Genomic DNA, 111,038 nt, shown 5'->3' on the forward strand with positions numbered 1-111,038 from the left:
CTGCGGAGGAACTTGAACGCCTCGTTCTTGTGGATCAGGCCCCAGTGCTTGCCCTCGATGATCGCCTTGAAGCCCATCTCGGTACGCTCCACCACCAGCAGGTCGACCGCCTGGCCGACGCTGTAGCGCGGCGGCAGGTTGTCCAGCTGGCGGTCCAGGCGTGCGGTGGCGGTGATGCGGTTGGTGCGCTTGTCCAGGTAGACGTAGACCACGCAGTAGTCGCCGACCTGCAACGGACGCTTCTCTTCCGAATGCGGCAGCAGCAGGTCCTTGGGCAGGCCCCAGTCGAGGAACAGGCCGATCCGGTTGATCTCCACGACCTTCAGGCTGGCGAAACCGCCGACCTGGACCTTGGGCGTCTGGGTGGTGGCGATCAGGCGGTCGTCGCTGTCCAGGTAGATGAACACGTTGAGCCAGTCGCCCACTTCGCTGGGCTGGTCCTTCGGCACATAGCGCTTGGGCAGGAGGATCTCGCCGTGCTGGGTACCGTCGAGATAGAGCCCGAACTCCGTGTGCTTGACCACCTGCAGTGAATTGAAACGCCCGATGACCGCCATGTTGTCTCCCCCTGTCGAAGGGGCGGCATTCTACCGGGCGCCACGCATGCGGGCGGAAGTTTTTGCCGGTACGCCGACGCCGCTCATCGCCTTGCCGGCCATTCGCGCCGAAACATCCTGAACCACGCGGACATTTCCCAAATGCCGACTGTCTACTGGCAGTAAGCACAACGATGTTTCAAAATCGTGAACCCTAAAGACTTTTTTGGAACATCCTTATCAAGGATTCTCGCTGCCGCTCATCAGGAGTTCCTGTGCGTCCACTCAGCCGTTGGCTCTCATCTTGCGGCTCGCTTCTGGCGCTGGCCGCGCTGTTCCTGGTCGTTCCCCTCGCCGGCCGCTACTGGCTCGGCTGGTCGACGCCGTTCGGCTATCTCTCGGACCTGGCCCTCGGCAGCCTGCTGGTGCTGCTCCTGCATCGACGCTCCCTGTGGTTCGCGCTCCCGGTCATGCTGCTCTGGTGCCTGTTCCTGATCGGCAATGCCGAACTGGTCGGCGCGGTCGGGCGCATGCCGGAACCTTCCGACCTCAAGTACCTGCTGGATCCGCAGTTCGTCAGCAGCTCCACCCAGGGCGGCGGCCTCGCCCACCTGCCACTGGCGCTCGGCCTCGGTGGCGCGACATTGCTTTGCGTGCTGCTCTGGCGTCGCCGCGGTCCGCGCCTGCCGCGCTATGCCTACGCGCTGCCGGCGGCGTTCCTGGCGGCGCATGTCGGCCTGCAATACCTGCGTCCGAGCGACGCCGACCAATGGCAGCAGTACAACCTGCCGCACAAGCTGCTGGCCAGCGCGCTCAGCAGTGGCCAACTGGCGGTCGAAGACTGGCTCGCCGACGACCGTCCGGACACCCCGCCGGACGTCGCCGGGCTCAACCAGCTCGACCTTTCCGGAACGCCGCTGCTGGCCGGCGGAGGGCGCGCGCGCAACGTCCTGATCGTGGCCATGGAGGGAATCCCCGGCGCGTATATCGCCGCCAACCGCGCCGCCATCAACAGCAGCTACCACGAAGCGCCGATGCCCAGACTGAGTGGCTGGGCCGAACGGGCGATGACCACCCCGGACTACGTGCTGCACAGCCACCAGACCATCCGCGGCCTCTACGCCATGCTCTGCGGCGACTACAGCAAGCTCGACTCGGGCACGCCGAAGGGCGTCGAGCTGCTCAACAACCCGGCCCGGGCCAGGGAGTGCTTGCCCGCCCAGCTGCGCCAGCACGGTTTCAGCACGCACTTCCTGCAGGGTGCCGGCCTGCGCTTCATGGCCAAGGACAAGGTCATGCCGCAGATGGGCTTCGACAAGACCCTCGGGCGCGACTGGTTCCGCAACACGTCCTACCTGGAGTTTCCCTGGGGCATGGACGACAAGGCCTTCTTCGAGGGCGCCGCGACCTACGTGAAGCAGCTGCGCCAGCAGAAGAAACCCTGGATGCTGACCCTGCTCACCGTCGGCACCCACCAGCCCTACTCGGCGCCTGCCGACTACCTGGCCCGCTACCCGAGCGCCAAGCAGGCCGCGGTGGCCTATCTCGACGACGCGATCGACGCCTTCCTCGCCGACCTGGAGAAACAGGGCGTGTTGCGCGACACCCTGGTGGTGCTCACTTCCGACGAATCCCACGGTGTCGACCAGGTGCGCCTCGCCTCGGCCTGGGGCTTCAACCTGGTACTGGCACCGGAACAGGCGGCGCTGCCGCCGATCAAGAGCGGCGTCTACGGCCACGTCGACCTCGCCGCGTCCGTCCTCGACTATTTCGGCTACCGCGTGCCGGCGGGGATTTCCGGGCGCTCGCTGTTCCGCGACTACGCCAGCGGCCGCGAAATGATGTCCTACACCAACGGCATGCTGCGCCACCACGACGGCAAGGACACCTTCGTCGAATGCGATTTCCAGCAGGTCTGCCGGCGCTACCGCAGCGAGGGCTTCATCGCCGACGAAGCCGAGTTCCTCGGTCGCTTCAGCGGTCGCCAGGCACGCCTGGTCAGCCAGCGCGCCGCCGTCCTCGACCACTCCGTGCAACAGGCCGGCCAGTTGGGCCAGGAGTTCCAGTTCGCCACCCACGAACGCATCCGCCTGAAGCCGGAAACCCACAACGACTGGACCGACAACCTGATCGGCGCGCAATACCTGGAGATGCCGAAGAACAGCAGGACCACGGTCACCCTGAAGATCCGCGCCTTGCAGATGGACCGCAACGGCGCCCGGGTGACGCTGAAGACCAAGGAGTTCGAACGCGACGTTCCCATACCGGTACCGGACATCCCGCGCCTGCTCAAAGGCAAGCCGCTGGACATGAGCTTCACCTTCGACAACCCGGAAGCGCGCAAGGCCTTCTCCTTCCACTTGCTCGCCGAGGGCCGCGGGATCATCGAGATCAGCGACTTCCACGTGGTCACGGCGGCCAACCCGGAACCCGTGGAAAGCCGCAGCCAGGTCGCCGAAGCGGCGAAGGAACAGCCGCTGCTGAGCACCCTGAAAAGCCTGTTCGCCAACCGCCCCGAAACCGAGGAAGCGGAACGCGCGGACGCCCCTCGGGAGCGCACCGTCATCCCCGAGCAGAAGGCCCTGATCCTTTCGCACTGACCGCGCCGGAGCGGCCCGCCCGGCCGCCGCGCGCTCCCCGCTGAACCCAGCGCCGTCGCGGGCGTCGAAGATTCGCAAGCAACCAGGCGAAACGGAGAACGGCATGAAGCACCTGGCATTCCTCGCCCTCGGCGGACTCCTGCTGGCGCCCCTGGCCGAAGCGGCCAGCTTCGATTGCGAAAAGGCTGAGCGAGCGGACGAAAAGGCCATCTGCGCGAACCGGGCGCTGAACGACAAGGACGTCGAGATGAGCGTCAAGTACCGCTTCCTCCGCGGCCTGTTCGCCATGGGCGGCCGCGGCGCCATGCAGGACCGGCAGCAGGACTGGCTGCGCGAGCGCCGGCGCTGCGGTGGCGACACCGACTGCCTCTCCCGCGCCTACGCGCAGCGTATCGACGAGCTGGACAAGCAGTACGCGGGCATCGACAAGCCGCTCTGAAGCTAGCGTCCGCCGGCAGCGAACTGCAGTTCCGCCAGGCGCGCATAGAGCGGGTTCTCCGCGATCAACCGGGCATGGCTACCAATGGCCACCAGCCGCCCCTGGTCGATCACCGCGATGCGGTCGGCGCTCTGTACCGTGGCCAGGCGATGGGCGATCACCAGGGTGGTACGTCCGCTCATCAGGCCTGGCAGGGCCTGCTGGATCAGGTGCTCGCTTTCCGCATCCAGGGCGCTGGTCGCCTCGTCGAGCAGCAGCACCGGCGCGTCTACCAGCAACGCCCGGGCGATCGCCAGGCGCTGGCGCTGGCCGCCTGACAGGCCGATGCCGCCCTCGCCCAGGTGGGTGGCGTAGCCCTGCGGCAGACCCAGGATGAACTCGTGGGCATGCGCGGCACGCGCTGCGGCCTCGACCTCGGCGGCGCTGGCATGCGGACGGCCGTAGCGGATGTTTTCCTCGACGCTGCCAAAGAACAGCGCGGGGTTCTGCGACACTAGGGCAAAGCTGCGGCGCAAGTCGGCCGGGTCCAGTTCGACGATCGGCTGCCCGTCCAGCAGCAGCCGTCCCTGCTGCGGATCGAAGAAACGCAGGAGCAGATCGAACAGGGTCGACTTGCCGGCGCCGGAAGGTCCGACCAGGGCCAGGGTTTCCCCCGGTTCGACGGCCAGGCTGATGTCGTCGATGGCCCAGTGTTCGGGACGGGTCGGATAGGCGAAGCGCACCGCCTGCAATTCGATCCTCCCGCTCACCCGTGCCGCCAGCTTGCGTGGTTGCGCTGGCGAGCGGATCTCGCTGCGCGCCCTGAGCAGCTCGGCGATGCGCTCTGCGGCGCCGGCGGCGCGCTGCAATTCGCCGATCACCTCGCTGAGGGTGCCGAAGGCCATGCCGACGATCAGGCTGTAGAAGACGAACGCGGCCAGTTCGCCGGCCGAGATGCTGCCGGCGATCACGTCGCGGCCGCCGACCCAGAGCATGACGCCGACCGCGCCGAGCACCAGCACGATCACCACGGTGATCAGCCAGGCGCGCTGGGCGATGCGCTTGCGCGCGGTGTCGAAGGCGCGTTCGACGGTGCCGGCGAAGCGCTGGCGATCCTGCGCCTGGTGGTTGTAGGCCTGCACGGTCTTGATCTGACCGAGGGTTTCACCGACGTAGCTGCCGACGTCGGCCACCCGGTCCTGGCTTTCCCGCGACAGGCTGCGCACGCGGCGGCCGAACAGCAGGATCGGGGCGATCACCAGCGGCAACGCCAGCACCACGATGCTGGTCAGCTTGGCGTTGGTGACGAACATCAGCAGCACCCCGCCGACCAGCATCAGGGCATTGCGCAGGGCCATCGACAGCGAGGAACCGATCACCGTCTGCAGCAGCGTAGTGTCGGCGGTCAGGCGCGACTGGATCTCGGAGCTACGGTTGGTTTCGTAGAAACCGGGATGCAACTCGATCAGGTGGTCGAACACGCGCTTGCGGATATCGGCGACGAAGCGCTCGCCGATCCAGGACACCAGGTAGAAGCGCACGAAGGTGCCCACGGCCAGGCCGAGCACCAGCACGAAGAACAGCAGGATGTAGCGATTGAGCAATTCGGGCGAGGCGGTGAGGAACCCCTGGTCCACCAGCAGGCGGATGCCCTGGCCCAGGGACAGGGTGATCGCCGCGGTGAACAGCAGCGCCACCAGGGCCCCGAGCATGCGCCAGCGGTAAGGCGCCATGAAGCGCCATGCCAGGCGTAGGGCGATACGTTGGCGGGAGGAGAGAATGGCTGGCATGCGGCGCTCGCTCGGCGGCTGGGGTTCCGCAGGTTAGCACCGGGAACGCAGCGAGGCGATGCATGCCCCGGCCGGCAGCGCGATGATATCGACGTATATATCCGGGCAACTTAGCCGATAACTAATCGTGAACTTTTCATTATTCTCGATATAGGTGAGATAGAGGCCCGGAGAACTTTCTCGCATCAACTAATGCAAACATTGGAATTCATGCCGGGATGCGCGAAGGGAGTTATCCACCTGGCGGTATCCTGCGTCGCCCGGGGTCGGCGGAACATCCAGCCGCGGAGACCTCGAGCAGTTCACCGCCGGATCGCCAATGCCGCAGCGCCTCGCTCGGGTATTGCCTAACGGACTTTATAGAAAACAGCAGGTTACGTCCGAAATCTGATCGACAATATTCAAGATGAAATAAAACGCCGCTTCGGTTATAATGAACGGCCATATTTAATGCAGAGACAGGTCCCCGGATATGGCCATCATGAAGAAAACCGTCGCGCCGAAAGCCGCCAAGCCGGCTCCCGCGGTCGAAACCCGCGAGTCCATCGAAGCGCAGGTCGCCGCCTTCCTCCAGGCCGGCGGCGAGATCCAGAAGATCGCCAAGGGCGTCAGCGGCCAGGTCTACGGCCCGTCGCGGCAGATCACCATCAGCAAGAAGCGCTGAACGCCCGCCCCTCGCCGGGGACTACGAAGGGGATGGCAGGCCGGCACGCAGATGTGCCACGCTCCATCCCCTTTTTCATTGCCTGAATCCCGAGCCCTTCATGCCTGGCCATCCCGATCCACTGCACGGCGTCACCCTGGAAAAACTGCTCACCGAACTGGTCGCCCACCACGGCTGGGCGGAGCTTGGCAAACGGGTCGACATTCGTTGTTTCAGGAACGACCCGAGCATCAAGTCCAGCCTCGCCTTCCTGCGCAAGACGCCCTGGGCCCGGGAAAAGGTCGAGGCGCTCTACGTCCAGCTCAAGCGCAACCAAGGCTGAAGGCTAGCGCGCCAACCCCAGGCGCAGCAATTGCCCGTCCTTCTGGTCGGTGAGCAGGTAGAGATAGCCGTCCGGGCCCTGCCGCACGTCGCGGATGCGCACCCCGAGATCGCCCAGCAGGCGCTCTTCGTGGACGATCCGGTCGCCATCCAGTTGCAGGCGGATCAGTTCCTGCGTCGCCAGCGCGCCGATGAACAAATTATGCTGCCAGGCCGGGAAGCGCTGCGCATCGTAGAACGCCATGCCGCTGATCGCCGGCGACTTCTCCCAGACATGGTGCGGCGCCTCGGTACCTTCGACGGCCTTGCCCCTGGCTTCGGGGATCGGCAGCAGGGTGTAGTTGATTCCATGGGTCGCCAGCGGCCAGCCGTAGTTCCCGCCGGCCTGGGGTATGTTGATCTCGTCGCCGCCGCGCGGGCCGTGCTCGTGGGTCCAGAGCCGGCCGGTCCAGGGATTCAGCGCGGCGCCCTGCTGGTTGCGGTGGCCATAGCTCCAGATCTCCGGCCGCGCGTCGGTACGGCCGACGAAGGGATTGTCCTTGGGAACGCCGCCGTCCGGATACAGGCGGACGACCTTGCCCTGCAACTTGTCCAGGTCCTGCGAGGTGCTGCGCTGGTTGTTCTCGCCGAGGGCGATGAACAGGTGGCCCTTGCCGTCGAAGACCAGGCGCGAGCCGAAGTGATGGCCGCTGGAAAGCTTCGGCAACTGCCGGAAGATCACGTGGAAGCCCTCCAGCCGTCGCTTGTCCGCCGATAACCGGCCACGTCCCGCCGCCGTTCCGGCGCGGCCGTCCTCGCCGGCCTCGGCATAGGTCAGGTAGACCAGCCGGTCCTCGGCGAACCCCGGCGACAAGGCGACGTCGAGCAGTCCCCCCTGGCCGCTGGCGAAGACCCTGGGTACGCCTTCCAGCGGCGCCGACAACTGTCCCTCGGGACTGACGAAACGCAAGCTGCCGGGCCGCTCGGTGACCAATATGCCCTGGTTGTCCGGCAGGAAGGCGACGGCCCAGGGATAGGCCAGACCGCCAACCACCGGGGTGACCTCGACGGCGCCCAGCTCGCTGTCGTGGCGACCGGCGTCCACCGCCTCGACCGACGGAGCGAGCAGCGCGACGGCGCTCAGCAGGATGGCATTCAAAGACAGGCCCGGCATGCGTTCTCTCCTTCCCCAAGCGAAAAACACCACTCTAGTCGCAGATCCGCCGCGCCTGGCGGTCCGCACACGGGCTGTAACAAACCCGCCCCTCAAAGCAAGGCGACCATTTCCTTGAGAGTCACCGCCCAGGTGCCCTTGGCATTGATATAGCGATAGCCGAACCGGGAACCATGCGCCTCGCTGGTGATCACCGCGTTCCAGGCCTGCCCGCGCGGCAGGTCGTGGGCCGGGTCGAGGAGCAGGAAGGCGCGCTCGCTCATGCCGATGGCCAGGCCCCAGTGGCGGATATCGCTGCCCTTGCGGCCGTGGAAACCGAGCACTACCGGAAAGCCGGCCTCCAGGTATTCGCGGGTGTGCCGGACCAACCTGCGCCCCTCGCCCTTGAGGGCGAAATGCTCGGTATCGTTGATCTCGGCCAGCAGCTCCAGCAGGTCGACGCCGGTGGTGCCGACGCGCAGCAGCGGGCCGTGCTGGTCCAGCGCCTTCATCAGGCGCCCGTAGCGACTGCGACTGTCGACCCGCTCCAGGCCCTTGGCCTGGCGCCGGCGCAGTTGGCCGCGGACCAGCATCGCCATGACCAGGCAGTAGGGCCCGCAGGCGCCGTCCATGTCGCCCTGGCGCAGATGGACCTTGTCGCCATGGACGTTGCACAGGCCGCCGCTGCCATCCTCGTCCAGGTCCCATTCCAGGCCATCGATCAGGCGTGACTGCATGAGGGTCTCCTCTCCGGTTCCTTAAGTTGGGACCGAGCGGGCGCCGAATCATTCCTCGGCGCCCATCGCCACAACGAGTAAACTGGCGGTCTTTCATTCCAGTAGCCTCGCCATGACCGACCCGATCCGCCTGTCCAAACGCCTCGCCGAACTCACCGCCTGCTCACGCCGCGAAGCCGAGCTGTACATCGAGGGCGGCTGGGTCAGCGTCGACGGCGAAGTGATCGAGGAGCCACAGTTCAAGGTGCTCGACCAACGCGTGGAGCTGCTGCCGGGCGCCCGCGCGGAAACGATTGAACCGGCCACCCTGCTGTTGCACAAGCCGGCCGGCTGGCGCCACGACGATTTCGAAGGCCTGCTCGCTGCGGGGCGGCGCTGGAGCGATGACCCCAGTCCCTTGCGAGCGCTGAAAAAACACTTCGCCCGCCAGCGTCCCACCCTTGCGCTGGACAGCGAGGCTTCGGGGCTGGTGGTGTTCAGCCAGCAGCACGGCGTACTGCGCAAGCTGGTGGACGACGGTGCACGGCTGGAGCAGGAATACCTGGTCGAGGTCGCCGGCGACCTGGCCGCCGGCGGCCTCGAGCGCCTGCGCCACGGCCTCGCCTACCAGGGCCGCAGGCTATCGCCGTGCAAGGTCAGTTGGCAGAACGAAAGCCACCTGCGCTTCGCCCTCAAAGACGTGCTGCCCGGCCAGTTGCGCTTCATGTGCGAAAGCGAGGGGCTGGAAGTGCGGAGCATCCGCCGCCTGCGCATCGGCGCGCTGTCGCTGGCCAGGCTACCGCTCGGCGAATGGCGCTACCTCGGCCTCCACGAACGCTTCTGAGCGCTCATTCGAGGCCACGCAGGGCGCGCCCCGGCGACTGCCCGCAGACCCGCCGGTACATGGCGATGAACGCGCTGTCGCTGGCGTAGCCCAGGGCGTGGGCGACCTCGGTCACCGAGCGGCCTTCGGCCAGGCGCCTCCGCGCTTCGAACAAGCGCGCCTGGGTTCGCCAGCGGGAGAAACCCAGGCCGGTCTGCTCGGTGAACAGACGCGCCAGGGTCCGCCCGCTGGCGCCGACCTCACGTCCCCACGCCTCGATGCTCCAGTCCAGCGCGGGTTGCGCCAGCAGCGCCTCGGCCACCTTCAGCGCCCGCGCATCGCGCGGCATCGGCAGGCTCGCGGCGTGTGCCGGCGCGCTCGCCAGTTCATCGAACAGTGCGCGCAACAGCGTCAGGTGCGGCCCTTCCAATTGCAAGTCGGCTGCCCAGCCGGTCATGCGCAGGATCAGTTCGCGCATTAGCGGCCCGACTTCGAGGACCTGGACGCTGTCCGGCAGCTCGGCGAACGCCGAGGGTTCGAAGTACAGGCTACGGTAGGCGAAGCGCCCGTGCAGGACCGTGCGATGCGGCACGCCGGCCGGCAGCCAGGCGGCCTGGAGCGGCGTCAATTGGCAAATGCGCTCGGCGAAATACAGCGTGACGCTACCGGCCGCCATGTACAGCAACTGCGCGCGCCGGTGGCAATGCCAGTCGCTGCGGTGGCCGGTGCTGTCGACCTCGAGGCCGACCACCGGGCAGCGGGCGAGATCGGGATCCTCGACCCGTTCGTAGGGATAGCGCGGCACCTTGTCCTCTTCGCGATGTTTTCCGTCCTGACCGCAGCATTCTGCCAGGCGCAGGCGGCCTAGGCTTGGCTCTTTTTTCCGGAGCCATCATGCCTGACCGTCCTCGCCCTCCCCTGCTGCTGGTGCTCGCCCTGCTAGCCCTGCCGCAAGTCGCCGAAACCATCCTTTCCCCCGCGCTGCCGGCCCTGGCCAGCCACTGGCGACTGGACGACGCTACCAGCCAGTGGACCATGGCGCTGTTCTTCGTCGGTTTCGCCCCCGGCATCTGGCTCTGGGGCTGGCTGGCCGACCGCCTCGGCCGGCGCCCGGCTCTGCTCGGCGGGCTCGGCCTGGCGGCCCTGGCGACCTTCGGTGCCTGGGCCAGTACCGACTATTCCTACCTGCTTGCCTGTCGCCTGGTCCAGGGCCTCGGCCTGGCGACCTGCTCGGTGACGGTGCAGGCCAGCCTGCGCGATGTGCTGCAAGGCCCGGCGTTGATGAGCTATTTCGTCACGCTCGGCGCGGTGCTGGCCTGGTCGCCGGCAGTCGGCCCCCTCGGCGGCCAGTGGCTGGCCGACCTCGGCGGGCACCCGGCGGTGTTCGCCACCCTGGCGGTGCTGCTCGCCTCGCTGGCGGCGCTGGTCGTCCCGGCCTGGCCGGAAACCCGTCCGCTGCTGGCGGGCACGCCCGAGCCCGCGACCCTGGCGATCTTCCGACGGGTCCTGGCCGACCGCCCGCTACAAACGCGCGCACTGCTGGTGGCGGTGCTCAATGTGCTGGTGTTCTCCTTCTACGCCGCCGGGCCGTTCATGGTCGGCGACCTGCCCGGCCTGGGCTTCGGCTGGATCGGCCTGGCCATCGCCATTGCCGGGAGCCTCGGCGCCTTGCTCAACCGACGCCTGCCGCGCACCTGGAACAGCGCTCGCCGGGTACGCCTGGGCCTAGCGCTGGCGGCCGCCGGCGCGACAGCGCAGACGCTGTTGGCCGCCGTCGGATACGCCGAAGGCCTGTACTGGGCGCTGCCAGCCCTGCCGATCTTCATCGGCTTCGGCGTGGCGATTCCCAACCTGCTGGGTCCGGCGCTGCACGCCTACGACGATTGCCGGGGACGCGCCGGAGCCCTGTTCGGGCTCGCCTACTACCTGCTGATCGGCCTCGGACTGGGCGCGTCCACCCTGCTACCGTTCGACCGTCCCTGGCCGCTGGCCGCGTACTGGAGCCTGCTGGGCCTGGTCGCACTGCTGCTGGCCAGGCGGCTGCCGGAATGAAAGCGGCGCCAGGTACGCCCGTACAAACCGGACGACCGGCCCGGAAAGCCGGATAGGGCGGCCGTCGCGACGCTGCTATGCTGTGATGGCACAGCGCCCATGCGGACCCGCAGAACGTGGCCAGAACGACGCTCGAATCGATCCAGCACGCCATCGAGGTGAATTCGTCCCTGGCCCTTCCCATCGCCCTGGAGAATCTCTCGCGTCTGACCCACCTCGCGCTGCTGACCGTCCCCTTCAACCTGATCCACATCCTGGTGTTTTCCCTCAAGGACTTCCGCCCGGACCTCGGCCATCAGCTCTGGCGCCAGGAAATCATGTACGCCCATGGCGCCATGGCCCTGCTCTTCGGCGGCATCGGCCTGCTCGCGCTATGGCTGCGCCGCCAGCCGCCCAAGCTGTGGCGCATGCGCCTGCTGATCCTGCTGGGCGGCGCAGGGATCATAGGCTTCGGCGTCGCCATCGCCTGCATCGACCAGCGCATCACCAGCAACATCACGCCGCTGCTGCTGGCCTGTTTCGCCTGCGCCATGTTCATCCTGATCCGCCCGGCCTACGCGGTGCCCTTCTACGGTCTGGCGATGCTGGCCTTCGAGGTGGCGATGGACCACGCCCAGGCCGACCCGCAACTGCGCCTGTCGAACCAGGCCAACGGCCTCACCGCGTTCGGCCTCGGCCTGCTGCTGTCGCTGATCCTCTGGCACGGCCACGTGCGCAACCTGCGCCAGCAACGCAAGCTGGAGTTGCAGCGGCAGGAGCTGGAGGAGAAGAATCGCCAGTTGGAGTACCTGGCCGGTCACGACCCCCTGACCGGCCTGTTCAATCGTCGCGAGTTCGACCAGTTGGTGCTCATGGAGCTCGCGCGCATCGCTCGCCAACCGCAGCCGCTGAGCCTGCTGATGGTCGACCTGGATCACTTCAAGTACATCAACGACCGCTATGGGCACCCCTTCGGCGACGAGGTCATCCGCCATGCCGCCAACCTGCTGCGCGGCAATACCCGTAGCAGCGACAGCGTGGCGCGCCTGGGCGGGGAAGAATTCCTCCTGCTCCTGCCCGACACCGCCGAGCAGCAGGCTCGCAGCCTTGCGGAAAAACTCCGCGAACGCCTCGAAGGTACCCCGCTGGCGACGCAGGACGGCGTGCTCTGCCTGACCGCCAGCTTCGGCGTGGCCAGCCTCGACGGAGGCGGCCAGGCCAGCTACGAGCAGCTCTACAGCGCCGCCGACCAGGCTCTCTACCGGGCCAAGAGCAGCGGTCGCAACCGGGTGGAAGTGATTCGCCTGGCCAGCCTCGCGGAAAGCCTGCGGTAACAATTGATCGGCCGGCCCTGACGAGCGGTCGGTCAGCCGCCCGAACCTTGGTTAAGATGGTCCGTGGCGCTCTAGCTCGCCGCTCTTCCTGCCCTTCCGACCTGCCCGACCTCGCCCGGCCCCATGCCGCGGCCTTGCCGTTGGCGTCATGCGGGAAGACCGGCGCAGCGCCGTTGTCCGCATTACCAGGGGGAGAACCATGCTCAAGCACCTGCTCGTGCTCACCTGTGCCCTGCTCGCCAGTTCCTCGGCCCTGGCCCAGGTGATGGCCCGCGACCTGGGCGATTTCGAACTCAAGCTGGCCACCAGTCCGACCCGCAGCATGGCCCAGGGCCTGGTCACCCCGGGCAGCTCCGGCAGTTTCCACGGCGGCCTCGACCTAAGCCACGAAAGTGGCTGGTACATCGGCAACTGGACCTCCAACCTCGACCCCGGCAAGCCCACCGAGATCGACTCCTACGCCGGCTTCAAGCGCCCGCTGAACAACCGCCTGGGCTACGAAATGGGCCTGATCCGCTACAGCCGCCCGGAGCAGCCGGCCAACGACGCAGCCGAACTCTACGGCGGCCTGTCGATCTTCGGCAGCCGGCTCGGCGCGGCCCTGAGCAGCGACCCGGGGCGCAACGACACCACCCTGTTCGCCGACCTCGGGGTCAACCCGCCGTTCGGTTTCGACGTCACCCTGAAGTACGGCAACCATCGCCTGGACAACCCGGCGAGCCTCAGCGGCGGGGGCTACGTGAGCGTCTTCAACGACTGGTCGGTGAACCTCTCGCGGCCCTGGCTGGGCATCGACCTGAACCTGTCCTACAGCGGCACCAGCCTGACCGGCAGCGATTGCAGCGCCTACTCGGGACACAACAGCTACTGCGACACCACATTCATGCTGAAGGCGTCGCGTCCGTTCTTCTGAGTCGTCAGTCGTCCTGGCGGCGGGTACGCTGGGCGAGTTCGTCGAGCTGTTTCTGCTCGCGCTTGTCCTCGGCCTGGCGCGCCTCTTCCAGGTAGCGCTCGACCAGCTTGCGCAGCCCTTCCAGGCGGGCGTATCTCTCCTGCCAGTTGAGCCGCGCCTTGTCCACCGCCTCGCGGTGCCAGGTCACGCTGTTGGCCTGCTGGGCGACGGCGGTCTCCAGTTGCGAGAGGAAGCGCTGGTAGTTCATCAGCCACTGGCCACTGACGCCCTTCTGGCCCTGGCTGATCCATTGCTGCTGGTAGTCGTTGCGGTAGCGTTCCAGCTCCGCCAGCTTCTGCTGTGCCGCGAGCAATTGCTGCTGGCACCTGCCCAGCTGGGTCGCGGCATCCCGCTCGGCCTTGCTGGCCATGTCCACCACCGGCGCCAGCCGCGCCGCGCGCTTCTCCATGCCTCAGGGCGCCTCAGGCCTGCCCGCCGGCGAGCAGGCTCGCCAGCCGCGCACGGCTTTCCGCCAGGCTTTCGCTTTCGTCGAGGCCCTGGCGCAGGAACTGGCGCATGACCGGGAAGCGAGCGATGGCCAGGTCGGTCTCGGGATCGCCGCCGGCCACGTAGGCACCGACGCTGATCAGATCGCGACTCTGCTGGTAGCGCGACCAGAGCTGCTTGAAGCGCTGGGCGTCGCGCAGGTGCTCGGCCTCGACCACCTGCGGCATCACCCGGCTGATCGAAGCTTCGATATCGATGGCCGGATAGTGGCCTTCCTCGGCCAACCGCCGGGACAATACGAAGTGCCCGTCGAGCACGCCGCGAGCGGCGTCGGCGATCGGGTCCTGCTGGTCGTCGCCCTCGGAGAGCACGGTGTAGAACGCGGTGATCGAGCCGCCACCGGCTTCGGCATTGCCGGCGCGTTCCACCAGCTTCGGCAGCTTGGCGAACACCGATGGCGGATACCCCTTGGTCGCCGGTGGCTCGCCGATGGCCAGGGCGATCTCGCGCTGGGCCTGGGCGTAGCGGGTCAGCGAGTCCATCAGCAGCAATACGTTCTTGCCCTTGTCGCGGAAGTACTCGGCGATCCGCGTGCAGTACTGCGCGGCACGCAGGCGCATCAGCGGCGCGTCGTCGGCCGGCGAGGCGACCACCACGGAGCGCTTGAGGCCTTCCTCGCCGAGGATCTCGTCGATGAACTCCTTCACCTCGCGGCCCCGCTCGCCGATCAGACCGACGACGATGATGTCGGCCCTGGTGAAGCGGGTCATCATCCCCAGCAGCACCGACTTGCCCACCCCGGTACCGGCGAACAGGCCGAGGCGCTGGCCGCGGCCGACCGTGAGCAGGCCATTGATCGAGCGGATGCCGACGTCGAGAGGTTCGCTGATCGGGTGGCGCTTGAGCGGGTTGATCGTCGGGCCGTCCATCGGCACCCAGTCTTCGGCGCGCATCCCGCCCTTGCCGTCGAGGGCGCGGCCGGCGCCATCGAGCACCCGGCCGAGCATCGACATGCCCATCGGCAGGCGCCCGGTGTCCGGCAGCGGCACGACCCGCGCGCCGGGCGCGATGCCGGCGAGGCTGCCGACCGGCATCAGGTACACCTTGCTACCGGAAAAGCCCATCACTTCGGCCTCCACCTGCACTGGGTGGTAGCCGCTTTCGTTGATCACGTTGCAGCGGCTGCCGACCGCGGCCTGCAAGCCTTCGGCTTCGAGGGTCAGGCCGACCATGCGCAGCAGGCGGCCCTCGACCACCGGCTGCGCCGGCAGCGAGACAGCCTCGGTGTAGCCCTCCAGGCGCCTGGCGAAACTGGTTCGCTCAAGGCGCATCGACGTCTCCGGGGGCGTCGAGGTCGATCCGGATGTCGCTGGCCAGCGGATGGGTCGCCTGTTCGCGCTGTTGCTCGAACAGTTGCTTCACTGCCTGCGCCAGGCGCGTCTCGATGGTCGCGTCGATGCGACTGTGCTCGGTCTCGATGCGGCAGCCGCCGGGCAGCAACGAATCGTCCTCGAGAATCCGCCAGCTCTCTTCGTGGCGCTCGCGCAGCGCCTTGACCCGCTCGAAGTCCTGCGGGTTGACATGGATACGGATGTTCGCCGCGCCCATCGGCAGCAGCTTCAGAGCCTCGCGCAGGACCTGGCGGACATGGCTGGAGTCCATGTGCAGTTCGCGCTGGATCACCTGGCGGGCAACGTGGTTGACCAGGTTGACCATGCCCTGCTCGATCAGGGCGTCCTGCTCGGCGATGGGTTCCAGAAGCTGCGTCATCAGACGCTCGAGACTTTGCAGACGCTCCTTCAGCGCCTCCTCGGCTTCCTGCCGCGCCTTCAACTGGCCGGCGTGGAAACCGTCGCGCTCGCCGGTGGCGAAACCTTCGTTGTAGGCGTCCTGGCGGATCGCCTCGATTTCCTCCAGCGTCGGCGGCTTGACGGTCTCCAGCTCGACCTCTTCCACCGCCGGCGGCGCCGGCGCGGGTTCGGCGACCGCGGGCACCTGCGGCGCGGCAACGGCCGGCTCGTCGCGCGGCTCGTCGAAGCTCGGCAACGACCAGAGGCCGAAGGCCGCCACGCCCTTGCCGCGGATCAGTTCGCTGGGATTGTCTTTGTCCTTGTCGTGGGGGACCACCTCAGATCATCTCCTCGCCACCCTTGCCGCCCAGCACGATATCGCCGGACTCGGCCATGCGCCGGGCAATGGTGAGGATTTCCTTCTGCGCACCTTCCACTTCGCTGACCCGTACCGGCCCCTTGGCCTCCAGGTCGTCGCGCAGCAGCTCGGCGGCACGCTTGGACATGTTCTTGAAGACCTTCTCGCGGATCGCCTCGTCGGAGCCCTTGAGCGCCAGCACCAGTACGTCCGAGGAGACTTCCCGGAGCAGCGCCTGGATGCCGCGGTCGTCGACGTCGGCGAGGTTGTCGAAGACGAACATCAGGTCCTCGATCTGTCCGGACAGGTCTTCGTCGACCTCGCGGATCGAATCCATCAGCTGGCCTTCGATGGAGCTGTCGAGGTAGTTCATGATGTCCGCCGCGCGCTTGACCCCGCCCATGGTGGTGCGGGTGGCGTTGGAATTGCCGGCGAACTGCTTCTCCAGGATCAGGTTGAGTTCCTTCAGCGCCGAGGGCTGCACGGTGTTCAGCGAGGAGACGCGCAGGACGATATCCAGGCGCACCTTGTGGTCGAAATGGCTGAGCACCTCGGCGGCCTGGTCGGGATCGAGGTAGGCGACCACGATGGCCTGGATCTGCGGGTGTTCGTAACGGATCACGTCGGCCACGGCACGCGGCTCCATCCACTTCAGGCTGTCCAGGCCGCTGGTGCTGCCGCCGAGGAGGATGCGGTCGATCAGGTTGTTGGCCTTGTCCTCGCCGAGGGCCTGGGTGAGCATCTTGCGGATGTAGCCGTCGGCACCGACGCCGAGGCTGGTCTGGTCGCCGACCACTTCGACGAACTCGCCCATCACCTGCTCGACCTGTTCGCGGTGCACGTTGCGCATCGACGCCATGGCCACGCCGACCCGCTGCACCTCTTTCGGCCCCATGTGCCGCAGCACCTGCGCCGCGTCGGTCTCGCCGAGCGACAGGAGCAGGATGGCGGCCTTGTCGACCTTGGTCAGTTTGGCGGCGAGACGATTCTCACTCATGGCGCTTACTCATCGGCGTTGATCCACTCTTTCACGACCTGGGCGACGCGGCCCGGGTCCTGTGCGACCAGGTTCTTGATCGCGTTCAATTGCGCATCATACCCCTCCGTGGGGCTCGGCAGGAGGATGCTCGACGGCCCGCCGATGCTCACCCGGTCGTCGGCCAGCGAGCCTTCCAGGCCACTCTCGCCCAGCGCCAGGTCGCCGTCGCGACCGCCGCCGCCGGCCAGCGACTTGCCCTTGCCGCCGCCGGTGATGTTGCTCAGCACCGGACGCAGTACGCCGAACACCAGGACCAGGATGAACAGCACGCCGAGCACCTGCTTGACGATGTCCCAGAACCACGGCTGCGAGTAGAACGGAATGCTGTCGATCTCTTCGGCCTGGGCCGGGGCGAACGGCGCGTTGATCACGCTGACGCTGTCGCCGCGGCTGGCGTCGTAGCCCACCGAGTCCTGTACCAGACGGGTGAAGCGCGCCAGTTCGTCGGCGCTCCAGGGCTGGTGGCTGACCTCGCCGGTCTTCGCGTCGACCTTCATCTGGTCGTCCAGCACCACCGCCACCGACAGTCGGCGCAAGCGCCCCTGCTGCTGCTTGGTGTAGCTGATCGAGCGGTCCAGTTCGTAGTTGCGGGTGGTCTGGTCGCGCTTGTCGGTCGGGTACGGCGCCAGCTCCGGCTTGCCGGTCTTCGGATCGATGATGGTCTGGCCGTTGGCGTCCTTCAGCGGCTGGCCCGGCGCGACGTAGTCGGCCGGCGCGCTGGCGGTGGCCTGCTGCGGCGCGCTGGCCGGGCCCGGCGGCTGGTTCGACAGCGCCCCCGGCACGCCCTGCGGGCCGGACGAATTCTGCCGTTCCTCGTTGTTGCGTTGCTCGCTGCGCAGGGCCGGCTGGTCCGGGTTGTACATCTCCGAGGTCGACTCGACCGCGCTGAAGTCAACGTCGGCGGACACCTCGGCCTTGTAGCGACCGTTGCCCAGCACCGGTTGCAGGATATTGTGCACGCGCTGGGTGAGCAGGCCTTCCATGCGCCGGGTGAAGTCGAACTGCTTGCCGGCCATGGTCAGCTCGGAGAGTTCCTGCTGGTCGGAGAGCAGGTTGCCCTTCTGGTCGACCACGGTGACCTGCGACTTGTCCAGCTCCGGCACACTGGTGGCGACCAGGTTGACGATCGCCATCACCTGGCTCGGCTCCAGGCTGCGACCCGGATACAGCTCGACCAGCACCGAGGCGCTGGGCTTGCGGTCGTCGCGGACGAACACCGAACTCTTCGGGATCGCCAGGTGCACGCGGGCGGCCTTGACGTTGTTCAGGCTCGACACGGTGCGCGCCAGCTCGCCTTCCAGGCCGCGGCGGTAGTTGGTGGCTTCCATGAACTGGCTGGTGCCCAGCGCCTGTTCCTTGTCGAGGATCTCGAAACCGACGTTGTTGTCGGTCGGCGCCACGCCGGCGGAGGCCACCTTCATGCGTGCCCGGCCGAGGTCGTCGGCCTTGACCAGCAGCGCGCCGGAGTTGGGTTCGACCTTGTAGGGAATGTCCGCCGCGGTCAGCGCTTCCACCACACGGTTCGCGTCGACCCCGTTGAGGCTGCCATAGAGCGGCTTGTAGTCCGGCTGCTGGGACCAGAGCACGACGGCGAAGCCGATCGCCACGCTGGCGGCGAGACCGACCAGCAGGCCGATCTGGCGCAGCATGGTCATCTCGGAAAGGTTGTCGAGGAACGACAGTCCCGGGAAGGATTTCTTCAGCATCCCGGCACCGCCGCTCTTGGCGGGAACCTGGCTGTCGATCAGTGCATCGGCCATGAACTAGTTATCCTCGCGCCGCTCAGACCGGCATCTGCATGATGTCTTGGTAGGCCTGGACCAGTTTGTTGCGCACCTGGGTCATGGCCTGGAACGACACGCTGGCCTTCTGGCTGGCGATCATCACGTCGGTCAGGTCGACGCCGCTCTGGCCGACCTCGAAGGCGTTGGCCATCGCGGTGGAGGCCTGCTGGGTCTCGTTCACCTTGTCCACGGCCTGGGAGAGCATTTCCGAAAAGCTCGGCGCCCCCGCTTCGGCCGGCGCCTGAACCGGTTTGGCCTTGGCCATGGCTTCCATTTGCATGGAACGCATTTCCAGCATCAGACGATTGAACTCGACACCCTGACTCATGACTCTTCCTCCAACAGCCGCGGCTTTTTTGACGCCGCCCGGCACTTTGCAGAGGAGTTAGCAACAAGGGTGCCAAGTCGACCCCAAGGCCCGGCATCGGCGTTCGCCGCCAATGCCCGCGACCGCTGCAGGGTCCGTCCCTGCTCCGGTTATCGGCAGGCGCGCACGCTCGAACAGCCCCGGGCGACGACCGGCGGCGGACGCAAAAGGCCCGCACGAGGCGGGCCTGGGGAACATGGCGAGCACTCAGATGGCGTAGAGATAGGCCTCCACGTCCATCCCCGCGTCGCGCATCTGGGCGAGCTTGTAGCGCAGGGTCCGCGGGCTGATGCCAAGGCGCTCGGCGGCCTCCTTGCGGCGGCCGCGCTCGGTGCGCAGGGTATCGATGATCACCTGGAATTCGCGGCGGCGCAGGTCGTCGCCCAGCGCGCCGCTAGCGTCCTGGCCTGCGGCCGGCGACGGAATCTCGACGCTCGGCGGGGTGGCCGGTGGCATTGCCGGCATGGGCACCGGCACCGGGGCCGCGAGCGGCATGCCGATCGGCGCGGTGAGGCACAGGTCGGCGGGCTGGATCAGGCCGCCCTGTTGCAGGATCAACGCACGCTGGATGGCGTTGTCGAGTTCCCGTACGTTGCCCGCCCAGGCATGCCGGACCAGGCACTGGGCGGCCTCGGGGCCGAGCGCCACCGCGCCGAGGTTCATCTTGCGGCTGTGCTTGCGCAGCAGACGCTCGGCCAGCGGCAGGATGTCCGCAGGGCGTTCGCGCAGCGGCCGCCAGGCCAGCGGGAAGACCGACAGGCGATAGTAGAGGTCCTCGCGGAAACGCCCCGCCGCGACTTCCGCCGCGAGGTCGCGGTTGGTCGTGGCAAGCACGCGGATATCCAGGTTGATCGGCTTGCGCGCACCGACCCGCTCCACCTCGCGCTCCTGCAATACGCGCAACAGCTTGGCCTGCAGGCCGAGGGGCATTTCCGATATCTCGTCGAGAAGAATGGTGCCGCCGTCGGCCAGCTCGAACTTGCCGGGCTGGGCGGCAATGGCGCCGGTGAAGGAACCTTTCTCGTGGCCGAACAGGGTGGCCTCGAGCATGTTGTCCGGGATCGCCGCGCAGTTGATCGCGATGAACGGCTTGCCGGCACGCGGCGATTGCTGGTGGATATAGTTGGCCAGGACTTCCTTGCCGGTCCCGGACTCGCCGGAGATCAGCACGGTGGAATCGCTGCGCGCGACCCGCGCGGCCAGTTCCAGCAACTGCCGGCTGGCCGGCTCCAGGGCCACCGGACCATCCTCCTCGCTGCCCGGCAACTGGCCCAGCGCATGGCGTGCCACCAGGTCGAGCAGCGCCCGCGCCTCGAACGGCTTGACCAGGTAGTCGGCGGCGCCCTGGCGCATCGCCTCGACGGCGCGATCGACCGCGCCGTAGGCGGTCATCAGCAACACCGGCAGGTGCGGGTAGCGTGTACGGATCAGGCCGAGCAACTGGTGCCCGTCCATGCCCGGCATGTTCACGTCGCTGATCACCAGGCTGAAGGCTTCGCGGGCCAGGACCGGCAGCGCCGCCTCCGCCGAGTCCACGGCGACGAACTCGTGACCGCCCAGCAGCAGGGTGTCGCTGAGGGCTTCGCGTAGTGCGCGGTCGTCTTCGACCAGCAGGACTTTGGCTGCCATGGGGTTACTCCTGAATCGCAGAAAGAGGCGCCGCCGGAATCAGCGGCAGGATCAAGGTGGCGCAGGTGCCGCGCCCCGGCCGAGAGCGCAACTGCAATTGCCCCTGGTGGGCGCGCGCCACGGCCTTGACCACCGCCAGGCCGAGCCCGGTACCGGTGGTCTTGGTGGTGAAGAAGGGTTCGCCCAGGCGCGCCAGGGTCGCCGGGTCCATGCCCGGTCCGTTGTCGCTGACGCTGAGGCGCAGGCTGTCGGCGCGGGCATAGAGATGCACCTTCAGGCGCAGTTCGGGCCCGCAGGCCTGGATCGCGTTCTCCACCAGGTTGAGCACGGTGCCCACCAGGGTGTCGCGATTGCACAGCAGCTCGCCGCCGCGCGCCTCGCACTGCCAACGCACCTGGAGCCCCTGGACATGGACTTCGGCCGCCGCGCGCAGGCTGTCGAACAGCGCCTTCGGCGCCACCCGGTCGGTCAGCGGCAGCTCGCCGCGGGCGAACACCAGCATGTCGCGTACCTGATGCTCCAGTTCGTGCAGGCGCTCCTTCAGGCGCCCGGCGAAGCGTTGCTGCTGGTCGGTCGGCAGCGCCTGCTCGCTGAGGTGCCCGGCATAGAGCAACGCCGCTGACAACGGCGTGCGGATCTGGTGGGCCAGCGAGGCGACCATCCGCCCCAGCGCCGACAGGCGCTCGTGGCGCGCCAGTTGCTCCTGGAGACGGCGGGTATCGGTAAGGTCGTTGAGCAGGATCAGTTGACCCGGTTCGCCGTTCAGCGAGCGGGTGGCGATGGACAGGCGTCGCCCGTCGCGCAGGGAAATCTCGTGACCGTCATCCTCGCGCGGAGCGAAGCAGCGGGCGATCACCTCACGCCAGAGCATGCCCACCAACGGCTCGCCAAGCAGGCCCAGGGCCGCCGGGTTGGCCTCGCGGACCACGCCATGGGCATCGATGACGATGACGCCGCCGGGAAGCAGGTCGAGCAGGCTCTGCAAGCGGTTCGCCAGGCGCTCCTTTTCCGCCAGCTCCTCCATGCGCTGCGCGCTGACCAGGGCCAGTTGCCCTTTCAGCTCGGTAACGCGCTCCTCCAGCAGGCTGTAGGACTCGCTGAGCTGGCTGGACATCTGGTTGAACAGCGCGAAGGCCTGCTCGAGGCCGGCGCGGCTGGTGGCCTCGGCCGTATCGGCTGGCTGCTCGGGGAAGGCGTCGAGGGCTGGTTGCATTGCGTTTCTCTCGGTCGGCGCGACGTCATGGTTCTGTCGGTCGACGGAGATATAGCAATACCCGTGCCTAAATTTTTTTCATTTGTAAATCAAAGCGTTGCGAAACGACCTGTCAATCATCCGACAGGTCGTCGTCGCGCCGGCTCATGCCGTACTTGCGCATCTTCTCCACCAGCGTGGTGCGACGGATGCGCAGGCGTTCGGCGGCCCGCGCGACCACTCCGCCGGCGTCGTCGAGGGCCTGCTGGATCAGGCCCTGCTCGAGGTTGGCCAGGTAGTCCTTGAGGTCCAGGCCTTCGGCCGGCAGCATCGCCGGCGCGTCCATTCCCGGCAGCCCGGCGTTGATCGCCGCGCGCTCTTCCAGCTCTTCGCGCAGGCTGCTGGCGAGTTGCTCGTCCTCGTCGTCGACATGGCGGAATTTCTTCGGCAGTTCGCCGACCCCGATCACCCCGTAGGGATGCATGATCGCCAGGCGCTCCACCAGGTTCGCCAGTTCGCGGACGTTGCCCGGCCAGTCGTGGCGGCAGAGCGACATGATTGCCGCCGAGTTGAAGCGGATCGACCCGCGCTTCTCATGCTCCATCCGCGAGATCAGTTCGTTGAGCAGCAGGGCGATGTCTTCCACCCGCTCGCGCAGCGGCGCCATCTCGATGGGGAATACGTTGAGGCGGTAGTAGAGGTCTTCGCGGAAAGTGCCGTCCTCGATCATCTTCTCGAGGTTCTTGTGGGTCGCGGCGATGATCCGCACGTCGACGTTCTGCGTCTTGTTGCTGCCGACCCTTTCGAAGGTGCGCTCCTGCAGCACGCGCAGCAGCTTGACCTGCATCGGCAGCGGCATGTCGCCGATCTCGTCGAGGAACAGGGTGCCGCCGTTGGCCAGCTCGAAACGTCCGGCACGACTGGTGATGGCACCGGTGAAGGCGCCCTTCTCGTGGCCGAACAATTCGCTTTCCAGCAGTTCCGCCGGGATCGCCCCGCAGTTCACCGGGACGAAGGGCCCCTCGCGGCGCTTGGAATGGTAATGCAGGTTGCGCGCCACCACTTCCTTGCCGGTGCCGGACTCGCCGAGGATCAGCACGCTGGCATCGGTATCGGCGACCTGCTGCATCATCTGCCGCACCTGCTGGATCGCCCGGCTGGTGCCGACCAGGCTGCGGAACAGGTTCGGCTCGCGGGAACGGCCGCGCTCGCGGGCCTGGTCGTACATCTCGCGGTAGACCTGGGCGCGATGCAGGGAATCGAGCAGCTTGTTGTAGCTGGGCGGCATCTCCAGGCTGGCGAGCACCCGGCGGCGCAGCTCTTCCGGCCAGTCGGCCGGGGCCGGCTCGCCGATCAGCAGGATCGGCAGGTACTCGTCCCAACTGGCCAGTTGCTTCAGCAGCTCTACCGCACCGCCCTTCGACTCGACGCTGCCGAGCAGCACGCACAGGGCTTCGCGACTGTTGCTCAGGCCCGCCGCTACCTCTCGCCAATCCTCGCTGTTGCAGGTCAGCTGATCTTCGCCGAGGAAGTTGAGAATGACTGCCAGGTCGCGACTGCGATCGAGATTGTCGTCAATCAGCAAGAGTTTGGTTTCGCGCCACATTTTGATCAGCTGCCTTGCATCGAATGGGTCTCGCTCGACCCGAAAGAGGGCTGGGACTAATGCCTATTTCTAATAAGCAGCCAGCATTTGGCCACTAGTTAAGTCAAATGTGAACGATTAGTCAATTTTATGGCGTGTTTTTTTTGCTGTTTCCGACAGGGAGAGGCAATAAAAAACCCCTACAGACCGCATGGAAAGCAGTACTGGCAGGGGTTTTGGGGGATATGTAAATTTTTCCGAAAAGCCTTGCGCCAAAGTAACGGCACAAAGCCATGAAAAACTTATCCGAACATCTGGTAGACCTTGGCGCCTTGCTTCGACTGGTTCAGCTGGATCAGATCGGTGGCCAGCTTGCGCTGCTCGCCCTGGCAGACATCGATCAGCTCGCGATACAGCGCCAGCAGCTCTTCCATCCGCGCCCGCAAGGTGGCTTCGTCCTGTACATCGAGCATCGCCTCGTCGACGGCCTGGCGGCAACGCTGGTCGAGTTCACCGATGGCCTCCCAGTTCTGGCTGGCCAGGGCAACGCGCAGGGCGCTACCGGTTTCTTCAAGGATCTGTACAGCTGCACTCATTGCTTGGTCCCTCTGGGGATGCCTCTCAGGGGGCAATCGCATCCCAACCGGATTTGATGTTGCGCAACAGCTCGGAAACTTCCTCGAGCTTGCCCGCGTCGTTCTTCAAGTTGGCTTCCGTCAGTCGCATCGACATGTAGGCGTAAAGGCGGTCGAGGTTGGCTGCCAGCTCGCCGCCCGCCTCGAAGTCGAGCCCTTCGCGCAGGCCACCGACGATGGCGATGGCCTTGCCGATCAGCTCGCCCTTCAGCGCCACTTCGCCGCGCTCCAGGGCTCCGCGGGCCTGCGCCATCCGGGTCAGGCCGCCTTCCATCAGCATCTGGATCAGGCGATGCGGGCTGGCATCGATAGCCTGAGCCTAGGTACTGACATTCTGGTATTGCCGCATGGCTGCCATTGCGTTCATCGACGGTTGCCTTGTTCGGTGACTGATACGCTCTATATCGGTCGGCTACCGCGATTCTTTAGCGCCGTTCGCTGTCTTCGCCCTGCGCTTCGGCGCTGCCAATGGCATCCCAGGCCTGCTTGATCTGGCCCAGCAGCGCCTCGACCTCGTCCAGCGGACGCGGTGTGTCGTCCAGCGCGACACCAGCCAGGCGGCGGGTCATGTAGTCGTACAACGCATCCAGATTGCCGGCTATCTCGCCGCCCTGCTGGTGATCGAGGCCAGCCTGCAAGGCGCCGATGATCGACAACGTGGTGCCTACCGCTTCGCCGCGCAGCGCCGGGTTGCGCTCCAGCACCGCGCGCCGGGCCAGGGCGATGCGTTCGAGCGCGCCGTCCAGCAGCAGCTTGACCACCTGGTAGGGCGGGACGTCCTGTGCGCTGCCTACCTGCCGGTAGGTATCGATAGGACGCGACATCAGCTTTTCTTCACAAGGCCAGGCAGGCTGCTAAGAGCCTGGGCCATGCGTCCGCTGGTCTGGTTGAGCTGGCCGATCAACTGGTCCATGGCGGTGAACTGCTTGAGCAAACGATCCTGCAACTGCTCGACCCGGCGATTGAGCGCTTCGCGCTGGGTATCCACCGACTTGATGGTGTCCTGCAATCCATCCAGGCGCTGCTGGAGCACACCGCCGGTCTGGGTGTAAGGCGTGAGCTTGTCGTCGAGACGCTTCATCAGGCCCGTATCGCCGGTGAACAGAGCGGAAACCGACTCGAACTTGTCCTTCAGAACCTTGTCGAGTTTCTTGTCGTCGATTTCCAGGGTGCCGTCTTTCTTGGTGGTGATACCCATGTCGGCGAGCATGCGAACATCGGTACCTTGCCCCGGCTGGACCATCTCGTTGCGCATGGTGGTGAGCAGGTTGCGCACGCTGCTGTCACCGACCAAGGCACCGACCACGGGAGCCTTGTCGTCGCCCACCTTGGTCACGCCGGTCAGTTCCGAAGTCACGCCGACCAGCTTGTTGTAGGCCTCGACGAACTTCTTGATGTTGTCCTTGACGCCGCCACGGTCCTGCTCGACCGAGATGGTGATCGGCTTGTTGGTGTCGGTGACCGTCTTCAGCTCGAAGGTGACGCCGTTGATGACCTTGTCGACCGTATTGGTCGGACTTTCCAGGGTCAGGCCGTCGATGCTGAACTTGGCATTCTTCGCCTGGGTGATATAGCCGCTGCTGCTGGAAGAGGTACCGTCCAACTGGGACAGGGTCAGCTTGCCATCGGCGCCGACGCTGCCGATGTTGAAGTTCTCCAGGCCGGAACTGCCCTGGACGAACACGTCCTTGCCGGCGCCGGAATCCTTGCCGGTGAAGACCAGTCGCGAGGTTCCGTCTCCAGGGTTGTTGACGATGTTGGCGGTGATGCCCTTGTCCTTCAGCTGCGCGTTGAGCGAGTCGCGCACTTCGGCGAGGGTCGCGCCCGCCGCGACGTTTACCGTGACACCGGCATCGTCGGCACCCTGCTTGATGGTCAGGGTTCCGCCGGAAGTGGTCTTGTAGCCATCGGCAAACGACGCGGTGGCCACCTTGCTTACGCTGGCCAGCTGGGTCACTTCGAGCTTGTAGATACCCGGCAGGGCGTCCTTGGTCGCGGTGGCGGTGGCGAACTTCTCGTCGCTGGTACTCGCCGAGCGCTTCTGGAACAGCTCGGGCTTGTTCAGTTCCTTGAGGATGGTCTGCAGGTCGGAGATCGCGCTCTTGAGCTGGCCGATGCCGGTGAACTTGGCGGTGGTGTCGCTTTCCAGACGCTTGAGCTGCGCCTCCTTCGGCGCCTTCTCGGCCGCCACCAGGGTGGAAACGATGTTCTTGATATCAAGGCCCGAGTTGTAGCCGTTGATCGTCGTACTGTTCGCCATCTTGCTTCACCTCGTCAGCTCATTGACGCTTTGTCCTTCCAATTCCAACAGACACTCAAAAGACGTGCCAATTCCGCTCAGGCTTCCGCCTTGAACAGCAGGCTGCGCGCTTCGTCCAGTCGCTCTGCCAGGCGCAGGGCCTCTTCGGAAGGGATTTGCCGGATGACTTCTCCGGAAGTCGAATCGGTCACCTTGACCACTACCCGCCCCGTGGAGTCGTCCAGGCTGAAACTCAGATCACGACGGATGCTCTGGGTGAACTTCTCGATGGAGGAAACCGCCTCCTCGACCGCAGCGCGTTGCTCCTTGTCGCCCATCCTGACGTCGCCCGTCCGTTGCGCGCTTGCGCTGGCGGCCGCCTCGCCGGCCTGGCCGGCCGGGCGTGCGCCATCGGAAGAAGACGCCGAGCCGAACAGCCGGATTACCGGAGCAGCCGTCGAATTGTTGACATTGCTGACGTCCATCGTCGCTACCTCTCAATGAGATACGAGGGGAAGCGCGCCAGCGCTCCCCCTCGTGACTTCACCTTGACCTCGCCGAAGCTTAGCGCAGCAGGCTCAGAACCGACTGCGGCAGCTGGTTGGCCTGGGCCAGGATCGCGGTGCCGGCTTGTTGCAGCACTTGGTTCTTGGTCAGGTTGGCGGTTTCGGCTGCGAAGTCGGTGTCTTCGATCCGGCCGCGAGCAGCCGATACGTTCTCACCGATGTTCTTCAGGTTGTTGATGGTGTTGTCGAAGCGGTTCTGCACCGCACCGAGGTCGGCACGCTGGGCGTCGATCTGCTTGATCGCCTCGTCGATCACCAGCACGGCGGACTGAGCGCCCTTCGCGGTGGAGATGTCGATCTTGGCGACGGTGTCGTTGGTCTTGGCGAAAGCGGTAGCGGAAGGGGTTACGCCAGCCGCGGTGCCTACGCCGGTGCTGCCGGTGTCAGCGATGACAACGCCGGAAACCGCGCTAGTGATCGCACCGGAGCCATCCTTGCCAGCTTTGGAAACATAGCTGATGGTATCGCCGTCGCTGAAGGCACCGATGCCGACGTTGGCGTCGTTGACCGCAGCGGCGATCTTGGCAGCCGCCTGCTCGGCGGTTTCGTTGCCCTTCATGTCGACCTTGACGTTCACGGCGCTGCCGCCGGTGATGCCGATCGCGATGTCGACGGTGCCCGAAGCGGTTGCAGCAGTGACCGCGCCGCCGCCGTCAGCCTTGAAGTAGGTGCCGTTCAGCGACTCTGCGCTCATCTCGTCGATGCCGACGCTGATGATTTCGTTGGCGGCCGAACCCACCTGGAAGCTGGCGACGCCGAAGGAACCGTCGAGCAGCTTGCGGCCACCGAAGGTGGTGGTGTTGCTGATACGATCCAGTTCTTTCTGCAGTTGCTTCACTTCGCCGTTCAGAGCGGTACGCTCGGAGTCGCTGTTGGAGCCGTTGGCCGACTGCAGGGACAGGTCACGCATACGCTGCAGGATGTTGGTCGACTGCTGCAGGGCGCCTTCAGCGGTCTGCGCCAGGGAGATACCGTCGTTGGCGTTCTTGGTAGCCACGTTCAGGCCGTTGACCTGGCTGGTCAGACGGTTGGCGATCTGCAGGCCGGCGGCGTCGTCCTTGGCGCTGTTGATGCGCGAACCGGTGGACAGACGCTGCAGCGAAGTGTTCAGCGACGCGGAAGAGTTGTTCAGGTTCCGCTGAGTGTTCAGCGAAGCGATGTTGGTGTTGACGGTCAAGGCCATCTTGATGCCCTCCAAGGACGATATGTTTGCCTGAGCTTGCGACCTCGGGTGGGCATCGCCCAGGCACCCCTAAAGTTCGCATTCGTGATCTTTATCGGCGCTTCCCTGGGGAGCTTTAGGTTTTTTTTTGACCATCCTCGTTTTTCATGCATCGGCCCCGTCGGAGGGGTTCGCGCAAGGCCTCCCGAGCGCTGCGGACAGCGACGGAAAGCCCCGCCGGCCGCTCAGTCCGGCATCCAGGCACGATACCAGGCGCGCAAGTGCTCGCCGTCGAGCATCCAATCCGCCAGCACCCGTTCGCGCAGGTTATCCCCTGCCCTGGCCGCGGCATCCAGGTCGCGGGTATGCATGCGGATCGCCTCCACCCAGTCGCGGAAACGGTTCTTCACCCGCGTCACCGGCAGATCGTCCTGGTAGCAGCGCACGTCGCTGCAGACCACCGGGAAACCGCAGGCGCCGTATTCCAGCAGGCGCAGATTGCTCTTGCACTCGTTGAACAGGTTCTGCTCCACCGGCGCCAGCGCCAGGTCGAGATCGAGAGCCGCCAATGCCCACGGATAGCGTTCGATAGGCACCCCCGCATGCACTTCCCTGACGAAGGGACGGATGGACGGCGGGCACATGCCGAAGAACACCCAGTCGACTTCGTCGGCCAGTTCCCGGACCACATCGGCGATCAGTTCCAGATCGCCGGTATGGCTCGAGCCGCCCGCCCAACCGACACGTGGCCGCTCGCCGCGCCGCCGCTGCGCCCGCAGCCCCTGCCACCACCCCACCGGCAGGCGGTTCTCGATCACCCGGATATCCGGGTGGAGACCGGCGAAGGCCTCTGCCAGGGCCGGCGTCGACACCACGAAGCGGTCGACGTAACCCAGCCCGCGACGCAGCGTGCGCAAAATGTCCTTCGGCAGGTGCTGGCGATGGGCGCTCTTGAGGGGCACGTTGGGCAGATAGTCGTCCAGCTCGTAGACCTTGAAGGCCCGCGAGAACGCCTGCATCCGCCGCATGGCCTCGAGACGCTCCTCGCCGACCTGGCGCTGCAGCACCAGTACGTCCGGGTCGTAGCGCTCCAGATCGGCCACGTGCATCAGGCCGATCGACAGCGCGCCATCGATGGATGCCGACTCGCGCAACGCGCTGAACGGCTGGATCACCCGGTAATGGCCGCAGCCGAATAGGTCGGCGGGGTGCGCCAGGACAGTGGGCAAGGGCCGCCACCCCTGCAACGGGCGCCAGGCCAGCTGCGGGTCGGCCAGCTTGAAACCGCCTTCGGCCTGCAACGAAAAGCCCGGGTTATAGGCGGGATCGCGTGCCAACAACGGTAGCCAGCGCGCGTACAGCGCATCTTCTTCCTCGACGCTCGCCGCCGTCGTGGCAGGCGCATCGAGCAACAGCCGCGCACGCGGCGTCCATACGTTCAGGTAGCCCGCCTGGACCGCCCGCAGGCAGATGTCGACATCGTCCCAGCGCGTCAGCGCCTCGTCGAAACCGCCCAATTCGAGAAACAACTCGCGGCGCATCAACAGGCATTCGCCAGCCACCGCCGAGTAGTTCTGGTCCACCTGCAGGCGCTGCAGGTAACCGGCGTCCTCGTGCGAACGCCCTTCGAAGGCCCGCCCGGCCGGTCCGCATAAGCCGAGCAGCCAGCCGGCGTGGCAGACCCGTCCGTCCGCCGCCAGGAGCTTGGCGCCTACCGCGCCGACTTCCGGACGCTGGCCATGGTTGAGCAACTGCTGCAGCCAGTCCTTGTCTAGGATGCCGCTGCCGGCATCGAGCCAGAGCAGGAATTCGCCACGCACCCGGGACGCCGCCAGGTTGCGCAGAGCCCCACGGGATAACTGCCCATCGCCTCGCAGCACCCGCACCTGCTCGACACCCATGCCTTCGACGGCGAGCAGCCATTCGCGAACGTCGGCCGCTTCGCCACCCTGTTCCAGCAGAAGGATCTCGTAGTTGGGATAGGCGGTATTCTCCAGCACGGTTTCTACGCAACGCTGGAGCTGCGCCAGGCGCTCCCCGGCCAGCACCAGGATGCTGACCGGCGGTTGCCCGGCGTGGCCGTAGTCCAGCTCGTAGCGCCCCGGCAGCCGGCTTCCGACTGTCGCCTGCGCGTAGCCACGGGCACGCAGGTGGCCTTCGATCGCCGCACGCTCGGCGGTGCTGTCCTGCAGGCGCAGCGCTGGGCCAGACAGCAGTGGCTCGCTGATGTGTCCGATACAGCCCAGGCCCCGCTGCTCGACGAGACGCAACTGGTAGGCCAGCTCGAAAGCCTCGCCGGCGGTCTCGTCGAATCCGCCCGTGGCAAGCAGCGGCTCGCGGCGGAACAACCAGTGCCGGGACAGGCCGGCGGGGAAACTGAGCAGAAGGTCGAGATTCAGGTCCGGGCGCAACGCCGCGCCCAGCTCGCCGTCATCCAGGCGCATGAGTTCGTCGGCGTACACCGCCTGGCAGCTCTCCGGTGCCGCCAGCAGGTCCAGCGCCGCCACCAGCAGGCCGCTGACAGTGAATTCGACGCCCGCTTCGACCAGGAGCAACCAGTCGGTATCAAGCCGGGCAAGCGCCTGGTTGATCGTCGGTATCGGCCCCGCGGCAGGATCGAAGAGCATCGCTCCGTTCCGCGGACTCGCGCCCAGCGGCGCGAACAGGTGGCTCTCGACATGTGGATACGAATTGACGTGCTCCAGGCTCTGCAGGGTGCGCTCCACGGCCTCGGTATCGCCGTGGGTGTCGAGCACCAGCACCGCGAAGCGCGGCCCACCGCCCTGCTCCTGCAGGAATCGATCGATCAGCGCCTTCTGCACCGCATCCGGCCGCCGCGCCTCCAGCCAGGTCGACAGCGTGACGCTACCGAAGCCCGCCGCCCGCCTCAGCGCGGCGAGCAGGTTGACCGGCTTGAAGACACGGGCGTCCAGGCGGGTGATCGGTGCCACCCGGACGAAACGGTTGTCGCCGGCCTGGCGATACCAACCCAGTTCGCGGATAGCCAGGCGGAAGTCGGCATGGCCCTGCTCGCCGATACCGGGCTGGTCGCGCCCGACCTGGCTGAACTGCTGGCGGGAGACGCGGAAACGGGTCAGCGGCCGCGACAGGAACGCCAGGTCGCCACGCTGTAGCAACTGCGCACACATGGCCAGGTCGCCGATCCAGTCGATGGCCCGGCCGTTGAGCATCATCAGGCGTTCGCAGATCTGCAGCAGCGCATCGCGCCGGGCCATCAGACAACTGGGTTCGCCGATGAAGTTGATGGTGTGGTCGGCGAGGAACGAGACCAGCTCGCGACCGTCGATCAGGACGTCGCCGGCGAACGGGAAGCAGGTCGCCAGGATGTCCGGCAGCGGCTGCCCTTCCTCGTCGATACGCAACCGCCGCGACGAGGCCAGGACCACGTTCGGCTCGCGCTCCATCGCTCCCACCAACGCCTCGACGCATTCGGGAAGCAACACGTCGTCGTCGTGGAGAAACTTGACGTACTCGCCCTCCGCCAGGCGGATGCCTTTCGCCGTGCTGCCCAGCTCGCCGAGGCGCGTCTCGTTGCGGAAGTAGCGGATCGGGAATGCCGCGGAGGCGCGCTTCTGCTCGACCAGCGTGGCGATCCGCTCGTCGCTGCTGTCGTCGCAGATGATCAGCTCCAGGGCCGGATAGGTCTGCCCGAGCACGCTGTCGAGGGCGTCCTCGAAGTACTCCAGCTTGTAGGTCGGCATGACGATGCTGACGAGAGCCTGTTCACCCATATTCATTGACCGTTGTCGAAATTGAAGAGCATCGATTCGCCAGGCTAGTCTCTGTCGGGCCTTGCCTTTGGGAATCATCCATAGCCGCGGGCTGCTGTCCGGGTGCGTGTGTCGCTACATGCCGTAAATACTCGTGCAAGGAATGTCATAAGCCGTCTCCGTGACGGAAACCATGCCGGGCACGCTTTGCCGCGCACAGAACAGATTGAACAGTTCCTGCATATCCTGGTTGCGCGAGTCTCCCGGCGGATAGCCATCGAAACCGGCCAGGAGAATTCGTCGCGCTCTGCCGCTGGCGGCCACCGCCAAGGCATAACCGATGACCAGTGAGTTCGGAGCGACGCAGCCCTGAGGGAACACTTCGAACCTGCCGGACCTCACTCCCAACCCGAAATCCAGAAGTTGCTTATCGTGCAACGACATCAGTAATTCGGTAGGCAGGCTCGAGACAGGGGTTATGAGAGGCTGCGGCAGGCGCGCATGGGTTTCGCAATCCGCAAGCAGGCGTACTGGATGGCAGGCTACGCGGAGATCAATCAGGCTGGCGTCGAGATCCGACTGGGTATTCAACGCGACTACCACTGGCCGGGTACGCCGGATATAGGACTCGAGGGCCTGGCGGTGCCTGACCACGCCTGCGCCAGCCCCCAGCAGCAATACTTCCCTGCCTTCCAGCCAGTCGCATGGGGACCAAATCCCTTTCGGCGTTTCATCATAGAGATGACGGGCACTGACGAGCATGTCGCGACGGAAGCTCTGTCCACCTTGCCGACGTAGATAGTCGATAGCGGCAAGCACGTCCTCTTCGCCATAGCGCGGGTCGCCCAGCATTTCCTGGACATAGGTCGGGTGGATGGCATGCTTCCCGGAAAGGTAGTAGAACGCGTTGGTCCCCCAGCCATGCCGCACCTTCAAAGGGGCGAAGTATTCTCCGATCAGGGCCAGCAAGGGGACCAGGTTGGCCCGCGGCTCGGCAAGCTCGATCAACAGTTCCTCGATGCGCACATTGCCGGGGCCGCGTCCCATTCCGGTGATGGTGGCATCCAACCATTCGACGCCCTCGGTCCGCGCGGTCAGGGTGTTCTGTAACGCCAGGCCCATGTTGTCGTGCGCATGAAAACCCAGCGCCCCCGACCAGCCTTCCCGCAGCCAGGCCACGGTCTCGCAGACATCCGCGGGCTTCATGCTGCCCGTGCTATCGGCGAAGTACAGCACGTCGACGGGCCAGTCACTGGCCGATGACGCAAGGCGACTCACCTCCTCACGGGTATGGCCGGCCATTTGCATCAGGTTGAAGCCAACGGCATAGCCTCGGCGCTTCAGCCAGTCGCACGCGGGCAATACACGCTCGAACTCGTGGAAGTGGCAGGCGATGCGCACCATCTTCAGCGCGCTGGTTTCCGCGCTCTCTGGAACCAGTTGTTGCAACGCTGCCTCCAGGCCCATCTCGCCCAAAAGGTCGGCGCCGTTGAGCATCACCGCCAGGGCCAACCCTTCGGGAATGGCAAGGCTGCGGATGAAGTGGTCGGTGGTGTAGGCACAGGCTCCCTTGAACCCTTCGTTGCGCAGAAACCGGAAACCCAGCTCCACGACGTCGACCCGCGCCGCACGCATCGCATCGAGATAACGCTCGATGATCGTGGTGGGGAAGTCCCAGGCGGTGTAGTAGCCACCATCACGGAGGGTACAGTCGAGCACCTTGCTGGTGATCGCCGACAATGGCTGGACCATCCATCAGCTCCTGAGCGTGCAACGCATGTGGCTGCTCGCACCTAGCACTTTCAGCCATTGTTGGAATATAGCCAGGTGCTCCCTGGGCAACTGGTGGATGTGTATAAAAGGAGAGTCCATGGCGTCCTTCGGCAACCAGTTGGCAACCATGTCGACATCGAAATTTCCAGGAGTGTCCATCTGAACGATGCTGTAGCCCGAACGCATGGCGAAATGCCCGATATTTTGCGGAGTGAAAGCCTGCAAATGCATCGGCGGAAAAATACCATGGGCCAGCGCACGAAAGCTGTTGTAACCCAGTGCCTGGTTGTCCATACCGAGCGCGTTAGGTGTATGGAAATGATGGAGCCCTCCATCGCTCATGAGCTTCTTCGTGGCGACCATAAAACCGTGAGGATCGAACAGATGCTCGATCAGCTCGAAATGGATGATCAGGTCGAAGACCCCGCCACTACCGGCAGCAAACTCCTCGGCACTGGCAGCATGGAGCGTGAGGTCGCGGTCTTCGTTCCTAGCGATGGCCGAAGCGTCGATATCAATGCCGGTCAATTCGCATCGGTGCAGGAGATCGCTGGCGTGAAGGGCAGCCTTCAACTCGGATAACAAGCCGCCCGAATTGCAGCCGACCTCAAGGATGCGTATCCGCGCCCGGCCCAGCAGATACTCATCGATCAGAGTGAGGAGAAAGCGCACCCGATCGGAAATTATCCGGTCGCCTGAGCGCTGACGCGCCTTCAACAGGTCGCCGAGCATGCCGTTGCAGCGGCACTGGCTGTAATAATGACCAAGTACCGCCGGCGGCGGGCAAGGCGTTACATACGCGGTGGTGCAGCGCATGCATTTGGCGACACGATAGATACCCTGGAAAGGTTCGAGGTCGGCGCGCTCCTGCGCTCCGCAACAAGGACAACACCTTTCCACGAATGCATGAGAAAACTCCGTGTAAATCGCCAACGCATCGGCGATACGCTGCTCATAGATCGCCAACGCCTGTTCCCGGGTCCGGTTCTGCTGCAGGAAGCTGACATAGGCGGGCACGGAATAGAGCCCCATGCTGCTTTCAACTACCCCCTCTGCAGCCGAGTGGACGTAAGGAGATTCGCTCATGAGTCGCTCCGCCTATAGACCAACTCGTCCCAATCGGTAGGCAGCCTCTTGGGACTTTTCGATAGATTGGCGATATCCCACAACGCGAAGCCGATATCATCCATCTGCTGGAAGGCCTTCGCGGAGATATCACTCCTGCCGCAGAAACCGAAGAGAGACGCTTCGATGGCTATGTAATCGACTTGCCCAGGGGAGACAGCCTCCATCTCCTGGCACTCGTAGCCGTGCATGTCGATGTGGGCGTTACGCAGACACTCGCAATCCTCAACGCTATCGAGACCTGACTCGAGAGAATCCAGTCTGCACCCCAGGTCAACAAGCTTGGAAAACCACAACGACTCGCCAGGCTGTGCGTCGATGCCAAGTATGGTCGGAGCAATCGAGGACGCCAATTGCTCACAGAAGCGCCGAGGCAAATAGGTCCGAGCATAGTCGGCATCGCACCACTCGAAAGTACCGCAGCGAGACGAGTAGGCCGCCGAGTCGTCACGGGGCATGCTGGTCACCTCCAACGCTAGCGGTTCGCGGCTTGCGCTGGAGGATTGCGTCCAACACCCGCTCCACATCCTCGAGGTTATCCACTGAGATGGACTGGTCGCTCATTTCGATCATCTTGACTTCCCAACCCAATTCGAGAAAGCGCAGAATCTCGATGTCCTCGACCTCCTCCAGTGAAGTTTTCGTCGGCCTGGCTGCGAACGCTCGCAGCGCCTCACGCGGAAAGGCGTAGGCACACACCTGACGCCAGGCCCGACTAAACTCGCCTTGTTTGGTCGTCGGAATGGCTGCCCGCGACATGTAGAGCAAGCGTCCATCCGGACGAAAGACCACCTTAGGGACCGATGGGTTGCGAAACGTCGTTTCGTCAGCGATGCCACAGTAGCCATTGATAATCGCTTCCGGGCTCGCCTGGGCTGCATCGATCAGCTTGCGCAGATCGTCAGGATTGAACAGCGGCTCATCGCCCTGAACATTGATGAAGATTTCCGCTGAGACCCGTCCGGCCACTTCGGCGACCCGGTCGGTTCCGGTCAGGCAACGGCTCGAGGTCATGAACGTGCGAATCCCCTCGCCTTCGCAGACTGCGCGGATGCGTTCGTCGTCGGTGGCAACCAGCACATGCTCGGCGTCCACCGCCTGGATGCATTGCCTGTAGGTCCTGACGATCATCGGCACGCCGCATAAGTCGAGCAAGGGCTTGCCTGGCAAGCGTGTCGACGCATGGCGTGCGGGAATGACAACGGCGTACTTCATGGAGTCCCTCATCCGATGGGCGGAAACTGCGTTTTCCGCGACATTTAACCGACCCTACCCCGCCAGAAATCCCGCGAGTTCATGGCAAGTCGGCTGGCGGCCTCCGCCCGCAGCAGAGCTCCATCGCTATCGGAAAACAGGCGGTTCCAGCTTTCAGCGGAAAACGAATAGAACGTGTCACGCTCCAGGTTGAACAGCGCGGTGAACTTCAACGAGTACCAGCTCATATACGGCTCAAGGGCCAGGAGGCGCGCCTGTGCAAAACGGTAAGAGTCGGCCAGGGACTCCACAGGAAAGCCCAGACGCCGGGCATAATCTCGCCAGAGCGCAGATTCGAAGGTGTACTGAGACAGCTCCTGGTAATGCCGCTCCGGCGACAGTTCCAGCCGATCGGACAGCTCGTCGGCGGCCCAGTCTGCCGGACGCGGATCCTCGGGCAGGGACCAGAGCGCCAGCATATCCTCGGTTCTTGCAATCATCGCTTTCTCCGAGAAGTGGAACGGCATGTACTGCCAGGAAGCACCCAGCGAAACCGCGATCTTCCCGGCATTGCGGCCATGCGAGAAGAGTCCGTTGAGCGCCTGGTGAAGCGAACCATGAAGAATGTTGTCGCTGCGGCAACGAACAGCGAACTCGATCCCCTTGTCCGCCAGGCGCTGTACACCCAAGCGTGCCGAACGCAGGATCACATTGCGGTTCATCAAGCCGAGATTCTCCGGCTGTGGAACCAATATCAACTCATCCAGCCAGGGGCGGCAGCGCTCGAGCAATTCGCTGGACTGATGGTCCCAGGTCACCATGCACTGGTAGGCGGACGGGAAATGCGAGCGGTTCCAGGCCAGCACCAGCGGCGTGAAGTCGAACGCCAGGCCCTGGACGAAAATACCCATCCGACTGGAAGGCAGATCGCGCCTCATCGTCAGACTTGGGAGCAGCTCGGCGACGTCCTGCATTTCATCGAGCAGCGCCACGTTGCCCGGATCGAAATCGATAGCGCGTACCGTGCGGAACCTGCCATGAAACTGACTGATCTGGTTCATCACTTCGGGGAAGTGGTTGGCCATGACCACGATCACGGTGTGCTCCAGCGATTCCTGTTCGAGTGCAGACGGCGCCCGAACTTCCACGCCGTGGATGCGCTTCCCCTGATTTTCGGGATAGGGACAGATAGTGTATTGCAGGTTCAGGTACTCGCTCACACACGGGTAGAAATCCTGGAAAAACTGCCCCGCCCCCCATCCGACTAGGCGAACCTTGGAGAGGTCCAGGTCAGGGTACTTGAGGCGTGCACGCAGCAAGGTTCCGGTAACGATAGACATGTTCAAGACTCTTCAGATTACGAGACGAGCATTCGACGTCCACGACGACATTCATCCGCTGGAAGGTCATGTCTTACCCTCCGGGCCATGGAACGGAAGCCATAGGTGTCGATAGGGAGACGGCCTTTCATGCGGAATACTCCGGCCAGTCGACATACAGAATGGTGTCGTAGAAAAACATCGAATAGTGCCGTAGCCGCAACCGAGCCCCCGGGGCGATCTCATCGATCGCAGCGACAATCTCCAGCAGGTCCGCCACGTGGTGATAACAGGTAATGGCCATGCGCGGCCGGCATTCGCCGATCAGGCGCGCTGCGCCGCGGAGGACCCGCGCTTCGTGGCCCTCCACATCCATTTTGAGCAGGCTCATACGGTCCAGGACGTCGTCCAGGCGCACACAACGCACTTGAACCGCACCATCCGCCTGGACCCGACTGCCCATGGTGCCGTGCGCAGCGAACGCAAGATAGCCCTCATCGTCGGACACGGCCAGGTTGTGCAGCTTCAGCCTGGCATGTCCGTTTAGGGCCGCGTGCATGCGCTGGTAGTTCGCTGGGTCGGGCTCGAAGGCGTGGATCGAGGCGTATCGATGACGGGCTGCCAGCATGAATTTCTTCACCGTATCACCGTCGAAGGCGCCGATATCCACGTAGTGCTCGTCGGTTCGCAGGTCGATCGGATGTCCGGCGCCGCGGTATAGGGAAAAGTATTCCTGCTCTCCCGGACACACGACATCCAGCAGAGCGGAACGGTTTCCATCCAGGCGCAAGCGCATGATGGCATCCAGGGTCTTGCGGCTTGGCTCGTCGGCCAGACGCTCGCGCAGCGAGACGAACTCGGCATGATATTTCACGGCCAGCTCGCGAGTCAGCGCACCGGTCTGGTAGACCAGCGGAATATCCAGCAGATAGAGGAGTTCAGGTAAGTCGAGGGTGGCGCATTTCGCGGCGCTTGAGAGACGGTCCAGCGTCAGCCATGCAGACAGCGAATAGGCGCAGTTCACCGCCGGCCTCCCGGCATGACGGGGATCGCTCAGGTGAGCAGTGGGGATCACTTCGTCGAAGCCATCGACAGTAGTGCCTTCCCTGAAGAGCACATCATCGACGGCGACCAGGCGCACATCAGGCAGGCGCCTGGCCAGGCCGGACGCGATATGGGGTCGATAGATACGCCCGAGATAGGAGCTAGGCACCAGCAACATGAGATATCCACTCTGTTCGCAACGCGCTAGAAAATCCGCTTGTGCAATGCTGCCACCATCCACCATCGACCACCCCTCAATTGTTCAGGATGCGCGCCCCATCGGGCATGAGTTCATCGTAAAAGGAGTAATTGGGCAGCTCCCGGGGAAGCCTGCCCGGCAACAACCATTCGCAGTGTCGCCCCACCCGGGTGTCGGCGAGCGCGACGCTGCCCGCACCCAGCGTGCTGCCCTGGCCGATCTCCACTCGCCGTCCCAACTGCACGCCAGCGAGCAGCGTGCTACAGGTTCCGACCCGGCAGTCCTCCTCCACCAGGACCTGCAGCTCCAGCCAACTGCCAGTGCCGATGCGGGCACGACCGGCGAGCACGCAACCGGCGCCGACGAACACGTTGCCCAGCAGTCGCACGCCTTCGCCGACGATGGCCTGAGGCGAGACGATATCGAATAGCCGGTAGCCCGCCAGGCGGATGTCCGCGATGAGCTTGTGGCGGGCGTAGTTCACCGCCCGCTCGTCCAGCGCCACGAATACTTCGCTTTCCGCAGCGGGGTAGCGTTCGAGCAGAGGCGCAATATCGAAGTTGTGTCGATCCGCAGCATTCAGCTCCAGGACCCGGTGTTCCAGTCCCCGTTCCCGCGCGGTACTGTCCGCCCGTTCGAGCGCGCGCCCTTCCCCGACGATGATCGCTTGCTTCATGCCCTCTCCCCCAGTACCTGCGCGCGATACCACAGATGCTGGCGCACCAACTGCACCTCGTAGTCGCCGTGCATGAACGGCGGCGAATGTGCACCCAGTCCCTCCTGGAGGCGTTCCAGGACCAGGGTGTCCTCGCCGATCACGTTACGCTCGCCGCGAATCAGGGTGCTCAGCAAAGCGCTGAAATCGGTCTTCGGATCCTTGCGCCGGGCAGTCATCATCCACAGGTGGTAGTCGGTCTCGCCGGGTGCCACCGGATCGTACTGCTGGAGCAGGAAGTGCTCGCCACGGACGCTGCAGAAGTTCACGTTCGGGTAGATGAACCAGTTGTAGTAGGCGTGCTCGTCGCCGTAGCCCTCGCAGAGGTCGGAGAACCAGCTCTTGTAGGGCTGGATCGGCGCCTTGGTGGGGAAGCTCAGCGAACGCAGCTCCGGCGTTTCGCCTTCCTGCAGCAGGCGCAGCACCTCGGACGGCACCGCAGCCTCGCGTGCCAAACCGCGCACCGGAGCGGTCATCACCGGGAGGAAGGTCTTCGGATGGACGAAAGGAACGTGGTTGTAGTCTTTCACGTTCTCCATGTTCAGCTTCCAGTTGTAGCGCACCTTGTGGCAGCTGTAGATCAGCCGCGTATCCAGGTGCGAGGAGACCTCCCGCAAGGTTTCCAGGAATCCATCATCGAACTGCTCGCGCAGCGGCAACGGGTCGTCCGCCAGGTTGACGAACAGCAGTTGCCCCACCTCTTCCAGGTGCAGCTTGCGCAAGCCGATCCGCGCCCGCTCCTCGGCGCTGAACTGGTACAGGCTGGAGTTCGGAATGCCCTGTAGCTGCCCCTCGGCACCGAACGACCAGGCATGGTACGGGCAGACCAGCGGTCGCTGGCCGGTGCATTCGGTCTGGATCGCCGACAGACGATGCGGACACTGGTTGAGAAAGGCCCGAATGCCGGACTCGGTACGCTGCACCACGACCGGCACGCCGGCGATCTTGCGGGTGAAGAACTGGTTGCGCTCGCGCACCATCGAACTGAAGCCGACGAAGATCCAGAGCCTGCCGAACAGCCTTTCGCGCTCCAGCGCGAGCGTCTGCGGCTCGGTGTAGTGCGCTGCGTCCAGCGCATGGCGAGTCATGTCCACATCCACAACCTTCACTTGCTGAAAATAACCCGGGCCGGATTGCCGACCACGGTCTGTCCGGCCGCCACGTCCTTGAACACCACCGCGCCCATGCCCACCACGGCGTCTTCGCCGATACTGACGTCGCGGGCGATCATCGCCCCGGAGTTGATCACCGCGCGATCGCCCACCTTCACGTAGCCAGCCAGCAGGCAGCGCGGGCCGATGTGTACATAGTCGCCGATGACCACGTCGTGGCCGAGCATGGTTTGCTGGTCGATGAAACCGTAGGCGCCGATACGGCAGTCCACGCCGCTGCTCACGTCGTAGCCGAAGAAGGTCGGGCCGTAGCTGGTCCGCACGCCAAGGGTGCAGCGGGTGCGGATAGCGACGAACTCGGCGCCCTTCGCCAGCAGGCATGCGACCTGCTTCTGGCGACTGAGCGGATCGCCGACCGCGGCGACGAACAGTTGGTCAGGCTCGGCGACGAAGCTCTCCGGATACCCGAGCCACGGATAGTAGAGCGACTCCGCGACCGCTTCGGGGCCGCGCTCGTCGAGAAACCCGCCGATCACCCAGTCGATGCCGTGACCGTAGTCGACCTGCAGCTGGGCCAACACCTGACGCCCCAACCCACCGGCGCCGAGGATGATGATCCTCTTCATTGCATCGTCCTCAACTGATGGTCAGGCCGCCGTCCATCACCAGGGTCGTGCCGGTCACCCAGCGGCTGGCATCGGAAAGCATGAAGATAGCGGCGTTGGCGATATCCTCGGGCTTGCCGAAGCCCAGCGGATAATTGTTGCGCTCGGTGTCCATGGAACCCACGACCTGGGCCGTAGCTTCCAGCAGCGGTGTTTCCACCAGCGCCGGCGACAGGCAATTGACCCGGATCCGCCGTTTCACCACTTCCATGGCCAGGCAGCGGGACATGGCGATCAGAGCGGCCTTGGTTCCCGAGTATGCGCCCACTCCGGCAACCCCGATGTGGGCGGCGATGGAAGCGATGAACAGGATCGAGCCGCCGGCCGCGATCAGGTTGCGCTTCAGCAGCGCCTGGGTAAGCAGCATCGGCGAGTCGACATTGATCGACTGAACCTCGCGCAGGTGCGCTTCGCTCATCATACGGACCGGACATAGACGGGAGATCCCCGCGCTATGCACTACCCCATGGATTTCGCCATCGAGCGCCGCGACCAAGGCGGCACGCTGCTCGGCGACCGTGAGATCGACCTGGATCGCCTGGTGCGACAAATCGGAAATCGCCTGCAACGCTTCCAGGCTGGCGCCCAGGCGCTGTGGGTCGCGACCGCTGACGATCAATTCGGCGCCCATCCGCGCGCAGCTCTGCGCGATGGCCAGGCCCAGGCCGGAACTGGCGCCGGTGACCAGGATGCGCCTGCCCGACAGGCTGAAGGGATTGAAGGAAGTCTCGTCGTTCACTTGGCTGATTCCGCGTTCAAGGCACTCAGGATTCGATCAGATCGGGGAACTTCGCCCCTTCGATATCCACCAGGCAGGTACCCCAGGACAGGCCGATACCGAAGCCGCAGAGCAACACGCGATTGCGGCCGGCCTCGAGTTCCCGGTTGATCCGCGCGGTCATGGTCACCGGCAGCGAGGCGCCGCTGGTGTTGCCGAAGTCGCGCAGGGTCGAAGGCACCTTCTCTACCGGCAGGCCGAGCTTCTTGCGGATGGTCTCGTTGATCATCCGGTTGGCCTGGTGGAAAACGAAGTAGTCCACTTCGTCCTTGCTCGCACCGGCATAGTCGAGCAGCTTTTCCACCGCCGGCGGTACGCGCTGGGTGGAGAAGCTGAGTACGGCGGTGCCGTCGAGCTGCAGGTCGATGGCACGGTGCCAATGGTCGTTCTCGTCCTCGCGGAACGGCATCAGGTGCTGCACGCCGACCGGTTCGCGATGGCCGCCCACCGGCAGGATGATGGCCTTGTAGCCGCTGCCGTCGCTGTTCAGGTCGAAGTGCATCGGCGGCGCGCCTTCGCAGAACTCCAGCGCCGTCGCGGTGCCCGCGTCGGAGAAGATCGGATCGTTGACACTGGCGCCGCGGTCGCCGACCAGCACAAGGCCCTTCTTCACCCCGCCGGCGGCAATCAGCGAACCCAGCAGGTTGAGGGCGAACGGATAGGCCGAGCAACCCAGGTTGACGTCGAAGGCCACGGTGGAATGCGGCAGCCCCAGGCGGTCCTGGAGGATGATCGCGGTAGCCGGCGCCAGGTAGTCGGGAGACTGGGTCACGACGATCAGCGCATCGACCTCCTCGCGCTTCCACTCCAGGCTTTCCAGCAGGCGCTCGGCGGCGTCGAAGGCCAGGTCGGAGAAGCACTGCCACTCCTGCGCCATGCGCCGCGTCTCGATGCCGATGTTGCGCACCAGGCGTTCGCGCTCGGCGCGCAACTGCGGCTTGCAGTCGGTCAGGTTGGAGATAACGCGCTTGGGGACGCAGGTCGCCATCCCGGCGAAACGGACGTTCTTCAGCGTGGAGGTGGCCATGGTCAGAGTCCGAGCATCTGGTAGAGGTCGCCCACCGTGCGAGCCTTGATCAGGTCTTCACCGGTGATGGTCTTGCCGTATTCCATGTCGAACATGACGATGACCCCGAGCGCGGCCAGCGAGTCCCATTCCGGCAGGTCTTCGAGCTGGGTGTCCATGCTGACCTCGACGGGATTCTGGAAATCGGTGGCGGAAAGGAAGTCTTCGATGAATTTTGCTTGGCTCATTTCTTGTCTACCTGAGTGAGGCGGTTGTTCATTCTGTTATCGGTCGCGACGGGCTCAACTTGATGCTCGCCGCCGCGGCATGGCGGCGGAAGCGATCAGGCCGGCGACGAACTCGACGTCTGCGGCGGCCAGCCCGGGATAGATCGGCAGGCACAGCACCCGCGAGGAAATCGACCGCGCCACCGGAAGATTGGCGGGCGCCGCCGAGGGCAGCGAATGGTACATGGGGAAGTCGCTGATGAGTGGGTAGAAGTAGCGCCGCACCAGCACATCCCTGTCGCGCAGGCGCTGGTACAGCTCGTCGCGCGAAAGCGGAAAATCGTCTTCCACCAGGATCGGGAAATAGGCGTTGTTGGCGAAGATCTGGGTACCAGGCCGGAGGCACTGGATGCCAGGGACGCCGGCCAGCAGGCGCCGATAGCGCTCGGCGATCTCCCTGCGCTGCTCCAGGGCCTGGTCGACGTGCTTGAGTTGCAGCAGCCCGAAGGCAGCGCCGACCTCGTTGAGCTTGCCGTTGATGCCGGGCATGACCACCGTGACCTCGTCGACGAAGCCGAAATTCTTAAGGTGGTTGAGGCGTTGCCGGGTGTTTTCGTCCGAGCAGATGATCGCACCGCCCTCGAAGGTGTTGAACACCTTGGTGGCATGGAAGCTGAGGATGCTCAGGTCGCCGTGGCGCAGCACGCTGCCGCCGGCGTCGCGCACGGCGAAGGCATGCGCGGCATCGTAGATGACCTTCAGGTGGTGGATATCGGCGATCCGCTGGATCGCCTCGACATCGCAGGGGTTGCCGTAGCAATGCACCGGCAGGATCGCGGTGGTCTGCGGGGTGATCGCCGCCTCGATCCGCGACGGGTCGAGATTCATGGAGTCCTGGTCGATGTCCACGAAGATCGGCTTGAGCCCGTTCCACAGCAGCGCGTGGCTGGTGGCGACGAAGGAGTACGGCGTGGTGATCACCTCGCCGGTCACCCGCAATGCCTGCAGCGCGGTGATGAGCGCCAGGGTGGCGTTGGCGAAGAGCACGATGTGCTTCACCCCCAGGTATTCGCACAGGGCCTCTTCCAACGCATGGTGCATGTCGCCCCCGTTGGTCAGGAAGCGGCTCTCCCAGATCTTTTCCAGGTAGGGGATGAACTCTTCCAGGGGCGGCAGCAGCGGGCTGGTGACCGGGATCGTCTTGTTGTTCATGTAGGGCCCTGATGAATGGATACTCAGGCGAGTAAAGGGCGAAAAACCCGAGCACGCCACTCTATGCAAGGCCCGTACCCAAAGAGCCTGATGCAGGTCAAAGCCCCTGGTCGCGCGGCCCCTGGCTGTTCCACAGGCGCTGCGGCGCGAATCGGCAGTCAAACTTCTGACAAATTCTCCCGTGTTTCCGTAGACCTTGCGGAACATACCCTCCAGCGACACAGGTCCAGTCCCTGCGAACGAAAAGGCCCATGACGGAGTCATGGGCCCTGTTTCACAGAGGGACTGTCACTTCAGGTAGTTGAACAGGCTCAACCCCTGGATCTTCACGTAGCTCTGCTGCGCGGCATCCATGATGGTGGACTGCAACGACAGCCGCGACAACGCCTCGGCGTAGTCCAGGTCCTGGATCTGCGACATCACCGACGCATTCACCAGCTTCACATCGTCGATGAAGGTCTCGGTGCTTTCCACGGTATTCAGGCGCGCGCCGATCTTGCCCTGGCCGCCATCCACGGCGGCAGCCACGGCGGAGAGGTTGGTCAGGGCCACCGCCGTCGCATCGCGGATGGCGTCGTTGCCGGCCTGGTTGTCGGTGGAGCTTTCCAGGGCCTTGCGCAGGTCCGACACCACGTTCAGCAGGCTGCGCTTCTCGCTGCCCGGCTTGTAGTTGACGTTGAACTCGTCGCCCGCCTTCGGCGTGCCGTCGATCGTCACGCTGACGCCGGCGTAGAGCACCTTGTCGATGGTCTTCGGGTCGTCGTCGATGGCGCCCTTGGACAATTGCCAGGCCGGCGGCGAATTCGGATCGTAGGTGGTCCAGTCATAGCCCGGAGGCAGGCTCTTCGGATCGTAGACCACATACTCCTTGTCGCTGACGAAGTGGATGTTGAAGCCGTCGGTTGCCGCAGGCGGATTGCTCGCCGGGAACTGGCTGTCGAAGGCCAGCTCGTCCTCGACCAGGCCGACCGAGATGCGACCGTCGCCGGTATTGCCAGCCGCCGCCTTGGTATCGAGACGAGCGGCATTGACGATGTCCTCGAACAGTACCTTGCCGCTGTCGCTGACCGGAATCCGCGTGCTGCTGGCGATCTGCACCTCGCGCTGGCTCTCGTCGCCCATGTAGCTGTAGGTGCCGTCCTCGTTGCGCACGAACGGCTGCACCGAGCCCTGGGACCCGGAAAACAGGTATTTGCCACTCGCGTCGCGGCTGTTGAGCAGGTTCAGCAACTCGTCCTCGCGCTGGCGCAACTCGCTGGCCAGCGACTTCTTGTCGTTGGAGTCCAGTGCGCCGTCGCCGGCCTGGCCGGCGATCTCACGGATGCGCTGGAGGACGTTGCCAACCGAACGGAGGATGGTTTCTTCCTGGCTCAGGCTGTTCTTCGCCTCGGTCATGCCGGTCTTGTACTGCTCGTTCAACCCCTGCTCCTGGTCCAGGCGCAACAGGCGTACCGAACCGACCGGGTCGTCCGCCGGTGTCAGGATGCGCTTGCCGGTGCTGATCTGCTCGAAGGTACGGTTCAGGTCCGCGTAGTTGCGGGAAATCCCGTTGACCGAGTTGTTGAAGGCCTGGATGGTGGAAATGCGCATGGTGGCGGTCTCGCTGGCTTAGGCCCCGTCGAGAGAACTCAACGGAACGCTCCAATCAGGGTATCGAACAGAGTGCGGGCAACTTGAATCACCTGGGCCGAGGCACCGTAGTACTGCTGGAACTGGATCAGGTTGGCCGCCTCTTCGTCGAGGCTCACCCCGGACAACGAATCGCGGCTGTCCTGGGCCTGCTTCAGCACCGTGGCGCTGGCCTCGCTGCTGGCACGCACCTGGGCGGTCAGGGTGCCGACCCGCTCGACCAGGCCACCATAGGCCTCGTTATAGGTGGAACCGGTGTTGTCGGTGCCGCCGACGGTCGGCTTGGTCTGCAGGGCCAGCAGGTTGAGAGCGTTGCGGTTGTCGGAAATACCCTTGTCGTTGAAGCCCAGCTTGAAGCTGTCGGAGTTCTGCGGTACGCCGCTGAGCTCGAATTCGTAGCTGTATTTCTGCCCGCTCGGGTCGGTGAACGCCATGCGCACGGTATTGGTATTGCCGCTGGTCAGCGTCGGGCTGCCGGTCAGGGCGTTACCGTCCTTGTCGACGTAGCTCCAGCCGGCCGGCAACGGCGAGGACAGGGTATAGGTCTTGCCGTCGGCGCTGAGCGTCGCGCCCAGGCTGATCCCGTTGGGCCCGAACGCGCCCTGTAGCACAGTCGGATCCACCGGCGACGGACCGCTGGTGAGGGTCGGCGCGCCGATCTTGCCGGTGCCGCGGTTTTCGGTGGTCGACTCGGTACGCGCGGTACCGGCGAACGCCAGTTGCGAGGCATTCTTCAGCGTCGCCTCGATATCCGCCGCGCCACGCCGGGTCGGCTGCAGGGTGAAGCGGTCGCCGGCAGCCGGGAGCTGGTCGAGGGTCAGGTTGAAGCCCTGGTCGACGCCGTTGGCATCCTTGAACGAGAGGGTGTAGGGACCGGTACCGCTGACCGTGACCTGCATGCTTGCGTCGTCGCCCAGGCGCCGCGCGGTGAAACTGGTGCCGTCGAAGTCCAGGCGGAAATCGCTGGAATTCAGCTTGCTGGTATCGGTGATGTTCAGGTTGGCGTGGACATTACCGGTGTTGCCATTCTTCGCCAGGACCCGCAGCGCGGTGATGTCCGGATCGTTGATGTCGCCGAACAGGTTGGCGCCGGCCTTGCCGGCCAGGTCGAGGCCCTGCCCCAGCTGCTTGTTGATGGTATCGGCGAGGGTGATCGCCAACTGCCCGAGCTTGTTGTAGCTGCTGTCCAGGGCGCTGTTGCGGTAGGCCAGCAAGCCACCCATCTCGCCGCCGGACACCAGGCCGGTGACGTTCTGTATGGAGTTGCCGTTGCTCAGTTGCACCTGGTAGCGGGTCGGGTCATCCAGCCCGGGCACCACGCTCAGGGTCGACACGGTATTGCCCACCACCAGCGGCTGGCCGCTACCGATGAACAGGCTGACGCTGTTGTCGTCCTGGGTGACCGCGGTCACCCCGATCATCTCGGACAGCTTGCGCACGGCTTCGTCGCGCGCATCCATCAGGTCGTTGGGCACCGCGCCCGCCGACTTGGCCTTGGCGATGGCATCGTTGTAGCTGGCCACGCTCTGCGACAGATGGTTGACCTGCGAAGCCAGCGCGCCCAGTTGCTGGTTGATCAGGCTGTTCTGCTTGTCCAACTGGTCGTAGAGGGTATTGAAGGTCTTGCCCAGCCCCTCGGCCTGGGCAAGCACTGCCTCGCGCGCTTCGGTCGAGGAGGGATTGTTGGCGGCGGCCTGCAGTGCGGCGAAGAAGCGCTGCATGGCCGGGCTGACGCCGGTGGTGGTGTTGGACAACAGGCCGTCGAGCTGCTCGATCTGGCTACGGAATGCGCTCAACTCGCTGTTCTGGCTGGTGGCGTTGCGCAACTGGCCGGTGAGGAAGTCGCTGGCCAGGCGGCGCACGTCGACGATCTGGCTGCCCGAGCCCATGTAGCCGGCACCGCTGAACTGCGGGACCTGGGTCTGCTGGATGGCATCCTGGCGACTGTAGCCCGGCGTCTTGACGTTGGTGATGTTGTGCCCGGTGATGGTCAGCCAGGTCTGGCTGGTGCCGAGGCCGGACAGGCCTATCGAGAGTAGGTCGGACATGGGTCAGTTCCTCCTTGCTCAACCCAGAGGCGGCGTGCCGGCGGCGGCGACGGCCTGGTAGGTCTGCATCTGTCTGGCGATCTGCGCCACCTTGCGGGCGTACTGCGGATCGGTGGCGTAGCCGGCGCGCTGCAGTTCCTGCATGAAGCGCTCGGGGTTGGCGGCACTGTCCAGGGCGTTCTGGTAGCGGTCGTTGCCCTGGAGGAAGCTGACGTAGTCGTGGAAGCTCTGCTCGAACGACGAGTAGGAGCGGAACGCCGCGACTTCCTTGACCGCCTTGCCGCCTTCGTATTCGGTGGTGAGAGCGCGCGCCGAGGCACCATCCCAGCGGCTGCCGGTCTTGATGCCGAACAGGTTGTGGCTGCTGCCGCCATCCTGCTGGCGGATGATCGATTTGCCCCAGCCGGTCTCCAGCGCGGCCTGGGCCACCAGGTAGCGGGCATCGACGCCGATCCGCTCGGCGGCCTTCTGGGCCATCGGCAGCATGGTGGCGATGAACTCGTCGGCCGAGGCGAACATCGACTTGCCCCTGGCCAGCGGCGGCTGGGCGATGCGCCGGCTGCCCTGGCTGTCGACGCCATCGGTGGAGAAACCGCGGCGGCTCGCCGCCGGGTAGCTCTGCGCCGGCAGGTAGCTGTCCTGGCCCAGGCTCTGCATCTGGCTGGCGGCCGGCGAGGCGGAGGGAACGATGCCGGCGAGCATGCGCTCGGTCAGCTTGCCCGGCAGCGCCAGGCGCCTCTGGTTGAGCAGCTTCGAGTCGTCGCGGCCGGCTTCCGGCATCGGCAGGGCCTTGCCGGCCTGCGCGCTGGGGTTGCTCGGCCAGCGACCGGCGCCGTTCTCGGCGACCCGGGCGAACGGGTTTTCGCCGTTGCCCCTGGAGCCTTGCTTCATCTTCGACAACTGGCGCACCAGCACGTCGGCCAGGCCGATGCCGCCGGCATTCTTCGACAGGCTCACCGACAGTTGCTGGTCGTACATGTCCTGGTACTGCTTGGTGGTCTGGCTGTTCATGAAATTGCCGTCGCCCAGCGCTTCGTTGGCCGAACGCATGGATTTGAGCATCTCGTTGAGGAACAGCGATTCGAATTCCTGGGCGACCTTGCGGATGTTCGCCTCGCCGTCGCGGTCCTTGCCGACCTTGAGCTGGTTGAGGCGGTTGAGATCGGTATAGGAGCCGCTGTCGGGGCCTGCGCCGATACCGCTGAGCAAACGGGAATCCATGGCGTCGTCCTCAGATCACGATCAAGTCGGCCTGCAACGCGCCGGCCTGCTTCAGGGCTTCGAGGATCGCCATCAGGTCGCTCGGCGCGGCGCCGACCTGGTTCACCGCGCGGACGATGTCGTCCAGGGTGGTGCCGGGACCGAACTTGAACATCGGCTTGGTCTCCTCCTCGGCGTTCACCCGCGAGCGCGGCACCACCGCGGTCTGGCCGTTGGAGAAGGCACCGGGCTGGCTGACGATCGGGTCCTCGGTGATGCTCACGGTCAGGCTGCCGTGGGTGACGGCGGCCGGCGATACCTTGACGTTCTGGCCGATGACGATGGTGCCGGTGCGCGAATTGATGATGACCTTGGCCACCGCCTCGCCCGGCTGCACGTCGAGGTTCTCCAGGATCGACAGGTAGTCGACCCGCTGGTTCGGATCGAGCGGCGCGCTGACCCGCACCGAGCCGCCGTCCACCGCATGGGCGACGCCCGGACCGAGCAGTTCGTTGATGCGGTCGACGATGCGCTTGGCAGTGGTGAAGTCCGGGCGGTTGAGGTTCAGCGTCAGGCTGTTGCCCTGGTCGAAGCCGCTCGGCACCGCGCGTTCGACGGTGGCGCCGGCCGGGATACGTCCGGCGGACGGTACGTTGACGGTGATCTTCGAGCCGTCGCGGCCTTCGGCGTCGAAGCCGCCGACCACCAGGTTGCCCTGGGCGACCGCGTAGACCTGGCCGTCGATACCTTTCAGCGGAGTCATCAGCAGGCTGCCGCCGCGCAGGCTCTTGGCGTTGCCGATGGACGACACGGTGACGTCGATCGGCTGGCCCGGCTTGGCGAACGGCGGCAGGTCGGCATGCACCGATACCGCGGCGACGTTCTTCAACTGCACGTTGCCGACGTTGGCCGGCACCTTGATGCCGAACTGCGCCAGCATGTTGTTGAAGGTCTGCAGGGTGAACGGCGTCTGCGTGGTCTGGTCGCCGCTGCCGCTCAGGCCAACCACCAGGCCATAGCCGATCAACTGGTTGGTCCGCACGCCCTGGATGCTGGCGATATCCTTCAACCGCTCGGCCTGGGCCGCGCCGGCGGCCAGGAGCAGCGCGGCGAGGGCCAGCAGGTGCTTGAACTTGGTCATCGCGAGCGTCCTCAGAACGGCCACAGCGGGCTGAGGAAGAAGCGGTCCAGCCAGCCCGGCTGACTGGCATCGGCGAAGGCGCCGGTGCCGGAATAGGTGATCCGGGCGTCGGCCACGCGGGTCGAGGACACGGTGTTGTCGGTGGCGATATCGTCGGCGCGGACCAGGCCGGCGATGCGCACCAGCTCGTTGCCGGTGTTCAGGGTCATCCACTTCTCGCCGCGCACGGAGAGGATGCCGTTGGGCAGCACCTCGGCCACGGTCACGGTGATCGAGCCGGTCAGGCTGTTGCTCTGCCCCGCCTGGCTATCGCCCTTGGCGTCGCGCGAGCCGCCGTATTCGGCGCTGAGGCTGAGGTCGCCGCCGCCGATCGGGTTGTTGGTGGTCATGCCGCTGCCGAACAGCGAGGTCAGCCCCATCTTGGTCTTGCTGTCCTTCTGGATATCGGAGTTGGCTTTCTTGCTCGCCTGGGTCTTCTCGTTGAGGGTGATGGTGATGATGTCGCCCACGCGGAAGGCCTTGCGGTCGTCGTAGAGGTTCTGCTCGAAACCGGCCTGGTAGATCGCGCCGTTGTTCTGCGCGGCGGGCAGCGGGGTGCGCGGCAGCACCGGCGCGTAGTACGGATCGTTCGGCTTCGGCGGTGGATTGACGCAACCGCCCAGGGCGGTGGCGATGCCAAGCAGGGAGACGATCATCAGCCGGTTCATATCAAGCTACCTCGCGGCGTACAGCCAGGGCCCGGTCAGGGCCCGTCAAAGATTCTGGGTGACGAAGGACAACATCTGGTCGGCGGTGGAGATGACCTTGGAGTTCATCTCGTAGGCGCGCTGGGTGGTGATCATGTTCACCAGTTCCTCGACCACGTTGACGTTGGAGTTTTCCAGGGTGTTCTGGGCAACCGTGCCGAGGCCGTTGAGACCCGGCGTACCGACCTGCGGCGCGCCGCTGGAGCCGGTTTCCAGGAACAGGTTGTTGCCGATGGCCTGCAGGCCGGCCGGGTTGATGAAGTCGGCGGTCTGGATGTTGCCGATCACCTGCGGCTGGGCGTTGCCGGTGGTGGTCACCGAGACGGTGCCGTCCTGGCCGACGGTGAAGGTCTGGGTCTCGTTGGGCACCACGATCGCTGGCTCCAGGGCGAAGCCGTTGGAGGTGACGATCTGCCCGTCGGAGTTCAGGTGGAAGCTGCCGTCGCGGGTGTAGGACACGGTGCCGTCCGGCAGCAGGACCTGGAAGAAGCCGCGCCCGTTGACCGCCATGTCCAGCGGCTGCTCGGTGGTCTGCAGGCTGCCCGGGGTGAAGATCTTCTGGGTGCCGACGACGCGCACACCGGTACCCAGTTGCAGGCCCGAAGGCAGCTCGCTGTCCTGGGTCGACTGGCCGCCCGGCTGGCGCCGGATCTGGTACAGCAGGTCCTGAAACTCCGCGCGGTCGCGCTTGAAGCCGGTGGTGGATACGTTGGCCAGGTTGTTGGAAATGGTGGTCAGGTTCATGTCCTGGGCGGACAGACCGGTCTTGCTGACCCACAGTGCCGATAACATCGTCGTGCTCCTCGGGTGCCGGTTTTATGGCACCACGCTCAAGTGATTAGCTGATTTGCAAAACCCGCGCCATGGCCGCCGAATCGTCCTCGGCGGTGCGCATCATCTTCACGTGCAGCTCGAATTGACGGGACAGCGAGAGGATCGCGGTCATCTCTTCCACCGCGTTCACGTTGCTGCTTTCCAGGAAACCGGAGACCACCTTCACGTTGGCGTCGGCCAGCGGCGCCTGCTCGCCCGGCTGCGGCTTGTAGTGCAGCAGGCCGTCGGTACCCTTCTCCATCTGCTTCAGGTTCGGGTTGACCAGTTTGATCCGGTCCACCACGGCGACCACGTTGGGGTTCTCGCCAAGGGCGCGGATGCTAATGGTGCCGTCCTGGCCGATCTCCACCTTTTCCTCCGGCGGCACGGCGATCGGCCCACCGTTGCCGAGCACCGGCAAGCCGTCGCCGGTGCGCAGCATGCCGAGGGCGTCGATATGCATGCCGGCGGTACGCACGTAGGCCTCGCTGCCATCCGGCGCCTGGACCGCGACGAAGCCGTCGCCGTCGATGGCGATGTCCAGCTCGTTGCCGGTTTCCTGGAGGCTGCCATGGCTGAAATCGGTACCGGGCCGCTCGCTCATGGCGAATACCCGCGCCGGGAAGCTGTCGCCGAACACCTGCATCGAACGCGCCTGCTCGAAGTCGCGACGAAAGCCGCTGGTCGAGATGTTCGCCAGGTTGTTGGCATGAGCACGCATCGCCAGGGTGTTCTGGCTGGCCCCGCTCATGGAGACGTACAGCATCTTGTCCATCGAATCCTCCAGGCACCGGCACAATCCGCCGGGCTTTCTTGCAGGTTATCCAGCAAGCGCCGTGCCAGAATTCGAAAAAACAATTAATACATTGATTTAAAAGGATTTTATAAAACAGAAAGCCTCCTTTCGGAGGCTTCGGGGGCAACCCCTGGCCAGGGGTTGCCGCTGGCGGCAAGGGCCTTGCCGGTGCCCGGACGGCACCGGCACGCCGTCATCAGCGCAGGTTGATGATGGTCTGGGTCACCGCATCCTCGGTCTGGATGGTCTTGGCATTGGCCTGGTAGTTGCGCTGGTGGACGATGAGGTTCACCAGTTCGTTGGAGATGTCCACGTTGGACGCTTCCAGCGCGCCGGATTGCAACGCCCCCAGGGTGCCCGAGCGCGGCGCGCCGACCGCCGGCTCGCCGGACTCCGAGGACTGCACCCAGGAGGTCTTGCCGATCGGCGTCAGGCCCTGGATGTTGGCGAAGTTGGCCAGCACCACCTGGCCCTGCACCTTGGACTGGCCGTTGGTGTAGCGGGCGAAGATCACCCCGGTGTCGTCGATTTCCAGGCCTGCCAGCTGACCGGTGGTGTAGCCGTCCTGGATCGGGTTGCTCTGGGCGAACGCGGTGGAGTACTGGGTGGTCTTGCGCATGTCGAAGGAGATGCCGCTGGCGGCACCGGTCGCGCCATTCCAGGCGTAGGTCGGCGGGGTCTTGCCGTCCGAGGCCGCCGGAATCCAGCCGGTGCCGGGAGTCGGCGGATTGCCGGTGGCCGGGCTGAACTGGATCACGTTGGTGGTCGCGTCGATGCTGAAGCCCGGCCCGCTGGTGCTGCCGTCCGGAGCTCGTACCGAGGTCATCTGGCCGCTGGCGTCGAAGGTGACGTTGAAGCTCATCGGCGTCTTGTTCGACGGGTCGAGCGGATTGACCCCGTCGATCAGCACTTTCATGGTCCAGCTGTTCTCCGGAATCGGCGGGGTCGCATTCGGGTCCGGCTCGTTCTTGATGAAGAACTGGCTCATGGTGTGGGAGTTGCCCTGGCTGTCATAGATGCCCAGCGAAGAGGACGAGTTGTAGGTGGCGGCGTCGGACGGATCGAACGGCGTCACGGTCGGCGGCTTCAGCGTCGAGTTGAGGTTGTACGACTGCTGGATGCTCGAGGTGGCCTGCGGCGCCTGGTTGGCGCGCTCGACCTTGAGGTCGGTGACCACGCCGTTCTGCAACTGGCCGTTCGGCCCGACGGCATAGCCCTGCAGGCGGTAGCCGTTGTTGTCGACGATGAAATCCTGCTTGTCGGTATTGAAGTAGCCGGCGCGGGTGTAGCTGATCGCCCCGTTGTTGCTGGTGACGAAGAAGCCGTTGCCGTTGATGGCCAGGTCCAGCACGCTGTTGGTCGAGTCGATGTTGCCCTGCTTGAACATCTGCGAGACGTCCGAGAGCAGCACGCCGCTGCCCTGCGGGTTGCTGCCCGAACCCAGCACCGAGGCGGCGTAGACGTCGGCGAACTCCGCGCGGGATTGCTTGAAGCCTACGGTGCCGGCGTTGGCGATGTTGTTACCGGTGACGTTCAGGCCGCTGGAGGCCGCCTGGATGCCGCTCAGGCCGATGTTGAAACTCATGGATAGCTCCTTGCCGGAAACGCCGGCTTACTGGCCGATGATCTGTACTTTGGACAGCGCGATGCTGCCCAGGCCTGCGAGGTTGAGCATCAGCTCGCCGCCGTTCTGCCCCAGGGTGACGCTGTCGACGTTGGCCGGCAGGTAGGTCTGGAGCCCGTAGGTCTTGCCGTCGATCGAGGTCTGCGCCTCGAACTTGTAGGTGCCCGGCGGCATGATGTTGCCGCTGCTGTCCTTGCCGTCCCACATGAAGCTGACGCTGCCGGCAGCCTGCTGGCCGAGGTTGATGCGATTGACCACGGTGCCCTTGTCGTCGTAGACGTTGACCCATACGTTGCTGCTGGAGACCGGCAGGTTGAGGGAAGCCTTGAAGGTGTCCTTGGTGTCCACCACCGACTTGTCGGTCGCCACGATGACCTTCCGCCCCACCAGCGACGAGGCTTGCAGGGCCTGCGACGACTGGTAGTTGGAGAGAATGCTCTCCATGCTCTTGTTCAGCGACTGCACGCCTTCCACGGTGCTGAACTGGGCCAGTTGGGCGATGAACTCGCCGTTCTGCTGCGGCGACATCGGGTCCTGGTTCTTCAACTGGGCCACCAGCAGCTTGAGGAATTCGTCCTTGCCAAGGTTGCTGCTGCCCTTGACGCTCTGCCCGGTCTCGGTGGCGCCGCTGCCGGCGGCGCGCTTGCTGCCGTTGACGTTGCCGGTGTTGCTGCTGGTGCCGCTGACGTTATCGATGCTCATGCTCTACTCCGCTCACTGACCCAGGGTCAGGACCTTCTGCATCATCTGTTTGGCGGTATTCATCATTTCCGCGTTGGTCTGGAAGGCACGGCTGGCGGAAATCATGTCGGCCATTTCCTCGACCACGTTCACATTGGGGTAATACACGTAGCCGTTGGCATCCGCGGCCGGATGGTTCGGCTCGTAGCGCGGCATCAGCGAACTCTGGTCCTCGACGATGCCCAGCACCTGCACGCCGGCGCCGGAGCTGTCCTGGTCGGCGAACAGCGAGCCGCTGTCGCCCTGGGCCTGCTGGAACATGGTGGAGAACACCGGATGGCGGGCGCGGTAGGTCTTGTCGACGCTGGAGGAAACCGTCTCGGCGTTGGCGATGTTGCTGGCCACGGTGTTCAGGCGGGTGCTCTGGGCGCTCATGCCGCTACCGGCAATGTTGAAGACACTGGCGAGGGACATGGCGGTTACTCTCCACGCAGGGCGCTGACCAGCCCTTTGAATTTGCTGTTGAGGAAGGTGAAGGACGCCTGGAAGTGCATGGCGTTCTCGGCGTAGTTGGCCTGCTCGATCTGGGCGTCGACAGTGTTCTGGTCGATCGACGGCTGGACCGGGATGCGGTACTGCAGGCTGCCCTCGCCCATGCCGAAACCTTCGGCGGCGATATGCCGCTCGTTGGTGGTGCGGGTGGCGAAGGTACCCTTGGCGGCCTTGTCCTTCTGCTCGGCGAGAACCGCGGCGAAGTCCAGGTCGCGAGCCTTGTAGTTCGGGGTATCGGCGTTGGCCAGATTGTTGGCCAGCACTTCGGCGCGCTGGGCGCGGAAGCTGAGGGCCTGCTGGTGGATACCGAGTGCTCTGTCGAAACTGATGCTCATGGCTGCGAACCTGTTTGCCGGTGTGGCTTTCGTCGCCAACACTTCAGCAAGGCCCGTGCCAGATTATTAAAATCCTTTATATTCAATAACTTGAGTTTATTTCAGGACAACCCGGAAGCGGCAAGCGGCAAGCCGTTTCCGCTTGCCGGCAAGGGTGGCAAGCCCCTGGAACGGCTTCTCCGGCAAACGAAAAAAGGCCCGATATCGTCGATATCGGGCCTTTCCCATGCTTCCGGCCGCTGGGGACTCGGCTCACTCGTGGCGAATGATCCGCTCGAGATCCACCGGTTCGCCGGGATGGGCATGCAGCTTGGCGCGAATGTCCTCGAACATCGCATCGTATTCCTTGTGCACCCGAGTGATCGCGCCGAACTTCGGGTGCAGGCCGTGCTTCTGGGCGACCCGCGTGGCATCGCTGGCGAAGTTGAAGGCGGTATCGCGCGGCAGCTCGAAGGAGTCGCTGAACGGCTTGCCGTCGATCTCGCCGTCCATGTCGAAGTGCACATAGGCGCCGGATTCGGCGTTCTGCCGCACCTCGTAGCGGATATGGATATTGATGTCCTGCTGGTCGAGGCCGGGCAGGCTGACCAGATGGAGGTGGCCTGGTTCGAACATGACGAATCTCCTGGTGGGAATCGGAATCAGTCTAGCCAGGGTCGAGCGAAAGAAAACCGCCCTGGATCAGTGCAACGTCGCTTTTTCCGCGCGTTCCTGAATGACCACCCAGGGCGCCACCACCACCGCCCAGAGGGTCGGGTCGCGTTCGAGGAAGTCCTTGGCCGCATCCTCCCCGACCTTGCTCAGGCCGCCGCCGGAAAGCCAGGCGGCGACCTTCTCGCGGTCGTCCCCGGCCAGGGCCTCGGCGACTTCCACCAGGTCCAACGCGGCATCGACCTGGAGCAAGGCGCCACGGGCGAAGAACGGTTGCAGCTCGGCCCAGGAAATGACCGCGGTCTCGCCGAGCAGCTTGGCATAGAGGGTGCTAGTTTGTTCTGTCATGGGATCTACCTGGATTGCATGGGCGCCATGATAACGCCCGCCGGTAGCCCACGACAGCCGAAGGGAAACCGGGCCCAGGGAGGTGAGGCAGGTCCGCGCCGTTTTTCTATACGTTTATGTCAACCAGGCGACACGACTCACGGGAGCTCGCCGTGCCGTGCTTTTCAAGCGACGAAGCGCCGCTCTACACTGTACCGGTACAGTTCCCGGGGTCCGTCCATGACGATCACCCGGTCTCCTCCGGCCCCCGCGGCCGCGAGACTACAACAATGACAACACACAAGAAGAGTGGAGCACTATGAAGAAGGGTACTCAGCGTCTATCCCGCCTGTTCGCCGCGATGGCCATTGCCGGGTTCGCCAGCTACTCCATGGCCGCCGACACCATCAAGATCGCCCTGGCTGGCCCGGTCACCGGTCCGGTAGCCCAGTACGGCGACATGCAGCGCGCCGGTGCGCTGATGGCAATCGAACAGATCAACAAGGCAGGCGGCGTGAACGGCGCGCAACTCGAAGGCGTGATCTACGACGACGCCTGCGATCCCAAGCAGGCCGTGGCGGTCGCCAACAAGGTGGTCAACGACGGCGTCAAGTTCGTGGTCGGCCATGTCTGCTCCAGCTCCACCCAACCCGCCACCGACATCTACGAAGACGAAGGCGTGCTGATGATCACCCCGTCGGCCACCGCCCCGGAAATCACCTCGCGCGGCTACAAGCTGATCTTCCGCACCATCGGCCTGGACAACATGCAGGGCCCGGTGGCCGGCAAGTTCATCGCCGAACGCTACAAGGACAAGACCATCGCGGTACTGCACGACAAGCAGCAGTACGGCGAAGGCATCGCCACCGAGGTGAAGAAGACCGTGGAAGACGCCGGCATCAAGGTTGCCGTCTTCGAAGGCCTGAACGCCGGCGACAAGGACTTCAACGCGCTGATCAGCAAGCTGAAGAAAGCCGGCGTGCAGTTCGTCTACTTCGGCGGCTACCACCCGGAAATGGGCCTGCTGCTACGCCAGGCCAAGCAGGCCGGGCTGGACGCGCGCTTCATGGGCCCGGAAGGGGTCGGCAACAGCGAAATCACCGCGATCGCCGGCGACGCCTCGGAAGGCATGCTGGCGACCCTGCCGCGCGCCTTCGAGCAGGATCCGAAGAACAAGGCCCTGATCGACGCCTTCAAGGCGAAGAACCAGGATCCGAGCGGCATCTTCGTCCTGCCCGCCTACTCCGCGGTCACCGTGATCGCCAAGGGCATCGAGAAAGCCGGCGAGGCCGATCCGGAGAAGGTCGCCGCGGCCCTGCGCGCCAACACCTTCGAGACTCCCACCGGGAACCTCGGGTTCGACGAGAAGGGCGACCTGAAGAACTTCGACTTCACCGTCTACGAGTGGCACAAGGACGCCACCCGTACCGAGGTCAAGTAAGCATCGTTGCAGTACGGAGCCCACGTCACCCACCGTGGGCTTTGTTTTAGTACCCGCATGATTCCGCGAGCGGCGGCCCGGCAAGGGCAGGCGAAGACCGGCAGCGTTCACTCCTGGTGGACGGGAGCGCGGCTTTCCCCTGCCTCCCGCCGGCCCGCCGCGCGCCGGATCGTGACGGGTCTCAGCAGCGTTCCGGCCCCACACCCGCGAGCCGAACGTCTACCTGCCGTACAACGGCGGGCGTTTAGCGAGAGAGTCCCATGCCCGAGATTTATCATTACCTACAACAATTGGTTAACGGCCTGACCGTCGGCAGCACCTATGCGCTGATCGCGATCGGCTACACCATGGTCTACGGCATCATCGGCATGATCAACTTCGCCCACGGCGAGGTGTACATGATCGGCTCGTACATCGCCTTCATCGCCATCACCCTGCTGGCGATGATGGGGCTGGACAGCGTTCCGCTGATGATGCTCGCCGCATTCGCCGCCAGCATCATCGTCACCAGTGCCTTCGGCTACAGCATCGAGCGGGTCGCCTACCGCCCGTTGCGCGGCGGCAACCGCCTGATCCCGCTGATCTCCGCGATCGGCATGTCGATCTTCCTGCAGAACGCCGTGATGCTCTCGCAGGACTCCAAGGAAAAGGCCATCCCGACCCTGCTGCCCGGCAACTTCGTGTTCGGCGAAAGCAGCATGAACGGCGTGGTGATCTCCTATATGCAGATCCTGATCTTCGTCGTCACCTTCCTGGTGATGTTCGGCCTCACCCTGTTCATCTCCCGCTCCCGCCTGGGCCGCGCCTGCCGCGCCTGCGCCGAGGACCTGAAGATGACCAACCTGCTGGGTATCAACAGCAACAACATCATCGCCCTCACCTTCGTCATCGGCGCCGCCCTGGCCGCCGTCGCCGCGGTGCTGCTGGGCATGCAGTACGGCGTGATCAACCCCGGGATCGGCTTCCTCGCCGGGATCAAGGCGTTCACCGCCGCGGTGCTCGGCGGCATCGGCAGCATCCCCGGCGCCATGCTCGGCGGCCTGCTGCTGGGCGTCGCCGAAGCCTTCGGCGCCGACGTGTTCGGCGACCAGTACAAGGACGTGGTGGCCTTCGGCCTGCTGATCCTGGTGCTGCTGTTCCGACCTACCGGCATCCTCGGTCGTCCGGAGGTGGAAAAAGTATGAGCCAGTCCCTCAAGCGCGCGCTGTTCAGCGCCCTCCTCGTGATCCTGGTGTCCTATCCGATCCTAGGCCTGAAGCTGCGCACCGTCGGCATCAAGCTCGAGGTCCTCGGCGCCGATGCGCAGACCCTCTGGACCATCGCCGCGGCCGCCCTGGCCATGTTCGTCTGGCAGCTGTTCCGCGACCGCATCCCGCTCAAGCTGGGTCGCGGCGTCGGCTACAAGGTCAACGGCAGCGGCCTGAAGAACTTCCTCAGCCTGCCATCGACCCAGCGCTGGGCGGTACTCGCCCTGGTCGTGGTGGCTTTCGTCTGGCCGTTCTTCGCCTCGCGCGGGGCGGTGGACATCGCCACCCTGATCCTGATCTACGTGATGCTCGGCATCGGCCTGAACATCGTGGTCGGCCTGGCCGGCCTGCTCGACCTCGGCTACGTCGGCTTCTACGCGGTAGGTGCCTACACCTACGCGCTGCTCGCCGAGTACGCCGGGTTCGGCTTCTGGACCGCGCTGCCGATCGCCGGGATGATGGCCGCGCTGTTCGGTTTCGTCCTCGGTTTCCCGGTGCTGCGCCTGCGCGGCGACTACCTGGCGATCGTGACCCTCGGCTTCGGCGAGATCATCCGCATCCTGCTGCGCAACATGACCGAGATCACCGGCGGCCCCAACGGCATCGGCTCGATCCCCAAGCCGACCCTGTTCGGCCTGACCTTCGAACGCCGCGCGCCGGAAGGCATGCAGACCTTCCACGAGTTCTTCGGCATCGCCTACAACACCAACTACAAGGTCATCCTGCTCTACGTGGTGGCCCTGCTGCTGGTGCTGCTGGCCCTGTTCGTGATCAACCGGCTGATGCGCATGCCGATCGGTCGCGCCTGGGAAGCGCTGCGCGAGGACGAAGTGGCCTGCCGCGCTCTCGGTCTCAACCCGACCATCGTCAAGCTCTCCGCCTTCACCATCGGCGCCAGCTTCGCCGGTTTCGCCGGCAGCTTCTTCGCCGCCCGCCAGGGCCTGGTGACGCCTGAGTCCTTCACCTTCATCGAGTCGGCGATGATCCTTGCGATCGTCGTGCTCGGCGGCATGGGTTCGCAGCTCGGCGTGATCCTCGCCGCGGTGGTGATGGTGCTGCTCCAGGAAATGCGCGGGTTCAACGAATACCGCATGCTGATCTTCGGCCTGACCATGATCGTGATGATGATCTGGCGTCCCCAGGGACTGCTGCCGATGCAACGCCCGCACCTGGAGCTGAAGCCATGAGCCGACCGATTCTCGAAGTGAGCGGCCTGACCATGCGCTTCGGCGGCCTGCTGGCCGTCAACGGCGTCAACCTGAAGGTCGAGGAAAAGCAGGTGGTCTCGATGATCGGCCCGAACGGCGCCGGCAAGACCACCGTGTTCAACTGCCTGACCGGCTTCTACCAGCCCACCGGCGGCCTGATCCGCCTCGACGGCGAGGAGATCCAGGGCCTGCCCGGTCACAAGATCGCTCGCAAGGGCGTAGTGCGGACCTTCCAGAACGTCCGCCTGTTCAAGGAAATGACCGCGGTGGAGAACCTGCTGGTCGCCCAGCACCGCCACCTCAACACCAACTTCCTCGCCGGCCTGTTCAAGACCCCGGCGTTCCGCCGCAGCGAGCGCGAGGCCATGGAGTACGCCGCGCACTGGCTGGAGGAAGTCAACCTTACCGAGTTCGCCAACCGCAGCGCCGGCACCCTCGCCTACGGCCAGCAGCGACGCCTGGAGATCGCCCGCTGCATGATGACCCGCCCGCGGATCCTCATGCTCGACGAGCCGGCCGCCGGCCTCAACCCGAAGGAGACCGACGACCTCAAGGCGCTGATCGCCAAGCTGCGCAGCGAGCACAACGTGACGGTATTGCTGATCGAGCACGACATGAAGCTGGTGATGAGCATTTCCGACCATATCGTGGTGATCAACCAGGGCGCCCCCCTGGCCGACGGGACGCCGGAGCAGATCCGCGACAACCCGGACGTGATCAAGGCTTATCTGGGGGAAGCGTGAGCATGCTGAGTTTCGACAAGGTTTCCACCTACTACGGCAAGATCCAGGCGCTGCACGACGTCAGCGTGGAAGTGAAGAAGGGCGAGATCGTCACCCTGATCGGCGCCAACGGCGCCGGCAAGTCGACCCTGCTGATGACGCTCTGCGGCTCGCCGCAGGCGGCCAGCGGCAGCATCCGCTACGAAGGCGAGGAACTGGTCGGCCTGCCCTCCTCCACCATCATGCGCAAGAGCATCGCGGTGGTCCCGGAAGGCCGCCGGGTCTTCTCCCGCCTGACGGTGGAAGAAAACCTGGCGATGGGCGGCTTCTTCACCGACAAGGACGACTACCAGATGCAGATGGACAAGGTGCTGGAACTCTTCCCGCGCCTGAAGGAACGCTACGAACAGCGCGCCGGGACCATGTCCGGCGGCGAACAGCAGATGCTCGCCATCGGCCGCGCGCTGATGAGCAAGCCAAAGCTGTTGCTGTTGGACGAACCTTCGCTCGGCCTGGCGCCGATCATCATCCAGCAGATCTTCGAGATCATCGAGCAGCTGCGTCGCGAAGGCGTCACCGTGTTCCTCGTCGAGCAGAACGCCAACCAGGCGTTGAAGCTCGCCGATCGCGCCTACGTGCTGGAGAACGGCCGGATCGTCATGCACGACACCGGCGCCGCCCTGCTGACCAACCCGAAGGTGCGCGACGCCTACCTCGGCGGCTGAGCACTGTCCCGCCGTAGACTTCAGCGCCTACGAAAACGGCCCTCACGGGCCGTTTTTTTATGCCGAGGCGTACCGGCTACAGGCCGTAGCGCTCGATAGCGTCCAGGTGCGGCTGGGTGTCGACCTCCGCCGCTTCCGCCAGGCGCAGCCAGCACATGCGGTGCGGCCATTGCCCGGTGGCCTCCTGCAACGCCTGGTGCAGGTCGCGCGGCGCCTGCTGCGCGGGTGTCGCGACGGTGAAGTAGATCGCCCGCAGTTCCTCGCCGCTGCTGGCATCGGTGACCTGGTAGTCGCGGTTGCTGTGCACCCAGACCTTCCAGCCGCGCGCGTCGAGCGTTTCGCGGAAGGCGTCGAAGGCCTCGTCGCCCGGATAGACGCCGTCCACCAGCCAGCTCGGCGAGTAACCACCGCTCTCGAGGACGTGCACCACCGCATAGGTGGGAACGAAACGCTTGCGTTCCTCCTCATCTTCCGGAGCCGGATAGATCAGGCCGGCGTCGAACACCACCCAGTCACCGACCCGCTGGCTGCGATTGCCCGGCGCGTTCTCGAGGACCCGCGCGGTCACCGGGCCGGTGCGCCGGGCGTAGTAGTCGAGCGCTTCGCCATCCTCGATGTAACGGACGATCACCCAGCCCCAGTCTTCCTCGATCGGTCCGTCGCCGGCGGCGAACTCCATGCCCATGCCAGCAGCGACCTCGCGCAGCATCGTCCAGTCGCGCGCGGCGCTGGCGGCGGTCATCTGGTCCCACTGCACCGACTGCGGCTCCTCCAGCTTGCCGGCCAGACGCTGGTAGGCCAGCGCCGCCTCGGCGAAGCGATCCTGCTCCATCAGCGCCTTACCCAGCAGGCTGTGGGCTCCCAGCGAGCCGGGAGAAATTTCCAGCACCGATTGGCAGGCGCGCTCCAGCTCCGGCCAGTCGTTGAGTTTCTCGGCCAGCTTGACTTCGCTCCACAGCGCGATCAGCGGCACGCTGTCGGCGTAGAGCCGGCCGAGGCGCTTGACCTGGTCGTACTCGCCGCGGGCCAGCAAGGCATTGAGCAGGTAGTAGGCCAGTTGCTGCTCCTCGTCGGTGTGGCGCTCGACGTACTCCCAGAGCAGGTCGATGGCCTCGTCGTCGGCGGAGCAGGCCTGTAGCGCCGAGGCGGCCACTTCGCGCAAGGCGGTGTCGTCGGGCCGCTCGGCCAGCGCCTGGAGCAGCCACTGCACTTCTTTCTCCGGGTTGCGCGGCGCGTCTTCGCTGCCCTGCGCAGCCAGCCAGTCGAGCAACTCCGCAGCCGGCACCGGCAGCTCCTGCTGCTGCGGCGCGGCATCGATCTCCTCCCTCAACCCGGCGAGCAACTGGCTGGCGCCCCGATCGCGCTGCAACTGTTGAGCATGCTGTTCGGCCAGCGCCAGGTGGCGCCTGGCGCTCCATACCGAACCGCGTTGCAACGCGAGGCGGATGGCCTGGCTGGCAACATCGATGACCACCCGGTGCGCGCCCTTCTGCGAGTAGTGTTCGAGCATCTGCTGCAGGCGCCCGCCGAAGTCCCAGGTGTTGCGCTCAGGGGTCCGTTGCAGCAGCAGGTAGACGGCGCGCAGCCAGATCGTACGATAGCGCGGGGCAATCTCGGAGAACGGCAGCAGCACCTCCAGGGCCTCCTCGTCGCGCCCCAGCAACGCCAGACCGTGGGCCTTGTACAGACGCCGCGGCTGGCTGATGTTGTTCCACTCCGCGCCCTCGACCTTCTCCTCCATCTCGCCGATCAGGGCCAGCGCCTGTTCCGCGCGCCCCAGGTTCAGCAGGATCGCCACGCGCATCTCCAGGAGGCTGTCGAATACCTCCTCGCCGGCGGCGAGGATCTTCTTCTCCTGTTCGGCCAGGAAGGCCAGGGCATCTTCGCCGCGCCCGTCGTCGAGCAGCGCCTCGGCCTTCTCGTTGCTCAGACAGTGGAAGCAGGCCCAGGTCGGGTCGATCCGCGCCAGGGTCTCGTCGCACACCTCGATGCGTTCCTCCACCCAGCCCGGGCCGTCGACGTTGGCGTAGCACGACGCCAGGTCCTGGGTCACGCAGACTGACTGCGGGCAGGCCTGGGTGTCGTCGCGGTTGGCCAGTTCGAACAGGGAAACGGCGTCGGCCAGGGCGGTCTCACCCTCCAGTTGGTTGCCGACCCGGTTACGCATTTCCCAGTGGCGGACGAAGATTTCCAGCCACGGGTTGTTCAACGTCCGGCTCAGCGCCTTGACCTCCGGCAACAGCGCCTCGGCGCGCTCCACCTCGAGGTCGCAGACGTACGCGGTGAGTTCGTCGATCAGCCGCGCACTCTGCTCCTGGCCGGCCTCACGCAGGTCGGCGCGGAGCTTCTCCACCCAGTTCCAGATATCCATATGCTTCAGTCTCCATCAGGCGTGTTGCGAATTTTCTTATTGCCCCAGCAGGCGCTTCACCGAATCGGCGAGTCCGGCCAGGGCCTGGTTCAGCGAGGTCGCGGGCTGGCCGCGTCCCTGTCCGGCGATGATCACTTTGAACGAGCGCAGCAGCAACGCCGCATGGGCCGCTTCGTCGCGTTCCTCGCCGACGGCCGCGAGCAGCGCCTGCACCGCCGGATTGTCGAGGTTGACGTAGAGCCGGCTCGGCTGGCGATTGTCGAGCTTGCGGGTGAACTGCCGGGCCAGGCGCAACGCCGCGGTGGAAATACGCTTGTCGGCCTCGTCGTCCTCCAGTCGCCGCTTGAGTTCGGCGTCGCGGTCAGGCACCACCACAAGCGGCAATTCCTCGGGGCTGAAGCGGGCGATCACCAGTTGCTCCTCGGCGCCGCCCAGGTGTTCGGCCAGCCAGCCGGTCTCGCGCTCGGGCAGTCGGTCGAGGCGGAACAACTGGCGGTTGCCCTGCTCGGTGCCCAGCTCCACCAGGCGCATCCCCTTGGCCTGCGCCCAGCGACGGAGGAAGGGTACTACCGCATAGCGATTGCCATGGGCCACCGGTACGCCCATGGCACGGAACAGCATTTCCTCGAAGCCGCTGTCGTTGTCCAGCAGCACATGCACCGCTCCGCGCGAAAGGAGTTCGGAAGCCGGGAGGTCGCCCTGGGAGGTGGGTACGCGCAGGCTGTCCATCATCAGCGCGAACAGACGCTCGTCGCACAACGCCGCTCCCAGCAGGGCCTCGTTGTGCCGCAGCAGGACCCGCCGCCAGGCCTCCGGCTGCTGCCGCGCCACCTCGCCGAGCCCGGCGATCAGCGCCTCGGCCAGCGCATGCTGGATCGCCGCGTAATGGTCGTCACGCTGCAGGTCCTCGCGGCTGGCGGTGGGCGTCAGGCGGTTCGATTCGATCACCCCGCCGACGAACCCGGCCCAGGACGGCAGCAGGTCGCGGGCGTCATCGTCGAGCAGCATGCCGCGGAGGAAAACCGAGAGATTGCGGTTGTCGCTGGTGCCATAGGTGCCGCCGTCCTGGATCCACAGCAGGCCCTGCACGTCGACCCGCTCGTCCGGGCGCACCGGCAGGCAGCAGATCGGCTCGAAGTCGTGCTCGAAGCGTGCGGCGAACTCCAGGTCGCGGCGCTGCCGTTGCAGCGGGTGCAGCGCGGCGTCGGCGGCCAGCCGCCACGGCGGCGGCTCCGGGTTGATCGACTGGGCGTCGCCGCCGACGTGGATCGGTTCGCGCAGCAGCACGCAGTAGCGTTCGAGGATCTCGCGCAGGCGCGCGGCCTGGGTCAGCGCACTGTATTCGTCCTGCAGTTCGAGGGTGATCTCGGTACCCACCGGGCGCGCCGGCATCGGCGTCACGCTGTATTGCTCGGCGTTGCTGGAGACGTAGCAGAAGCCCAGTTCCGGCTGCTGGTAGGACGTGGTCCGCACGCTGACCCGGCGGGCCAGGACGAAAGCGGAGAGGAAGCCCAGGCCGAACATGCCGATCAGCCCGCTGTCCTCGTGGCCGGACTGGCGCAGTCCGCGGGTGTAGCCGACGCCGACGGTGGCCAGGTAGGCGTGGATTTCGTGCTCGGTGAGCCCGGCGCCGGTGTCGACGATGCGCACGGTGTTGCTGGCACTGTCGCCGATCACCTCGATTCGCGACGGCCCTTGCCAGTCGGGCTGCTCCAGGCGGCGACGGAGGATCGAGTCGTGGGCGTTCTGCACCAGCTCGCGCAACGCCACGGTGGGCGTGGAATAGAGGTGCTTGCTGAGCACCGACATCACGCCGTTGAGGTCGACTCCAGCGCGACGGATCTGGGGAGTGTTCGATTGCGGAAAGCTGCTTTGCATGTCCCTATCCAAGCGTTCGATGAATGGCGTCCGCTCGCACGCGAGCGGTCCGGTGCGGGATTCTGCCACGTTCCGTCACGTTCCTTGTGCAACGACGTGCCCGCGATGAGCTTCAGGCCGCATGGAAGCGGCCCGGAGTGCAATAGAGCCGCGTCGCGGCGAAATGTTCAACCCTCCAGGCCGATCAATTGTCGCCGGCTGCGCTCGAACCAGTCGAGCAGGTAATCGGCGAGTACCTGGGTGCGCCGCGGCAGGCCGCCCTGGAACGGATGGACGAGGAACATCGGCGTGCTGCGCGTCTGGTAGTCGCGCAGCAACCAGGCCAGGCGGCCGTCGCCCAGTTCGTCGTGGACCATGTATGACGGCAGCCGGGCGATGCCGGTGCCGGCCAGCGCGGCTTTCTTCAACAGGCTGTAGTGGTTGCTGGCGAGAAAGCCGGCAACCCGTACCCGCTCCAGCCGATGGTGGCGGTGATAGAGCCACTCCTCGTGGCCGCTGTAGTGCGAGTTCAGCAGGCACTCGCGCTCGGCCAGCTCGGCCGGGCGTTGCGGCTCGCCGTGTCGCGCCAGGTAGGCGGGACTGGCGCAGGTGATTTCCTGCAGGACGAACAGCGGCCGCGCCACCAGCCGGGCGTCCTGCTCGACCCCAGAGCGAATCGCCAGGTCGAAGCCCTCACCAACCAGGTCGCGCAGGCCGTTGTACAGGTCCAGCTCGACGCGCAGCAGCGGATGGCGTTCCTGGAAGTCCTCCAGCAGTGCATCGAACAGGGTCTCGCCCAGCGAGACCGGGAGGGTCACCCGCACCCGTCCTTCCGCTCGCTCCTGCAGGCGCGCCACAGCCTGCCGCGCGCGCTCGGCCTGCACCAGCAAGGCCTGCGCCTCGGGCAGCAGCGCGGCGCCGGCGGCGGTCAGCGAAAGACGGCGGGTGGTGCGGTGCAAGAGGGTCACGCCGAGCTTCTGCTCGAGGACGCCAATGCGCTTCGACAGTTGGCCCTTGCTGCAACCGAGACGCTCGGCGGCGCGGGTGAAACTGCCCAGGTCGTGGAGTACGGCGAAGGCGGCGAGATCGTCCAGGTCCTTCACGATTGTTTCCCTATGAAAACGGTAGGTTGTCGATTGACAGGATTATCCATGGCAAAAGCGACTCTACACTGGAAACCACTCACCTTCACTCAACGAGAGGCCTGTATGAAAATCATCCTGATCGGCGCCAGCGGCACCCTTGGCAAGGGTATCGACAAAGAACTCGGCGAGCGCCACGAGATCGTCCGGGTAGGCCACAGCAGCGGCGATTTCCAGGTCGACATCAGCGACTCAGACTCCATTCGCGCCCTGTTCGAGAAAACCGGTCGCTTCGACGCGCTGGTCGCCGCGGTCGGCAAGGTGCACTTCGGCGCCCTGGAGGAAATGGGCGAGGCGCAATACCAGCTCGGCCTGCGCGACAAGCTGATGGGCCAGGTCAACCTGGTACTGCTCGGCCGCGAGTACGCCAACGACGGGGGCTCCTTCACCCTCACCAGCGGCGTGCTCGCCGAGCAGCCGATCCGCTTCGGCAGTTCGGCGAGCATGGTCAACTGCGCCGTCGAGGGCTTCGTCCGCGGCGCAGCCCTGGAGTTGCCGCGCGGCCTGCGCATCAACGCCGTCAGCCCGACCGTGGTCAGCGAGGCGCTGCCCGGCTACGCGCCCTACTTCCGTGGCTTCAAGCCGGTTCCGGCGGCGGACGCCGCGCTGGGTTACGCACGCAGCGTGGAAGGCGCGCAGACCGGCCAGGTGTACCGCATCTGGTAAGCGATATTTCTCAGGAGAGGCGGTCGGCGTAGCAGGTCGGCGAACTACCCGGCTGCTGGCGGTCCAGCTCCTCCTCGAGGAACTCGGCCAGCACCACGGCATTGTTGTGCTGCTGGTCGTGGGCGCCGTAGAGCAGCGTCAGGGTGCCCTCGCGAGCGCTGTCGAGCAGGCCCCACCAATGTTCCGGGTGCGCCTGCAACTCGGCGCGGTAGTGTTCGCGGAAGCTGTCGAAGAGTGCCGGATCGTGGCAGAACTGCTTGCGCACCTCGTTGGAGGGCGCGACCTCCTTCAGCCAGTCGTCCATGGCCAGGGCTTCCTTGCAGATGCCGCGCGGCCACAGCCGGTCCACCAGTACGCGCCGGCCATCGGCGGGCGACGCCGGTTCGTATACACGCTTGCATTGGATCATCGATCGACTCCCTGGTTGCGATGAAGTCCGATCCGGACTTGAGCTAGGCCCGGACGCTCGGTAACGTGGGCGCATTTTCGATGGAGTCTTCCCTATGCGCCCTGCCCGTCTGCTGGTCTACAGCCTGCTCCCCTTGTTCGCCGCCTGCCAGGTGTGGAAGCCCGAATCGCCGAGCACCAGTGTAGACACCCGCTTCCAGGGCGAACTGGTGAAGATCAACGGCGCGCTGCAATTCCGCCCCTGTACCGAGAAGCGCCTGTTCAGCATCGAGGACGTGGCCAATACCGGCCTGCGCCGCGAAGCCGACAGCCTGTTCGACGACGGCGCCCAGGGCCTGTTCGTCGACCTGCGCGGCACCATGGGACCGGCCAAGGTCCGCGGTACCGACGGCAAGCTGGAGGTCAGCCGACTGTACCGCGTGCAGAACGAGGGCCCCGGCTGCGACGACCCGAACTTCAAGCTGCTGACCTTCGCCGCCAACGGCAACGAACCCTTCTGGAGCGCCAGGGTGAACAACCAGGGCCTGCGCCTGGACCGCCCGGAACACGAGACCCTGGCCTTGCCTTACGTCGCCGAGGAACTGCCGAACGGCAGCACCAGCTATTCCAGCGAGGCGAACGGCAAGAAGGTCGAATTGTGGATCGCCCCGTCGTCCTGCACCGACAGCATGAGCGGCGCCTTCAGCAGCTACTCCGCCGAACTGCGCATCGATGGCGAGACGCTGCGCGGCTGCGCCTATCCGGGCGCACTGGGCAAGTGAAGCGAGGGGCCGCGCAGCGGCGGCCCTTCCCTACAAGAGCAGTCCGGCCTGCTCCAGGCGCCGCCGCAGCGCCGTCAGGCCGCCCTCGTATTCCCAGTAGGCGACGCGCCCGTGGGAGGCGCTGACCAGCAGGTATTTCTCGCTGATCGACTGGATCCGTTCGATGCGCAGCAGTTTCTCGACGAAGCGTTCCTCGCCGATCTGCTCGACGATTTCCCGGTTGTCCGCGTCGTAGCCGTGGACCATGAAGGCGGCGCGCACCTTGAGGCGGATGAAACTCATCGCACGGCTCTGCGCTGGAGGGAAAGATTGCGATGGCACACTGTCGAGCGCCCCGAGCCGTTCGGTCGCCGCGCCGGATCGGCGTAGGTTTCCAGCTCGACGAAGCCGGCCTTGCGCATCATTCCCGCCGACGCCAGGTTCTCTTCGTGACGATCGATATAGACGTCCTCGATGCCTTCGTCGGCCAGTTGGGCCAGCACCGCCTCCAGCAACGCGCTGCCGAGCCCCTGGCCGGCCGCCGCCGGATGCACTACCGCCTCGCAGATGTAGGCCCGCGGCGCATCGGCACGCTGCGGCTGGTAATGGGCGAAATCCTCGGTGCGACGGAAGCTGGCGAACCCCAGCAGCCGATCGTCGCGCTCGGCCAGGACGGCACGTACCTCGCCGTCGGCGATGGCTCGCAGATGCGCACGCACCCCCTCCTCCGGCAAATGGTTCCAGGGATTCGGCCCGTGGCGCAGCAACAGGTCGGTCATGGCCTCGATATCGCCGGTTTCGGCAGCTCGCAAACGGTGCATATCCACTCCTTCAAAGTCCAGCCACCAGCAGCCCGTCGGGCAACGCCACGCCCCGCTCGATGCAGGCAGCCAGCGCCTCGACCAGGGGTTCCAGCGCATAGCCCTGCCTGGCCAGCCAGACCGGATCGTAATAGGTGGTCGCATAGCGTTCGCCGCCGTCGCAGAGAATCGCCACCAGCGAACCCTTCTCGCCGGCCGCGACCATTTGCCGTGCGGCCACCAGGGCGCCGATCAGGTTGGTTCCGCTGGAGCCGCCGACCCGCCGCCCCAGGCGTCGGGCCAGGTAATGCATGGCCGCCAGCGACCAGGCGTCCGGCACCTTGACCATCGCGTCGATCACTTCCGGCAGGAAGGACGCCTCGACCCGCGGCCGGCCGATGCCCTCGATCCGCGAACCGCAATCCAGGGTCAGGCCACGGTCGCCGCTGACATAGGCGTCGAAGAACACCGAACGCTCGGCGTCGGCGCAGAGTACCCGGGTGCAGTGCTGGCGATAGCGCACGTAGCGGCCGAGGGTCGCCAGGGTGCCGCCGGTACCGGGGCTGGAGATCAGCCAGGTCGGGGTCGGGTACGGCTCGTGGCGCATCTGCTGGAAGATCGATTCGGCGATGTTGTTGTTCGCCCGCCAGTCGGTGGCGCGCTCGGCATAGGTGAACTGGTCCATGAAATGGCCACCGCTCTCCCGCGCCAGGCGTTCGGACTCGGCGTAGATCTGGGTGGGGTCCTCCACCAGGTGGCTCTGGCCGCCGTAGAAGGCGATCTGGGCGATCTTTTCCTTCGAGGTGCTAGCCGGCATCACGGCGATGAAGGGCAGGCCCAGCAGGCGTGCGAAATAGGCTTCGGAAATCGCCGTGGAACCGCTCGATGCCTCGATCACCGGCACGGCCGGCCTGAGCCAGCCGTTGCACAGCGCATAGAGGAACAGCGAGCGCGCCAGGCGATGCTTGAGGCTGCCGGCGGGGTGGCTGGACTCGTCCTTGAAGTACAGTTCGACGCCAGGCAGGCCGGGAGTCTCCAGGGGGATCAAATGGGTATCGGCGCTGCGCTGGAAATCCGCTTCGATGATGCGGATCGCCTCGCGGGCCCATTGGCGGTGGTCGACGGTCATGGAAACTCCTTCAGTTCAGGACGCCGGCCGGAGGCGGCGGCGGAGCGCTGCGCCACTGGCTGATGGCGACGCCGATGAAGACCAGGCCGGCAGCGAGCATCTGCGGGCCGTTGAGGGTTTCGCCGAGGAACAGCGCGGCGAATACCAGGGTGAAGACCGGGATCAGGTTGATGAAGCCCGAGGCCTGGCTGGCCGGCAGTCGACCGACGCCGAAGTTGTACAGGCCGTAGGCGCCCACCGTGACCACCACGCCGAGATACACCACCGCCTGGATCCCCAGCGCGCTGGGCTGGCTCGGCAGGTCGGCGCTGGCCAGCGCCAGCGGCAGGAAGAACAGCGTGCCGACGAAGGCCTGCATGGCGGTCAGGGCGAATGCCGAGTAGCGCGCCGAAAGGTGCTTCAGCAACAGGGTATAGCCGGTGGCGCAGAGCATCGCGAGAAGTTCGAAGAAGTTGCCCAGCAGCGGCTGCGGCGCGTGCAGGTCGGGCTCGCCGGCGAGGCTCAGCCAGATCGAACCGAGCACCGCCAGGCCAAAGCCGATCCAGGTCATCCGGCCGATCCGTTCGTGCAGCAGCAACCAGGCCCCCACCGCCACCAGCAACGGCAGCAGCGCGGTGATCATCCCGGCCTGGGCCGCGCTGGTGTATTGCAGGGCGAAGGATTCGCAGAGGAAGTACAGGCAGGGTTCGCAGACGGCCAGGCCGAGCAGGTACTTCCAGTCGCCCGGGCGGTAGTCGATGCGTCCGCGCCAGCGCCAGGCAACGAGGAACACCAGGCTGCCGAGGGCCATGCGACCGAAGATCACCCAGAGCGGCGGCAGTTCGCGGAAAGCGACCTTCAGCACCACGTACGAACTGCCCCACAGCGCCATCGCCAGGATCAGGCAGGCCAGGGCGAACCAGCGCGTCCGAGTCAAGGGAATCTCCACCACGGGCGCCGCCGCGGCGCCGGAAAAAGGACTCCCAGTATAGGCAGCCGGCTAGCTGCGCCGACAGGCACAGAAAGCGGGCAAAACTGTTGCGCCGGGCCTCACTGCTCCCAGGGCTTGCCGCGAGTCTTCTTCTCCAGCGGCAACTGCTGCAGCACCGCGGCCTTGGCCAGCATGTAGGCGCTGACCGGGGCGCTGATGAAGAGGAACAGGCTGATCAGCAATTCGTGCAGGCTGATGCCCGCCTGGCGGTTGGAGAAATAGATCAGCGAGGCGACGATCACCCCGCCGACCCCGAGGGTGGTGGCCTTGGTCGGCCCGTGCAGGCGCATGAAGAAGTCCGGCAGGCGGTACAGGCCGATCGCGCCGATCAGGACGAAGGCGCTGCCCAGCAGGAGGAACGCCGAGACGATGATTTCCAGCCACAGGCTCAGGGGTTCGCCAGTCATTCGATGATGTCTCCGCGCAGCATGTATTTGGCCACCGCCACCGTACCGACGAAGCCGAGCACCGCGATCAGCAGCGCCGCCTCGAAGAACAGGTCGCTGTCGCGCCAGATGCCGTACAGCACCAGCAGCGCGATGGCGTTCACGTAGAGGGTGTCCAGCGCCAGCGCCCGGTCCGGCAGGCACGGCCCCTTGACCAGGCGCGCCAGGGTCAGCAACAGGGCCAGGCCGAGCAGCGCCAGGCACAGCGGGATCACGTAAGCGAGCATGGGAAGATCTCCTTCAGCGGCGCTTCGTAGCGTTGCTTGATCTCGGCGATCAGCGCCGCCTTGTCCGGCACGTCGAGGCCATGCACCAGCAAGGTCTTGCGGTCGTCGCTGAGGTCCGACGACACCGACCCCGGGGTCAGCGAGACGATGCTCACCAGCACGCTGATGGCGAGGTCGTTCTCCAGCTCGATCGGCACCTCGACGAAGGCCGGACGCAAGCGCTCGATCGGTCCGAGGGTCAGGCGGGCGACCTGGATGTTGGCGACGAGGATGTCCCACATCACCAGCGCCAGCAGCTTCAGCAGCAGCAACGGATGCCACTCCTGGCTGCGCCCGACCAGCAGGCGGTTGGTCAGCAGCGGAATGCACACGCCGAGGAAGGCGCCGAGCAGCCAGTGGCCAATGGCGAAGGAATCCACCAGCAGCAACCAGACCAGCAACAGCAGGACACTAAGCACGGGATGAGGCAGTACGCGAAGAAGCGGACGCGGCAACGAGCGGCTGATCATGCGGCACCTCCGCGGGTGATGATCTGGCGATACAGGTCGAGGTCGTGCAACTGCGCCGCGGTGGCCTGGACGTAGGCCAGCAGCGGCTTCGCGGCGAACACCAGCAACGGGCCGGCGGAGAGCAACAGGATGCAGGCGAACAAGCGGCCGTGGTCCAGTTCGGCGCTACCGAGCACGGTATGCCCGGTGCGCCAGAACAGCGTGCTGCCGGCCCGGCTCAACGCCACCAGCGCCACCAGGCCGCTGCCCAGTACCACGCTCCATAGGGCCAGCGCCTGGCTGCCGGGAGCGACCGACTGCAAAAGCATGACCTTGCCGAAGAACCCCGACAATGGCGGCAGACCGGCAACGGCGATGGCGCCGATGAAGAAAGCCCCGCCGAGCAACCGAGGATTCTGCAACGCCGGGCCCTGGACCAGGTCGCCGGCCTTGTCGCCGCGCTGGCGGGCGACCAGGTCGGCGAGCAGGAACAGGCCACCGGCGATCCAGGTACTGTGCAGCAGGTAGTACAGCGACGCCGCCAGCGCCCGCTCGCTGCCCAACGCCACGCCAGCCAGGAGGGTTCCGGCGGAGACCACCACCAGGTAGGCCAGCAGGCTTTGCAGGGTCCGCGCCGCCAAGGCACCGATCGCGCCCAGGCCAAGGGTCGCCAGGGCCAGCGGCCAGAGCCAGGCCTGCGCCAGGTTGGCCAGCTCGCCGGCGGCATCGCCGAAGACCAGCGTGTAGACCCGCAGGATCGAGTAGATGCCGACCTTGGTCATGATCGCGAACAGCGCCGCCACCGGCGCGCTGGCCGCGGCATAGGCGCGCGGCAGCCAGAAGTACAGCGGCAACAGCGCCGCCTTCAGGGCGAACACCACCAGCAGCAGGAGCCCGGCTGCCGCCAGCAGCGGCGCGCGCTCGGCATCTGCCATGGCGATCTTCTGCGCCATGTCGGCCATGTTCAGGGTGCCGGTGAGGCCATACAGGGTACCCACGGCGATCAGGAAGAACGCCGAGCCGACCAGGTTTAGGATCACGTAGTGCAAGCCCGAGCGCACCCGCTCCGCGCCGCCGCCATGCAGGAGCAACGCGTAGGAGGCGATCAGGAGTATCTCGAAGAACACGAACAGGTTGAACAGGTCGCCGGTCAGGAAGGCGCCGTTGATACCGAGCAGCTGGAACTGGAACAACGCGTGGAAATGCTTGCCCAGGCGGTCGTCGCCACGCAGCGCGTAGATCAGCGCGGCGCTGCCGAGCACCGCGGTGGCCAGCAGCATCAGGGCGGCGAGACGATCGAGCATGAGCACGATGCCGAACGGCGCGGCCCAGTTGCCCAGGGCATAGACGCTCAGGTCACCGCTGGCGGCCGTACGTATCAGCAGCAGGCTCAGGGGGATCAGTGCCAGCGCCGCGAGCAACGACAGGCCGCGCTGCCAGCGCTCGGCCAGCGGCAACAGCAGCAGGCTGCCGGCAAACAGGGGGAGCAGGATCGGCAGGATCAGCCAATGGCTCATGGGCGCGGCTCCTCCTCGTCCGGACGGCCATCTACGTGGTCGCTGCCGAGGTCACCGAGGCCACGCAGGGCCAGGACCACGACAAAGGCGGTCATGGCGAAGCCGATGACGATGGCGGTCAGCACCAGCGCCTGCGGCAACGGATCACCATACTCCCCGGGAGTGCCGATCACCGCGACGCTGCCGCCGAGTCGGCCCATGGCGAACAGGAACAGGTTGACCGCGTAGGAGATCAGCGTGAGACCGAGCACCACCGGGAAAGTCCTCGCCCGCAGCAGCAGGTAGACGCCGCTGGCGGTGAGCAGGCCGAGGGTGATGGCGAACAGGGCTTCCATCAGAGCGCCTCCTCTTGTGCGACGGGTTCAGGCATCAGGCTGAGCTTGCCGAGGTAGGACAGGATCAGCAGCGCGGCACCGACCACGGTGAGGTACACGCCGAGGTCGAACAGCATCGCCGTGGCCAGCTCGATCTCGCCGATCAGCGGCAACTCGAAGTGGCCGAACGCGGAAGTCAGGAACGGATAGCCGAACAGCCAACTGCCGAGCCCGGTGAGCCCGGCGATCAGCACTCCGGCGCCAGCCATGGCCGCATAGTTCAGCGGCAGGCGCTGCTCGACCCACTGCGAGCCGCTGGCGATGTACTGCAGCACCAGGGCGATGGCAGTCACCAGGCCGGCGATGAAACCTCCGCCCGGCAGGTTGTGGCCGCGCAGGAAGATGAACACCGAGATCAGCAACGCCAGCGGCAGCAGCACCCGCGACAGGGTTTCCAGGATCAGCGGGTGCTTGGCGTGGGCCCAGTTGCGACCCTGCGGGTCGCAGGTCGGCTTGTGCAGGGCGAAACCGGCGAGCATCGCGTAGATGCCGACGCCGGCGATCGCCAGCACGCTGATCTCGCCGAGGGTATCGAAACCACGGAAGTCCACCAGGATGACGTTGACCACGTTGTAGCCGCCGCCCCCGGAGACGCTGTTCTCGACGAAGAATCCGGCGATGCTCTCGTAGGGCCGGGTCAGCACCGCGTAGGCCAGCAGCGCCACCAGCATGCCGACCCCGCCGGCCAGCGCCACGTCGCGCAAGCCGCGCAGGCTGGAGGACTCCGCCGGAGTGCGCGAGGGCAGGAAATACAGCGCCAGCATCAGCAGGACCATGGTCACCACTTCCACCGACAACTGGGTCAGCGCCAGGTCCGGGGCCGAGAAGCGAGCGAAGGCCAGGGCTACCAGCAGGCCGGCGACGCTGAGGATCAATAGCGCGACCAGGCGCATGCGATGGAACAGCGCCGTGGCCAGGCCGCTGAAGGCCAGCACCAGCATGCCCAGGGCGGTGATACCGTCCAGCGGGGTCAGCCCGCGCGAGCCGGTCAGCCTCGCCAGCGGTGCCAGCTCGACCGCCACCACGACCAGCGCCGCGCCCAGCAGCCAGGCCAGGTAGCGCTGCAGCGACCCGTTCTCCAGCCAGGCGGTCAGGCGCGCGGCCAGGGCCACCACACGTTGCACCTGCTGCTCGAAGACCAGCTTGGCGTCCACCTCCGGTAACCCGGCGTACCAGTTGAACAGCGGCTTGCGCAGGACATAGACCAGCACACCGCCAACCAGCGCCACCACGCTCATCAGCAATGGCAGGTTGAAACCGTGCCAGATCGCCAGGCTGTATTCCGGCAGTTGCCCGCCAAGGCTGGCACTGGCGGCGGCGGCCAGCAGCGGCGCCACGGTGTAGGCCGGCAGCATGCCGACCAACAGGCAGAGGAACACCAGGATCTCCACCGGTACCTTCATGTAGCGCGGCGGCTCGTGGGGGGGGAACTTCGGCAACCGGGCCGGCTCGCCGTTGAAGAACACGTCGTGGATGAAACGCAGCGAATAGGCCACCGAGAACACGCCGGCCAGGGTCGCCACCGCCGGCACCAGCCAGTTGAAGCTGCCCAGCAGGTTCTGGCTGAGGGTTTCGCCGAAGAACATCTCCTTGCTGAGGAAGCCGTTCAGCAGCGGCACCCCGGCCATCGCCAGGGAGGCGACGATGGCCAGCACCGCGGTATGCGGCAGGTACTTCCACATCCCGTTGATCAGGCGCATGTCGCGGCTGCCGGTCTCGTGGTCGATGATCCCGGCGGCCATGAACAGCGAGGCCTTGAAGGTCGCGTGGTTGATGATGTGGAACACCGCGGCGACGTTCGACAGCGGGGAGTCGAGGCCGAACAGCAGGGTGATCAGGCCCAGGTGGCTGATCGTCGAGTAGGCCAGCAGCCCCTTCAGGTCATGCTGGAACAGTGCCATGCCGGCCCCCAGCAACAGCGTCACCAGGCCGCTCAGGCTGACCAGGTAGAAGAACCACTCGGTGCCGGCCAGCGCCGGATACAGCCGGGCCAGCAGGAATACGCCGGCCTTGACCATGGTCGCCGAGTGCAGGTACGCGGAAACCGGGGTCGGCGCCGCCATCGCGTGGGGCAGCCAGAAATGGAAGGGAAACTGCGCCGACTTGGTGAACACGCCGAGCAGGATCAGTATCAGCACCAGCGGATACAGAGCGTGGGCGCGGATCAGCTCGCCAGCCGCGAGGACCTCGGTGAGTTCGAAGCTGCCGGCGATGTGGCCGAGCAGCAGCACCCCGGCCAGCAGCGCCAGGCCGCCCCCTCCGGTAACGGTCAGGGCCATCCTCGCACCCTTGCGGGCGTCGGAACGGCTGCCCCAGAAGCCGATGAGCAGGAACGAGGACAGGCTGGTCAGCTCCCAGAAGAGCATCATCAGCAAGAGATTTTCCGCGAGCACCACGCCGAGCATGGAGCCCATGAACAGCAGCAGGAAAGCGAAGAAACGCCCCATCGGCTCCTGTTCGGAGAGGTAGTAGCGGGCGTAGAGGATCACCAGCAGGCCGATGCCGAGGATCAGCAGGGCGAAGAGGAAACCGAGGCCGTCCAGGCGCAGGCTGAGGTTGATGCCGATTTCCGGCAGCCAGGAATAGCTGGCGGTCAGGGTCTGCCCGGCGAACACCGTGCCGCGCTGTCCGAGCAACAGGATCAGGCCGATCAGCGGCGCCACGCCGGCGGACGCCGCGCACAAGGTGCGGCCGCCACGCTCGGCAAGCAGGGGCAACAACGCCCCCATGAACGGCAGCGCGATGATCAGCGCCAGAATCATGGGCTACTCCTCTTCGATGGCGGAGCCCCCGGCATGCCTGGCCGGCGGTGCTTCCCCGCGGTTGTCGGTGCGCGGCCGGATCGCCAGCAGCTCGAAGCCCCATCGGCCACCGGCAGGCGCGGCGCGACGGAACTACGATTATCGCAATCTATCGAACGAACGTCATGGATTGAATTATTACAAAATTCAGGCGTTCCGACTGCCGGAAAGCCGAAAAAAACTCTGCAACGGCAACGACTTGAAGCTTAGCAAGACAACGCCGGCAGTGGTTCGGCGCTACAACGAAAACGGCCGGCGAAATGCCGGCCGCGGGATAACGTGGGAAGAATCAGTGGGCGACGCGGCTGGTGCCGTTGACGGTCAGGATGCGCACGCGCTCGCCGACGCGGAAGATCTGGCCCTGGTCGACCTGCTGGACATAGGCGCGGGTGCTGCCGTCGTCTTCGCGCACGGTGATCTCGACGCCCTGGGTGCGCGTCAGGCCTTCTTCGGTAGCCGCGCCCAGCAGGCCGCCAGCGACCGCGCCGATGATGGCCGCGACGTAGCTGCCCTTGCCGCCGCCCACCGCGCTGCCGGCGACACCGCCGACGCCGGCACCGGCGATGGAACCGATCGGGGTCTTGGTGCCTTCGATCTTGACCGGGCGCAAGGCCTGGATGGTGCCCATGCGTACAGTCTGCACGGTACGGGCTTCCTCACGGCTGTAGGTATCGCCGGTGAGGCTGGATTGGCAGCCGCCAAGAGCCAGGGCCATGGCGGTGAAGGAAGCAACGATCAAGGCAGACTTGCGCATAACGGCATCTCCGAAAGGGATAACTGACGAATATTAGACTCTCCCGCAGCCGCTCCTGTCACCTGGCCGGCGCGAGATAATCGAATCGATTCAGCAATGGTACAGGTTCGTTCAGTTTCGACCGAACCCTCCCGCTTTCATCGGCGGGACCGATCGGCTAGGGTGAGCGCCCGCAGAAGGAACAGCCATGGACTATTTCATCATCGTCGTCACCACCGCCGCCGGCCTGTATTTCCACTGGTGGATCTACTGGCGCATCCGCCGCTGGATGGACCGCGACCTGGCGCTGTCATTCGCCGGCGACGACCCGCAAAAGCGTGACTATCTGTTACAGCGACTGGCCGAGGCCAAGGCCAGCAAGGTGAAGCGGCGCGACCTGCCGGCCTGGCTGGAGCGCGCCGCCGCCGACTACCCTTCCCGCGAAGCCTGAGCCAGGCGCCAGAGCCGGGCGATCTGCTCGGCGCGCGCCTCCAGTTCCGCCGCCGCTCCGGCACAGGCCTGCTCCAGGCTGATCGGTCCCGGCGCCAGGCTGAACGCCGCATCGATGCCGGCGTCGTGCAGGCGCTGGTAGCCGTCGCCCAGGCTGCCGGCCAGGGCTACCACGGGAACGCCGGCCTGGCGCGCGATTCGCGCCACGCCCACCGGGGTCTTGCCGTGCAGGCTCTGCGCATCCAGGCGGCCCTCGCCGGTCAGCACCAGGTCGGCACCGACCAGCGCATCGGCCAGCCCGGCCAGCTCCGCCACCAGTTCGATGCCTGGGCGGAAACGCGCGCGGAGGAATGCCCTCGCGGCGAAACCCAGGCCGCCGGCGGCGCCGACGCCCGGCACCCGGCTGAAGTCCTCGCCAAGGGTCGCCGCGACCACCTTGGCGAAGTGCGCCAGGGCGGCATCCAGTTGCGCCACCTGTTCAGCGCTGGCGCCCTTCTGCGGACCGAACACCGCCGACGCGCCGCGCGGCCCGCATAGCGGGTTGTCGACGTCCGCGGCGACTTCCACCGCGACATCCACCAGGCGCGGATCCAGCCCGCCCAGGTCGAGACTGTGCAGGCCAGCCAGCGCGGCGCCGCCGGGCGCCAGTTCCTCGCCGTCGGCAGCCAGGAAACGCACGCCGAGCGCGCCCAGCAGGCCGGCGCCGGCATCGTTGGTAGCGCTGCCGCCGAGGCCGAGGATGATCTTCCGCGCCCCGGCGTCCAGCGCCGCACGGATCAGCTCGCCAGTGCCACGGCTGCTGCTGCGCGTGGCGTCGCGGCGGTCGCGCGGGACCAGGTGCAAGCCGCTGGCGGAAGCCATTTCGATCACTGCGGTGGCGTCGTCCAGCCAGCCCCAGTGCGCCAGGGTCGGCTCACCGAGCGGGCCTTCGACACGGCATTCGCGACGTTCGCCGGCGGTGGCGGCGAGTACCGCATCGACCGTGCCTTCGCCGCCGTCCGCCAGTGGCCGCAGCAACACCTCGGCCTGCGGGAAGACTCGCCGCCAGCCGCGGGCGATAGCCTCGGCGACGTCGGGCGCGGACAGGCTTTCCTTGAACGAATCAGGAGCAATCACGATTTTCATCAGTCACCTCGCAGGGCCGGGAGTCCCCGGCCCCGCTTCAATCAGAGCAGCACAAGGCTGAGCAGCCATACCGCGAGCATACCGGCGATACCCTGGACCAGGGTCGCCAGGGTCTGGGCGCGATAGGCAGTGGATACGGTCATGCGGCTGAACTGTGTGACCACCCAGAAGAAGCTGTCATTGGCGTGGGACACCGTCATCGCTCCGGCACCGATCGCCATGACCGTCAGCACCCGGCCCATCTCGCTGTCCAGGCCGAGCTGCGGCAGCAGCGGAGCGACCAGCGCCGAGGTGGTGACCAGCGCCACGGTGGTCGAGCCCTGTGCGGTCTTCAGCGCGGCCGCCACCACGAACGGCATGAACAGGCCGATGCCCAACGCTGACAGGGTGCTGCCCAGGTAGTCGCCGAGCGGAGTGATCTTCAGCATCGCACCGAAGGCGCCGCCGGCGCCGGTGATCAGCAGGATCGGCGCGGCCGACTGGATGCCTTCCACCACGCGCTCATGGAATTCCTCGCGCTTGCTCTGGCCCTTGAGCAGGGTGCAGGCCAGCGCCAGGCCGACCAGCAGGGCGATCACCGGTTGACCGAGGAAGTTCAGGCAGGCGAACAGTACGCCCTCGCCCAGCGGCTTGCTCGGGAATACCGCGACCGAGCCAAGGCAGATCAACAGGATCGGTACGAAGATCGGCGCGAACGCCTGGGTGGCGCTGGGCAGCTTGCCGTAGCGGGCACGCAGCTCGCTGAAGTCCTCTTCGGTCTGGACGACCTGGCCGTCGTCGACCAGGGGAATGTCCTTGCCGACGAAGCGATTGGCCCACCACATGCCGGCCATCGCGGTGACGAAGGCGACCACCAGGCCGACCACGATCACCAGGCCAAGGCTGGCGTCCAGGCCGAGGTTGCCGGCCGCGGCGATCGGTCCCGGGGTCGGCGGCACGAAGGTGTGGGTGGCGTAGAGACCGGTGGCCAGGGCCACGCTCATGGCGATGGTGGATATCTTCATCCGCGCCGCCAGGGCGTTCTTCAGCGAGTTGAGGATGACGAAGCCGGAATCGCAGAACACCGGGATCGACACCAGGTAGCCGATGATCGACATGGTCAGGGTCGGGAAGCGTTCGCCGAGCAGGCGGATCACGCTTTCCGCCATGGTGATCGCCGCACCGCTGCGCTCGAGGATCACCCCGATGATGGTGCCGAGCACGATGACGATGCCGATGTAGCCGAGGATGCTGCCGAAGCCGCCGGTAACGGTCTTGACGATTTCCGCCGTGGGTACCTGGTAGGCGAAGCCGGCGATCAGCGCGGCCGCCAGCAGGGCGAGGAACGGGTGCAGCTTGAGTCGCGTGGTGGACAGGACGATAAAGGCGATCAACGCCAGCAGGATCAGGACCAGGGTCATGAGCCGCCTCCTTGTTGTTATGGGTGTGGGATGGGCGCCCAGGGGCGGGTCATTTTCGCTCCGTCGGGACCGGACACGCCTTGTGCAACGGCCAGAGGAAGACGGCGCTGGAAGGGGAACATTTTGTGCGACCGCACAGTGAATCGATTGATCCGCCCGTTACCCGCGGCGCGGAACGAGCAATTGCAGCCCCAGCAACAATTGCTGGCGGTGCTCCAGGCGAGCGAGATCGAGCCCGCTGATCGAAGCGATGCGCTCCAGTCGGTAGCGCAGGCTGTTGCGATGGATTCCCAGCGCCTGGGCACAGGCCTGGGCGTGCCCGTCATGGGCGCACCAGGACTCCAGGGTAGCGGCCAGCGAACCTTGCGGATCGTGGTCGAGCAACCGCTGCAAGGGCGCCAGCAGCTGCCGCACCTGCCAACTGTCGCGCTGGCTGAACAGCAGGCTGGCGAGGCGGTGTCCGTCCAGGGTCACGACCCGCCGACCGGGCAACCGGCTGCGCGCATAGTCCAGCAGGTCGTGTGCGGCGCAGGCCGAGGCGCGCAGCTCGGCCAGGTCGTGCGCCGGGTCGCCGGCACACAGGCGCGCCACGCCCCAGCCGCGCGCGTCGGCGCGCTCCAGCCAGTGCTCGAGCGTATCTGCGTGGGCTACCGGCCGGCACCAGAACACCAGGCGCTCGCCCAGCGCCGCGCTCCAGTGCTCCGCCCGGCCGCCGAGTGCCGCCAGCAGGCGAGCCTGGCAAGGCAGCGGATCGGCATGCTCGGGCAGTTCCAGGAAGACCGCCTGGCGCGGCCAGTGCATGGCCAGCCCCAGGTGTTCGGCATCGGCCGCCAGCGCCCCGAGGCCGTGGCCGGGATCGAGCAACTGGCGCAGCCAGGCTTCGTGACGCTGGCGTTGCCAGTGTCGCTCGTCCTGCATCTGGCGCTGTTCCATGAGCATTTCCGCTGCCATCCGCACCAGCTCGGCATAGGGCCGGACCACCTCCGGCGCGCCGGTGATGCCGAGCACGCCGACCAGCCGCTCGGCGTGCAGTAACGGCAGGTTCACCCCTGGCCGCACCCCGCGCAGGCAGGCGGCGGCCTGCTCGTCGATTTCCACCACCCGCCGGTTGGCCAGCACCAGTTGCGCCCCTTCGTGGCGGGTATGCAGGCGCGATGGATCGCCGCTGCCGATGATCATGCCCTGGGCATCCATCACATTGATGTTGTGCGGCAGGATCGCCATCGCCCGATCGACGATGTGCTGCGCCAGCGTCGAATCCAGTTCGAACATGGAGGACTCAGGGCGCCAGGCGTTCGCGCGACCAGCCGCCGTCCTGGCGTCGATAGTCGAGACGGTCGTGCAGGCGGCTCGGCCGCCCCTGCCAGAACTCGATGCGCTGCGGCAGGAGACGGTAGCCGCCCCAGTGCTCGGGACAGCTCGGCGGCTGGTCGGCGAAACGCCGCTCGGTTTCCGCGAGCAGCCGTTCCAGCTCGGCGCGATCGGCGATGACCCGGCTCTGCGGCGAGGCCCAGGCGCCCAGGCGACTGCCCAGCGGACGCACCTGGTAGTAGGCGTCGGATTCCTCGGGAGTGACCTTCTCGACGCTGCCTTCGATGCGCACCTGGCGCTCCAGCGCCGGCCAGAAGAAGGTCATGGCCGCCCGCGGAATGGCCGCCAGTTGCCGGCCCTTGGCGCTTTCGTAGTTGGTGAAGAAGGTGAAGCCGCGCTCGTCGAGGCCCTTGAGCAGGAGGATACGGCAATGCGGATAGCCGTCGGCGTCGACGGTGGCCAGGGTCATGGCGTTGGGTTCGACCGGCAGGCGCTCGGTCTTCACCGCGTCGTCGAACCACTGGCGGAACAGGCTGAAGGGATCGCTAGGGGCGTTGGCCTCGCTGAGGCCATCGCGGGTGTACTCGCGGCGCATATCGGCCAGGGACTGGGTCATGGCGCATCTCCAGGGGGAAATGCGCCATAGCTTAACCGCAGACTCCGCCTCGCGCTTGATCCGGGACAATGGCGCCAAGCGCCCTGCCCCGGTTCGGCTCAGTTGCCCTGGGCCAGGGACAGCAGGCTGGCGCGCTGGGTATAGAGCACTTCGACGCGACGGTTCTGGGCGCGGCCGGCAGCGCTGGCGTTGTCCGCGCGCGGCATGTCGGAACCGACCCCCTTCAGGCGCAATTGGTCGCCTTTCAGGCCGCTGAGGCGGAAGATCGCCGCCACCGACTGGGCACGCTCGAAGCTCAGCTTGTCGTTGACCGCCTTGCTGCCGGTGCTGTCGGTATGGCCGAGTACCAGGATACCGCTCTGCGGATCGGCCTGGGCCATCTTGGCGACCTTGCCCAGCGGGTTGAGGGTGATCGGCATCAGCATGGTGTGGCGCTTGGGATTGAACGAGTAGTCGGCGGGGGCGATGACGATCAATGCGTTGTCGCGGCGTTCGAGGGTGAACTCGCTACCGGCGATCGCTTCGCGCAGGGCTTTCTCATGGGCATCCAGCCACTCCTTGGTGACCTTCTGCTGGACCAGTGCCGGCTTGCCCGACGCCTTGCTCGCCGAGCTGGCGCCGAACGGCCACCACCAGGGGTTGGCGGCCTTCGGCTCGGCTGCGGCGGCGACTTCTTTCTTCGCCGCGGCGATCTCGGCCTTCTGCTCCGCAGCCTTGGCGGCTACGTCCCGACCGCCTTCGTCCTTGCCGAACGGCCACCACCAGTGGCTGGAGCCGACATGCTCGGCTTCGGCCTTCTGTTCCGTGGCCTGCTTGGCGACGGTCTGTCCGTCGTCCTTGCCGAACGGCCACCATGAATGGCTGGAAGCCTGCTCGGCCGGAGCCTTGGCTGGCTGCGAGGAAGCGTCCTGGGTCTGGAAATAGCTGCAGCCGGAGGCGGTCATGCAGAGAAGAAGCGTCGAGGTCTTAAGCAGTTTCATACGTCGGGGTCCGTTGGAAGTGAAAGAAGGCGAGCCCGATGGAACATTCGGCTCAACCGCCGGTCACATCGCAGCGATGCCGGAGTCGATCCACTGCCCCGGCAACGCCCTATCTCATACGACGCTTTAGATTGTGTCGCTAAGCCATTATTTGGCAATGAAATTTAGCGTCGAGCCGACAAGCGGTTAAAAGTTAACCAACGGATTACAGACACTCCCCCGCGACACGCGCCAGCTGCTGCGCCCGCGGATCCATCAGCACATACGGCCCCAAGGCGTTGCTGACAAAGGAAAAAGCCAGGTCGCGCTCGGGATCGGCGAAGCCGATCGAGCCACCCGCCCCAGGGTGGCCGAAGGCCTTGGGGCCGAGTCCGTAGGTCGCATTGGCCACGCCCGGTTGGTCGAGCATGGTGCCGAGGCCGAAGCGGGTCCGGGTCAGCAAGGTCCGATCCTCGCCTACCGCGTGTTCGTGGGCCAACTGGCCCAGCAGTTCATCTTCCAGCAAACGTCCCCGCAACAGGCCGCTATAGAAGCCGGCGAGCGCGCGCGCGTTGCCATGGCCATTGGCGGCCGGCTGCTGCATGCGTCGCCATTCCGGCTTGTTGGTGCTGGTGAGGATCGACGGCGGATTGGTGAAGGCACGGGTGGTCAGCGCCAATGGCTCGCTCATCATGGTCTTCAGCATGCGCTGGGCGGCAGCGTCGCCGAGGCTGCCCTTGCTCCGTGCCATGTGGGCGACGCGGCCGAACTGGCTGTCGTCCAGGCCGACATGGAAATCCAGGCCCAGCGGTGCCGCGGTGCGCGCCACGATGGCCTCGCCCGGCTCGCGGCCGTCGACCCGGCGGATCACCTCGCCGAGCAGCCAGCCATAGGTAATCGGTGCATAGCCGTGCGCTTCGCCAGGCGTCCACCAGGGCTCCTCGGCGGCCAGTGCCGTGGTCATCGCCTGCCAGTCGTAGAGTGCCTCGGGCGGCATCTGCTCGCGCAGCGCCGGCAGGCCGGCGCGATGGCAGAGCAACTGGCGCACGCTGATCGCTGCCTTGCCGGCCGCGGCGAACTCGGGCCAGTAGCGTGCCACCGGCGCGTCCAGTTCGAGCTTGCCCTCGGCCACCAGTTGCAGCACGGCAACGGCGGTGAAGGTCTTGGTGCAGGAGAACAGATTGAGGATGGTGTCGCGCTGCCAGGGCTGCTCGCCGTCCTTGTCCGCGACGCCGCCCCAGAGGTCGACCACCGTCTCGCCACCGACCTCCAGGCACAACGCCGCGCCGCGCTCCTGCGGATTGTCGAAAAGCCGGGCGAAGGCCTCGGCAAGCGGGGCGAAACGGCTGTCACAGTGGCCTTGGGGCGTCATGGGCAAGTTCCGGTGGGAAAGTGGTCGGGGCATTCTTCCAGCCCTCGGCGGCCTTGTGAACCCTGACATAAGAGGGGTTCGCCGCAAGCGGGCGGCGGTGAATGCGCGCTCATGAACCGGCTGAATCCTCGCGCGGCGGCAGAGGCTCGACGGCAGGCATGGACCTGGCCATCGCCGACAGTCGCGACAGGGCGGCAAGGTTGCTTCGGCGCACCGTGTCGACGAAGCCGGCGAACGGCAAGCCCGTGATCCCGACCAGGCCTATATGGCCGTTCTCGCCGTCCAGCAGACGCCCGCTGGCCGGTTGGTCGAGGTACTGGAACCAGTGGGCGCCGACGATATACGGACTCTTCAGCGCCGCCTCCAGGAACGTTCGGTAGGAGTCGCCGCGCGCCCGCTCATTGGCCGCCTCGCTGACACCACCCCAGAACGGACCGCGATCCCGCGAGCCGAAGTGGAACTCGCTGATCAGCACCGGCTTGTCCAGCCGCGCCAGCAGGGAGTCGTCCAGGCCCTGCCCGGGCAACGGCGTATAGAGGTTGAAACTGAGCAGGTCGCAATACCGGGCGCAGGAGGTGATCGCCTCGGGAGTGCTGACGGCGAAGCGGCCGCCGAGCAGGAGGTGGTTCGGTGCGTGCCATTGCAGGGCGTCGCGCAGGGTCTTGAAGTAAGCGTCGGCATACAGCCGGAGGAAGGCGCTGTAGTCCTCGGCGATGGCCGGATGCCCCTCGCCCGGCAGCGGAGCCGCGTAGCCCGGCGCCTCCAGGGCCTCCCAGGCGGCCAGCTCGATGCCCCAGGCCTCGGCCAATGCCTCATGGCCCAGGTACTTGGCTTTCAATTGCTTGACGAAGGCGCGCTTCGCCGGACTGTCCATGGACAGCGTCAAGGCTCCGAAAGCGAGGCCGTAGCGCGCCTGGGCCGAGCCGTCGCGCCCGGCCCAGGCCAGTTCGTTGTCGGCGTAGTAGCCGAGCAGCCAGGGATCGTCGCGGTGGTCGCGAGCAGCGATGGCGATGACGCGCTCGGCGGCCATGGCGAAGCGCGGGTCGAAGGGATCGGGCATGGCTCCCCACCAGTCGAAACCGCTGCTGACCGTGGCGTAGTCGCCGGCGATCGACAGCGGCAGGCTGTAGGGCATCCGCGCCTGTGCGGCGAGCGCCGGATCGCTCCAGTTGCCGAGGCTGTTGAAACCCCATGCCGAGAGGCGCTCCAGGGTGCGCTGGCGCCATTCGCCGGCGAGCTGGTCGGCGCTCGCCTGGGGAGCGATGCGCTGGCGATTGGCACCGAGGAAATCGAACCAGCGGCCATGCCCGAAGCGCCGCCCGGCCTGCGCGGCGACGCCGCGGCGGTCGTCGCCCTTACCGAAGAATGCCGCCAGCGGCTCACCCTCCGCCGGCAGTTCGGCGAACATCGGCTCGCGTCCTTCGACGTAGGTCCGGCTGCCGTCGGCGGTCACCGCATTAACGCCCAGCGACCAGAACGGATGTCCTTCCGGAGTAACCAGCCACCAGCGCCCGCCACGTTTTTCCGTGCGGAAGAAACCGCTGGCTTCGAACACCGGCCCACCCAGCAGGCCGCCGAAACGGTCGCGCGCCGGTGTCTGCCGTTCCCAGTCGCGGAGCTGTGCGGCCTCGGCCGCATAGGCGCTGCGCAACTGTTCGTCGGAACGAATCTTTTCCGACCAGTCGGCGCGGCTGTACTGGCCATAGCGATCGATCAGGCCGGTCAGGATGCTCCGCTCCACCGCCCTCCCTGCGCGTATGCCGAAACGTCCGAGCAGGATGCTCTGGGGAGCTTGCGGCGAGCGCAGGGACAGGCTCAGCGCCCCGACCCTGGCGCGGTCCAGCGAGCCCTCCACGCGTGGCGCCAGCAGCACCCGCTGGCCTTCGACCATCTGCGGCATCGGCGGCCCCGCACGCATGCCCAGAGCCTCTGGCGAAACCGCCCGCAACGGCACCAGCAGGGTCTGCGGCGGGCCTGCCGGAAGCTCGATGGATGCCTGCAACCCCGGCGCGCCCTGCTCGCCCTCGATCGCGACCTCCAGGGTCATGTCCCAGCTCATGGCGTTCTGGATGCGCAGGCTCACGTAGTCCGCCGCGGACCAGTCCCAACGGCCCTGCGCCGGACTCATGCGCAAGGTGGGCCGTTGCGCCGGGCTGAAGGTGACGCGACGGAGAATGTCGCCCTCCGGGGTGGCCTCCGCCGTCACGCTGGGCAGGTCGGCATCCTCCAGGGTGATGCCGACCACGGCCATCGGCTTGACGAAGTTGAACAGCACCTGCTGGGTGTCGTTCGCCGCCAGCGGCGCGGCCACCGCGAGCAGGCCGAGAAGCAGGGGAAGATGCCAACGCGAACGGATCATGAAGCCTGTTTTCCTTAACTCCATCCCGGCATGGACAAATGCCGGGAATTTCCAGATGCGGCTCGGACGTGAAGGCTGGAGCCCTCCGCGCAGATCAGCGCGTCAGGCGATTTCCCGCCGGAACGGCGGCAATGCATTGAGGATAGCCTTGCCGTAGCGCTGGGTGACCACGCGGCGATCCAGCAGGGTGATGGTGCCGCGGTCCTGCTCGGTGCGCAGCAGCCGCCCGCAGGCCTGGACCAACCGCAGCGAGGCGTCTGGCACGGCGATTTCCATGAACGGATTGCCGCCGCGCGCCTCGATCCACTCGGCCAGCGCCGCCTCCACCGGGTCGTCGGGTACCGCGAAGGGAATCTTGGCGATCACCACGTGTTCGCAATAGGCCCCCGGCAGGTCCACGCCTTCGGCGAAGCTGGCGAGGCCGAAGAGCACGCTGTCCTCGCCGTCGTCGACTCGCGACTTGTGCTTGTTCAGGGTTTCCTGCTTGGACAGGTTGCCCTGGATGAACACCCGCTTGCGCCAGTCGCGGTCGAGACCGTCGAAGACCTCCTGCATCTGCTTGCGCGAGGAGAACAGCACCAGGCTGCCGCGCGCGCCCTTCACCAGTTCCGGCAGCTCGCGAATGATCGCCGCGGTGTGCTCGGCGGCGTTGCGCGGATCCGCCTTGAGGTCGGGAACCCGCAATACCCCGGCCTCGGCATGGTGGAAGGGGCTCGGCACCACCGCGGTGACCGCGTTGCGCGGCAGGCCGGCGCGCATGCGGTACCGGTCGAAGGTGCCCAACGCGGTCAGGGTCGCCGAGGTCACCAGCACGCCATAGGCGACGTTCCACAGGTTGCGGCGCAGGGTCTCGGCGGCGAGGATCGGGCTGGCGTTGGCTTCGATGTCGTAGAAGCTGCCGCTCTCGGCGAGGGTCAGCCAGCGCGCCATCGGCGGGCTGTCCTGCGGGTCCTCGCAGGTGAAGGCGGTCCACAGTTCCCAGTTGCCCTGGGCGCGCGCCAAAAGACTACCGAACAGCGGGTACCACTCCTCCGCCTGGTGGCTGGCGATGCCGCCGGCGCCTTCGCCGTCCATCGCCTCCTTGAGGATATCGGTGAGGCGGGTGAACAGGTCGGTCAGCTTGGAGAAGCCTTTCTTCAGCTCGATGCCCATCTCGCGGATATGCTCGGGGACCACCCCGCCGACGAAACGGTGACGCGGCCGCTCGCGACCTTCCATGTCCTCGCCGGCGCGGAAATCGCCGATCTCTTCGCAGGCGGTGAACATGAACTGCTGCTGGGTCTTGATCTCCCGGGCCAGCTCCGGCACCTGTTCGATCAGGCGGCCGAGGTCGCCCGGCAGCGGGTGCTGGGCGAGCAGCTTGGTGAGGTTCTTGGCGATCTGCTCCAGCCAGTCGGCGGTAGCGCGCAGGCGGGTGAAATGGGCGAAATGGCCAATCGCCTTGTCCGGCAGGTGATGGCCCTCGTCGAACACGTAGAGGGTCTCGCGCGGATCGGGCAGGATGGCGCCGCCGCCCAGGGCCAGGTCAGCCAGGACCAGGTCGTGGTTGGTGACGATCACGTCGACCTTGGTCATCCCTTCGCGCGCCTTGTAGAAGGCGCACTGCTGGAAGTTCGGGCAATGTCGGTTGGTGCACTGGCTGTGATCGGTGGTGAGCTGCGCCCAATGCGCGTCGTCGATCGCCTCCGGCCAGCTGTCGCGGTCGCCGTCCCAGCGGTTGCCGGCCAGGCGTTCGATCATCTGGTTGAACAGCTTGCTGCTGGTCTCGTCGACATCGATGTTGAAACCGTCGTCGGCGAACAGTTGCGCCGTCGCGCTCTGCGCCTGGCCTTCCTGCAGCAGCACGTCGAGCTTGGACAGGCACAGGTAGCGCCCGCGGCCCTTGGCCAGGGCGAAGCTGAAGGCCAGCCCGCTGTTGCGCAGCAGGTCGGGAAGATCCTTGTGGACGATCTGCTCCTGCAGGGCGACGGTCGCGGTGGCTATCACCAGGCGCTTGCCACTGGCCTTGGCGCAGGCGATCGCCGCCAGGCTGTAGGCCACGGTCTTGCCGGTACCGGTTCCGGCCTCCACCGCGACCACCGCCGGCTCGCCCTCGCGGTGCCCCTCCTCGTCCTCCTTGATCGCGCCGAGGGCCTTGGCCACTTCGGCGATCATCAGGCGCTGGCCATAGCGAGGCTTCAGCTCCTTGGCTTCGAGAAAGCGGGTGTAGGCACCCTGGATCTGGGACTTGAGTTCGGCGCTGAGCATGGAATTCCTGGGCCCGGCGCGCAGCGGAAGACGAATCCGCCGGCGCGCCATAGCTGGATAAATTTTCAGTGGTTCGACAGGGCGGCTATGATAACGCGCTTCGTCACAACCGCCAGCGGAGATCGCCGAATGACCCCCTACGCCCTCGTCTACGCCCTGCATGTCCTGGCCGCCCTGGTCTGGGTCGGAGGCATGTTCTTCGCCTGGACGATTCTTCGTCCGGCGGCCGTCGCCGCGCTGGAGGCCCCAGCCCGCCTGGGCCTGTGGCTGGAGGTGTTCCGCCGTTTCTTCCATTGGGTCTGGGCTGCGGTGATCCTGCTGCCGATCAGCGGCGTCGGCATGCTGCACCTGAGCTTCAACGGTTTCGCCGGCGCGCCGCGCTACGTACAGGTAATGATGGGGCTCTACGTCGCCATGCTGGCACTGTTCCTGCGGGTGCAGGCGCTGCAAGTGCCGGAACTGCGACGCGCGGTGCAGGCCCAGGACTGGCCGGCGGGCGGGCAGGCGCTGGGGAAGATCCGCCGCACCGTCGGCTTCAACCTGCTCCTCGGCCTGTTGCTGATAGCCCTGGTAGCGGCACGCCCGAGCCTCTGAACCGGCGATGCGCCGGCAGCCATGCTGCCGGCCTCTCCTCAGAAGCGCACGACGTCCAGGCTGCCGTCGCTGCCGTTGGTGCCGTTCGCGCCGTCCTCTCCGCTGCGCCCCGCACGACCGGCATCCACCGAGTAGATCCAGCAACCGGTGGCGTTATCCGCCGCACCCGGTTTGCCGGCCTTGCCTCCAGCGCCGCCGACGCCGCCTTGCAGACGGGTTTGCAAGCGCTCCAGAGGAAAATCGCCCGGCACTTCCAGACGAATCCGACCGCCCGCCCCGCCCGGACCGCCGTCGCTTCCGGATTGGCCGTCGCCACCTTTCAGCGCGCTGCCCCAGAGGCAGCCGGAGGCCTTGCCGGAAGCCCCGTCCAGGCCATCGTAGCCTGGAGCGCCGACGCCACCGCGGGCGTCCAGCAGCAGGCTTTCCACCTCCACCGCCTGCAGGCGCAAGGTCAGGTCGCGGCCGTTACCGGCGCTTTGCCGGAAGGTGCCGGTCGCGCCGGGCGCGGAAATGATGCTGCCATCGGCCAGGCGGCCGCTGACGACTTCGATGCTGATTCGCTCCTCGCCTGGCGCCACGCCGATCCGGGCGTTCTTCGCCATGTGCAGTTCCTCGATGCGCAGGACGCTGACCTCCAGCGGAATCAGCAGGGCGGCATCCTCGCCGATCTCCACTCTGCGCAGGCGCAGCTCCTGGGCCCGCTTGGGCAGGCGCATCACCGAGTTCGCCTGCACCTTCACGGTTCCGCCGATACCCTGCTGGCGTGCCGGCGGCGCCTCGGCCGAAAACGCGGCGCCAGCCCAGGCCAGGGGAACGACCAGGAACAATCCGAGCATGGCCTTACGCATGATCGTCCTCCTTGTCCTGCGGCAACTCGCTGGCCGGGCTCAGCGCCGGCAACGCAAGCATGTGGAAGACACCGAACAGCAAAACCTGGAGACGGTCCAGCCAGGGATGCGCACGCGCCTTCAGACGTCGTCCGAGGACGAGAATCTCGATCAGGTGGATCAACAGGATCAGGCCGCCGGCTATCGACAACAGCCAGTTCAGCGGATAGGCGAACGGATGCAGCAGATTGACCAGCACCGCGCCCCAGAACACCAGGGTCACGAGCTTGCCCAGCCCGAGAAACGCTTTCATGGAACTCCCCCCAAGACATCGTGTGCGGGGGAACATACTCGCCAGCCCGCCGCGGCGCCAGCCATGAACGAAAACGGGGGCTTCGACGCCCCCGTTCTGCTCCGCGCCGCCTGCGTCATTCGCGCTTGATGAGGATTTCCACCCGGCGATTCTCGGCCCGCCCTTCGCGAGTCTTGTTGTCGGCGACCGGCTGGCTTTCGCCCAATCCCTGCACGCCGACGATGATGCTCGAAGGCACCCCGGCATCGATCAGATAGTTCGCCACGGCATTCGCGCGCCGTTCCGACAGCTTCTGGTTGTAGGCATCGGAACCGACGCTGTCGGTATGCCCGGTGATACTCAGGCGCGTACTGGCCGCCTCGCCTTTCAGGCGTTCGGCGATGCCGTTGAGCTTCTCTCTGTCGGCGGCGTCCACCTTCGACGAATCGAAGGCGAAGTGCAGGTCGCGCACGACAATGGTTTCTTCCTTGACGACAGGAGGCGGCGGCGCGACTTCCTCGACCGGCTGCGGAGGCGGCGGCGCGACCTGTTCGCCGGCACCGTGCACCCAGCAATAGGCGGCACCGACGCCACCGCCGATCAGGGCGCCCCAGCCGGCCCAGCTGCTGCTTTCGATCGCGCCCAGGCCGGCGCCGGTAACACCACCGACCGCCGCACAGGTCGGCCAGTCGCTTTTCTGCAACCCTGCGCAACCGGTCAGCAAGCCGCTGACCAGAATCAGGGGTAAAGCGGTCCTCGTGATGCTCATTGGAACTCTCCTCGTGGATCGGTTGTAACCGACAAATAGGGAGTAAAGACCCCAGCCGAAAAAAGCGCCAGCACTAGGCCATGCAGGCGCTTCAGGCTAGTCTTGGCGAATCCCAGGAGAGTGTTTTCCCATGAGCGAACCGATTTCTCCCCGCACCCCGCAGCAGGCCCTGGCCGCGTTGCTCGCCCGCTACGCGCCGAAGCGCTTGCTGCTGGTCGGCGCCAGCCGGCTGCCGGCGGTGGAGGCCTTCATCCACAACCATCCCCAGTGCCAACTGGCGCACAGCCCGGCGGCGGCATTGCCCGCCGAACTGGCCGGTCAGCGCTTCGACCTGGCGCTGTTCGTCGATTGCCTGGAACACCTGCCGCAGCGCACCGGTCTGCAGTTGCTCGCGGGCGTGCGCAACCTGAACGCCAGCCGGGTCGCCGTACTGGTCGACCTCGAGGCCAGCGACTGGCAGGAAACCGACTTCTTCGCCCTCGCCATGCAGAACAGCGAACGCTTCCAGCGCGAAGGCCAGACGCTGACCCTGTACACCTACGACCTGTACGAGTACAAGCAGGTCCCCGATTGGCTGAACGCCAAGTTCTGGGCCAACCCGGAAAACTTCGGCAAGTACTGGTGGTAACCATGACCCAACCCACCTGCCCCTGCGGTAGCGGCGACCCGCTCGACGATTGCTGCGGCCGCTATCACCAGGGACATCCCGCGCCCACCGCGGAAGCCCTGATGCGCTCGCGCTACAGCGCCTATGCCCTCGGACTGGTGGACTACCTGCGCGACACCACGCTGCCGGCGCAACAGGCCGGCCTCGATCTCGACGGCATCCGCGCCTGGAGCCACGGCAGCACCTGGCTCGGCCTGGAGGTGGAAAACCACGAGGTGCTCGGCGGCCAGCCGGAACATGCGCGAGTCACCTTCGTCGCGCGCTGGCACGACGCCGAGGGGGAACATGCCCATCGCGAATGTTCCGGCTTCGTCCAGCGCAACGGTCGCTGGTACTTCCTCGATCCGACCGTGGCCCTGAAACTCGGCCGCAACGACCCCTGCCCCTGCGGCGCCGGCGGCAAGCTGAAGAAATGCTGCGGTCCATGGATCACCTGATGCATTCGCTCGCCAGCTATATCCGCGCCATCCATGCCCTGCCCTCGCCAGTCTCGATAAGCGATGCGCAGGTCGAAGAGCAACAGCGCTGCGAGGACGGCGTCGAGATCCACAGCTGCGAAGCGCTCTACCGTTTCGACAACGGCGTGCGCCTGCGCCAGCACTGCGAGCGCGACCTCCTGCCAAGCAGCGGGGCCTGCGAGGAATGCTGGATCGGCTACGAAGTGCTGGATTCCGCCGGGCGGGAAATCAGCCCACGCTACAAGCACTTCGTCAACGCCTGCCAGGAACGCTTCTGGTTGCGCATGCACGCCTGAGATGCTGCGCCAGGCGGCGCGGTTTGGGCGTTGACGAGCGCTCGGGTAGAATGCGCAGCCTTTTCATCCGGGCCCCATCCCCATGCTGCTGACCGTGCTATACATCATCGCCATCACCGCCGAAGCCATGACCGGCGCGCTGTCGGCCGGCCGGCGCAGCATGGACCTGTTCGGCGTGGTGCTGATCGCCTGCGTCACCGCCCTGGGCGGCGGCTCGGTACGCGACATGCTGCTGGGCCATTACCCGCTGACCTGGGTCCGTCACCCGGAATACCTGGCGCTGACCGCAGTCGCCGCGCTGGTCACAGTGTTCATCGCGCCGCTGATGCGCCACCTGCGCTCGCTGTTCCTGGTACTCGACGCGGTTGGCCTGGTGGCCTTCACCCTGATCGGCTGCCAGGTCAGCCTGGAAATGGGCCACAGCCTGCTGATCGCGGCGATCAGCGGGGTGATCACCGGGGTGTTCGGCGGCATTCTCCGCGACATCCTGTGCAACGACGTACCCTTGATCTTCCGCCGCGAACTCTATGCCAGCGTGTCCTTCGCCAGCGCCTGGTGCTACCTGATCTGCGTGGAGCTGGAACTGCCCTCCGAACAGGCGATGCTGATCACCCTGTTCAGCGGCTTCCTGTTCCGCCTGCTGGCCATCCGCTTCCACTGGGAAATGCCCAAGTTCGTCTACCAGGACGATTTCGACCACTGAAGCAAGCGCCTGCCCCTGGTCGACGCGTTCCTCCAACCCCTCGCCTGTCCCCGATGCCACGGCCCGCGACGCGGTTATCCGCCCCACGCCCACGCTTGTCGCAGGCCGCTGCCCGCCTCAGTCCTGCAGGCGCAGGTGGCTGGTGTCCGGAGCCGGAGCCGCTGGCTCGGGGCGTGCCTGGCCCATGTCGCTACCGACCGGGGCGACGCTGAAGCGGCTCAGGTCGAGCTTCGGCGCCTCGGCTTCGGCCTTGGCGTCCTGTAGGTCGGCGCCGACCGGAGCAAGGCCGAAATCCGGCGCATCGACCTCGGCGAACGCCGCCATGTAGCCGTCCCGCGGCGCTACCTGCAAACGCCCGGAGGGCGCGCTGTCCCGCGCAGCGACGCGGGCCTGTGGGGCTTCCACGGCGGCCTGCTGCGCAGGCGGCGGCGCCATGACCACCTCCTCGATCTCCATCTCGGCGACCACGGCGATCGCTCCCGCTCGCTCCAGCACGCTGCGGTATTTTTCCGCGGAGGCGGCATCGAGGTTGTTCTTGATCACCACCCGGCGGCCGGAGAACAGCAGTTCGATACGCTGCGCGTCGGCCTGGAACAGCTTGGCCAGGTTGGCCTTGACCACCTCGGGACGGGCGCCGGCGACCAACTGGCCGGAAAAGGCGATTTCAAAGCGGCTCATTGGCATCTCTCCGAGTGAAGGGCCGCTCGGCATGGCGGCCCTGGCGTTTCGTCGAGCGATTGTACCCATCGACAGCCACGCGTGGAGTGACTGGGTCCGGCAAATCGGCCGGCGGGTCCGTTCAGGTTAGCCGAGCCGGTCACGCCAGCCGACGGGAAGACTTGCACGGGCGTACGCGCTTCTCCATGCTCCCCCGACTGCGCTACGGGAAACATATGGACACAGGCCTGTACCTGAAACATCTTTCCTCTATACAACAATAAGTTGCAGCACAATCACTGCTTGTTAAACTGGGGCGTCTCGGGGGGAATAGCATGAATTACCAGGCGCAAATGATAAGAATTATCAGCCTAATAATGGCGTGGGGAGTTCTCTCCAATCTCTCGGGCTGCAGCTGGATGACCGGCAGCTTCGAAGACCCCGACGTCAAGCTGCTGAAGGTGGAAGTGGTCAAGGCACGCTTGCTGGAACAGGAGTTCGTGATGCGCTTCCGCATCGACAACCCCAACGATTTCAGCCTGCCGGTACGCGGCCTGCAGTACGCCGTGCAACTGAACGACATCCAGCTCGCAGAAGGCGAGTCCGGCCAGTGGTTCACGGTTCCCGCCCACGGCCACGAGGTATTCGACGTGCCGGTGCGAACCAATCTCTGGCGCCACATGAAATACATCGTCAAGCTCCTTGAGCGTCCCGAGGAGCCGATCCGCTACCGCCTGCAGGGCGAAGTGAAGACCGGACTGATGTTCGGCCGCAGCGTGCACCTGAGACGAAATGGCGAGATAATTCCCGGCGATTTCATCCCAGAATAGGTCCACCATGAGTCAGGAACCCCACGTACACGGCCCGAACTGCAACCACGACCACGATCATCATCACGATCATGGCCATGGTCCGCACTGCAACCACAGCCACGAGCCGGTGCGCAATCCGCTCAAGGCCGTAGGCCGCAACGATCCCTGCCCCTGCGGCAGCGAGAAGAAATTCAAGAAGTGCCACGGCGCCTGACCCTTCGCACGCGCCGGCATCCGAAGGCCCGCTGAGCAGCGGGCCTTTTCGTTGGCGCGCCACCAGCCCCGCCGGGGCGTCATGCGCGACAGCGGTTTGCATCGAACCTAGGTTCCTGGCGTAGAGTCTTCCGTTCGTAGCCCATCGACGAGCCGGAGACGCACCGATGATCGACCTGTACTACTGGACCACCCCGAACGGCCACAAGATTACTCTTTTCCTGGAAGAAACCGGCCTGCCCTACGCCATCCATCCGATCAATATCAGCCAGGGCGACCAGTTCCAGGCGGATTTCCTGAAGGTGTCGCCGAACAACAAGATTCCCGCCATCGTCGATCGCCAACCAGCCGACGGCGGCGCTCCCCTGTCGCTGTTCGAGTCCGGCGCCATCCTGCTCTATCTCGCGGAAAAGACCGGACGGTTCCTCGCCAAGGACCTGCGCGCGCGCCAGGAAACCCTGCAGTGGCTGTTCTGGCAGATGGGCGGGCTGGGGCCGATGGCCGGGCAGAACCACCATTTCAACCGCTTCGCCCCGGAGAAGATTCCCTACGCCATCGACCGGTACGTCAAGGAAACCGCGCGCCTGTACGGCGTTCTCGACCAGCGCCTGGCGGACCGCGCCTTCGTCGCCGGCAACGACTACAGCATCGCCGACATGGCCATCTATCCGTGGATCGTCCCACACCAGTGGCAGGAGCAGGATCTCGCCGACTTCCCGCACCTGCAGCGCTGGTTCGAGAGCATTCGCCAGCGTCCGGCGACGCAACGCGCCTATGCTTTGGTGGAGCGCATCAATCCGCCGCAGTAGCGAGTCCCGGGCCGGCCTGCGGACGTCCACGCGGACGACCGCAGGCGGAGCTTGCGCAGCCCTGCGCTCCTCACTAACGTAGCGCCTCTCGACGCGACCACTCCCGCAGGAGCCCCCACCCCATGGCCTCGCCAGCCTTCATGCGTTTTCTTCCCCGTTGCGGCGCCGCCGCGGCCTTCGGCACCCTCCTGGGCCTGGCCGGTTGCCAGTCCTGGCTCGACGATCGCTACGCCGACAGCCTGCCGCCGACCTCCGGCGTACAACCGATCAAGGGCCTGGCGCAAAACGTATCGATCCGGCGCAACGCGCTGGGCATGCCACTGATCGAAACCGGCACCTTCCATGACGCGTTGTTCGCCCTGGGCTACGTACACGCCTCCGACCGCCTGAGCCAGATGGTCAGCCTGCGCCTGCTGGCCCAGGGACGACTGGCCGAGATGGTCGGCCCCGGCGCGCTGGAGATCGACCGTTTCATGCGTACCGTGAACCTGCGCCAGGCCGCGGAGATCCAGTACAGGAACGCCTCGCCGCGCCTGCAACGCTTCTTCGAGGTCTACGCGCGCGGGGTCAACGCCTACCTGTATCGCTATCGCGACAAGCTGCCGATGGACCTGGCCCAGTCCGGCTACCGTCCGGAATACTGGAAGCCCGAGGACTCGGCCCTGGTCTTCGCCCTGCTCAACTTCGGCCTGGCGGTGAACCTGCAGGAAGAAATCGCCTCGCTGACGCTCGCGCAGAAGGTCGGCAGCGACAAGCTGGCCTGGCTGACGCCGACCTACCCCGACGAAAACCTGCCGTTCGACGAGGCGGAAAAGCTCAAGGGCCTGCGCCTGGACGGGCAGGTTCCCGGCCTCGCGGGCGTCGAGGGCGCGGCGCGGCAGGTCGCAGCGCTGAGCATGCTCGGGGTCGCCGCCTCGAACAACTGGGCTATCGCGCCGCAACGCAGCCGCAGCGGCAAGAGCCTGATGGCCAACGACACCCACCTGCCGCTGAGCATGCCGTCGGTGTGGAACTACGTGCAGATCCGCTCGCCCAAGTACCAGGCCGCGGGCGTTTCCATCGCCGGTCTGCCGGGCGTGGTGGCGGGCTTCAACGGCAAGCTGGCCTGGGGCATGACCATGGTCCTGGGCGACAACCAGGATCTCTACCTGGAACAGCTGCGACGCCAGGGCAACCGGCTCTATTACCTGGCCGACGGCAAGTGGCAGCCAACCCGCGAACGCCAGGAAACCTTCTTCATCAAGGGCCAGCGGCCGATCCGCGAGGTCATCCACGAAACCCGCCATGGCCCGCTGCTCAACAGCGCCCTGGGCGAGCGCAAGAACATCCTCCAGCCGCTGCCGCTGAAGAGCGGCTACGGACTGGCCTACCGGAGCATCCAGCAGGAAGCCGACAAGACCCTGGACGGCTTCTTCGACCTGTCGCGGGCCAAGACCATCGAGCAGGCCTTCGACGCCACCCGCGAGATTCGCGCGATGCCGCTGAACATCGTGTTCGCCGACGAAAAGCACATCGGCTGGCAGGTCACCGGACGCTATCCGAACCGCAAGGAAGGTCGTGGCCTGCTGCCCTCCCCTGGCTGGGACAGCCGCTACGACTGGGATGGCTATGCCGACCCGATCCTCCACCCGTCCGACCAGGACCCGCAGCAGGGCTGGCTGGGTACCGCCAACCACCGCACCGTGCAGCCCGGCTACGGCGCCCAGTTGTCCAATTCCTGGTACTACCCGGAGCGCGCCGAGCGCATCGCCCAGCTCGCCGGTGCCAGCAAGAGCCACGACACCCAGAGCATGATCCGCATGCAGTACGACCAGACCTCGCTGTTCGTCGCCAAGTTGCAAGCCATGTTCGACAATCCCGGCATGGCGCTGCCGCTGCGCCAGGCCATCGACGCCTTGCCGGAGGCGCAACGCAGCCGGGCGCGGGAGGCCTACGACCGGCTGATGGCGTTCGACGGCAAGCTGACAGCCAGCTCCAGCGACGCCGCGCTGTACGGCGCCTTCCTCCACGAGAGCGCCAGGCAGATATTCCTCGACGAGCTAGGACCGGAGGACGGCCCTGCCTGGAAAGCCTTCGTCGAGACCGCCAACCTCTCCTACTCGGCGCAAGCCGACCACCTGCTCGGGCGCGACGACAGTCCGTTCTGGGACGATACCCGCACTCCGCAGAAGGAGGACAAGCCGGCAATCCTCGCGCGCAGCCTCGCCGCCGCCGTGGAGTTCTGCGAACAGCGACTGGGGAGCGAGCGCAAGGCCTGGCAATGGGGCAAGCTGCACACCTACGAATGGCAGAGCGACAGCTCGAAAATGGCCCCCTACCTGGGCGCCGGCGAGCGCGCCGGACTCGGCGCGATCAAGGGCTATCTCGATCGCGGACCCTATCCGGCCGGCGGCGACCACACCACGCTGGACGTATCGGCCTACGGCTGGGGCCAGGACTTCGACACTTGGCTGATCCCGGCGATGCGGCTGATCGTCGACTTCGGCCAGAGCGAACCGATGATCGGCGTGAACAGCAGCGGCCAATCCGGCAATCCGGCCAGCCCGCACTACGCCGACGGTATCGACGCCTGGCTCAAGGGGCGCTACGTCAGCTTCCCGTTCCAGCCACAGAACCTCGATCGCGTTTACGGCAACAAGCGGCTGACGCTCACTCCCGCTCGCTGAACGGACGGCGCGGAACTTTCCTCCGCGCCGTGGCTCTGAACAGCCGACTTACTCCATGATCATCTTCAGGGCGTCCTTCCGGACGCCCTTCTTTTATCCCCCTCCCGGAAAGCCTCCGTTTTCTCGAAAGCCCGGGCACGGGATCGAACCGATCTCACTCCTCTCCGGCCTCTTCCACGGGCGCCACCAGCGCCCGGTCCAGCCAGTCCGTCGGCAGGCTCTTGCTGGCGCGGGCACCGAGCAGCTTGAGTTGCTCGCTGCGACTGATCAGGTTGCCACGTCCCTCGGTGAGCTTGTTGCGCGCCGCGGCATAGGCCTTGTCCAGTTGCTGCAGGCGCGAACCGACCTCATCGAGGTCCTGAACGAAGAGCACGAACTTGTCATACAGCGAACCGGCACGTTCGGCGATTTCCCGCGCATTCTGGTTCTGCCGCTCCTGGCGCCAGAGGCTGTCGATTACCCGCAGGGTGGCCAGCAGGGTGGTCGGGCTGACGATCACGATATTCTGCGCGAAGGCGTCCTGGAACAGGTTCGGCTCGGCCTGCAGGGCCGTCGAGAAAGCCGCCTCGATCGGCATGAACAGCAGGACGAAGTCGAGGCTGTGCAATCCTTCCAGGCGTCGATAGTCCTTGCCGGAGAGGCCTTTCACATGGTTGCGCAACGACGTTACGTGCTGCTTCAGCGCCTGCTGGCGCAGCAGATCGTCGTCAGCGGCGATGTACTGCTGGTAGGCCGTGAGACTGACCTTGGCATCCACCACCACCTGCTTGTCGCCGGGCAGGCGGATCAGCACGTCCGGCTGGAAGCGTTCGCCCTCGGCACCCTTCAGGCTGACCTGAGTCTCGTATTCCCGACCTTTTTCCAGGCCTGCATGCTCGAGCACCCGCTCCAGCACCAGTTCGCCCCAGTTGCCCTGGGTCTTCTGGCCCTTGAGCGCGCGGGTCAGGTTGGTCGCTTCCTCGCCCAGGCGCAGGTTGAGCTGCTGCAGACGCTCCAGTTCCTTGCTCAGGGAGAAACGCTCGCGCGCTTCCTGCTGGTAGCTTTCCTCCACCCGCTTCTCGAACGCCTGGATGCGCTCCTTCAGTGGATCGAGCATCTGCCCCAGGCGCTGCTGGCTGGTCTCGGCGAAACGCTGTTCGCGCTCGTCGAAGATCTTTCCCGCCAGTTCGGCGAACTGTGCCCGCAACTCGTCGCGGGCCGACTGCAGGTCGGTCAGGCGCTGCTGGTGGCTTTCCTGCTGCTCGCGAAGTTCCGCAGCCAGCGCAGCCCGTTCGGAAGCCAGGCGACGCACTTCCTCTTCCCGGCCCTGGCGCTCGCTGGCCCAACGTGCCTCCGCCTGGGACGCCCGTTGCCGCTCCTCCCCCATCAACTCGGCTTCCCGACGCAGCGCGGCGACCTCGCCGGAGAGCCTGGCATGGCGCTCGCCGAGTTGCTGGTAAGCCTCCCTACTGGTCTCCAACTGCGCATTCAGCCCGTCCTGGGCCAGTTGCGCGGTCGCCAGTCGCTCGCCGAGCAAGGCTATCTCGCGCTCCGCCAGGCTGGCCCTTCTCTGTAGCTGCCATGCCAGGCCGGCCAGGGGAATCGCGGCAGCCAGCAGGCCAAGCAACAGGTTCGGTAGATCGACGGGCATGGGGCACTCCAGCGGAAAACGACGCAACACCCGCCTGGCAGGCGCGCGTGCAGCGGATTCTAGGTTCTTGGGAAAAGACCGTCGAGCGAATAGCGCCGCGCCGAACGAGCACTCCGCTTCCGAGCTGTGCGTACCCCATGCGCAGGACATTTCAGATACTTCCATAACGGAAGCCATCGCCCTGCGCCCTTCGCCGCCGGGACATTTCTGCTTCCACGGCATTTTTGTCGCGGCTACAGGGCTTGCCTTGGAGCGTGCGATGTGCTGTCGAGCAAGCGCTTGGGAAATCCACAGATCCTGTGGATAACCCAGTGGAAAAGCCCCTAAAAAACTGCCGAACCCCCGATGGAGTGGGGCTATGGGACAGATTGACGATTTTTTCACCAACTATTTTTATCGTTATTTTTCAATAAGTTACGTTTCAAACATGAAAAATCAAGCGTTTAGAGCCTAACGCTCTCAACCCTTGACAAGCTGCTTTCCATTTGTGCACAAATTTTCGCCGAAGCCTCTTGCCGCCCCATTGCAGGGCAATGCCGTTCGAAATCCTCAGCCACTCTTTCCCTCGGGGCATGCAGGCCAGCCCTGCCCAACCGGCAGGTGGCGGCCTTCAGACGGCGCCCCCGGATCGCTGGCAACCGTGCCCCCTCCACTCACGCCGGATGCGGCAACTTTCCGTCCACCAGGAACAGCTCCCAGGAGAAGATTTTCGGCGACCCCGGCACATGCGCCGGCTTGAAGGCCACGTAACCGGCCGTGGTTTCGCACAGCCAGGGCGTCAGGTTGCGAGGACGCTTTTCGGTGAAGGCCGCGGGCGTGAACAGGGCGACATTGCAGCCGCGCTCCGGGCAACGCGCCGAACGGTATTCGAATGCCTGCACCCCGGCGCTGCGCATGGCAGTTCCCAGTTTCTGGGGAGCGCGGTAGTCGGCGATGTCGGTCAGCGCAGCCTCGTGATCGGAGAAAGGCGGCGCCTGCAGACGCATTCCCCGCTCCACCTTCCAGCCCGCCTCGAACGAAGCGTGCTCGGACAGAATCCTCCCGCTCGGTGGCGGCACCGCCATGCCACTCCACAGGACGCAACGGTAATACGCGCTTTCGGCCATGGCCGTTTCCAGCTTCAACGCGGCGTAGAACAGGCTTGGCTCGTGGCGACGGCCAAACCGCGACCCCCAGCGCAAGGGCGGATAACGGAACGGGGTCTTCAACAGGTAATGCAATGGCTCGGCATCCGCCGGCACCGGCGGCTTGCTCGACTCGAGCAGTTCCTCGAGCAACGCCTGTTCTTCCAGGGTGTCGACCAATTGCAGGGTCGCCACCTGCTCCTGGCTCTCCACCAACCGCACCAGCCGCCCCTGGAGCGGTCGGACATGCCGCTCACCCTTGCACTGTCGCCAGATCTCGCTCACCTTCCGCCCCTCGCTTCCTGTGGTGTCGGATGCCAGCGTAGCGGCACCGCAGTCTCCATTCAGCCAGGCGTGTCGCCTCTGGCTGCCAGCCTTTTCCGTGACAGGCGTAGGCCCCCGTACAGGCGCGCCGGGCATCAGACCTTGCCGCGGATCGCATCGAGGTATTCCAGCACATGAACCAGGCCCTGCACCTGTCCCATCAGTGCCAGCGGCTCGCCCGCCAGGTGATGGTTGGGAGTGCGCAGGAAGTGGCGCATGTCCTCCTGCTGCCCGCCGAACAGGGCATACAGTGCGCGATAGACCCGCACCAGCAGCAGAGCCAGCTCGCCGGTCTTGCTGTCCACCCGCAGGCCCTGGGTCTTCCAGCGGCTGATGGCGCTGCGATCGACGCCGACGATGCCGGCCAGTTCGAGCTGCGTCAGCCCCAATTGCTCGCGCGCGGCCAGGACGGCCTTGGCCAGGACAGCATCGGCGCTGGGACGTTCCTTGATGAGAGCGCTCATGACGACCTCCTCATGTGTGTTTACAACAAACTATCATTATTTTGCTGAAAACACACCTTGATTCGGTCGAACCTAGAGAACCACGCGCAAGCATTGACCGGCGTGATAGAGAGAAAAACCCATCTCGTAGGCGCAACTGCGCAGCCTGGCCGCGGGGACGGGCTTCATGTCACTGAACGGCAACGGCAATGTCGCTCGCTCGCCGCTCAGCAGGTAGTCGGCGAACGCCTTGCCCACTACCGTACCGGTGGTCACGCCGCGTCCGTTGTAGCCGGTCACCGCCAGCAAGCCTTGCGCAGGCTCGAACAGGCGCATCAGATGATCGGGGGTGAAGGCGATGCAACCCGTCCAGCTGTACTCCCAGTTGACCTGGCCCAGGTCGGGAAAGTAATGGCTCTGGATTCGATCGGCCCATTGCCGCAGGAACCAGGCGGGCTTGTTCGCGCCATTGCCGAGGCTTCCCAGCAACAGGCGGCCCTGGGCATCGCGACGGATGCTGCTGAGCACCGTCCTGGTGTCCCAGGAACCCTGGCCGTGAGGCAGGATGCGCTCGGCCGCGGCGCCGTGCAGCGGCGCCGAAGCCACCTGGTAGTAGTAGCCGGGAAAGAAGTGCCGCCTCAGGTTGGTCCACTCGCCCTTGGTATAGGCGTTGGAGGCGATCACCACCTGTTCCGCCAGTACCGCCCCCGCGGCGCTGCGCACCGCCCACAGCGCGCCCTGCCGCTCCAGGGCGAGCACCGGCGAGCGCTGGTACAGTTGCCCGCCACGCTGTACGACGGCAGTGGCCAGTCCGCGCGAATAGGCCATGGGATTGAGAGTGCCGGCGCGTCGGTCGAGCAACGCCGCGCTGATTCGCCGGGTGCCGCAGGCCTCGTGGCAAGCCGCGCCGGTCAGCAACTCCAGCGGAGCGCCGCGGCGCGTCCACTGCGCGTGACGGCGTTGCAGATCGGCCACGCCGCTGGCGTTGTGCGACATGTGCAGGGTGCCCTCGCGGCGCAACTGGCAATCGATGCCGAGGCGTTCGATGGTCTCCATCACCAGAGCCGGCGCCCGCCCCAGCACGGCGTTGAGCTTTTCTCCCTGCTCGGCGCCGAGGGTGGCGACCACCTCGTCCGGGGGAATCCAGGTGCCGGCGTTGATCAATCCGACATTACGTCCCGACCCGCCGTGGCCGACCTCGTACGCTTCCAGCACGCACACCGAACGGCCCGCCTCCAGCAGGTGGAGCGCCGCCGAAAGCCCGGTGAAACCGGCGCCGATCACACATACGTCGGCGCGCTGCTCGCCGTTCAGGCTCGCCGCTCCGGACAGGCGAGGCGTAACCACTTCCCACAGACACCGTTGCTGCAAACCGCCCATGCGCGACTCCGCTGCCAGCCTCATTGCCATGCGGCGGGAGCCCGCCGCGCCCCGTTCAATCGAAGGTGATGCCCTGTGCCAGCGGCAGCTCGCGGGAATAGTTGACGGTGTTGGTCTGCCGTCGCATGTAGGCCTTCCAGGCGTCAGAGCCGGACTCGCGACCGCCGCCGGTCTCTTTCTCGCCGCCGAACGCCCCGCCGATTTCCGCCCCGCTGGTGCCGATGTTGACGTTGGCGATCCCGCAGTCACTGCCCGCCGCGCCCTGGAACAGTTCCGCCTCGCGCAGGTCGGTGGTGAAGATGCACGACGACAGTCCCTGGGGAACCTCGTTGTTCAGGCGCAGGGCCTCGTCGAAATCGCGGTAGCCGACCACGTACAGGATCGGTGCGAAGGTCTCCGTGCGCACCACTTCGGTCTGTCCCGGCATCTCGACGATGGCCGGCGACACGTAGTAGGCATCCGGATAGCGCTCCTGCAATTGCCGCTCGCCGCCGAACACCCGTCCCCCCTGCTCGCGGGCTCGCGCCAGGGCGTCCTGCATGGCCAGGTAGCTGCGTTCGTCGATCAGCGGCCCGACCAGGTTGCCCTCCAGCGGATGACCGATACGGACCCTGGAATAGGCTGCCTTGAGGCGCTCGACTATCTCGTCCTTCACCGACTCATGGGCAATCAACCGGCGCAAGGTGGTGCAGCGCTGCCCGGCGGTGCCCACCGCGCCGAACAGGATGCCGCGCACCGCCAGGTCGAGGTCGGCGCTTGGCGCCAGGATCATCGCGTTGTTGCCGCCCAGTTCGAGGATGCAGCGAGCGAAACGCGCCGCCACCCGCGGCGCCACTTCGCGCCCCATGCGAGTGCTGCCGGTGGCGCTGACCAGGGCGACGCGACGGTCGTCCACCAGCGCTTCGCCGGCCTCGCGGTCGCCGATCAGCAATTGGCTCAGGTGCGCCGGCGCATCGCCGCCGAAGGCCCGCGCGGCACGCTCGAACAGTGCCTGGCAGGCCAGTGCGGTGAGGGGGGTCTTCTCCGAAGGCTTCCAGACCACGGAATTACCGCAGACCAGCGCCAGCGCGGTATTCCACGACCACACCGCGACTGGGAAGTTGAACGCGCTGATCACGCCTACCACGCCCAGCGGGTGCCAGGTCTCGCGCATGTGGTGGCCGGGACGCTCGGATGCGATGGTAAGACCGTACAACTGGCGCGAGAGGCCCACCGCGAAGTCGCAGATATCGATCATTTCCTGGACTTCGCCGAGGCCTTCCTGGGTGATCTTGCCCGCCTCCCAGGACACCAGTTCGCCGAGTTCGGCCTTGTGCCGACGCAATTCCTCGCCGAACAGCCGCACCAGTTCACCACGGCGCGGCGCCGGCACCTGGCGCCAGGCGCGGAACGCCTGTTCGGCGCGCTCGACCTTGGCGGCAACGGCGGCGCGCCCCTCCAGTCGCACCGCAGCCAGGCGACTGCCGTCGATGGGGGTATGCACGGCAAGCTCGCCATCGCGAAAAGCATTGGGGTCGAGGCCGAGACTGCGCAGCAATCCGTCGATCATGTGAGGTTCTCCTGGCTGTTCGTTTCCGCTCGTTTTAGTCGGTTTGCCCGGTAGCGACAAACGACCTTTATTCGCCACGTCATTCCGAGTTTTCATACTGGCTCCGAGCTGTCGCGATCCGCCGTCTTTCCCGTACCATGCACGCCTTCGCCGGCCAGCCCCCGCCTACCCGACATGGACAAGAAAAAGCTGTTGCGCCTGATCACGGAAAAGCTCGCCGCGGACCTGGAAGTCGCCGTCCGCGCCGCGCAGACCGCCCATGAGACGGCAACCCACGAAGAGAACGTCGCCGAGAACAAGTACGACACCCTCGGCCTGGAAGCGGCCTACCTGGCCGCCGGGCAGTCGCGCCGGGTCGAGGAGATCCGCCAGGCGCTGGGCCTGTACCGCAACCTGGTGCTGCGCGATTTCGACGAGGAACAGGGCATCCAGCTCACCGCGCTGGTCACCCTGCTGAACGCCGACGGCAGCCGGCGAACAGTGTTCCTCGGCCCCGAGGCGGCCGGGCTGAAGATCGATTGCGAAGGTCGCGAGGTGTTGGTCATCACGCCTCGCTCGCCACTGGGCCAGAGCCTGATCGGCAGGCACCCGGGCGACGAGACCGGGGCGAAGGACTCCCCCCTTGCGGTGGAAATCCTCGCCGTCGACTGAGGCTACTGCTGCGGCGCACCGCAGGCGCCGCAGAACTTCGCGCCCGCCGCGAGATCGGCGCTGCAGGCGATACAGCGCAGCGGCGCCAGGGCGCCGCCGCAGCCCTGGCAGAATCGTGCCGTCGCCGCATTCGCGGTGCGGCAGGCGCGACAGGCCATTCCCGCCGCGACTGGCGCCGGCGGATAGCCGCCCTGACCGCGGTGATGACCGCCGCCGTGATGACCACCGCCCTGTCCATGATGACGCCCACCCATCAACAACCGTTCGAAGAACCCCATGGCACAACCCTCTCGTCTGGATCTGACGGCTTCCAGTGAAAAGGCTGTAGCCACTACAGGGTCAATGGCGCGGAAACATCGGGAAACTCAAGTCCGCTTCACCACAGCGGCAACGCGTAGCTGACGATCAGCCGGGTCTCGTCGATGTCGTTGCCGAAATCGCTGCGGAAGGTGCCGTTGCGCAACTTGATCCCCAGGTTCTTCAGCGGCCCCGATTGCACCAGGTAGGCGATATCGGTGTCCCGCTCCCATTCCTTGCCGCGCCCACCGCCGTCCAGAAGGTCGATGTGTTCGCCACGCAGGTAGCGGCTCATGAATGTCAGGCCGGGCAGGCCGATGGCGGCGAAGTCGTAGTCGTAGCGCAACTGCCAGGAGCGCTCGTCCTTGTTGGCGAAATCGCCGATCTGCACGAAGTTGACCAGATACGGATCGGTCCCGGCCAGGTAGGCGAAGCCGCTGTCGCCGGACATGCGCTGGTAGCCGAGGCCGAAGGCGTGGCCACCCAGGCGATAGGTGAACAGCGCATTCAGCGCGCGATTGTCGACGCGGCTGCCGCCCTCGTCGGTGGAACGCGCCCAGCGGATGTCGGACTTCAGCGACTGGTCATCGGTGAGCGGCAAGAGGTGCTGCACGCCGAGATAATGCTGGCGGTAGAAATCCTCCAGGTTGGCGTAGTGGTAGCTGCTGCTCAGGCGCTCGCTCCAGCGGTAGGTACCGCCGGCGAAGTCGAAGCGGTCGCTGCCGGGGTGCCGGCCCGCCAGTACGTTGCGCTTGTTGCCGCGGGTGATGCCGAGGTCTTCGGCGTTGGTCGAGTCGCGCTGCTTGACCTGGCGCAACTGGCCAAACTGCAGCGCCAGCCCGTCGATCTCGTTCACTTCCAGCAGTCCACCCTGGAAGGTTTGCGGGTGCAGGCGCGTGTCGTTGAACTGCACCACCGGCAGCCTGGGCATCAGGCTGCCGATCTTCAGCGTACTGTGCGAGACCCGTAGCTTGGCGGTCAGGCCCAGGCTGGAATAGTCGTGGGCGGCGCGCCGGTCGCTCGTCGAATACGGCAACAGACCACTACCGGATCGCTCTGGCGAGGAGTCCAGCCTGACGCCCAGCAGGCCCAGCGCATCGATGCCCAGGCCGAAGAGCCCCTCGGTGTAGCCGGACTCGTAGCGCAACAGGAAACCCTGCGCCCACTCCTCCGAATAGGACTGGCTGGCGCCGGGCTGGCGATAGTCGCGATTGAAATAGAAATTGCGCAGTTCGAGGCCGGCCTTGCCGTCGGCGAAAAACTCCGCCTGGGCGAACGACGGCAGCAACGCCAGCCCCGCGGCCAGCATCGGAACGGGAAGAATTTTCATTGTTGTTGTCTCTTCGTCGTCAGTGGATAGACACGGCGCCGCGGCCACTCCCTGCCGCGACCGCCGTGGCGGAGCGGATCAGACCCCGGCGAGCATGCCCTCCAGGCGTTGACGCACCAGTTGGCGCGCCTGCTCGACGATGTCCCTGAGCAACTCGGCGCAGGCCGGTTCGTCGTCGATCAGGCCCTGGACCATGCCGGCCGACCAGATCCCCAGGTCGGTATCGCCCTGCTGGTACACCTGGCGACCGCGCTGGCCGCTGACCAGCGCGGCGATATCGGCGTAGCCGGCGCCGCCGCGTGCCTCGATCGCCAGTACTTCCTGGCTGATCGCGTTGCGCGCCACCCGCGCGGTATTGCGCAGGGAACGCATGATCAGGTCGGTGGAACGCTCGTCGGCCGCACGGATCGCCGCCTTCACCGCAGGGTGTATCGGACATTCGCGAGTGGCCAGGAAGCGCGTGCCCATGTTGATCGCGTCGGCGCCCAGCGCCAGCGCCGCGACCAGGCCACGTCCATCGGCGAAACCGCCGGAGGCGATGATCGGCACGCGTAGCCGGTTGGCCGCGGCCGGCAGCAACACCAGGCCGGGGATGTCGTCCTCGCCCGGGTGGCCGGCACACTCGAAGCCGTCGATGGAGACGGCGTCCACGCCCAGTCGCTCGGCCTTGAGCGCATGGCGCACGGCGGTGCACTTGTGGATCACCTTGACGCCGTGTCGACGGAATTCGGCGATGTGCTCGCCGGGGTCGTTGCCGGCGGTTTCGACGACGCGGATTCCCGTCTCGATGATGGCTGCGCGATATTCGGCATAGGGCACCGGCTTCTGCGTCGGCAGCAAGGTCAGGTTGACCCCGAACGGCCGATCGGTCAGCTCGCGGCAGCGGGCAATCTCCGCAGCCAGTGCCTCCGGGCTCGGCTGGGTCAACGCCGACAGCGTCGCCAGGCCACCGGCGTTGGCCACCGCCGCAGCCATCTCGGCACGGCCGACCCACTGCATGCCGCCCTGCATGATCGGGTGTTCGACGCCGAAGGTCTCGGTGAAACGGGTCCTGAACACGCCCATGGATTGCCTCCTCGGTCAGATCGGGTCCCAGGAGAACACGTCCGGGCTGCGCGCCAGGTCCATGAAGCTGCCGCGCAACGCCGGCATGCCGTGCTCGGCGATGCTCTCCGGGGTCCAGCCGTGCTCGCTATGCACACTGCGCAGCGGCCGGCTCTGGCTCATCAGGAAGAGTTCGTGGTGACGCGCGGCGAACACCTGGCCGGTGACCTCGCGGGCGGCGTCGGACGCCAGGTAGACGGCCAGCGGCGCGTTCTTCTCGGGGGTCATGCGCTGCAGCTTGTCGACGCGGGCCTTCTGCTCCGGGGTTTCGGCCGGAATCGAGTCGGTCATCCGGCTCCAGGCGAACGGCGCGATGCAATTCGAACGCACGTTGTAGCGCTGCATGTCGAGGGCGATGGATTTGCTCAAGGCGACGATGCCCAGCTTGGCCGCGGAATAATTGGCCTGGCCGAAGTTGCCGATCAGCCCGGAAGTGCTGGTCATGTGTACGAAGGCGCCGGCCTGCTGGGTACGGAAGCGTTCGGCGGCGGCCCGGCTGACGAAGAAGCTGCCGTTGAGATGGACATTGATCACCGACAGCCAGTCGTCGGCGCTCATCTTGTGGAAGATCGCATCGCGCAGGATGCCAGCGTTGTTCACCACGATATCCAGACGCCCGAAACCGTCCATGGCGCATTCGACGATACGCCGCGCGCTGTCCCAGTCGGCGACGCTGTCGGTGTTGATCAGACCTTCGCCGCCTCGCTGGCGGATCAGGCCAAGGGTCTCTTCGGCCGGCGAGGCCGACCCGCCCTCGCCCTGTAGCGATACGCCGATATCGTTGATCACCACCCGTGCCCCGGAATCGGCCAGGGCCAGGGCGATCTCGCGGCCGATGC

109 protein-coding genes (1 of these 109 only partly in view) are annotated in these 111,038 nt (G+C 65.9%); 26 read left to right on the forward strand and 83 right to left on the reverse strand.

Features of this window, described 5'->3' with window-relative positions; genetic code table 11:
• Positions 1-557: CvfB family protein (locus tag HMPREF2716_RS07740; protein WP_070621854.1), on the reverse strand; the 557-nt coding region annotated here is incomplete at its 3' end.
• 254 nt (positions 558-811) lie between these two features.
• Between HMPREF2716_RS07740 and HMPREF2716_RS07745 the strand changes: the two genes are divergently transcribed.
• Together HMPREF2716_RS07745 and HMPREF2716_RS07750 are read left to right on the forward strand one after the other, a co-directional pair.
• Positions 812-3,136, forward strand: a complete 2,325-nt coding sequence (locus tag HMPREF2716_RS07745; RefSeq protein WP_003082248.1) for an LTA synthase family protein — start codon at positions 812-814, stop codon at positions 3,134-3,136.
• A gap of 103 nt (positions 3,137-3,239) precedes the next feature.
• Entirely contained in the window at positions 3,240-3,575 is a 336-nt protein-coding gene (locus HMPREF2716_RS07750; protein ID WP_003112498.1) for a lysozyme inhibitor LprI family protein, read from the forward strand.
• A gap of 2 nt (positions 3,576-3,577) precedes the next feature.
• Here HMPREF2716_RS07750 and hcuC read toward each other — a convergent pair whose 3' ends face one another.
• Entirely contained in the window at positions 3,578-5,344 is a 1,767-nt protein-coding gene (gene hcuC, locus HMPREF2716_RS07755) for a hydrophobic compound transporter HcuC (protein WP_003082245.1), read from the reverse strand.
• A gap of 472 nt (positions 5,345-5,816) precedes the next feature.
• Here hcuC and HMPREF2716_RS07760 point away from each other — a divergent pair, with 472 nt between their 5' ends.
• Positions 5,817-6,008 carry a hypothetical protein gene (locus tag HMPREF2716_RS07760; protein ID WP_003109112.1) on the forward strand — a complete coding sequence of 64 codons (192 nt, stop codon included), beginning with the start codon at positions 5,817-5,819 and terminating at the stop codon, positions 6,006-6,008.
• A gap of 100 nt (positions 6,009-6,108) precedes the next feature.
• Positions 6,109-6,330: a VF530 family protein gene (locus tag HMPREF2716_RS07765; protein WP_003082243.1), complete on the forward strand. Its 222-nt coding sequence runs from the start codon at positions 6,109-6,111 to the stop codon at positions 6,328-6,330.
• A gap of 3 nt (positions 6,331-6,333) precedes the next feature.
• Here HMPREF2716_RS07765 and hcuB read toward each other — a convergent pair whose 3' ends face one another.
• Both hcuB and hcuA read right to left on the reverse strand, forming a co-directional pair.
• A complete protein-coding gene (hcuB, locus tag HMPREF2716_RS07770) occupies positions 6,334-7,482 on the reverse strand; it encodes a hydrophobic compound transporter HcuB (RefSeq protein ID WP_003159764.1) in 1,149 nt (382 codons plus the stop codon).
• A 92-nt stretch (positions 7,483-7,574) separates the two neighbouring features.
• On the reverse strand, positions 7,575-8,198 hold the full coding sequence (hcuA, locus tag HMPREF2716_RS07775) for a hydrophobic compound transporter HcuA (RefSeq protein WP_003082239.1): 624 nt from the start codon (positions 8,196-8,198) through the stop codon (positions 7,575-7,577).
• 112 nt (positions 8,199-8,310) lie between these two features.
• Here hcuA and HMPREF2716_RS07780 point away from each other — a divergent pair, with 112 nt between their 5' ends.
• Entirely contained in the window at positions 8,311-9,021 is a 711-nt protein-coding gene (locus tag HMPREF2716_RS07780; protein WP_003086466.1) for an rRNA pseudouridine synthase, read from the forward strand.
• Between the two features lie 4 nt (positions 9,022-9,025).
• Here the strand turns inward: HMPREF2716_RS07780 and HMPREF2716_RS07785 are convergent, their stop codons facing one another.
• Positions 9,026-9,805 carry an AraC family transcriptional regulator gene (locus HMPREF2716_RS07785; RefSeq protein WP_003082235.1) on the reverse strand — a complete coding sequence of 260 codons (780 nt, stop codon included), beginning with the start codon at positions 9,803-9,805 and terminating at the stop codon, positions 9,026-9,028.
• Between the two features lie 89 nt (positions 9,806-9,894).
• Between HMPREF2716_RS07785 and HMPREF2716_RS07790 the strand changes: the two genes are divergently transcribed.
• From HMPREF2716_RS07790 to HMPREF2716_RS07800, 3 genes are all read left to right on the forward strand, one after another.
• The gene (locus HMPREF2716_RS07790) at positions 9,895-11,052 is read left to right on the forward strand and encodes a multidrug effflux MFS transporter (protein ID WP_003082230.1); all 1,158 of its coding nucleotides are present in this window, start codon (positions 9,895-9,897) and stop codon (positions 11,050-11,052) included.
• 116 nt (positions 11,053-11,168) lie between these two features.
• Positions 11,169-12,365, forward strand: a complete 1,197-nt coding sequence (gene roeA, locus HMPREF2716_RS07795; protein WP_003082226.1) for a diguanylate cyclase RoeA — start codon at positions 11,169-11,171, stop codon at positions 12,363-12,365.
• Between the two features lie 199 nt (positions 12,366-12,564).
• On the forward strand, positions 12,565-13,278 hold the full coding sequence (locus tag HMPREF2716_RS07800; RefSeq protein ID WP_003086461.1) for a TorF family putative porin: 714 nt from the start codon (positions 12,565-12,567) through the stop codon (positions 13,276-13,278).
• A gap of 4 nt (positions 13,279-13,282) precedes the next feature.
• Here HMPREF2716_RS07800 and fliJ read toward each other — a convergent pair whose 3' ends face one another.
• The 42 genes from fliJ to HMPREF2716_RS08010 all read right to left on the reverse strand — a co-directional run bounded on the left by fliJ (position 13,283) and on the right by HMPREF2716_RS08010 (position 56,774).
• Positions 13,283-13,726, reverse strand: a complete 444-nt coding sequence (fliJ, locus tag HMPREF2716_RS07805) for a flagellar export protein FliJ (protein ID WP_003082220.1) — start codon at positions 13,724-13,726, stop codon at positions 13,283-13,285.
• Between the two features lie 13 nt (positions 13,727-13,739).
• The gene (gene fliI, locus HMPREF2716_RS07810) at positions 13,740-15,095 is read right to left on the reverse strand and encodes a flagellar protein export ATPase FliI (RefSeq protein ID WP_003086458.1); all 1,356 of its coding nucleotides are present in this window, start codon (positions 15,093-15,095) and stop codon (positions 13,740-13,742) included.
• Positions 15,085-15,891 carry a flagellar assembly protein FliH gene (fliH, locus tag HMPREF2716_RS07815; protein WP_070621855.1) on the reverse strand — a complete coding sequence of 269 codons (807 nt, stop codon included), beginning with the start codon at positions 15,889-15,891 and terminating at the stop codon, positions 15,085-15,087. The genes fliI and fliH overlap by 11 nt, the downstream gene beginning before the upstream one ends.
• Before the next feature lies 1 nt (position 15,892).
• The gene (fliG, locus tag HMPREF2716_RS07820) at positions 15,893-16,909 is read right to left on the reverse strand and encodes a flagellar motor switch protein FliG (protein WP_003082212.1); all 1,017 of its coding nucleotides are present in this window, start codon (positions 16,907-16,909) and stop codon (positions 15,893-15,895) included.
• A 5-nt stretch (positions 16,910-16,914) separates the two neighbouring features.
• Positions 16,915-18,711 carry a flagellar basal-body MS-ring/collar protein FliF gene (fliF, locus tag HMPREF2716_RS07825; protein WP_003109118.1) on the reverse strand — a complete coding sequence of 599 codons (1,797 nt, stop codon included), beginning with the start codon at positions 18,709-18,711 and terminating at the stop codon, positions 16,915-16,917.
• Between the two features lie 22 nt (positions 18,712-18,733).
• On the reverse strand, positions 18,734-19,063 hold the full coding sequence (gene fliE / locus HMPREF2716_RS07830) for a flagellar hook-basal body complex protein FliE (protein ID WP_003140591.1): 330 nt from the start codon (positions 19,061-19,063) through the stop codon (positions 18,734-18,736).
• A 246-nt stretch (positions 19,064-19,309) separates the two neighbouring features.
• Entirely contained in the window at positions 19,310-20,731 is a 1,422-nt protein-coding gene (gene fleR / locus HMPREF2716_RS07835; protein WP_023518480.1) for a sigma-54-dependent response regulator transcription factor FleR, read from the reverse strand.
• A 4-nt stretch (positions 20,732-20,735) separates the two neighbouring features.
• A complete protein-coding gene (fleS, locus tag HMPREF2716_RS07840; protein ID WP_023518479.1) occupies positions 20,736-21,944 on the reverse strand; it encodes a sensor histidine kinase FleS in 1,209 nt (402 codons plus the stop codon).
• 112 nt (positions 21,945-22,056) lie between these two features.
• Complete coding sequence (fleQ, locus tag HMPREF2716_RS07845; RefSeq protein ID WP_003086448.1) at positions 22,057-23,529, reverse strand: transcriptional regulator FleQ; 1,473 nt, start codon at positions 23,527-23,529, stop codon at positions 22,057-22,059.
• 281 nt (positions 23,530-23,810) lie between these two features.
• Entirely contained in the window at positions 23,811-24,104 is a 294-nt protein-coding gene (locus HMPREF2716_RS07850) for a flagellar protein FliT (RefSeq protein ID WP_003086445.1), read from the reverse strand.
• A 25-nt stretch (positions 24,105-24,129) separates the two neighbouring features.
• Positions 24,130-24,453 carry a flagellar export chaperone FliS gene (gene fliS, locus HMPREF2716_RS07855; protein ID WP_256548111.1) on the reverse strand — a complete coding sequence of 108 codons (324 nt, stop codon included), beginning with the start codon at positions 24,451-24,453 and terminating at the stop codon, positions 24,130-24,132.
• Between the two features lie 115 nt (positions 24,454-24,568).
• Positions 24,569-24,967, reverse strand: coding sequence for a flagellar export chaperone FliS (fliS, locus tag HMPREF2716_RS07860; RefSeq protein WP_003086441.1), 399 nt, complete (start codon positions 24,965-24,967; stop codon positions 24,569-24,571).
• Entirely contained in the window at positions 24,967-26,403 is a 1,437-nt protein-coding gene (fliD, locus tag HMPREF2716_RS07865) for a flagellar filament capping protein FliD (RefSeq protein ID WP_003123161.1), read from the reverse strand. Before fliD ends, fliS (HMPREF2716_RS07860) begins: the two co-directional genes overlap by 1 nt.
• A gap of 77 nt (positions 26,404-26,480) precedes the next feature.
• Positions 26,481-26,867 (reverse strand): flagellar protein FlaG, encoded by a 387-nt coding sequence (locus HMPREF2716_RS07870; protein ID WP_003086436.1) that lies wholly within the window; start codon positions 26,865-26,867, stop codon positions 26,481-26,483.
• Positions 26,868-26,946: 79 nt separating this feature from the next.
• Positions 26,947-28,131 carry a flagellin gene (locus tag HMPREF2716_RS07875; protein ID WP_003120600.1) on the reverse strand — a complete coding sequence of 395 codons (1,185 nt, stop codon included), beginning with the start codon at positions 28,129-28,131 and terminating at the stop codon, positions 26,947-26,949.
• Between the two features lie 224 nt (positions 28,132-28,355).
• Complete coding sequence (locus HMPREF2716_RS07880) at positions 28,356-31,862, reverse strand: glycosyltransferase (RefSeq protein WP_023518478.1); 3,507 nt, start codon at positions 31,860-31,862, stop codon at positions 28,356-28,358.
• 114 nt (positions 31,863-31,976) lie between these two features.
• Positions 31,977-33,593, reverse strand: a complete 1,617-nt coding sequence (locus HMPREF2716_RS07885) for an aldolase catalytic domain-containing protein (RefSeq protein WP_003158214.1) — start codon at positions 33,591-33,593, stop codon at positions 31,977-31,979.
• Between the two features lie 3 nt (positions 33,594-33,596).
• A complete protein-coding gene (locus HMPREF2716_RS07890; protein WP_004348584.1) occupies positions 33,597-34,700 on the reverse strand; it encodes a class I SAM-dependent methyltransferase in 1,104 nt (367 codons plus the stop codon).
• Positions 34,697-35,197, reverse strand: coding sequence for a hypothetical protein (locus HMPREF2716_RS07895; RefSeq protein ID WP_003158212.1), 501 nt, complete (start codon positions 35,195-35,197; stop codon positions 34,697-34,699). The genes HMPREF2716_RS07890 and HMPREF2716_RS07895 overlap by 4 nt, the downstream gene beginning before the upstream one ends.
• On the reverse strand, positions 35,187-35,954 hold the full coding sequence (locus HMPREF2716_RS07900; protein WP_014603178.1) for a 3-deoxy-manno-octulosonate cytidylyltransferase: 768 nt from the start codon (positions 35,952-35,954) through the stop codon (positions 35,187-35,189). The genes HMPREF2716_RS07895 and HMPREF2716_RS07900 overlap by 11 nt, the downstream gene beginning before the upstream one ends.
• 44 nt (positions 35,955-35,998) lie before the next feature.
• Positions 35,999-37,273 (reverse strand): hypothetical protein, encoded by a 1,275-nt coding sequence (locus HMPREF2716_RS07905; protein ID WP_003158210.1) that lies wholly within the window; start codon positions 37,271-37,273, stop codon positions 35,999-36,001.
• Between the two features lie 127 nt (positions 37,274-37,400).
• A complete protein-coding gene (locus HMPREF2716_RS07910) occupies positions 37,401-38,474 on the reverse strand; it encodes an FkbM family methyltransferase (protein WP_014603180.1) in 1,074 nt (357 codons plus the stop codon).
• A gap of 76 nt (positions 38,475-38,550) precedes the next feature.
• Positions 38,551-39,171 carry an LbetaH domain-containing protein gene (locus HMPREF2716_RS07915; RefSeq protein ID WP_003158207.1) on the reverse strand — a complete coding sequence of 207 codons (621 nt, stop codon included), beginning with the start codon at positions 39,169-39,171 and terminating at the stop codon, positions 38,551-38,553.
• Positions 39,168-40,298: an aromatic ring-hydroxylating oxygenase subunit alpha gene (locus HMPREF2716_RS07920; protein WP_003158206.1), complete on the reverse strand. Its 1,131-nt coding sequence runs from the start codon at positions 40,296-40,298 to the stop codon at positions 39,168-39,170. Before HMPREF2716_RS07920 ends, HMPREF2716_RS07915 begins: the two co-directional genes overlap by 4 nt.
• A 17-nt stretch (positions 40,299-40,315) precedes the next feature.
• Complete coding sequence (locus HMPREF2716_RS07925) at positions 40,316-40,948, reverse strand: acetyltransferase (RefSeq protein ID WP_003158205.1); 633 nt, start codon at positions 40,946-40,948, stop codon at positions 40,316-40,318.
• A gap of 10 nt (positions 40,949-40,958) precedes the next feature.
• A complete protein-coding gene (locus tag HMPREF2716_RS07930; RefSeq protein ID WP_003120610.1) occupies positions 40,959-41,726 on the reverse strand; it encodes an SDR family NAD(P)-dependent oxidoreductase in 768 nt (255 codons plus the stop codon).
• Positions 41,727-41,751: 25 nt separating this feature from the next.
• Complete coding sequence (locus HMPREF2716_RS07935; RefSeq protein ID WP_003086420.1) at positions 41,752-42,792, reverse strand: ketoacyl-ACP synthase III; 1,041 nt, start codon at positions 42,790-42,792, stop codon at positions 41,752-41,754.
• A 2-nt stretch (positions 42,793-42,794) separates the two neighbouring features.
• Positions 42,795-43,019, reverse strand: coding sequence for an acyl carrier protein (locus HMPREF2716_RS07940; protein ID WP_003086419.1), 225 nt, complete (start codon positions 43,017-43,019; stop codon positions 42,795-42,797).
• A 54-nt stretch (positions 43,020-43,073) separates the two neighbouring features.
• On the reverse strand, positions 43,074-44,210 hold the full coding sequence (locus tag HMPREF2716_RS07945) for a DegT/DnrJ/EryC1/StrS family aminotransferase (RefSeq protein WP_023518477.1): 1,137 nt from the start codon (positions 44,208-44,210) through the stop codon (positions 43,074-43,076).
• 288 nt (positions 44,211-44,498) lie between these two features.
• Positions 44,499-45,800: a flagellar hook-associated protein FlgL gene (flgL, locus tag HMPREF2716_RS07950; RefSeq protein WP_003086414.1), complete on the reverse strand. Its 1,302-nt coding sequence runs from the start codon at positions 45,798-45,800 to the stop codon at positions 44,499-44,501.
• Positions 45,801-45,838: 38 nt separating this feature from the next.
• Positions 45,839-47,887 carry a flagellar hook-associated protein FlgK gene (gene flgK / locus HMPREF2716_RS07955; protein WP_003158204.1) on the reverse strand — a complete coding sequence of 683 codons (2,049 nt, stop codon included), beginning with the start codon at positions 47,885-47,887 and terminating at the stop codon, positions 45,839-45,841.
• Between the two features lie 18 nt (positions 47,888-47,905).
• Complete coding sequence (gene flgJ / locus HMPREF2716_RS07960; protein WP_003082172.1) at positions 47,906-49,108, reverse strand: flagellar assembly peptidoglycan hydrolase FlgJ; 1,203 nt, start codon at positions 49,106-49,108, stop codon at positions 47,906-47,908.
• Positions 49,109-49,118: 10 nt separating this feature from the next.
• The gene (locus tag HMPREF2716_RS07965) at positions 49,119-50,228 is read right to left on the reverse strand and encodes a flagellar basal body P-ring protein FlgI (RefSeq protein ID WP_003082169.1); all 1,110 of its coding nucleotides are present in this window, start codon (positions 50,226-50,228) and stop codon (positions 49,119-49,121) included.
• 11 nt (positions 50,229-50,239) lie between these two features.
• The gene (flgH, locus tag HMPREF2716_RS07970; RefSeq protein WP_003082166.1) at positions 50,240-50,935 is read right to left on the reverse strand and encodes a flagellar basal body L-ring protein FlgH; all 696 of its coding nucleotides are present in this window, start codon (positions 50,933-50,935) and stop codon (positions 50,240-50,242) included.
• A 45-nt stretch (positions 50,936-50,980) separates the two neighbouring features.
• Positions 50,981-51,766, reverse strand: coding sequence for a flagellar basal-body rod protein FlgG (gene flgG, locus HMPREF2716_RS07975; RefSeq protein WP_003082164.1), 786 nt, complete (start codon positions 51,764-51,766; stop codon positions 50,981-50,983).
• Between the two features lie 46 nt (positions 51,767-51,812).
• Positions 51,813-52,562, reverse strand: coding sequence for a flagellar basal-body rod protein FlgF (gene flgF, locus HMPREF2716_RS07980; RefSeq protein ID WP_003082159.1), 750 nt, complete (start codon positions 52,560-52,562; stop codon positions 51,813-51,815).
• Positions 52,563-52,779: 217 nt separating this feature from the next.
• A complete protein-coding gene (gene flgE / locus HMPREF2716_RS07985; protein WP_003082154.1) occupies positions 52,780-54,168 on the reverse strand; it encodes a flagellar hook protein FlgE in 1,389 nt (462 codons plus the stop codon).
• Between the two features lie 27 nt (positions 54,169-54,195).
• The gene (flgD, locus tag HMPREF2716_RS07990) at positions 54,196-54,909 is read right to left on the reverse strand and encodes a flagellar hook assembly protein FlgD (protein WP_003082153.1); all 714 of its coding nucleotides are present in this window, start codon (positions 54,907-54,909) and stop codon (positions 54,196-54,198) included.
• 12 nt (positions 54,910-54,921) lie between these two features.
• Positions 54,922-55,362 (reverse strand): flagellar basal body rod protein FlgC, encoded by a 441-nt coding sequence (flgC, locus tag HMPREF2716_RS07995; RefSeq protein WP_003082150.1) that lies wholly within the window; start codon positions 55,360-55,362, stop codon positions 54,922-54,924.
• 5 nt (positions 55,363-55,367) lie between these two features.
• The gene (gene flgB / locus HMPREF2716_RS08000; protein ID WP_003082144.1) at positions 55,368-55,775 is read right to left on the reverse strand and encodes a flagellar basal body rod protein FlgB; all 408 of its coding nucleotides are present in this window, start codon (positions 55,773-55,775) and stop codon (positions 55,368-55,370) included.
• A gap of 252 nt (positions 55,776-56,027) precedes the next feature.
• Positions 56,028-56,390, reverse strand: coding sequence for a DUF5064 family protein (locus HMPREF2716_RS08005; protein ID WP_003082140.1), 363 nt, complete (start codon positions 56,388-56,390; stop codon positions 56,028-56,030).
• Positions 56,391-56,456: 66 nt separating this feature from the next.
• On the reverse strand, positions 56,457-56,774 hold the full coding sequence (locus HMPREF2716_RS08010) for a DUF2288 domain-containing protein (protein WP_003086400.1): 318 nt from the start codon (positions 56,772-56,774) through the stop codon (positions 56,457-56,459).
• Positions 56,775-57,072: 298 nt separating this feature from the next.
• Here HMPREF2716_RS08010 and HMPREF2716_RS08015 point away from each other — a divergent pair, with 298 nt between their 5' ends.
• From HMPREF2716_RS08015 to HMPREF2716_RS08035, 5 genes are all read left to right on the forward strand, one after another.
• Complete coding sequence (locus HMPREF2716_RS08015; RefSeq protein WP_003086396.1) at positions 57,073-58,194, forward strand: branched-chain amino acid ABC transporter substrate-binding protein; 1,122 nt, start codon at positions 57,073-57,075, stop codon at positions 58,192-58,194.
• A gap of 260 nt (positions 58,195-58,454) precedes the next feature.
• Complete coding sequence (gene livH, locus HMPREF2716_RS08020; protein WP_003086391.1) at positions 58,455-59,378, forward strand: high-affinity branched-chain amino acid ABC transporter permease LivH; 924 nt, start codon at positions 58,455-58,457, stop codon at positions 59,376-59,378.
• A complete protein-coding gene (locus HMPREF2716_RS08025; RefSeq protein ID WP_023518475.1) occupies positions 59,375-60,628 on the forward strand; it encodes a high-affinity branched-chain amino acid ABC transporter permease LivM in 1,254 nt (417 codons plus the stop codon). The genes livH and HMPREF2716_RS08025 overlap by 4 nt, the downstream gene beginning before the upstream one ends.
• Positions 60,625-61,392, forward strand: a complete 768-nt coding sequence (livG, locus tag HMPREF2716_RS08030) for a high-affinity branched-chain amino acid ABC transporter ATP-binding protein LivG (RefSeq protein ID WP_003082125.1) — start codon at positions 60,625-60,627, stop codon at positions 61,390-61,392. Before HMPREF2716_RS08025 ends, livG begins: the two co-directional genes overlap by 4 nt.
• A gap of 2 nt (positions 61,393-61,394) precedes the next feature.
• Positions 61,395-62,096, forward strand: coding sequence for an ABC transporter ATP-binding protein (locus HMPREF2716_RS08035; RefSeq protein ID WP_023096918.1), 702 nt, complete (start codon positions 61,395-61,397; stop codon positions 62,094-62,096).
• 76 nt (positions 62,097-62,172) lie between these two features.
• Here the strand turns inward: HMPREF2716_RS08035 and HMPREF2716_RS08040 are convergent, their stop codons facing one another.
• The 3 genes from HMPREF2716_RS08040 to HMPREF2716_RS08050 all read right to left on the reverse strand — a co-directional run bounded on the left by HMPREF2716_RS08040 (position 62,173) and on the right by HMPREF2716_RS08050 (position 67,427).
• Positions 62,173-64,467, reverse strand: coding sequence for a tetratricopeptide repeat protein (locus tag HMPREF2716_RS08040; protein WP_023109081.1), 2,295 nt, complete (start codon positions 64,465-64,467; stop codon positions 62,173-62,175).
• A gap of 36 nt (positions 64,468-64,503) precedes the next feature.
• The gene (locus tag HMPREF2716_RS08045) at positions 64,504-66,414 is read right to left on the reverse strand and encodes an ATP-binding protein (protein WP_003082113.1); all 1,911 of its coding nucleotides are present in this window, start codon (positions 66,412-66,414) and stop codon (positions 64,504-64,506) included.
• A 98-nt stretch (positions 66,415-66,512) separates the two neighbouring features.
• Positions 66,513-67,427, reverse strand: a complete 915-nt coding sequence (locus tag HMPREF2716_RS08050; RefSeq protein ID WP_003082110.1) for a LysR family transcriptional regulator — start codon at positions 67,425-67,427, stop codon at positions 66,513-66,515.
• Positions 67,428-67,532: 105 nt separating this feature from the next.
• On the opposite strand from HMPREF2716_RS08050, the gene HMPREF2716_RS08055 reads away from it, so the two are divergent.
• A complete protein-coding gene (locus HMPREF2716_RS08055; RefSeq protein WP_003112511.1) occupies positions 67,533-68,132 on the forward strand; it encodes a short chain dehydrogenase in 600 nt (199 codons plus the stop codon).
• A gap of 10 nt (positions 68,133-68,142) precedes the next feature.
• On the opposite strand, the gene HMPREF2716_RS08060 is transcribed toward HMPREF2716_RS08055, so the two are convergent.
• A complete protein-coding gene (locus tag HMPREF2716_RS08060; RefSeq protein WP_023518474.1) occupies positions 68,143-68,541 on the reverse strand; it encodes a DUF488 domain-containing protein in 399 nt (132 codons plus the stop codon).
• Between the two features lie 94 nt (positions 68,542-68,635).
• Here HMPREF2716_RS08060 and HMPREF2716_RS08065 point away from each other — a divergent pair, with 94 nt between their 5' ends.
• Entirely contained in the window at positions 68,636-69,301 is a 666-nt protein-coding gene (locus HMPREF2716_RS08065; RefSeq protein WP_003082099.1) for a COG3650 family protein, read from the forward strand.
• A 30-nt stretch (positions 69,302-69,331) separates the two neighbouring features.
• On the opposite strand, the gene HMPREF2716_RS08070 is transcribed toward HMPREF2716_RS08065, so the two are convergent.
• From HMPREF2716_RS08070 to HMPREF2716_RS08120, 11 genes are all read right to left on the reverse strand, one after another.
• Positions 69,332-69,583 (reverse strand): hypothetical protein, encoded by a 252-nt coding sequence (locus HMPREF2716_RS08070; RefSeq protein ID WP_003082096.1) that lies wholly within the window; start codon positions 69,581-69,583, stop codon positions 69,332-69,334.
• A complete protein-coding gene (locus HMPREF2716_RS08075; RefSeq protein ID WP_003082093.1) occupies positions 69,580-70,101 on the reverse strand; it encodes a GNAT family N-acetyltransferase in 522 nt (173 codons plus the stop codon). The genes HMPREF2716_RS08070 and HMPREF2716_RS08075 overlap by 4 nt, the downstream gene beginning before the upstream one ends.
• Positions 70,102-70,111: 10 nt before the next feature.
• Positions 70,112-71,209 carry a PLP-dependent cysteine synthase family protein gene (locus HMPREF2716_RS08080; RefSeq protein ID WP_070621856.1) on the reverse strand — a complete coding sequence of 366 codons (1,098 nt, stop codon included), beginning with the start codon at positions 71,207-71,209 and terminating at the stop codon, positions 70,112-70,114.
• A 10-nt stretch (positions 71,210-71,219) separates the two neighbouring features.
• Positions 71,220-72,125, reverse strand: a complete 906-nt coding sequence (locus HMPREF2716_RS08085; RefSeq protein WP_003082086.1) for a DMT family transporter — start codon at positions 72,123-72,125, stop codon at positions 71,220-71,222.
• Positions 72,126-72,238: 113 nt separating this feature from the next.
• Positions 72,239-72,586: a Na+/H+ antiporter subunit G gene (locus HMPREF2716_RS08090; protein WP_003082083.1), complete on the reverse strand. Its 348-nt coding sequence runs from the start codon at positions 72,584-72,586 to the stop codon at positions 72,239-72,241.
• The gene (locus HMPREF2716_RS08095) at positions 72,583-72,852 is read right to left on the reverse strand and encodes a K+/H+ antiporter subunit F (RefSeq protein WP_003082079.1); all 270 of its coding nucleotides are present in this window, start codon (positions 72,850-72,852) and stop codon (positions 72,583-72,585) included. Before HMPREF2716_RS08095 ends, HMPREF2716_RS08090 begins: the two co-directional genes overlap by 4 nt.
• A complete protein-coding gene (locus HMPREF2716_RS08100) occupies positions 72,837-73,361 on the reverse strand; it encodes a Na+/H+ antiporter subunit E (protein ID WP_003082074.1) in 525 nt (174 codons plus the stop codon). The genes HMPREF2716_RS08095 and HMPREF2716_RS08100 overlap by 16 nt, the downstream gene beginning before the upstream one ends.
• Positions 73,358-74,857: a monovalent cation/H+ antiporter subunit D gene (locus HMPREF2716_RS08105; RefSeq protein ID WP_003123177.1), complete on the reverse strand. Its 1,500-nt coding sequence runs from the start codon at positions 74,855-74,857 to the stop codon at positions 73,358-73,360. The genes HMPREF2716_RS08100 and HMPREF2716_RS08105 overlap by 4 nt, the downstream gene beginning before the upstream one ends.
• Entirely contained in the window at positions 74,854-75,192 is a 339-nt protein-coding gene (locus HMPREF2716_RS08110) for a Na+/H+ antiporter subunit C (RefSeq protein ID WP_003082068.1), read from the reverse strand. Before HMPREF2716_RS08110 ends, HMPREF2716_RS08105 begins: the two co-directional genes overlap by 4 nt.
• Complete coding sequence (locus HMPREF2716_RS08115; RefSeq protein WP_003082059.1) at positions 75,192-77,993, reverse strand: monovalent cation/H+ antiporter subunit A; 2,802 nt, start codon at positions 77,991-77,993, stop codon at positions 75,192-75,194. The genes HMPREF2716_RS08110 and HMPREF2716_RS08115 overlap by 1 nt, the downstream gene beginning before the upstream one ends.
• A 328-nt stretch (positions 77,994-78,321) precedes the next feature.
• Positions 78,322-78,786 carry an outer membrane lipoprotein gene (locus HMPREF2716_RS08120; protein ID WP_003082056.1) on the reverse strand — a complete coding sequence of 155 codons (465 nt, stop codon included), beginning with the start codon at positions 78,784-78,786 and terminating at the stop codon, positions 78,322-78,324.
• A 187-nt stretch (positions 78,787-78,973) separates the two neighbouring features.
• Between HMPREF2716_RS08120 and HMPREF2716_RS08125 the strand changes: the two genes are divergently transcribed.
• Positions 78,974-79,216: a hypothetical protein gene (locus tag HMPREF2716_RS08125; RefSeq protein WP_003082053.1), complete on the forward strand. Its 243-nt coding sequence runs from the start codon at positions 78,974-78,976 to the stop codon at positions 79,214-79,216.
• Here the strand turns inward: HMPREF2716_RS08125 and HMPREF2716_RS08130 are convergent.
• The 8 genes from HMPREF2716_RS08130 to dinG form a co-directional block, all read right to left on the reverse strand.
• Positions 79,195-80,340 carry a glycerate kinase gene (locus HMPREF2716_RS08130; RefSeq protein ID WP_003082051.1) on the reverse strand — a complete coding sequence of 382 codons (1,146 nt, stop codon included), beginning with the start codon at positions 80,338-80,340 and terminating at the stop codon, positions 79,195-79,197. The genes HMPREF2716_RS08125 and HMPREF2716_RS08130 overlap by 22 nt on opposite strands.
• Before the next feature lie 41 nt (positions 80,341-80,381).
• A complete protein-coding gene (locus tag HMPREF2716_RS08135) occupies positions 80,382-81,740 on the reverse strand; it encodes a GntP family permease (protein WP_003086363.1) in 1,359 nt (452 codons plus the stop codon).
• A 159-nt stretch (positions 81,741-81,899) separates the two neighbouring features.
• Complete coding sequence (locus tag HMPREF2716_RS08140) at positions 81,900-83,012, reverse strand: CdaR family transcriptional regulator (protein WP_023518473.1); 1,113 nt, start codon at positions 83,010-83,012, stop codon at positions 81,900-81,902.
• A gap of 7 nt (positions 83,013-83,019) precedes the next feature.
• The gene (gene pdxH / locus HMPREF2716_RS08145) at positions 83,020-83,667 is read right to left on the reverse strand and encodes a pyridoxamine 5'-phosphate oxidase (protein ID WP_023518472.1); all 648 of its coding nucleotides are present in this window, start codon (positions 83,665-83,667) and stop codon (positions 83,020-83,022) included.
• 98 nt (positions 83,668-83,765) lie between these two features.
• Positions 83,766-84,647, reverse strand: coding sequence for an OmpA family protein (locus HMPREF2716_RS08150; RefSeq protein WP_003082037.1), 882 nt, complete (start codon positions 84,645-84,647; stop codon positions 83,766-83,768).
• A gap of 205 nt (positions 84,648-84,852) precedes the next feature.
• A complete protein-coding gene (locus HMPREF2716_RS08155) occupies positions 84,853-85,998 on the reverse strand; it encodes an EstA family serine hydrolase (RefSeq protein ID WP_014603184.1) in 1,146 nt (381 codons plus the stop codon).
• Positions 85,999-86,107: 109 nt separating this feature from the next.
• The gene (locus tag HMPREF2716_RS08160; protein WP_073650748.1) at positions 86,108-88,381 is read right to left on the reverse strand and encodes a beta-agarase; all 2,274 of its coding nucleotides are present in this window, start codon (positions 88,379-88,381) and stop codon (positions 86,108-86,110) included.
• A 78-nt stretch (positions 88,382-88,459) separates the two neighbouring features.
• On the reverse strand, positions 88,460-90,604 hold the full coding sequence (dinG, locus tag HMPREF2716_RS08165) for an ATP-dependent DNA helicase DinG (RefSeq protein ID WP_003086351.1): 2,145 nt from the start codon (positions 90,602-90,604) through the stop codon (positions 88,460-88,462).
• Positions 90,605-90,733: 129 nt separating this feature from the next.
• Here dinG and HMPREF2716_RS08170 point away from each other — a divergent pair, with 129 nt between their 5' ends.
• The gene (locus tag HMPREF2716_RS08170; RefSeq protein ID WP_003082024.1) at positions 90,734-91,198 is read left to right on the forward strand and encodes a CopD family protein; all 465 of its coding nucleotides are present in this window, start codon (positions 90,734-90,736) and stop codon (positions 91,196-91,198) included.
• Positions 91,199-91,236: 38 nt separating this feature from the next.
• Here the strand turns inward: HMPREF2716_RS08170 and HMPREF2716_RS08175 are convergent, their stop codons facing one another.
• The 3 genes from HMPREF2716_RS08175 to HMPREF2716_RS08185 form a co-directional block, all read right to left on the reverse strand.
• Positions 91,237-92,046 (reverse strand): hypothetical protein, encoded by an 810-nt coding sequence (locus HMPREF2716_RS08175; RefSeq protein ID WP_003082021.1) that lies wholly within the window; start codon positions 92,044-92,046, stop codon positions 91,237-91,239.
• Positions 92,039-92,338 (reverse strand): DUF1145 domain-containing protein, encoded by a 300-nt coding sequence (locus HMPREF2716_RS08180; RefSeq protein WP_003086345.1) that lies wholly within the window; start codon positions 92,336-92,338, stop codon positions 92,039-92,041. The genes HMPREF2716_RS08175 and HMPREF2716_RS08180 overlap by 8 nt, the downstream gene beginning before the upstream one ends.
• Before the next feature lie 115 nt (positions 92,339-92,453).
• Positions 92,454-93,086 carry an OmpA family protein gene (locus tag HMPREF2716_RS08185; RefSeq protein WP_003123183.1) on the reverse strand — a complete coding sequence of 211 codons (633 nt, stop codon included), beginning with the start codon at positions 93,084-93,086 and terminating at the stop codon, positions 92,454-92,456.
• Between the two features lie 130 nt (positions 93,087-93,216).
• Here HMPREF2716_RS08185 and HMPREF2716_RS08190 point away from each other — a divergent pair, with 130 nt between their 5' ends.
• From HMPREF2716_RS08190 to HMPREF2716_RS08205, 4 genes are all read left to right on the forward strand, one after another.
• Positions 93,217-93,714 carry a DUF6231 family protein gene (locus HMPREF2716_RS08190; protein WP_003086343.1) on the forward strand — a complete coding sequence of 166 codons (498 nt, stop codon included), beginning with the start codon at positions 93,217-93,219 and terminating at the stop codon, positions 93,712-93,714.
• Between the two features lie 2 nt (positions 93,715-93,716).
• Positions 93,717-94,190, forward strand: a complete 474-nt coding sequence (locus tag HMPREF2716_RS08195) for a YchJ family protein (RefSeq protein WP_003123184.1) — start codon at positions 93,717-93,719, stop codon at positions 94,188-94,190.
• Complete coding sequence (locus HMPREF2716_RS08200) at positions 94,190-94,507, forward strand: hypothetical protein (RefSeq protein ID WP_003086341.1); 318 nt, start codon at positions 94,190-94,192, stop codon at positions 94,505-94,507. Before HMPREF2716_RS08195 ends, HMPREF2716_RS08200 begins: the two co-directional genes overlap by 1 nt.
• 82 nt (positions 94,508-94,589) lie before the next feature.
• Entirely contained in the window at positions 94,590-95,210 is a 621-nt protein-coding gene (locus HMPREF2716_RS08205; RefSeq protein ID WP_003081997.1) for a trimeric intracellular cation channel family protein, read from the forward strand.
• A 117-nt stretch (positions 95,211-95,327) separates the two neighbouring features.
• Here HMPREF2716_RS08205 and HMPREF2716_RS08210 read toward each other — a convergent pair whose 3' ends face one another.
• Complete coding sequence (locus tag HMPREF2716_RS08210) at positions 95,328-95,888, reverse strand: hypothetical protein (protein ID WP_003123185.1); 561 nt, start codon at positions 95,886-95,888, stop codon at positions 95,328-95,330.
• 314 nt (positions 95,889-96,202) lie between these two features.
• Here HMPREF2716_RS08210 and HMPREF2716_RS08215 point away from each other — a divergent pair, with 314 nt between their 5' ends.
• From HMPREF2716_RS08215 to quiP, 4 genes are all read left to right on the forward strand, one after another.
• Positions 96,203-96,697, forward strand: a complete 495-nt coding sequence (locus tag HMPREF2716_RS08215) for an LEA/WHy family protein (protein WP_003123186.1) — start codon at positions 96,203-96,205, stop codon at positions 96,695-96,697.
• Between the two features lie 7 nt (positions 96,698-96,704).
• A complete protein-coding gene (locus tag HMPREF2716_RS08220; RefSeq protein ID WP_017002295.1) occupies positions 96,705-96,893 on the forward strand; it encodes an SEC-C metal-binding domain-containing protein in 189 nt (62 codons plus the stop codon).
• Positions 96,894-97,059: 166 nt separating this feature from the next.
• Complete coding sequence (locus HMPREF2716_RS08225) at positions 97,060-97,701, forward strand: glutathione binding-like protein (RefSeq protein WP_003123187.1); 642 nt, start codon at positions 97,060-97,062, stop codon at positions 97,699-97,701.
• 122 nt (positions 97,702-97,823) lie between these two features.
• The gene (gene quiP, locus HMPREF2716_RS08230) at positions 97,824-100,367 is read left to right on the forward strand and encodes an acyl-homoserine-lactone acylase QuiP (RefSeq protein ID WP_003123188.1); all 2,544 of its coding nucleotides are present in this window, start codon (positions 97,824-97,826) and stop codon (positions 100,365-100,367) included.
• Between the two features lie 154 nt (positions 100,368-100,521).
• Here quiP and rmuC read toward each other — a convergent pair whose 3' ends face one another.
• The 5 genes from rmuC to HMPREF2716_RS08255 all read right to left on the reverse strand — a co-directional run bounded on the left by rmuC (position 100,522) and on the right by HMPREF2716_RS08255 (position 106,817).
• Entirely contained in the window at positions 100,522-101,883 is a 1,362-nt protein-coding gene (rmuC, locus tag HMPREF2716_RS08235) for a DNA recombination protein RmuC (protein WP_003081943.1), read from the reverse strand.
• Positions 101,884-102,650: 767 nt separating this feature from the next.
• Complete coding sequence (locus HMPREF2716_RS08240) at positions 102,651-103,406, reverse strand: RES family NAD+ phosphorylase (RefSeq protein ID WP_003123189.1); 756 nt, start codon at positions 103,404-103,406, stop codon at positions 102,651-102,653.
• Positions 103,407-103,540: 134 nt separating this feature from the next.
• On the reverse strand, positions 103,541-103,909 hold the full coding sequence (locus HMPREF2716_RS08245) for an antitoxin Xre/MbcA/ParS toxin-binding domain-containing protein (RefSeq protein WP_003086329.1): 369 nt from the start codon (positions 103,907-103,909) through the stop codon (positions 103,541-103,543).
• Positions 103,910-103,981: 72 nt separating this feature from the next.
• Entirely contained in the window at positions 103,982-105,268 is a 1,287-nt protein-coding gene (locus HMPREF2716_RS08250) for an L-pipecolate oxidase (protein WP_003123190.1), read from the reverse strand.
• A gap of 55 nt (positions 105,269-105,323) precedes the next feature.
• Positions 105,324-106,817 carry an L-piperidine-6-carboxylate dehydrogenase gene (locus HMPREF2716_RS08255; protein ID WP_003086325.1) on the reverse strand — a complete coding sequence of 498 codons (1,494 nt, stop codon included), beginning with the start codon at positions 106,815-106,817 and terminating at the stop codon, positions 105,324-105,326.
• 174 nt (positions 106,818-106,991) lie between these two features.
• Here HMPREF2716_RS08255 and HMPREF2716_RS08260 point away from each other — a divergent pair, with 174 nt between their 5' ends.
• Positions 106,992-107,468: a GreA/GreB family elongation factor gene (locus HMPREF2716_RS08260; RefSeq protein WP_003112531.1), complete on the forward strand. Its 477-nt coding sequence runs from the start codon at positions 106,992-106,994 to the stop codon at positions 107,466-107,468.
• A gap of 2 nt (positions 107,469-107,470) precedes the next feature.
• On the opposite strand, the gene HMPREF2716_RS29665 is transcribed toward HMPREF2716_RS08260, so the two are convergent.
• From HMPREF2716_RS29665 to HMPREF2716_RS08275, 4 genes are all read right to left on the reverse strand, one after another.
• A complete protein-coding gene (locus tag HMPREF2716_RS29665) occupies positions 107,471-107,746 on the reverse strand; it encodes a zinc ribbon domain-containing protein (RefSeq protein ID WP_010792073.1) in 276 nt (91 codons plus the stop codon).
• 98 nt (positions 107,747-107,844) lie between these two features.
• Complete coding sequence (locus HMPREF2716_RS08265; RefSeq protein WP_003123192.1) at positions 107,845-109,095, reverse strand: OprD family porin; 1,251 nt, start codon at positions 109,093-109,095, stop codon at positions 107,845-107,847.
• Positions 109,096-109,173: 78 nt separating this feature from the next.
• Entirely contained in the window at positions 109,174-110,160 is a 987-nt protein-coding gene (locus HMPREF2716_RS08270) for an NADH:ubiquinone reductase (RefSeq protein ID WP_004353331.1), read from the reverse strand.
• Between the two features lie 15 nt (positions 110,161-110,175).
• Positions 110,176-111,038: the 3' portion of an SDR family NAD(P)-dependent oxidoreductase gene (locus HMPREF2716_RS08275; RefSeq protein ID WP_003086302.1), read on the reverse strand. The gene runs 55 nt beyond the window's last position; only the last 863 of its 918 coding nucleotides appear in the window; its start codon lies beyond the right edge, outside the window; it ends in the stop codon at positions 110,176-110,178.

The sequence above is a fragment of the Pseudomonas sp. HMSC076A11 genome (assembly GCF_001810205.1).
Taxonomy (GTDB): domain Bacteria; phylum Pseudomonadota; class Gammaproteobacteria; order Pseudomonadales; family Pseudomonadaceae; genus Pseudomonas; species Pseudomonas aeruginosa.

Bases quoted from the DNA above. Each gene is read 5' to 3' on its own strand.
- HMPREF2716_RS07750 (WP_003112498.1), top strand. From the start codon at position 3,240: ATGAAGCACCTGGCATTCCTCGCCCTCGGCGGACTCCTGCTGGCGCCC.
- hcuC (WP_003082245.1), bottom strand. From the start codon at position 5,344: ATGCCAGCCATTCTCTCCTCCCGCCAACGTATCGCCCTACGCCTGGCA.
- HMPREF2716_RS07760 (WP_003109112.1), top strand. From the start codon at position 5,817: ATGGCCATCATGAAGAAAACCGTCGCGCCGAAAGCCGCCAAGCCGGCT.
- HMPREF2716_RS07765 (WP_003082243.1), top strand. From the start codon at position 6,109: ATGCCTGGCCATCCCGATCCACTGCACGGCGTCACCCTGGAAAAACTG.
- hcuB (WP_003159764.1), bottom strand. From the start codon at position 7,482: ATGCCGGGCCTGTCTTTGAATGCCATCCTGCTGAGCGCCGTCGCGCTG.
- hcuA (WP_003082239.1), bottom strand. From the start codon at position 8,198: ATGCAGTCACGCCTGATCGATGGCCTGGAATGGGACCTGGACGAGGAT.
- HMPREF2716_RS07780 (WP_003086466.1), top strand. From the start codon at position 8,311: ATGACCGACCCGATCCGCCTGTCCAAACGCCTCGCCGAACTCACCGCC.
- HMPREF2716_RS07790 (WP_003082230.1), top strand. From the start codon at position 9,895: ATGCCTGACCGTCCTCGCCCTCCCCTGCTGCTGGTGCTCGCCCTGCTA.
- HMPREF2716_RS07800 (WP_003086461.1), top strand. From the start codon at position 12,565: ATGCTCAAGCACCTGCTCGTGCTCACCTGTGCCCTGCTCGCCAGTTCC.
- fliJ (WP_003082220.1), bottom strand. From the start codon at position 13,726: ATGGAGAAGCGCGCGGCGCGGCTGGCGCCGGTGGTGGACATGGCCAGC.
- fliI (WP_003086458.1), bottom strand. From the start codon at position 15,095: ATGCGCCTTGAGCGAACCAGTTTCGCCAGGCGCCTGGAGGGCTACACC.
- fliG (WP_003082212.1), bottom strand. From the start codon at position 16,909: ATGAGTGAGAATCGTCTCGCCGCCAAACTGACCAAGGTCGACAAGGCC.
- fliF (WP_003109118.1), bottom strand. From the start codon at position 18,711: ATGGCCGATGCACTGATCGACAGCCAGGTTCCCGCCAAGAGCGGCGGT.
- fliE (WP_003140591.1), bottom strand. From the start codon at position 19,063: ATGAGTCAGGGTGTCGAGTTCAATCGTCTGATGCTGGAAATGCGTTCC.
- fleR (WP_023518480.1), bottom strand. From the start codon at position 20,731: ATGGCAGCCAAAGTCCTGCTGGTCGAAGACGACCGCGCACTACGCGAA.
- fleS (WP_023518479.1), bottom strand. From the start codon at position 21,944: ATGCAACCAGCCCTCGACGCCTTCCCCGAGCAGCCAGCCGATACGGCC.
- fleQ (WP_003086448.1), bottom strand. From the start codon at position 23,529: ATGTGGCGCGAAACCAAACTCTTGCTGATTGACGACAATCTCGATCGC.
- HMPREF2716_RS07850 (WP_003086445.1), bottom strand. From the start codon at position 24,104: ATGAGTGCAGCTGTACAGATCCTTGAAGAAACCGGTAGCGCCCTGCGC.
- fliS (WP_003086441.1), bottom strand. From the start codon at position 24,967: ATGTCGCGTCCTATCGATACCTACCGGCAGGTAGGCAGCGCACAGGAC.
- fliD (WP_003123161.1), bottom strand. From the start codon at position 26,403: ATGGCGAACAGTACGACGATCAACGGCTACAACTCGGGCCTTGATATC.
- HMPREF2716_RS07870 (WP_003086436.1), bottom strand. From the start codon at position 26,867: ATGGACGTCAGCAATGTCAACAATTCGACGGCTGCTCCGGTAATCCGG.
- HMPREF2716_RS07875 (WP_003120600.1), bottom strand. From the start codon at position 28,131: ATGGCCTTGACCGTCAACACCAACATCGCTTCGCTGAACACTCAGCGG.
- HMPREF2716_RS07880 (WP_023518478.1), bottom strand. From the start codon at position 31,862: ATGGGTGAACAGGCTCTCGTCAGCATCGTCATGCCGACCTACAAGCTG.
- HMPREF2716_RS07885 (WP_003158214.1), bottom strand. From the start codon at position 33,593: ATGGTCCAGCCATTGTCGGCGATCACCAGCAAGGTGCTCGACTGTACC.
- HMPREF2716_RS07890 (WP_004348584.1), bottom strand. From the start codon at position 34,700: ATGAGCGAATCTCCTTACGTCCACTCGGCTGCAGAGGGGGTAGTTGAA.
- HMPREF2716_RS07895 (WP_003158212.1), bottom strand. From the start codon at position 35,197: ATGCCCCGTGACGACTCGGCGGCCTACTCGTCTCGCTGCGGTACTTTC.
- HMPREF2716_RS07900 (WP_014603178.1), bottom strand. From the start codon at position 35,954: ATGAAGTACGCCGTTGTCATTCCCGCACGCCATGCGTCGACACGCTTG.
- HMPREF2716_RS07905 (WP_003158210.1), bottom strand. From the start codon at position 37,273: ATGTCTATCGTTACCGGAACCTTGCTGCGTGCACGCCTCAAGTACCCT.
- HMPREF2716_RS07910 (WP_014603180.1), bottom strand. From the start codon at position 38,474: ATGTTGCTGGTGCCTAGCTCCTATCTCGGGCGTATCTATCGACCCCAT.
- HMPREF2716_RS07915 (WP_003158207.1), bottom strand. From the start codon at position 39,171: ATGAAGCAAGCGATCATCGTCGGGGAAGGGCGCGCGCTCGAACGGGCG.
- HMPREF2716_RS07920 (WP_003158206.1), bottom strand. From the start codon at position 40,298: ATGACTCGCCATGCGCTGGACGCAGCGCACTACACCGAGCCGCAGACG.
- HMPREF2716_RS07925 (WP_003158205.1), bottom strand. From the start codon at position 40,948: ATGAAGAGGATCATCATCCTCGGCGCCGGTGGGTTGGGGCGTCAGGTG.
- HMPREF2716_RS07935 (WP_003086420.1), bottom strand. From the start codon at position 42,792: ATGGCCACCTCCACGCTGAAGAACGTCCGTTTCGCCGGGATGGCGACC.
- HMPREF2716_RS07940 (WP_003086419.1), bottom strand. From the start codon at position 43,019: ATGAGCCAAGCAAAATTCATCGAAGACTTCCTTTCCGCCACCGATTTC.
- HMPREF2716_RS07945 (WP_023518477.1), bottom strand. From the start codon at position 44,210: ATGAACAACAAGACGATCCCGGTCACCAGCCCGCTGCTGCCGCCCCTG.
- flgL (WP_003086414.1), bottom strand. From the start codon at position 45,800: ATGCGCATTTCCACCATCCAGGCCTTCAACAACTCGGTCAACGGGATT.
- flgK (WP_003158204.1), bottom strand. From the start codon at position 47,887: ATGTCCGACCTACTCTCGATAGGCCTGTCCGGCCTCGGCACCAGCCAG.
- flgJ (WP_003082172.1), bottom strand. From the start codon at position 49,108: ATGGATTCCCGTTTGCTCAGCGGTATCGGCGCAGGCCCCGACAGCGGC.
- HMPREF2716_RS07965 (WP_003082169.1), bottom strand. From the start codon at position 50,228: ATGACCAAGTTCAAGCACCTGCTGGCCCTCGCCGCGCTGCTCCTGGCC.
- flgH (WP_003082166.1), bottom strand. From the start codon at position 50,935: ATGAACCGGCTGATGATCGTCTCCCTGCTTGGCATCGCCACCGCCCTG.
- flgG (WP_003082164.1), bottom strand. From the start codon at position 51,766: ATGTTATCGGCACTGTGGGTCAGCAAGACCGGTCTGTCCGCCCAGGAC.
- flgF (WP_003082159.1), bottom strand. From the start codon at position 52,562: ATGGACAAGATGCTGTACGTCTCCATGAGCGGGGCCAGCCAGAACACC.
- flgE (WP_003082154.1), bottom strand. From the start codon at position 54,168: ATGAGTTTCAACATCGGCCTGAGCGGCATCCAGGCGGCCTCCAGCGGC.
- flgD (WP_003082153.1), bottom strand. From the start codon at position 54,909: ATGAGCATCGATAACGTCAGCGGCACCAGCAGCAACACCGGCAACGTC.
- flgC (WP_003082150.1), bottom strand. From the start codon at position 55,362: ATGTCCCTCGCCAGTGTCTTCAACATTGCCGGTAGCGGCATGAGCGCC.
- flgB (WP_003082144.1), bottom strand. From the start codon at position 55,775: ATGAGCATCAGTTTCGACAGAGCACTCGGTATCCACCAGCAGGCCCTC.
- HMPREF2716_RS08005 (WP_003082140.1), bottom strand. From the start codon at position 56,390: ATGTTCGAACCAGGCCACCTCCATCTGGTCAGCCTGCCCGGCCTCGAC.
- HMPREF2716_RS08010 (WP_003086400.1), bottom strand. From the start codon at position 56,774: ATGACAGAACAAACTAGCACCCTCTATGCCAAGCTGCTCGGCGAGACC.
- HMPREF2716_RS08015 (WP_003086396.1), top strand. From the start codon at position 57,073: ATGAAGAAGGGTACTCAGCGTCTATCCCGCCTGTTCGCCGCGATGGCC.
- livH (WP_003086391.1), top strand. From the start codon at position 58,455: ATGCCCGAGATTTATCATTACCTACAACAATTGGTTAACGGCCTGACC.
- HMPREF2716_RS08025 (WP_023518475.1), top strand. From the start codon at position 59,375: ATGAGCCAGTCCCTCAAGCGCGCGCTGTTCAGCGCCCTCCTCGTGATC.
- livG (WP_003082125.1), top strand. From the start codon at position 60,625: ATGAGCCGACCGATTCTCGAAGTGAGCGGCCTGACCATGCGCTTCGGC.
- HMPREF2716_RS08035 (WP_023096918.1), top strand. From the start codon at position 61,395: ATGCTGAGTTTCGACAAGGTTTCCACCTACTACGGCAAGATCCAGGCG.
- HMPREF2716_RS08040 (WP_023109081.1), bottom strand. From the start codon at position 64,467: ATGGATATCTGGAACTGGGTGGAGAAGCTCCGCGCCGACCTGCGTGAG.
- HMPREF2716_RS08055 (WP_003112511.1), top strand. From the start codon at position 67,533: ATGAAAATCATCCTGATCGGCGCCAGCGGCACCCTTGGCAAGGGTATC.
- HMPREF2716_RS08060 (WP_023518474.1), bottom strand. From the start codon at position 68,541: ATGATCCAATGCAAGCGTGTATACGAACCGGCGTCGCCCGCCGATGGC.
- HMPREF2716_RS08065 (WP_003082099.1), top strand. From the start codon at position 68,636: ATGCGCCCTGCCCGTCTGCTGGTCTACAGCCTGCTCCCCTTGTTCGCC.
- HMPREF2716_RS08070 (WP_003082096.1), bottom strand. From the start codon at position 69,583: ATGAGTTTCATCCGCCTCAAGGTGCGCGCCGCCTTCATGGTCCACGGC.
- HMPREF2716_RS08075 (WP_003082093.1), bottom strand. From the start codon at position 70,101: ATGCACCGTTTGCGAGCTGCCGAAACCGGCGATATCGAGGCCATGACC.
- HMPREF2716_RS08080 (WP_070621856.1), bottom strand. From the start codon at position 71,209: ATGACCGTCGACCACCGCCAATGGGCCCGCGAGGCGATCCGCATCATC.
- HMPREF2716_RS08090 (WP_003082083.1), bottom strand. From the start codon at position 72,586: ATGACTGGCGAACCCCTGAGCCTGTGGCTGGAAATCATCGTCTCGGCG.
- HMPREF2716_RS08095 (WP_003082079.1), bottom strand. From the start codon at position 72,852: ATGCTCGCTTACGTGATCCCGCTGTGCCTGGCGCTGCTCGGCCTGGCC.
- HMPREF2716_RS08100 (WP_003082074.1), bottom strand. From the start codon at position 73,361: ATGATCAGCCGCTCGTTGCCGCGTCCGCTTCTTCGCGTACTGCCTCAT.
- HMPREF2716_RS08105 (WP_003123177.1), bottom strand. From the start codon at position 74,857: ATGAGCCATTGGCTGATCCTGCCGATCCTGCTCCCCCTGTTTGCCGGC.
- HMPREF2716_RS08110 (WP_003082068.1), bottom strand. From the start codon at position 75,192: ATGGAAGCCCTGTTCGCCATCACCCTCGGCCTGCTCACCGCCAGCGGC.
- HMPREF2716_RS08115 (WP_003082059.1), bottom strand. From the start codon at position 77,993: ATGATTCTGGCGCTGATCATCGCGCTGCCGTTCATGGGGGCGTTGTTG.
- HMPREF2716_RS08120 (WP_003082056.1), bottom strand. From the start codon at position 78,786: ATGCGCAAGTCTGCCTTGATCGTTGCTTCCTTCACCGCCATGGCCCTG.
- HMPREF2716_RS08125 (WP_003082053.1), top strand. From the start codon at position 78,974: ATGGACTATTTCATCATCGTCGTCACCACCGCCGCCGGCCTGTATTTC.
- HMPREF2716_RS08130 (WP_003082051.1), bottom strand. From the start codon at position 80,340: ATGAAAATCGTGATTGCTCCTGATTCGTTCAAGGAAAGCCTGTCCGCG.
- HMPREF2716_RS08135 (WP_003086363.1), bottom strand. From the start codon at position 81,740: ATGACCCTGGTCCTGATCCTGCTGGCGTTGATCGCCTTTATCGTCCTG.
- HMPREF2716_RS08140 (WP_023518473.1), bottom strand. From the start codon at position 83,012: ATGTTCGAACTGGATTCGACGCTGGCGCAGCACATCGTCGATCGGGCG.
- pdxH (WP_023518472.1), bottom strand. From the start codon at position 83,667: ATGACCCAGTCCCTGGCCGATATGCGCCGCGAGTACACCCGCGATGGC.
- HMPREF2716_RS08150 (WP_003082037.1), bottom strand. From the start codon at position 84,647: ATGAAACTGCTTAAGACCTCGACGCTTCTTCTCTGCATGACCGCCTCC.
- HMPREF2716_RS08155 (WP_014603184.1), bottom strand. From the start codon at position 85,998: ATGACGCCCCAAGGCCACTGTGACAGCCGTTTCGCCCCGCTTGCCGAG.
- HMPREF2716_RS08160 (WP_073650748.1), bottom strand. From the start codon at position 88,381: ATGGAGTTAAGGAAAACAGGCTTCATGATCCGTTCGCGTTGGCATCTT.
- dinG (WP_003086351.1), bottom strand. From the start codon at position 90,604: ATGCTCAGCGCCGAACTCAAGTCCCAGATCCAGGGTGCCTACACCCGC.
- HMPREF2716_RS08170 (WP_003082024.1), top strand. From the start codon at position 90,734: ATGACCCCCTACGCCCTCGTCTACGCCCTGCATGTCCTGGCCGCCCTG.
- HMPREF2716_RS08175 (WP_003082021.1), bottom strand. From the start codon at position 92,046: ATGCGTAAGGCCATGCTCGGATTGTTCCTGGTCGTTCCCCTGGCCTGG.
- HMPREF2716_RS08180 (WP_003086345.1), bottom strand. From the start codon at position 92,338: ATGAAAGCGTTTCTCGGGCTGGGCAAGCTCGTGACCCTGGTGTTCTGG.
- HMPREF2716_RS08185 (WP_003123183.1), bottom strand. From the start codon at position 93,086: ATGAGCATCACGAGGACCGCTTTACCCCTGATTCTGGTCAGCGGCTTG.
- HMPREF2716_RS08190 (WP_003086343.1), top strand. From the start codon at position 93,217: ATGAGCGAACCGATTTCTCCCCGCACCCCGCAGCAGGCCCTGGCCGCG.
- HMPREF2716_RS08195 (WP_003123184.1), top strand. From the start codon at position 93,717: ATGACCCAACCCACCTGCCCCTGCGGTAGCGGCGACCCGCTCGACGAT.
- HMPREF2716_RS08200 (WP_003086341.1), top strand. From the start codon at position 94,190: ATGCATTCGCTCGCCAGCTATATCCGCGCCATCCATGCCCTGCCCTCG.
- HMPREF2716_RS08205 (WP_003081997.1), top strand. From the start codon at position 94,590: ATGCTGCTGACCGTGCTATACATCATCGCCATCACCGCCGAAGCCATG.
- HMPREF2716_RS08210 (WP_003123185.1), bottom strand. From the start codon at position 95,888: ATGAGCCGCTTTGAAATCGCCTTTTCCGGCCAGTTGGTCGCCGGCGCC.
- HMPREF2716_RS08215 (WP_003123186.1), top strand. From the start codon at position 96,203: ATGAATTACCAGGCGCAAATGATAAGAATTATCAGCCTAATAATGGCG.
- HMPREF2716_RS08220 (WP_017002295.1), top strand. From the start codon at position 96,705: ATGAGTCAGGAACCCCACGTACACGGCCCGAACTGCAACCACGACCAC.
- HMPREF2716_RS08225 (WP_003123187.1), top strand. From the start codon at position 97,060: ATGATCGACCTGTACTACTGGACCACCCCGAACGGCCACAAGATTACT.
- quiP (WP_003123188.1), top strand. From the start codon at position 97,824: ATGGCCTCGCCAGCCTTCATGCGTTTTCTTCCCCGTTGCGGCGCCGCC.
- HMPREF2716_RS08245 (WP_003086329.1), bottom strand. From the start codon at position 103,909: ATGAGCGCTCTCATCAAGGAACGTCCCAGCGCCGATGCTGTCCTGGCC.
- HMPREF2716_RS08250 (WP_003123190.1), bottom strand. From the start codon at position 105,268: ATGGGCGGTTTGCAGCAACGGTGTCTGTGGGAAGTGGTTACGCCTCGC.
- HMPREF2716_RS08255 (WP_003086325.1), bottom strand. From the start codon at position 106,817: ATGATCGACGGATTGCTGCGCAGTCTCGGCCTCGACCCCAATGCTTTT.
- HMPREF2716_RS08260 (WP_003112531.1), top strand. From the start codon at position 106,992: ATGGACAAGAAAAAGCTGTTGCGCCTGATCACGGAAAAGCTCGCCGCG.
- HMPREF2716_RS29665 (WP_010792073.1), bottom strand. From the start codon at position 107,746: ATGGGGTTCTTCGAACGGTTGTTGATGGGTGGGCGTCATCATGGACAG.
- HMPREF2716_RS08265 (WP_003123192.1), bottom strand. From the start codon at position 109,095: ATGAAAATTCTTCCCGTTCCGATGCTGGCCGCGGGGCTGGCGTTGCTG.
- HMPREF2716_RS08270 (WP_004353331.1), bottom strand. From the start codon at position 110,160: ATGGGCGTGTTCAGGACCCGTTTCACCGAGACCTTCGGCGTCGAACAC.